Raw genomic sequence first — 115343 nt, 5'->3', positions numbered from 1 at the left:
CGAGTTGGATTTAAAACATCCTTCACAGCAAATAATGTACCTGGGACTACACCTGCAGAACCTGCTGTAGGTGTTGCACAGATCGTTCCCATCGCTGCATTAACTTCATTAGTTGCAACAGCTTTACTAACTGCATCTAACAGAATATTACCTGATAATGCCTTGCCACTTTTAATATATTTTTGAAGAAGTACTGCATCTCCTCCAGTTAAACCAGAGACAGATGTTACACCATTTAACCCACGCTCAACTGCTTGTTCCATAACTGTTAAATTTCGGTCCATTTTAGCAATAATTTCTTCTCGAGTGAGTCCGGATACTTCTATTTCCTGTTGAATCATGATTTCAGCGATTTTTACCTGTTTACTCTCAGCTAATTCAACAAGTTCTGCCACATTTCTAAACATCATATATTTACACCCCTAATCTAGGCTGTTAAAATAGAAACTTTTTTGAGCTATCGCATTTCTACTCAACCATTCTAATTATTTGAGTAACATTTGGAACCTTTTCTATTTCTCGAATCACATCTTGATGTATCTTTTGATCTACTTCAATAACCATAAGTGCCATTTTTCCCTTTTCTTTACGTGAAACTTCCATATGTCCAATATTTATTTGATGTTGTGCTAGTATATGAGTTACTGCTGAGATGACACCAAATTGATCATTATGCACGACAAGGATGGCTGGATGCTCTCCAGATAATTTGAGTTTAAACGAATTCAGTTCGGTAATTTCAATCGTACCTCCGCCAATTGATATTCCGACCACTTCCAAATCACCTTTATCATCATATAAATTAATTCGAACAGTATTCGGATGATCTGGGACCATCTCCTCAACTGAGAACACAACTTCCATTCCAGCTTCCTCAGCAAGTTCTAATGACTTAGGAATTCTTTCATCAAACGTATCAAAATCCAAAATTCCACCTACAATAGCAACGTCAGTACCGTGGCCTTTATATGTTTTGGCAAAGGATCCATATAAAGAAATCACAGCTTTTTTTGGAAGCCGGTTAAATAAAGTTCTAGCAACCCGGCCAATTCTTGCTGCACCCGCAGTATGCGAACTGGATGGGCCAATCATAACTGGACCAATAATATCAAATGCAGATCTATATTTCATGTCTATTGCTCCTTATTATTGTTTTTTGGCAAACGTAAAATTCTTCTAATGTTCTACGAACTCTTCTGTTTGAAACTCATTTATCGTTCTTATTTTTTGCAAATAATTGTAGACGGTAAATTTGGATACTCCGAGGACTGATGCTACATAATCAGTAGCCCCTTTTATTAGAAATGTTCCCTTTTCCTCTAGCTGACGAACACATTCTACCTTCTCCTCTAAACTCATTAAGGAAGGTGCTTTTTTAAATCCATCTAATACCTGATCTACCATTCCGTGAATCACTTCTTGAACAGATGTAAAGAAGTTTTCCGATTTTGTGTGCTGGTCATCGAATTTTATAAATTCTTCAATTTCTCCCCCAAATTGCATTAAAAGACTAATATCATAATTAATGCATAGGGCACCAATCACCTTGCCTTCATGATCCCGTAGAAAAATGGTGGCAGATTTCATAATATTTCCCTTATTAGACTGTGTTTTATAACTAGGAATATCTTCTATGTCCTTTTTTTTCTTTGCAAGCTCATTAAGCACTAGATCAGTAATTGGAGATCCGATTTTTCTTTCGGTAACACACCCTGCAAGATGAATAAGTGATTTTTTTAAATCTGCAAAATCGTGAACGGCAACCTCACAGCGAGAACCAAACATTTTTACAAGCATATCGGCTGTGCGTATTGCTAAATCAAAAATCGGTCGATGGTATTCCTTCAACTCATACACATCCTTTACGATCTAATCATTTAAACTACTTATCTTTTTATATATTTTATCACAAATATTAGACAGTTAAAATAATATTTTAATAGTTACAAAAATATTGTAAGTTATTTTAAATAACAAATTATGGCCAAATTAAAAGGATTGAGCCCTGTGAAAAACAGTGTCCAATCCTTGGTAGATGTTTAAAAATTTGTCCAACTTTTTTGTTTACTTCATTTAGCTGTGGTAAATCAATTTACACATTTTTTAATATTAAGGATAATCGATTAATTCGTTCCAGTTTTTCTTCTTCTGAAGATAAATCAAATTTTTTCAAAAGATGAAAGACTTCATTTAATAAATCTTGAGTATGCTCTTTTTCAAAGAAAAGAGTAAATAACGGCTTTAAATCGTCTGGTAAATATTCCTTTTGTTGTTCGAATTTTTGGATAACGTCATCATGAGTATGATCCAATTTACACTCACTCATTTTATCTCCCCCTTTATTTAGTAGGACTATATTTATTCTACAATGAAAAACGATAATTAACTAATGTTGGAGAGGTGATATAATTGTTAAACAATTCATTTGTAATGGCAAAAACACAAAAAGAGCGAAGAAAATTCTTCGCTCTCAAGTTTATCGCAGATTAACGGGCAGTAAGACCCCCATTTCAAGGTTGCGAGAGAATCAAAGAAACCTAAATGGGGGATCAACTGCCCGTAAATGCCCGATTGGTTCAACTAACCATCAGTGGGAGATGAAAGACCCCCCCACTGATGGAAGTTTCACTTTATTCATCCGCACCTTGTTCAGTTCCAATTTCATTACTTGACTCATCTTCATTTTTAATATACTGATAATCATCCCGATTTATTGGAACAAATCCTTCAGGCTTATAGAAGCGAAGTAAGTCTTTGTAGACAATGTTATCCGACATTTGTAATTCAAGCTTAGCTTTTTCTGATAAATGCGCACAGCTTGCACCTTCAACTTCCTCGCCAGTTTCATTTAAATAACATTTATCATCTACTTGTGTAAATTCTGGTGAAACGAAATCCCCATTACGGAAAGGAACGACTTCACGATGGTTTTTAGATAATAAATCAGAACCAATTTCTAAATAATCTTTTGTATCAATTCCCAACAAATGTAATAAGGTTGGTCTTACATCAACTTGCCCGCCAATTTGATGCTGTACTCCGCCTTCTACACCTGGGACATGAATAAATACAGGTACTCTCTGCAAGTTTCTTGCATATTCAAATGGAGTTACTTCTTTCCCAATAATTTCAGCCATTGCGTCATTATGATTTTCAGAAATACCATAATGATCCCCATACATAACAACTACAGTATTATCATACAAACCAGATTTCTTAAGATCATTAAAAAATTGTTCTAGGGCCTGATCCATATAATTAGCAGATTGGAAGTATTGATTTACAACCTTATCATCTGTTTCTGCAACTGGAAAATCGGTATCCCCTTCATCCATTCCAAATGGGTGGTGATTTGAAAGTGTAATAAATTTTGTATAGAAAGGCTGAGGCAGACTTTCTAATAATGGCATGGATTCTGCAAAAAATGGTTTATCCTTCAAGCCGTAATTTTTTGTATCTTCTTCATTCATATTATAGTACTCAGCATCGAAAAACTTATCATAACCGATTGTACGGTACATTTCATTGCGGTTCCAGAAAGTTTTATAATTTCCATGGAATGCCGCCGAAGTATAACCTTGTGTTTTCAAAATTGCTGGTGTAGCCTGTAAAGTATTCTGAGCCTTATTTACAAAAACAGCACCTTGTGACATCGGATACAATGAATTATCCATCATAAATTCTGCATCAGATGTTTTACCCTGCCCTGTTTGGTTAATAATATTATCAAAATAAAAGGTTTTACCATCATGTGCTAAAGAATTTAGGAATGGTGTAACCTCTTGACCATTAAGCTGGTAATCTATGAGAAAGGTTTGGAATGATTCCATTGATATAAAAATCACATTTTTTCCTTTTGCTTTCCCAAAGTATTTTGGATCAGGTTCAGCATAATTTGCCTTAATATAGTTCTCTACCTCAGTAGTATCATTTGAGTCTGCTAATGCTCTTTGACTAGCTGATTTCGCATTTTGAATCGTATCGTAAATTGTGAAATTATAAGTACCTAAGTACTTCACAAGATAGTTTCGGTCAAAAGAACGTGTTAATAATTGTGGACGATCAATTTCAGCAAGGCCAAGATTGATGATAAAAGTCAATACTCCCGCTGCAATAATAAATGCCGCAGGCTTTCTGCTAACAGTTTTACTAGGGTTGTACCATTTCTTAATAACAAAAATTAATAACAGAATGGTATCAATAAAGTAAAAAACATCAAATGGAGACATTAATGCAAGCGTGCTTTCCCCTAATTGTCCCGCATTCGATTTCGTTGACATAACTACAGGAACTGTAATAAAGTCGCTAAAAAAACGGTAATATACGATATTCGCATATAATACAAACGACATTAAAAAGTTTATTACAAATAGTAATACCGATTGAAGCCGACCTTTAAAAAATAAAGCCACGCCCAAAAATACCAAAACGGAACTAAGTGGATTAATAAACAATAGAAATTCTTGAAGTTTATTATCTATCCCTAGATTAAATTCAATTCGATAAGCTGCATACGTTTTTATCCATAGAAGAACAGCAAACAATAAGAAAATCTTTAAATTTTTTTCTTTAAACATATTTAAATTAAAAAGTTTTTTCACAATTCACACCTCTTGGTTGATAAAAATCAGAAAAACTTAGCGGTTGCTAAGTTTAAGTAAATTTATTATTTATATTAAGATTTTATTAAGGTGATGGACTTAACATAATATATCACAAATAAAAAAAAAATAAAACAAATATGCATCAGATAAATTTAGTAATATTTCCACAAATTTCTCTATTTATTTTGGACAAATAGGTAAGCACTTCCCTTTTAATAACATAAATTGTTTAAAAGGAGGGATGATAAATGCAAGCGTTAGCATTGCTCTATTTAGCTTGTATACTGGCTGGCTTTGCTTTAGCAAATATACCAACATCAGTTGTCATAACTGCAGGGATTGCCAATGTTCTTACCATTGTTGGCGGAATCGTCATAATCGTCTTTGTTTTAGCTCTACTCTACCTCGGAGTCAAGTCCTTTATTAAGAAATAATCTAACAAAGGAGATCATTTTTCGATCTCCTTTTTACTAAATTGGAGAACTCATCGATTTTCTATAAATATTTATTTATAGCTTGTCCGCAAAGAGGTATAATTTAGGAGAATGAAAAATTTCCCAAGAGAGGAGTTTTTAATATGGCATATCCAAGTACAGATGAGACACTCCAATTATTATCCGAGCTTGTTTCCATTCCAAGCCCATCAGGTAATACTAATGAAGTGATTTCGTTTGTTGAGAAATATTTGCAGGAACATCATGTCGAAACGAAAAGAAATCGAAAAGGAGGTTTAATTGCTACGATAAAAGGCAAGGACGATTACAATCATCGCATGCTAACTGCGCATGTTGATACATTAGGTGCAATTGTGAAAGAAATTAAACCAACTGGAAGGCTTAAATTAGACCTCATTGGAGGTTTTAAATATAACTCTATAGAAGGCGAGTATTGTGAAATTGAAACTTCTATAGGAAAGAAATATACAGGAACGATTTTAATGCATCAAACATCCGTGCATGTTTATAAGGATGCGGGTAAGGCAGAAAGAAACCAGGAGAATATGGAAGTCCGATTAGATGAAGTTGTACATAATTCAGAGGATGTTAGAGCTTTAGGCATTGAAGTAGGTGATTTTGTTTCTTTTGATCCAAGAGTGCAAATAACGCCTTCTGGCTTCATTAAATCACGTCATCTTGATGATAAGGCAAGTGTAGCGATCCTTCTGTCATTAATTAAACAGATAAAATTAGAAAAATTAGAGCTCCCTTATACTACCCATTTCCTTATCTCTAATAATGAAGAAATCGGCTATGGCGGAAACTCTAATATTACACCAGAAACGGTCGAATATTTGGCTGTAGATATGGGGGCAATAGGAGACGGACAGTCTACAGATGAATTTACAGTATCTATTTGTGTAAAAGATGCAAGTGGACCATATCATTTTGAATTGAGAAAAAAGCTTGTCCAACTTGCGATTGATAATGAAATTGGTTATAAACTTGATATATATCCTTATTATGGATCTGATGCATCTGCAGCAATCCGCTCTGGCCATGATATTGTTCATGGATTAGTAGGTCCTGGTATTGATTCTTCCCACGCTTTTGAAAGAACTCATAAATCTTCTATTGAAAATACGGCTAAATTACTATATCATTACGTGCAAAGTGAAATGGTAAATATATAATAATACAAGCCTCCTAATTGGAGGCTTTCTTCATTATAGGCTATGTTAAGCTTCCCTGTTGATTTCCGCTGCAGGCACTTAGCGATTGCGGGCGGTCCGGAAGCCTCCTCGTCGAAGAGCGCTCCTGCGGGGTCTCCCTTTGACTCGCTTCTCCCGCAGGTCATAGAATAAGCTTCCTAGAACAATCACCGCACGAAGGGAATGCGTTAGCATTTTCGAGGATCTCGCGCCTGCAGCGAGAATCATCAACAAATTAGCATTATCAACACTGAGCTATAACACAGCCTTATTTTAAAATAAAATTCTTTTCTCTTCTATTTTAGTTCGATTTGACGCGTTTCCCGGCCAAAGAGGGCAAGTACCACAACCCCAATGACGATGCTTGCGCAAAATATACCAAAAATCAATCCAATTGAAATTCCCGCAGTAACAAGTGAGCCAACTAGAAGTGGTCCAAGAATTCCACCCACTCGTCCGATAGCTGCGGCCATTCCGGAGCCAGTTCCGCGAATTTCGGATGGATATTGTTCCGGTGTATATGCATACAAGGCACCCCATGCTCCTAGATTAAAGAATGACAATAAGATCCCTGCTGTGATGAGGACAAATGTCGTTTCTGCATTGCCAAAAACAAGTGCCGAGCCAGCTGTACCGAGTAAATAAGTAACAAGAACAAATTTTCGTCCCATACGTTCAATTAACCAAGCAGCTGTAAAATAACCTGGCAGCTGAGCGAGTGTCATAATCAGAACGTATTCAAAGCTTTGAATCATACTAAATCCTTTCATGACCATGACACTCGGTAGCCATAGAAACATGCCATAGTATGAAAAAACCACGGTGAACCAGACCATCCAAAGCACGAATGTGGAACGAGCATTGTTTTTCGACCAAACATCACGAACATTTTGTCCGATCGAACGTTTTTTACCTCTCTTCGGTGAAAACGCTGGTGAGTCTGGTAAGTTGAGACGTAAATAAATTGCATAAAAGGCAGGAAGTGCGCCCAATACGAGTGCGATTTGCCAGCCAAATGATGGAATTACAAAATATGAAATAAGTGCAGCAATTAACCAGCCGAACGCCCAAAAGCTCTCAAGCAAAACTACAACCCGTCCACGATCTTTAGCTGGTACACTTTCGGAAACGAGTGTAGAAGCAACTGGCAATTCTCCCCCAAGCCCCATACCAACAAAAAAACGAAGAATAAGAAAAGCTGTAAATGTTGTCGTGAGTGCAGAAAAACCACTTGCAAGTGAAAACATGAGCAAAGTAATAATAAAAATATTTTTTCGGCCAATACGATCAGCCCACAGTCCAAAAAGGAGAGCGCCAACAGCCATCCCGATTGAGTTAATACTACCAATCCAGCCCATTTGTTCCGGAGTCAACCCCCAATCTGTTTTAAGAGCTGCGATAATAAACGACAGCATACCGACATCCATTGCATCAAACATCCATCCAAGTCCAGCGATGCCAAGCAGCTTCCTTTGAGAAATTGGTTTCTCTACCACCCTACTACCCCTCCTGTCTTGACAGTTGTCATTACCAGTTTACTATAGACTGATCCGATAGAAAAAACAAGAACTTTTTTTAAAATAAACATTATTTTGTTTCAATCATCGCAACTGCATTTATGGGATTTCCAAAAAAATAAACCAAGCCCCATTTTTCGAGGCTTGGTTTAAAGCTAAGTAAAGATAAAATATTTCAATCTGGAAGGGTTAGAAACCCCTTTTGATTCCCTGTGTTTCTTGCATATTAATTAGATCTACTATTCTGCCAAACTCTTTTATTTTCTACTCTTTTTGTTAAGCCTAATACATCTAGTCTCTCTAAGAATGGAATCATATATTTACGAGAAAGCCCGAGTATCTCTTTTGCATCCCCAACCTCAAACTCTGAACCTGTTCCTTTCTTTAATCTTTCCACTGCACTTCGGAAAAGATCTCCATGATAGTAATATTGTTCATCAAGTGATACGATTTCACCTTGTTCGACTAAAAAACGTTTTATATCAGGCACTAAATCGTTCGGGATTCCTGCACTCTTTAAATAATCATTTAAAAAGTTAACTTTTAATTCATCAGCCTTAAGTGCTGAAAGCATATTCTCTATTCTTGTCTTCCAATTATTTGGAACATGCGGGGAAAAATCTGCTAGGAACACAAATTGATCCTTCTTATTAAAAATAGCCTCAATAATTCCTTGGTCTAATACAAAGTCAAGTAGTCTTTTTGGATAAAGATTCTGCATTGATTGTAGCAATTCCGCTTTATTTAAACCTTGCTTCATTGGATTTGTATTATGATAATCCCTCAAACGATCATATATTTCTTCGATTATTAAATCTTTGATAGATTGCAGTGAATATTCATCTGCATCATACTTCAGAAAAACTTTTTCAGATAAGCAATTTTGCAGCTCATATTCATCAATGGAAGTTCTAGTCATTAACTCTGATAAAGAAAGACTTTTCGCCTCCACTAATGCAGCAATCACTCTATCTTTTGGAGTTCCTTCTTTTTTCTTTTCTAAATCTTCTACCGTTTGATTACCAAACTTATATTTCTCCCCTCTAGGGTCTATTACCCAACCTCCACCAATCGTTTCCTGTGGACTAGGGCGTCTTAATATAAATCGATCTCCTCGTTTCGTAACGATTTCTTCTTCCAAACGAATTTGACAGAGAACTTCTTCATTTTCTTCCTTTAATTCATTACGATCAAAAAATACAATTCGACCCATAACTTCAGAGGTTCCGATATGACATTTAATCGGCATCCTTTGTTTAACCATGTATTCCAAATCACCTGCAACTTTTAGGACTACATCAATTGTACGCGTAACGATAAAATGTTCTGAAGAGACTAGCACATCCCCTCTTTCCAAATCTTCTTTTGCGATACCAGACAAATTAATAGCTGTTCTTTGACCAGCAAAAGCACTCTTTGCTGGCTGATGATGAACTTGCAGCTGACGTGCCCGTGTCTCTAACCTTTTTGGTAAAACCATTAAAGATTGTCCTTCCTCTACCGAACCTTCATACACAGTCCCTCGAATAACCGTCCCCTGTCCCTTTACAGTAAAGACTTGATCGATTGGCAGACGAAAAGCTCCTCTTACATCTCTAGTGTCTTGCTCCTTAAGATATTGAACAATTCGGGCTTTCAGCTCATCTACACCTTTATTCTTAATGCTATCAACAAGTATAAATGGGGCTTTTTCAAAAACAGTTCCTTTTAGTTCCTCTAAAATGTCTTCCTTTACTAAATCTATAAACTCATCTTCAACACGATCAATTTTAGTTACGGCTACGATGCCACTTTGAATTCCTAAAAGCTCTAAAATATGTAAATGCTCTCTTGTTTGTGGCATGACTCCTTCATCCGCAGCAACAACAAGAACGACTAAATCAATCCCAGCGACTCCTGCAATCATTTGTCGAATAAATCTTTCATGACCTGGGACATCTACAACAGAAATCTGAATCTCATGATCTTCATATAATGGTGCAAAACCAAGCTCAATGGAAATTTGCCTTTCTTTTTCTTCTTTTAGCCTATCCGTATCTATATTTGTTAGCGCTTTCGTTAGCGTTGTTTTACCATGATCAATATGACCGGCCATTCCAATCGTGAAAAATCTTTTTCTCAAAACTACCACCTACTTCTGTATCAATTTCATTAATACTTTATCGCATATCAAAAACAGTAAGAAGAACATAATCAAAGCCGATACTTCCAATGCAAATATATAAAAAGGAAATGGACCAAAATAATCTAGTAAAGATCCATTCGTCGGTTTAGAGGCAAGAAACATATAATTTCCATTTGTAATTTTATTTGCAATGTAAGCACATATCGCACTCAAATTTAGAAATAAGAATGAATACAACACGCCTCTTCTTGTTGGTGCTAATTGATGGATAAACAAAAAATATAAGCAGGTCCAAATAATCAGTATGTGTGTAATAAAAAATTGAAAATACCGAAAATGCGGAAACCCTAGAAACAGTTCTGGAGTCAGAATCGCCATGAATGCTCCAGATATTCCTATGAAAAACACAATCTGAAATATTAGTTTAGATTGTGTAAATAAAAGAAGAAGACATAAAATAAGGCTTAAGGAACAAAGCTGAAGAGGCAATGTAAAGGAAATATCCCAATATCCATCTTTATACAGCCAAATATGATACAAAGCCTCAAAAAGAAATAAACTAACAAACATAATAATTCTTGCAGTCTTGTCATGTTTTCTTAAAAAATCTCTAAAATAAAAAATTAATACTGAGCCTATGATTAGCACAAAAATCATAAAAAAATGGTACAAAGAATACGGTAAAAATGGAAAAGGATCGTATTCATGGCCAAAAAAATTGTGCATAGAATAAATACCTCATTTTATGAATGATTTTTAACCATTTAATGTTTCTTTTTGCTTAAGCTCATAATGTAGAAACTCCAACTTCTTTGTCGTCTCTAATGATATGATTTCTGGTTGTGTTAGAACTATTTTTTTGTTAAACAATGGGCCATCAAATACAAATGTATGGTATTCTCCAGACTCACCCATAGGACATATTTCTTTCATTTTTATATCATCTAAAAAAGTGAAATCAAGACGTTTTCCAAGCCATGAATCATCCAAAATATCTTCACGTACGCGAATAACTACTGCTTGGTAGCCTGATTCAATAAAGGTTTGAAGTGCCTGAAGAGCATCTTCTTTTTTTCCCCACAATGGATATATTGCTTCAAGATTGGCAGATTCCGCTACCTTCTCTCCCCATTCTCTGTGACCCTCTAAGTACAAATCACCGAATGCAATGCCATCAAGACCATACTCTTCTTTAATCCTCTTTAATACGGTCTCAAAACTTAAGGTATAATCTTCAAATGTGCATGAAATAAATTCAACCGGAATATTTAATGCTTCACCTTGAAGCTTCACTAAGGACATTTTTTCCCCATGCCCAAAGGTTCTTCCAATTTCCCTTGGAACAGTTGTAATGAAACATGCTACTTCAATTCCTTTTCCCTTCAAAACATCAAGTGCCATACAGCTATCTTTACCGCCACTCCATGATAGAGCAACTCTCTTATTCATACTAATCATCCTTATTCTGTATAAAGTGAAATTTCCATCAGTGGGGGTTTTCGACGCACAGGACTTGCTAGTGCCGACGTTGCCACAGGACGTGGCGTTCTTAGTCGGCCTTCATCCCCTACTGATGGTTAGTTGAACCAATCACGCTCAAAACGCCACGTCCTGTGGCTTTCGCCTGACTAGGACATCGTGTCCGTCGTCGGGCCTTTACGGGCAGTTGATCCCCCACTTACTCTTCTTTGTATACGCGAATCCTTGAGGTGGGGGTCTTACTGCCCGTTAATCTGCGATAAATATATGAAATACTTGGCATTTGTCGTCAAAGTTCTGAACATACTAATTAGCTGAATTGAAACTCTGTCCGACTTCCTCTTTGACTAGCATATACTTCAAGGCGAGCATCAATTCTTTCCTTCAGCTCAGGAACATGAGAAATAATCCCAACCAGTCTTCCACTGCTTTGTATTTCCATTAAAGCTTCAATTGCTTGCTCTAATGATTCTGGATCCAGTGTTCCAAACCCTTCATCAATAAACATCGTTTCCAATGAAACCCCTCCTGCATATTGCTGAACAACATCAGCTAAACCTAATGCAAGGGCGAGTGCCGCTTTAAAGCTCTCTCCTCCAGAAAGAGTTTTCACATGTCGTTCCTGACCTGTATACTGATCGAGAACGAGCAATTCTAATCCGCTTTGAACATTTCCTTTTGACCGATCCGTTTTCCGTAGTAATTCATATCTGCCACTCGTCATTTTTCTTAATCTGCCATTCGCTTCACGTAATATATCATCTAAAAAAGCTGCTAAGACAAATCGTTCAAATGTAATACGATACGTATTTTGACCTTTGGTAATTTCGTAAAGATGACCTACAATTTTGTATTTTTCTTCTAACTCTTTAATTTGATCATTAATATTAGTTATTTTCACAACAATTTCTTCATTATTTCTTTTCTTTATAAATAGATTCGTATATTCTTCCTGTAACTGACTGATATGCTTTTCAATCTCTTTAAAGGCATCATTAAGTTTTTCTAAATCTGGCTTCTCCACATCTTTCAAAAACTTAGAAAGCTCTTCATACCGATCATTAACTGATCGGACCTCTTCTCGATAGTTCCTTAATGAATTCTCAAGCATTTGTATTTCTTGCTCTGATTTTTTAGCTCCATTGAATTCACTGTATGATTCAAATCCTTGATTCTTCATCCTTTGAACAAAAGCTTCTCTTTCAATTGCTAGTTCTTCTTTCTTTTTTGCTGCATGTTTTTCTATTATTTCGCATTTAGCTTTCTCAGAAAGAAATTTATCCTTTGTATCCTGAAAGTTTTGAGTTGCTGCTTCAAATCTTTTAACAAGATTATCATGCTTTTTTAACACATTGTGTAGGCGTTCTTCAAAAGCTTCAATCGAACGGAGCTCGACAGGAATTTTTTCTGTCATTCTAGTTAAATTTGTTTTCTTTTCGGTGTAAAGAATAGTTGATTCATTTATTTGATCAGATAGTTTTTGAAGCTTTAAAGAATATGTCTCTTTATTTTTCTCCATATGCTCTAGTTCATTCAAACATAAAGGCAATCTTTTTATTCTATTTGAAAGTGTGCTTTGAACCTTAGCATAATCATTGTGTTCTATGACTATTAAACCTTTTACGACTGAAAGATTTTCTTGAGTCAGATCAGCACGCTGTTTCCGAATATCCTCCAAAAGTGAATGTAATGCATCCTGTAAAGAGCGAACATTCGATTGCGATTCATAGTAAGTCGATTCAGCCTTTGCCTTTTCCTTTTCTAGCTCTTCTAACTGCTTTTTTGCTGATTTTATGTCTTTATCATTTGGGATAATTTCTGATAGTTCTGCTGGATTCGGATGGTGCAAAGAGCCACAAACAGAGCAAGCCTCCCCTTCTAGAAGTTTGCTTGCAAGTATACCAGCTTGTCCATTTAGCCATTTTTGTTCTAAATGTTCTATCGTTTTTTTGGCATCTTCTAGACGTATTGAGATATTCTCAAGATACCCTTTTCTTTGATTAAAATGATTATTTTCTTCTTCATATTTTGCTTTTAGCACTTCAAATTTGTCGAATCTAATCATTTCCTCTTCAATTTTTTCTATTTTACGTGCATTTTCTAATAACGTAAAATTGTCTTTCTCCAGTTGTTGTTTTTCTTCTTGAAGTAAAATCAATGATTGTTCCGATCTGATCAAGAATTCCGCTATCTGCGCTTTCTCTTGATTCAATGCTTCAAGCTTTTTTCCTATCTCATGTGCTTCGTTGTTAACCTTTGAAAAGGATTGAATATCCTCTCTCATATTTTGAAGCATACCAATTTCATCTGCTAGATCTTTCTTTTCGTTTTCCCGACCTTTTTCTTCCTCTAGCTTTACTTCCTGTTCATTTAATTGAACACTTAGAGACGATAGATTTGTTTGTAATACAGCAAGCTCTTGATTCGAAGCATCTAGCTCCTTTTTCAAGTGATGACAGAGCTCTTCCTGTTGAGCCAGAACTGCCGCTTTTTGAGCAAGAATAATAAGTTTTTCAACTTGAGAAAAGTATTCCTTTTCTCCTTCAAGCTTAGCCTTTTTTAATACCAAATCTTCCTTTGCCATAAGCTGTTTTACTATTGCTTCGGCTTCGTATAATTTCTGCTGAAGACTGTCTCTATTTTCTTGTTTCTCTTTCAGTTTATTTGCAAACTGTGTAAGTTCTTCTTCCATCAAATTAATTTCAGATTTTAAGAGAGGCATAATAATATTGTCATTAATACTGCCAGCATCCAAATATGATTGTAATTCTTCATTAAAAAGAGCTTGAATTTGCTGAATGGACTGATTTCGGCTTTCTATTTGGGTATCGACCGTTCTTTTTAATTCCACAGCATTTTCCTTTAGCTTTTCTTCAATCCTCTTATATATTTGCGTATGGAATAAGCGCTGTAATATGACTTCCTTTTCTTTACTTTCCGAAGTTAGGAGTTTTCTAAATTCCCCTTGAGGAATCATTAGAATTTGCCTAAATTGGTTGCTATCTATAATCATAATTTCTTTAATTTTTTCATCAACATCACGAATATTTGCAGCAAGCAGCTGTTTGTCACCGTTCTCATCATAAATATATAATTCTGCTTTTGCACTTATCGTTGTGTACCCTTCGCCCCGGTCCTTTTTCTTTTCTTGCTGTGGGGATCTAGTAATAAAATATGTTTTGTTTCTTAAAGCAAATTCAAGAGAAACCTCTGTCAATAAATCATTCTTAGCAAATTGACTTCTTAAATCAGGCCCATTTCGATCCTCACCGCTTGCTTTTCCGTAAATGGCATAACTAATTCCATCAAAAATAGTCGTTTTTCCTGAGCCCGTTTTACCTGATATAACGAACATTGTCCTGTTTCCAAGCTTTGTAAAATCAATCTGCTCTGTACTTGCATACGGACCAAATGCCTGCATCGTTAACTTTAACGGCCTCATTTCATCGCTTCCTCCTTCAATACATTCTTTATTACATCTGACATAACATCTATTTTTTCATCTGTGAATTCAGAAGTTGTCATTTCTTGATAAAAATGCTTAAACAGTTCGATCTCAGATTTTTTCTCTTCTTTAACAGATGTAAAAAATTGCTTCTTCTTTTTGTCGATATTTTCTATTTTTCGTTCAAGATGAAGAACATTTGGGTAAATTTGTCTAAGCTTATTGATCGGATCAATTAAAGCTCCTTCATCATGCAAGATAATTTTTATATAATCTTCCAAATTTTTCTTTTCATAAAAACCCGGATCCAATATTTCATCTAGATATCCCTCAATTTCACGCATATCTTTTTTCGGAGTGAGTGAGCGAGAACGGATATCGAGTTTACCTTTTTCATCAATTTCAATTATTGATACTGACTTTTCTTGCTTTGCTTCCGAAAAGGAGTATTTAAGAAGCGATCCTGAATACCTCACTTTTTCATGTTTAATCGCATCTGGACTATGTAAATGTCCTAGGGCTGTATAGGAAAATGGTTCAAACAAATCTGCACTTACACAACCAGAACCACCAACTGATAGAGTTCGTTCCGATTCACTTGTTTTTCCACCAAGAACAAAAGCATGACCAACAAATACATTTGGTTCATTGGGATTCAATGAATCTTCAATTTTTCCAATTACAGATTTCATGGCTTCCTGATGTGTATGGATTGTATCATCACCAAACAGTTGACGAACTATGCTTGGTTCCGCATAAGGTACTAGGTAAAAATTTACACCATTTATTTGTACAGGATGAATATCTATTTCTAGCTTTCCGGAAAGATAAAACTGACTTTGCCTATACCAAGAGCTCCCAAAAGAGAGCCTTTCAGCACTATCATGATTTCCGCCAATCGCAACAATTGGCGTCTTCAGTTCAACATTGATCTTGAACAATATTTCATTCAATAATTCAACAGCATCTGTCGGGGGAACAGAACGATCATATAAATCCCCAGCAATCACCACAGCATCGGGCTTTTCTTCCTCTACTAATTGAATAAATTTATCAAGAAAATAACGCTGATCCTCTGTCATATATATTCCATGAACAAGCTTACCCAAATGCCAATCTGCTGTATGGATAAATTTCATAGCATTCACCCTCGTTTCAACTCATTTAATACATTACTACTATTATATCAAACATAGACACCAAATAGAGGAACGTTCGTTCTCAAATTGCTTATTATATTGGAATTTTGTCAAAAAATCTTAATATAGTCTTGAAGCAAATAAAAAACAGCCTGGTCAAAAGACCAGACTGTTCAAATATTGTAATTATCAATTATATTTTATTTACGTTAGCAGCTTGAGGTCCACGAGCTCCTTCAACAACTTCGAAAGATACTTCTTGACCTTCTTCTAATGATTTGAAGCCTTCAGTTTGGATAGCAGAGTAATGTACGAATACATCGTTTCCGTCTTCACCTTCGATGAATCCGAAACCTTTTTCAGCGTTAAACCATTTAACTTTACCATTTTTCATGAAAAAAATCCTCCTATTGGCCTTAAGGAAGCCATGTGTTAATTCACCATTTACAACGATTATAGCTTTCACTCATCATTACTCATCCAAACTATATGATGCTTTGGAAATATCAGCTTGCAAAAATATAATACGATGCAGAACGGCTGATTTAAATTTAGCATTATTGGAATTGAAAGTCAATATGATGCGATTTTGTTGGATATGATATCATTCTTTAAGGCGATCAGGAAGTACCTGTATCGAATTCACCACTACATCAAGTTTTGCTTCTATTCGATGAAGCAGAAATAGCGTGACAACGATAGGAAAGCCGACCTCGCTTATGAATGGTAGAAGTTCCTCCATCATCTGCACTCCTTTCTAAATTTTTTTATTATTAAGCTTTGTTAAAGCTCAATGTTGATAATGCTATTTTTGTTGTTGATTGGAGCGGAAGGCGCGAGACTCCTGCGGGAGAAGCGAGTCAAAGGGAGACCCCGCAGTAGCGATAGCTACGAGGAGGCTTCCGGACCGCCCGCGGAAAGCGAGTGGCTGCAGCGGAAATCAACTGGGAAGTTTACCATAGCCAATTATTAAAAAGTATTATTACAATAATTCACATTCTAAATTTCACCATCTCGAATTACTAATCTAGTTATAGGTATACCCATTTCATCCACCTCCCTTCAATTCTTATATATGGATAAGATGAAAAAAAGGACATGGTGAATTTGGGAATTCAATATTTATCTGCACTAGCAAAAAAGAATATATATATTCATAAATTTTTTTCTCATTGGATAGGAAACAAAACAAGCAAAATGAAGCTCACAAACATTAAATATTAGTAATAAAAAGAAATGGGGGTGAAAAATATGAATTTATTAGAGTATTTAAATCAAAATTATTTAATGCTTGTTCCAGCTCTATGGGTTTTAGGATTTGCTTTGAAACAAACTCCAGCAATTCCTAATTGGATGATAATTTGGGTACTTCTCTTTGTCTCTATTACAGTTGGTAGTTTGACTTTTGGTTTTTCTTATGAGGGACTCATTAATGGGATAACTGCTGCTGGGGTTGCAGTTTTAGGACACCAAATGGTGAAACAAGCATTGCTTGGCTCCGGATCTAGAAAAAAATAAAAATGAACAATAAAAAGCACTAACCGACTGGTTAGTGCTTCTATGTTGGAATCTAAATTTTAAAATGGGATACAACAGATTGCAATTCTTCTGCAAGGTTTGCTAGAGCGGTCGCAGAAGTTGAAACCTCCTCCATTGTAGCAAGTTGTTCTTCAGTTGCAGCAGAAGCTTCCTGCGTAGCAGCCACACTTTTTTCAGCTATCTCTCTTACATTTGTAATTTCAGAAATGATTTGATCACTGATTGTTAATAGCTTACCTAATGCTGAAGATACAATTTCAACCTTATTCGTTACATTCCCCATTGCTTGAGCAATTTGCGAAAAGGCAAAATTTGCTTCCTCTGTTTCTTTAAGTCCTTCATAAACTTGTTTATTTCCTTCTTCCATAACATTCACTGACTTAGAAGTTTCTAATTGAATCATTTCAAGCATTTGCTTAATTTGATCCGCTGAATTTTTTGACTCCTCAGCAAGTTTTCGGACTTCATCAGCAACGACTGCAAAGCCTTTCCCATGCTCACCTGCTCTGGCTGCTTCAATAGCTGCATTTAAAGCCAAAAGATTGGTTTGGTCAGCGATACTTGTAATAATACCAATAATATTACTAATTTCATTGGATCTAATCTCTAATCCTTGAATGGAACTAGTAGCATTACTAACTGTTCGGTTAATTTCATTAATTTGCTTAACTACATTTTCAACCGATTGGAGCCCATTATTAGTTAGACCATTTGCATGCTTTGTTACTTCCTTCATTTCTTCACTGCTCGATGTAATTTCTTTAATACTTGCAGCCATTTCACCTATTGATGTCGATACTGAACGAAAGCTAAAAAGCTGTTGTTCAATATCTGTAGCATTTTGTTGAGAAATTTGGGCAACTTGCTCTGAAGCAAGTGAACTTTGACCAGCACTTGCAGCTAATTCCTCACTGCTAGAAGAAACAAGAACAGAAGTCTCTCTAACCTGCCCAACTACCTTACGTAAATCATAGAGCATTTTATTAAGGGACTGAATTAAAGATCCAATCTCATCCTTATTTTTTATTTTTATTTTCCCTATATTTAATTCACCTTTAGCCACTCGATCAATCGCATTAGAGGCTACTATGATGGGGTTTGTTATCATTTTGCTAATGAAATACGCAATAGTAAATGCCAATATAAAAGCAATTATATTAAATATGAGCACGAATAATTTTGCTTCTTCAACATTTTTAGATGTACTATTACTGTATGCAATTAATTGTTCTTCATTGTAAGTAATAAGTTTATTAGCTACTTGATCGAATTCTTTCCCTATCTCCTTAGCTGAGGTATGCACTATTTTCATATATTCAGCTTCATTTTCTTCCATTTTGAACTTGATAGCATCATTAGCACTTTTCTCGAATTCCTTATGTAAGTCATTAAGCCTATTTATTAAATCATTATTCTCATTACCTTTTGAAGTTTTGACCAATTCTTCTAATTGCTGATTCAATCTTTTACTCGCCATATCATAATCAGACAAATAGGTTGATTCCCCAGAAAGTAAATATCCTCTAATCCCATTTGATTCGGCCATGATGTCCTCTTTTACATTTTTCAAAAGAAGAAGCTTCTTTACCTTATCTTCTATTAGATCAGAGTACTCATTATTCATCTTATTTAGTTCATAATTAGATATCACACCATACAAGGCAAATAATAGAAGTACAGAAACAAATCCAAATAAAAGCTTTTTTCCTACGGTAAATCTCATTTTTCTTCCCCATTTCATGCAGTGATACACTCATATTTATATATTACCATAATTCCTATACAAATGGGGAAAATTACCTATTTTTCTTTTATTAAAAAGGCCGTTCACCAAATGATGAACGGCAAATGTAGTTCACACTAACCTAAGGGAGGAGATCTTCTATACTATATTATTAAAAAGATTCCATTTAGCTTGGACAACCTCATCCGCTAATTCATTATTTTATAAAAATATTTAATTAATTCTTACAATGTCATTATTTCGGTAATTGTTAATGCTAAAATAGATATAATTCATTTATTTAGAGGTGCAAAAATGCTTTTACCTTCATTAGCAAAAAAAATTGTCATCGAAGTACGAAAACTTTTAGATGAGGATATCATCATTGTTGATACATCTGGCATTATCATCTCCAGCACTGACAACTCAAGACTTGGAAACTTTCATGAAGGTGCACTTTTATCCATAATGGAAAGAAAAAATGTGATTATTACAAAAGAAATGGAAATTACATTAAAAGGGGTAAAAGCTGGCATAAATTTACCCGTCTTTTTTCAACAAAAGGTTGTATGTGTTATTGGAATAACAGGGGATCCAGAGAAAGTCTCACAATATGGGGAACTATTAAAAAAAATGACAGAGCTATTCGTCCAAGAAAGCTATTATGCCGAACAAATCGAATGGACCTCAAGAGCGCTTGAAGCATTTGTCTTTGATTGGTTACAGGACAAGACCTGGACTTCTGAGTTTTATAATCGAGCATCCATACTTGGAATAAACCTAAATGTTGATCGCCAATTAATATTAGGAAGCTTTGATAACCTCCCCACAATGACTGAAAGAGAGCTATGGAACCAGCTGAAACAAAGACAGCACACAGATAAAAATAATATTTATATAAGATGGGGCAATAATCGGTTCTTATTTTTACTTACTCCTCAGAAGAAACATGCCTTATTAGATTATCTCAAGCATTTAAAAACTCAAATGGAAACAAATTTCTCCGTCAATATCTATTTCGGTGTTGGGAAAGCAGTAAAACCTAATAATGTAAGAGAATCATTTAATCAAGCTGATAGAGCGTTAACTGTAGCCCAAAAAACGAATTCGACCATATTTGAAGAAGATTTAAAAATAGAAATGTTATTACAAGAGGTAAGTGAAAAAACAAAAAGAGAGTTTGTGCAACGAACCATCGGAAAACTTACTTCAGAAAAAGATTTAATTGAAACTTTATATGCATATATACAAGAAAATCAATCGATAAAAAATACAGCTGAATTGCTTCACATACATATAAATACCCTACATTATCGCTTAAAAAGAATTGAAGAGCTGACGAATCTTAATCCAAAGGATTTCCAAAGCTTAGTAACACTCCATCTCTCCTTGCTTCTATTAGAGGAATAAACAAAAAATACCTATTTATTTGATTCATCTTTGTATGTTTCACCATAGTAAAGGCTCCTTTATTTTCATATTCTTATAAATAATTAGTTTAAAAGGAGGCCTAAAACATGATCTCAATTGAAGCTCGTCAAAAATTAATTGAAATTGTCGGTCCTGAAAATTTCGATGACACAAAAGTGGGTCTACTCGTATACTCTTATGATGCAACTCCCCAATTTCAAGCAATGCCAGAAGCAGTCATTGCCCCTCGAAATACGGAGGAGATTTCAAAGGTACTTAAACTTTGTAATGAATATAAAATCCCTATCGTTCCTAGGGGTTCAGGAACAAACCTTTGCGCAGGAACATGCCCTACTGAAGGTGGTATTGTACTTCTTTTTAAGCATCTAAATAAGATTCTTGAAATTGATGAAGAAAACCTTACTGTTACTGTACAGCCAGGTGTAATCACTCTTGATTTAACGATAGCTGTGGAAGAGAAAGGTTTATTTTATCCACCAGATCCCAGCTCAATGAAAATCTCGACGATTGGGGGTAATATTAATGAGAATTCAGGTGGACTTCGCGGATTTAAATACGGCGTGACAAGAGATTATGTTTTGGCTCTAGAGATAGTACTAGCGAACGGCGAGATAATTCGCACCGGAGGTAAACTCGCAAAGGATGTTGCTGGGTATGATTTAACACGTTTATTTGTCGGCTCAGAAGGAACATTGGGAATCATTACAGAAGCAACGCTGAAGCTGATCCCTAAGCCTGAAACAAAGAAAACGATTTTAGCACATTATATTGATCTTGAAGCTGCAGCAAAATCTGTTTCAAAAATTATTGCCAGCAAAATTATCCCAACAACACTTGAATTTCTTGACCAACCAACTTTAGAAGCTGTTGAAGCTTTTGCACAAATAGGTCTGCCAACAGATGCTAAAGCAGTTCTTCTTATCGAACAAGACGGACCAGCTGAAATAGTTGCAAAGGATATCGAACGAATAATCGAAATATGCAAATCTGAAAATGCTGTATCTGTAGAAGCTGCGAAAACGGAAGAAGAAGCAGAAGCACTTCGAACCGCACGTCGAGCTGCACTCTCTGCACTAGCTCGCTTACGTCCGACGACTATTCTAGAAGACGCGACTGTCCCTCGTTCTGAAATTGCCAGAATGGTTAAAGCAATCAATGAAATTGCTGAGAAATATAAGCTTTGGATCTGTACTTTTGGTCATGCAGGAGATGGAAATCTGCATCCGACTTGTTTAACCGATACGAGAAACAAAGAAGAAATTGAAAGGGTTGAGAAAGCATTTGAAGAAATTTTTGCAAAAGCGATTGAGTTAGGTGGTACGATTACAGGCGAGCACGGGGTTGGAGTTATGAAAGCTCCCTATCTAGAAATGAAGCTTGGCCAAGCGGGGATTGCTGCCATGCAAGCTATTAAATCAAGCCTTGATCCAAACAATATTATGAATCCTGGTAAAATATTCGCAAAAGAGACTCGGAAGCGTGTGGTGGTCTCAAAATGAGTACATTAAAGGAAAAACAGTTAATTCAAGCAGAATTTAAAAAGCGCATGGATGAAAACGAACTCCTAAACTGTATGCGGTGCGGATTTTGTTTGCCCACTTGTCCTACTTATATTGAATCAGGGTTTCAGGAATCTCATTCTCCTCGTGGACGTATTGCTCTAATGAAGGCTGTCGTTGATGGATTAATTGAACCGGATGAGGATTTTGAACGATCGCTAAATATGTGTCTCGGATGCCGAGCATGCGAACCGGTATGTCCTTCTGGTGTCAATTATGGCCATCTCCTCGAAGAAGCCCGAGATATTATTAACCAAAACAAAAAGCATTCTTTTTCAGCAAAACTAGTTCGAAATACGGTTTTTAAAGGTTTATTTCCATATCAGAGCCGTATGCGTACTATGACAAGTCTATTAAGCATTTACCAGCAAACAGGTATACAGAAAATCGTCCAGAAAAGCGGCATGTTAAAGCTTTTTCCAGAGAGCCTTACAACAATGGAGAAAATTCTTCCCAAGGTCCCAAATAGTAAAGAAATGAGACAGCGTCCAGACCAACTCGAACCACTTGGTGTAAAAAAGAAAAAAGTTGCTTTTTTCTCTGGTTGTTTAATGGATACAATGTTCATGAAAACAAATGACGCAACAATGAAGCTCCTGCAGATTGTTGGTTGTGAAATTGTCATTCCAAAAACACAAACCTGCTGCGGAGCACTACATGCTCATAGCGGTGAGAAAAATGACGCTAAAGAGCTTGCTAAAAAGAATATATCCGCATTTGAAGAAACAGATGTAGATTATATTATTACAAACGCTGGTGGCTGCGGCGCATTTCTTATCGATTATGACCACTTACTAAAAGATGATCCTAATTGGTCAGATCGAGCTATTGCATTTTCAAAGAAACTGAAAGACATTTCTTCTATTTTAGTAGAACTAGATTTTCATAAAAAGGAGCTCTCCCTCCCTTCACAAATCATTACGTATCAGGATTCATGTCATTTGCGCAACGTCATGAAGACCACTGCTGAGCCTCGAATGCTTCTGAAAGCAATACAAGGTTCAACCTATATCGAAATGAAAAACGCCGAAAGCTGCTGTGGCTCTGCTGGCATCTATAATATTGTCGAATCAGAAATGTCTATGAAAATATTAGATACGAAAATGGTGAATGTGAAAGAAGCGAACGCAAAAACGATCGTCACAGCCAATCCAGGCTGCCTTTTGCAAATGAAGCTTGGGATTGAGCGTGAGGGACTTACAAGAAACATGAGAGCTGTTCATATTGTAGATTTACTATTAGAAGCTGTTGGAGAAAACAGTTGAAATTCATGCCTTAGGTGAAGAACCTAAGGTTTTTTTGTTCTTAGTATTGTATAAATATTTTAAGGCATTGCCGAATTGACAATGCCTTTTGTCCTTCACATTTGATAAGTACTAATAATTGTAAATCTAAGCAAGAAGTGCTGTACCGTTTAGATTCCTCATTGAAATCCCCTCTCACTCGTATTAACAGGGACATTACCATCCTGCTTCTATTAAATAGTATTCTATTTCAGATTATGCAATTACTCCACGCTTGTTTTCAAATTGCTTATATTGTTCTTTAACCATAATTTCTTTCAAAATATCTATGGATTTCCACACATCCTCAAATGAGTTATAAAGAGCAACTGGAGCTAAACGAATTCCATTTGGTGCACGAAAATCTGGAATCACACCATTCATTTTTAAAGCTTTACAAATCCGAGCTGCCTCCGTGTGTTCAAGGTAAATATGTCCACCTCGCCTTCTTTCTTCAACTGGATTTCCAAGAGAAAAGCCATAATCTTTTAACTTAAATGAAATAAGATTCATCATGTAGCTGGTCATGTGTAATGATTTATTTCGTATTTTCTCGATGCCTGCTTCTTCAAACATTCCAATCGAACCGATTAATGGAGCTATACTTAATACATGAGGTGTACCGATTTGGTATGCCCCTGCATTTGCCGCTTGTGTAAATAAATGCTCCATATCAAATTGTTTCTCCTTTTTAGAACCAAACCAACCAGCTAGTCCAGGTTTCTTTCCGAAATGCCTCTTATTCACATATAGGCCTCCCACGCCTCCTGGTCCGCTGTTTAAATATTTATAATGACACCACACTGCAAAATCAACATCCCATTCATTAAAATAGTGAGGTATCGCTCCAATTGAATGACACAGATCAAACCCTATAATAATGTCTCTTTTATGAGCTTCCTCTGTTAATCGTTTCATATCAAGAACCTGTCCGCTGCGATATAATACACTTGGCAGAACAATTAACGCCACCTCATCTGACATTGCGGCAATGATATCCTCTTCTTCTAGTAACCGACCATCTCGACTTTTTACTCGTATTAAGTGTGTATCAGGATTAAAGCCTCTAAGTAGTAGCTGGCTTTGTAATGAATAGATATCAGATGGAAAGGTTAACTCATCAGCTAGAATTTTCGTCTTTTTTCCAACCGGCTCATAAAATGTTGATACCATCTGATGAAGATTTGTTGTAGTAGATCCTGTTACGATCACTTCATCAGCTGATGCATGAATTAAAGGTGCGACTAATTTTCCCAAATGTTCCGATAAAGTAAACCATGGATATTTACCTTCCGTCCATCCATCAATTCCATATTCCTTCCATGAATCTAGCATTTCTAATAAAGCCTTTTCTGCCCTTTTAGAAAGTAGGCCTAGTGAATTACCATCTAGATAAATCGTGCCCTCTTTCAAATAAAATTCACTTCGAAAGGTACTTAACTCATCTTGTTCATCTAATGAACGGGCATACTCATAGGAAGCATCGAAGATTTTTTCGTTCAAACGTCTCTCCTCCTTTATTTTTGGTATTTTCATAAATTATTACATTTTATAGAAATTAGAACAACAGCTAACATCTTATTGGGCCTGATATAAAAAAAGAATGAGTAAAAGTCGTAGCTCTCCTCCATTCCTTTAAAACCCAAATCGTATAATCATAATTCAATAATTTACCAATATTTTCAATTAATATCTCCTAAATATGTTGGCGTTTCTTTTCCTGCAAAATAATCCTGTAAATATCCTCTCATTGTTTGTGGGTAAATTCTATATTCAAACAACTCAGATAGAGGTAACCACTCAACTCCAAGTTGTCCATCATCAGGGTTTGTTCCGTTACCTATTTTTTTATTACCCGCTTTTATCTTACATAAAAACATATACTCTGTTTGATGTAAATGTGAATCAAATTCAAAATGTTCATGATTTTTACCGATATATTCCCGAATGAATATTAAGTCACCAACCTCTACATCGGCATTAATTTCTTCAATACATTCCCTCTTTAATGCTTCAAGTAAATTTTCACTGTGCTCTTGACCGCCGCCAGGTAAAATATAGTAATATCCATCACGATCCTGCTTCTTTATTGCTAATAACTTTTCATCTTGAAGGATAACTGCTTTTGCTGAGTTTCTTATGCCCATATAATTCCACCTCATTTAGAAATCGTTATATTATTAAATTCTGCAGAGAGAGCTTAATCCCTCTCTAATAATTACTTCATTTTATTAGCTTTCTATGTTATTTATTTATGATATATTAAGTGAAATTTTATATATAAACATTTACTAATTATATATTTAATAACTATTGATGTTAAAATAGAGACAGGTAATGCTGCCTAATATATTTCGATTTCATAAAGAATTTTTAAAAGTTATATGGTGTAAAAAAAATTCATATCAGATAATATAAAGCAGAAAAAATCAATAGAGGTTAGTCAATGAAGAAATATGAGCTAAAAAATGATTTTAAAGGTATGAAAAAGGGAACGAGATTTTACGTTATTGCTGAATCAGAGTTTATAGGTGTAAAAGAATTTGTACTACGTACTCAAGATTTTTTACATAGGGTAACGGTTTCAGAGGGAGAGCTTATGAACAATTTTATTTCGGTAGATTATTTCAGACAGTAATGTGTATGGAGTATAATCACTATCAATAGTTTTGTGAAGATTATAGAGGTTAAGAAAGTAGTAGAGAAGAGACAGCTTAGACTCAACCATCGGAAGGAAGCCCCGTAATATCAATTATTATGGCAGGACTGCCTGGGAATCGAACCCAGCTGACCTGGCACGCAGGTCACAGATAGTTTTGAAGACTACGGAGGACACCAGTACCTATAATTGATTGATTTTATTGAATTTGCTACAGTTTCCACACAATTAACATAACAGTCTTTGTTGGACTCTCATAGTCTTTATTATAATGTCTATAGTTTATCTAATCAATTTAATAGTAAAATTATATATAACTTGAATAAGATATACGTTACGAACTCTTCATAACCCTTATCCGAAACAAGCTACGAATCATTAGGAACTAAAACAGGAGCAATTTTATTCCTCAACTTCCACTCTAACAACATCCTCAATTTGTATCCTCTCTATGTATCCATCTTCATTTTCCAAATAGATCATCTTTTTCAATGCATCCAACCTACATACCCTACCAGCATAATCATGAAAGAACCCCTCACTCCACACTTTAACCTTTACAATTAAAGCAAGTACTATTGCTTGATAAATCCTGTTTTCTAATTCTTCAATTTCATATTCGTCTACAATTGGCTTAGTTTGCATTTCATCTTCCTTGTATATGTCATGAATCATCTTCATTTGTTCTGGCATGAAATAGGCGGGAATAAATTTTTTGATTCCTCTGTCACGGATCCCCATTAATAATCATCTCCTTACTACATTATAGAACTAACGTTCTTATTTATTCACAAAAAATAGTCTCGTTCAATTCACAACATACTCGTAAGTACATTCTGAATCATTCGAAACTTAATAAAGCAAGGATTGTCCTTTATTTTTCCCCACTTCATTTACACGTATAATTTCATTTTCTATTACCCTATTGTCTACTATTCTTATTATAGATTTCGCTGCTAAATCAGTATTCAGCTCACCAACGTAAATTGCGGTAACATTGAATTTTCCATACTTGATTTTTCTACTCTCGTCTCTTTCATCCTCTCTACCATAAAACCATTTTAATTATTCTTTGTCGCAATAGAAAAATCTATGTCTTAATCATTTCTCTTAATATATCATTAACTCCCTCTATGTATATTTTGTTGTCAATTGGTGACTCATCAACAAAAATATTAATTGTGTAATTATCTTTTATTATTGTGGTTATATACCTTTTGTTCTTATTGGTTGAATCCATCCTCTCCACCTCATTATCTTTTTACTCTAAAGTATTCACTATCTAGTAGAGTTATTCATAAAATCTATTATTTTTTATAGTTTTTAGACAACCTCTACTAGTATGAGATTTCAAGACCATAGTTCAATTCCCTAGAAATGTATGATATAGTTCTATTTAGCTAATTTACAAAATTTTAGGGGGATTAAAAGTGAAAAAAGTTATAATGATATTTATCTTATTCATTCTTTCTACTTTTGTGACAGCCTGTTCATCAGATAGTACATCTAGTTCATCTGGAAATAGCGAAATTAAAGACACAAAGAAACAAGAAGCAAAAGAGTCTGGAAAATTATTAACTCATGATGAATTTATTAAAATGTTATCTGATCCAAAGAAACATAAAGGGTCAAAGGTTGAATTTTATGCAAAGGTTTTTGTGGAACCTGAGAAAGATGAAGATGGTACTTATCTTCAGGCTTATGCTGATAATAATTCTGATAGAAACATTATCATTGGAATCGGAGATCCGAATTTAGATGTTGCTACTGAAGATGTTATCTTTGTTAGTGGTACTGTTGAAGATTTGTTTGAAGGTGAAAACCTAATGGGTGGTACAGTAACAGCTCCTGTTATAAAAGCAGATAAAATAGAAATGACTGATTATGCAACTGCATTTGCTCCTGCAATTAAAACTGTTGATGTTAATAAAGAAATAAACCAACATGATTATATTTTGAAATTAAATAAGGTGGAAATAGCAGATAGTGAAACACGTTTGTATATAACAATAACAAATAATAGTAAAGATAATATCTCATTCTACAGCTTCAATTCAAAAATGGTTGTTGGAAATCAGCAATTTGAACCCGAAGACAATTATGAAGCTAATTATCCCGAAATACAATCTGATATTCTTTCGGGTGTAACTTCAGAAGGTATAATAAGATTTCCTGCTATACCAGAAAGTGGGGAATTGCGAATTTTATTAGAAGGTTCGTCTGAAAATTGGGATCTTGATTTTACACCTTTTGAATTCCAAATTAACTATTAACAACTAAGCCCCTCTCATTTGAGAAGGGCTTTTTAATTTCTGAAACATCCCATTTAAAGAGGGATGTTTCAATTTTTCAATCATAATTTTAGAAGAAACTATACCCATTTCATTTAGATTTTTCATTATTAATAAATTGTACCTTTCATAATTCATTGGATATTTCAAAACAAGAATTATACTTTCGAAAATTGATATATATATCTATTGGTAATACTCTGTATTATTTGAAAACAGAAAATTAGAAAAAGAAAAACTTACAAAGCAAGATTTAAAAGATATTTGTCAATTAATACATTCAAATGATGAATCACCTATTAGTTACTACTCAAACAATACATTTTTACCATATGAAGGGCGAGATTACTTAAAGATTCATGTTGAAACTGTGAAGAGTGAAATCGCTGATATTTTTATTTTAATTCCACATCTAAACACGAAACATATTAGTTTATTAACAGAACTAAATGAATCTGAATTCATTCGAATAAGTTCTATTGGTAAAATATTTGATCTATTAGATTCAGAGCCAGATATTGAAGTTTTACACAATGCTCTTTATGAATACTATAAATTGCTCATAAAAATTAAATCGGAGTGGTAAGCTTTTACCCTCCTTTTTTTGTTCAGTATTCATTTTTCCTCAACTTTTTCAAAATAAAAAGCACTCCCGAAGGAATGCATTACTAATTACTATCTTTGCAATTTTCACATAGGCCTTTATTGTTATACGCTACATTATCCGAAATCATCTCATTACATTTGCTACAATATTTTTGTGGATCTTTATCCTCATAATCAGGAATTGACTGGTCTTTAAAATATCCCATTTCTTCAACCTCCCTTCATCTACTCAATTCGACAAAAGGATAAATATCCCCGCAACTATTTACCTAAAAAAAAGACGACACTCTTTAAGAATGCCGTCTTGATATATTTCGTTAATAACATATTAACAGGTATTAAACCTAACAAAACTACTTATTGCTTTTGAAAATGTTCTAATCGATAACAAATTTCGCTATACTAAATATGGAATCGAAGAAAAAGAAACTGGTAATATAGTATTCCTTTTCACTGATTATGCAGAACAAACTCATATAATCGAGTTTGAGTCAGCAGAATGTATAGGAAAGGTAATTACTACATTTGCACATGAAACCCTAGAACCATATTTAGCGCACCTAAAATCATCTTTTAATTAAAGGTGTTTTTTTTAAACTTAATAATTCTTTTTTGTATATCCCTCTAATATTCTGTATAATTTTACAATACAGACAAATTTAGGAGGTAAGATATGAAAAAAATATATATTTACCTTGCAATATTTTTAGTAGCTTTCTTCTTTGGATGGTTATTAACTACATATAATTAATTTTCTAACCTCAGCAAAACCTGAGGTTTTTTATTTAAGGAAACTCAATAATTCTTGTTATTCTATTCGAAACTATCTTCCCTTTTATTCGTATATTAGCTAGGAGACATTACCAAGAGGTGATACTAATGTACGAATACAAATTTGTTAAAGTCGAACTAGGTACTTGGAACAGTAAACCCAAGCAAGATTATCAAGATATTATTTACAAACACGCATCTAATGGATGGAGATTTGTTCAAATATTTGCTCCTTCAACTAAGGGATACGGTTCAGCTGCCTATTTTGAATTAATTTTCGAGAGACCCCTTAATTAGATTCGAAGGGGTTTTTCTATTTAAGGAAACATAATACAAAATTTGATTTTTAATCTTTCAAAATACCAGCCTTTACGAAAATTCTTCTCCAATCCTTTGCTGTCCGTTCCTAATCAAATTCTTTTCGACGGCGGGCAAGAGATTTGCCCACCGCCTTTTCTGCTTCTTTTTATTAGCCATTATTTAACAATCTGCAGCTTAGGTTCTTCATCAACTATTGAAAGTTGACCAGCTGGAAAGGCAACATTCCCATTGCTGTCCACATTGTATTCAATGCAACTAAAACAAAAGGTGGTTTTAGAACTAAGAGAGAATGTGAAAATGCAGATGCAGAAATCGAGAAGAAACTGCAGGTTGGACAAGATATAACTGCCGGGGATCAACTCTTTACTGAGTATATGCGAAATTGGTACGAGCTTTATAAAAAAGGCAAATACTGCCCTAAACATGAGCCTGATATTGAACGCTCTGTAAAACTTGCAGAACAACACTTCCCAGGTGTCAAATTAAAAGAATTAACAAGAAATATGTACCAGCGCTTTATTAATGAGCTTGCTCCTCAATACGCTACTGAGACAGTTAGAAAAAGGCATATTTACATTAAAAATTCCATTCGGGACGCAATAGAGGACGGAAGTATCATTAAAGATCCAACATATAAAGTGACTATTAAGGGGCATAAAAGTAAAAAGAGTGAAGAACTAAAGTACCTCAACTTTGAAGAAGTAAAAAAGCTTGTAAAACGAAATAAAAAAAGATTTAAAGCCTAAGTACATTTCCAGATACATTATTCTTTTTGCCATCTCAACCGGCGCACGTTTTTCTGAAATACTGGGGATGACATGGGATTGCGTAGATTTAGATAAAAAAACTATCACTATCAACAAGACTTTGGATGCCAAATACACGAATAATTTTCGCGATACCAAAAATTACTCCTCAAAGCGCACTATTACAATTAATAAGGATACTTGTGATATTCTTAATAAATTAAAACATGCACAGAATATTGACCCAGCAAAAACGAGTTTAAGAAATAAAAAGGACTTATGCTTTATCAACTCTAAATTTGAACTGGTGTCAAATAATGCTGTAAATAAAACACTTAAATCATTGTGTAAAAAAATAGGAACAAAAGAGATTACATGTCATTTCTTACGACATACTCACGCCTCCATGCTACTTTTCAAAGGAGTTAATATAAAATATATATCACGACGTCTCGGTCATCGAGATATTGTGACAACTTTACAGGCATATAGTCACATTTTAGATGAAATGGAACAAAAAGAGTCACGCCAAGTAGACGTGACCATGCATGAAATTTTTCGTGCAAAATAAATGCAAAATTTTTTCAAAATCTATCGAATTCTTTCGGATTCTACCAAAATCCAAAAGTGTTAAAACATTGTTGTATCAACGTTTTAGAAACATTAATCTAATCGTCTAGTATATTATGGCGGGACTGCCTGGGAATCGAACCCAGCTGACCTGGCACGCAGGTCACAGATAGTTTTGAAGACTACGGAGGACACCAGTACCCCAATCAGCCCCATTCATGAATATGTTAATTATATTATTTCCATGTACATTGAACAAGGGGCAGTTCTGAACTTTATGTGAAATCGACTGCCTTGTCTTCGTATTACTAACAGTTTATAATCAAAATAGGAAAATTTATGTGTAGGTGAATAATAAATGATGCTTGAAGGCTGGTTTTTGTGGTTTATTCTATTCTGGGTAGTCATATTAATTTCCTCTTTTGCGATTGGCGGCTTCTTTATGTTCAGGAAATTTTTGAAAAAGATGCCCAAGGAAGATGGAAAATCCGATATGGATTGGGAAGAACACTATGTAAATGAAACAAGAAACCTTTGGAAACAAGAGGAAAAAGTTTTGTTAGAAGAATTGGTGAGTCCTGTTCCTGAATTATTTCGAGATGTCGCACGTCACAAAATTGCAGGGAAAATTGGGGAATTAGCATTAAAAGAAAATGCTCCATCAATAAATAAAGATTTAGTCATTCGAGGATATATTTTAGCAACTCCAAAGCGAGATCATAAGTTTCTAAGAAAAAGATTAACTGAGAAACAAATTAATATGGCTCCTTATGAACATCTTTTTTAACCATTCCAACATGGAGGAATGGTTTTTTTATATCAAAAATTTTATAAATGAAAAAGCCACTGAATGTTTTCAGCGGCTTTTCATATATTCATATTTTTTATCCTATTATCTGCTGCTGCAACTTGCGAAAATCATAATACATCGCTAATCGCCATGGAACAATCATCCCAAATGCAAGAATCCAAAACATCCCACTTAATTGACCAACATCAATGGAAGAGCTTAATATAAACTTTCCAATAATTCTAATAATGAGCAATCCAATTAATATAAAAATAAATGCCCTCGAACGCTTTAAAAAGATTTGATTATCCCTTATTTCAAATTTAGATGTTTTAATCAACAAAATGGAGAAAAGCATTCCCACTGTTACAGCCTCTAATATTTCAAGTGGAGTAACTCTGAAATAAGGAAATATAAACATTAGGGCGCCAGTACTCATGAAAATCGGTGGTAAAATGATTTTTTTTGCAGATGCCGGCTTCTTGGAAGCCTTCATACGGAGAAACATGACAAATAAAGCCATGCATACAGCCCCAACTGATGTTATTACAACCATGTCCATACTCTTACATCCCTTACCCTTTTATTTTCATTTCTCATTATATCTTATGATAGTGAAAAGAGGAAAGTGAAAAATAAAAGCTGTCTCAATAGATTCCCTAAATCAGGTAAAAACCTGCTTAGGAATCGCCGAGTCAGCCTATTTTAAATTAACTTAGTACTCTATTTACCGCTTCCATTACTCGTCCATCATCAAAAGGCTTTACAATAAAATCTTTAGCGCCTGATTCAATCGCTTCGACAACCATTTTTTGTTGTCCCATTGCTGAACACATAATTACTTTCGCACTAGGATATTTTTTTTTAATTTCTTTTACTGCCTCAAGTCCGCTCATTTCCGGCATTGTAATATCCATAGTAACTAAGTCTGGCATTAATTCTTCATACAGTTGAACTGCGTCCTTCCCAGTTTCTCCTTCACCAACAATTTCATGATTATCTTTTTTTAGGATATTGGATAATGTGATTCTCATAAACTTTGCATCATCCACTATTAAAATTCTTGCCATCGCTGTTTCCCCCTCAACAACTGCATCGGAAGTTCAATCTCAAAATTAAAGTAAATTTCCTTAAAAGTCTAAGAAAATGGATTGTTATTCACATTCATTCCTGTTAGCACTAAGAACACTTATTAAAATATAGCTAAAATTATGCGAAAATTCAATTTAAAGCGCACGACAAATTTCGCCCACTTTTTTAAACGTATTACACCCTTCTATGAAATGAGTAATAAATACGTTTATTTAAAAGCCTGTGAATCCACCAAATAATGGTGAAAGAATGGCAATGATTTTAGTCATCCAGTCAAAGAACAAGACTACTCCCATAACCATCATGATATAACCACCTATTTTCATTATTAGAAGGCTGTTTTTTCGAATCCAATTCATCTTGCCAATAAAGAAGGAAAGAATAAAAAACGGTACAGCAAATCCTAGAATATAAGCAATCATATAAACCATTGCCGAATTTGGGTTCGAAACGGCAAGAGAAAATACCGCACCTAAAATAGGTCCTGTACATGGCGTCCAGCCAGCTCCAAAGGCCATTCCTATTAAAATTGAACCCAACAGCCCTGAAGGACGGTTTTTAAACTCAAATCTTTTTTCCTTCATTAAAAATTCCGGTTTAATAAACCCTACAATCATTAAACCGAAGAAAAAGATAAAAATAGCTCCGATCTGTCTGATCAAATTTTGATAATCAATAAAGAAGGATCCGAGGAAGGAAGAACTAAAACCAATCGCAACAAAAATTAGAGAGAACCCAATGAGAAAGAACAATGTATGTAGCATACTTCTTCTTTGGAGCATTGCATTTTCCTCTTTTAGCTCACCAACAGACATACCAGTAATATAGGATAAAAATGCAGGATACAAAGGTAAGCAGCAAGGAGAAATAAAGCTTAGAAAACCTGCTCCTAAAGCAATGAAAACATTCAAATCTGTCATGTAAACATCTCCAGTCCAAAACAATTCATCCTTCATTTTAACAAATCTTCCTGTGAATTGATAATGTTTAGATTTGAATATTTTGTGTCATCAAATTAGACAGACCCGTTTCAAAATTTTTTACAAACTATTTCAACATCTGTAAAAAATATTTAATTAATGCATATCTTTCTTTTGAATTATTTCCCATAATTAGTTATACTAGAATGTGTTAACAATATTTGATATAATCTTTCATTCTTTTACATGGATTCCATCATTTTAGACACTCCATTGTAAATTTCTTTAATAACGATTGAAAGGATAACTCGACGTGTCGAATAAAGATTTACTTTCACTAATTGAACAAAAGAGGCTTGAATTAATACAAGTTGCCATGAAAAATGGGTTAGCTTCTACTACAGCTATAAGTTACAGCCAAGAACTTGATCGTTTACTCAATGAATATAATCGACATTATAGCAAATAAATCCCTACCCATTAAATAACCAGCTTAGGTGATCATTCTCCAAGCTGGTTTTCTTTTTATTATGTTTTTTCCATCATTACTCACCTTAATTTAAACAGCATCTTCCACTTTTTCCAACGAGCTATTTTGCAGCAAATACATTTTATGATATAAACCTTGTTTTGAAAGAAGCTCTTGATGGTTTCCTCTCTCTACAATTTCTCCTTGGTGTAGAACTAGAATCTGATCAGCATCTTGAATAGTTGACAAGCGATGCGCAATCGCAATTGTCGTTCTGCCCTTTCTCATTTTCTCTAACGCAATTTGAATAGCCTCTTCTGTTTCTGTATCAATATTGGCTGTTGCTTCATCGAGAACAAGAATTTTTGGATTTGCCGCTATCGTTCTAGCAAAAGCAATTAGCTGCCTTTGTCCGCTTGAAAACGTAGAGCCTCGCTCCACAACTTGCTGATTATAGCCATTCTCTAATTTTTCAATAAAAGCATGCGCCTGGACGAATTGTGCTGCCGCTTCAATTTCTGAATCGCTTATACTTTTATTATGAAGGCAAATATTGTCTTTAATCGTTCCATAGAAGAGAAAAGGATCCTGTAACACTAGCCCCATCTTATCCCGCAATTCAGCTTTTCCGTAGGACTTGATTGACTGCCCATCAATCAAAATATCGCCTCTTTCAAATTCATAGAATCGCATCATTAAATTAATGATTGAGCTTTTCCCACTTCCCGTGTGACCGACAAGTGCAACGGTTTCGCCTGGTTTTGCGGTAAATGAAATATTTTTTAAAATATCTCTTTGACCATCATAGGAAAAACTTACATTTCGAAATTCAATTTCTCCATCCTGAATAGGTCTATTTTCACCATCTTGCTGTGCTGGTGCAAGTTCAGTTTCATCTAATAGTTTAAAAGCTCTAGATGCTGCCACGATTGCCTGCTGATACATTGAAAGCCTCATCATTATTTGGTTCACAGGCTCAAAGAATCGATCAAGATAACTAATAAACACAAAAATAACCCCGATTTCAATCGTACTATTAAAAGAAGTTATCCCGAAAAAACTTAATATCATAATCAATGCTAAAAAATATACAAGATCGATTGCTGGTCTTAATAATAAACTATCAATCTTAATATTTTTCATACCAGCCTTATAATGATTCTCATTAATATCTCCAAATTCTTTTCTCAAGCGCTTTTCCTGACGAAAAACTTGAATAATCGCCATTCCTTGGAGAGATTCGCTTAATTTCGCATTCAGCTGGCTTAGCCGCTCCCTCATATCCTGGTAAATTAGTGAACTATACTTTCTATATGTTTGCATAATAAAGAAAAGAATTGGCAATATCAACGTACAAAATAAAGCTAATTTTGCATTTAATATAAACATAGCAATTAATATACCTATCAGTAAAAATGCTCCTTGAATAAAGGTAACGATAACACTTACGAACATATCTTTAATTGCTTCTGTATCATTCGTTACCCTTGAAACGATGCTACCAGCCGGTGTTTTATCAAAGTATTTTAATCCAAGTGCTTGAACCTTTGTAAACACTTCAACTCGGAGCTGTTGAATAATCTTCAAGGCAATCTCCTGAAACTTCAGTAATTGAAAGTATGAAACAAGTACATTCATTATTTGAATGCCGATAAACGCTGCTCCTAGTGTAAAAAGTGGTTCAAATTCTAGATTTCGTGGCCTTAAATGATCATCTATAAATATTTTTATTAATATTGGTCCGAGTATATCTCCTATTGTTGCTATAAGAAGTAATCCAAATGCTAGGACCATCGTTTTCAGATACGGTTTTGAGTAGGAAAGAAGTCGAAAAAGAATTTTACGCTGTTCTTTCCCATTTATTGCGGTTATCTTTTCCATTATCTATCCTCCATGCTCCACTAGCTCTTCTAGCTGTTGATGTAGGTACATGTCTTTATACCAGCCATTCTCACTCATCAACTGTACATGAGTTCCTCTTTGTACAATTCTTCCTTCGTCAAGAACGATAATCAAATTAGCATGCTGAATCGCACTCAAACGATGGGCTGTTATGATCGTGGTTTTTCCTTCTCTGTTTTGCCTCAATGCTGTGAGAATAGCTTCCTCCGTTTTTGCATCAACAGCAGACAATGAATCATCTAGAAGTAATACTTCAGGATCCATTAATAATGCTCTTGCAATGGAAATTCGCTGCTTTTGTCCTCCAGAAAGCGAAACGCCTCTTTCACCAACGACTGTTTCGTATCCATCTGTAAATTGCAAAATATCCTCATGAATGTTCGCAAGTTTTGCTGCCTCATGAATCTCTAATTCATCTGCGAAAGGGTTTGTAAATGCAATATTCTCAGCCACTGTTGCAGAGAATAAAAAATGGTCCTGAGGAACATAACCAATTGATTCTCTTAGCTTCTCTAATTGGTAATGGCTTAATGGGTTTCCTGCGAATTCAATTATGCCATCAAAACCTTCAAATTCACGAATAAGCAGCTTTAATAGTGTTGTTTTTCCAGCACCGGTTCTGCCTACTATTCCTAAGGTTTCCCCTCTTTTTAACTCAAAGTGTATGTCCTTTAGTAATGGCTCTCTTTCTTCTGGATAAGCAAACTCAAAAATATTAAAAGTAATATCTCCACTAGGCACAAGCTCAAGAGCAATAGGATCATCATTAATGTCTATCTTTTCTGCCAGCAATGCCGATATACGATCATTAGAAGCTCTGCCTCTCTCTACAATGTTAAATAACCAGCCAAATGCAAGCATTGGCCAAATAAGCAGGGTTAAGTAAGTTGTGAACGACACTAGCTCTCCAATGGTTATTTCTTCATTCAGAACGTATTTTGCTCCAAAGGCAATGGATAAGAAAAAGGATATCCCCACAATAATCGATATCGTCGGATCAAATAATGAATCAATTTTGGCAACAGAAACATTCTTTTGAACAACATCCTCGGATTGTTTTCTAAAGTCCTCAATATCTTCAGCTTCTTGGCCGAATGTTTTAATCACCTTTATCCCCGTTACACTTTCCTGTGTTTTATCATTAAGAGATGAAAAAGCTTCTTGAGCTTTATGAAATCGCTTATGAAGCATCGTTCCATACCAGCTTGTTAAAAGAGCCATTAAAGGCATCGGAATCAAACTAATTAATGTCAGCTTCCAACTGATCGTTGCCGCCATGGCAATGATAACAAAGCCACCAGTAGCCATTGAGTCAACTAAGGTCAGAACCCCAGAGCCAGCTGTTTGCTGTATGGCCTGTAAATCATTTGTTGCATGTGCCATCAAATCTCCCACCCGTTTTTTCTGATAAAAGGATTGGGACATTGATGTAAAATGATGATAAAGCTTATTTCTTAATATTTTCGATAGCTTAACAGCAGAGCCGAATATCATAATCCGCCAATAGTAACGCAATATATACATTAAGGCTGCCGTTGCAATTAACACACCTATCAATGACAAAAGGGTATTAGTTGTTAATGCATTATCCTTTACAAGGTCTACAAATACTCCAATCACCTTAGGTGGCACAAGCTGAAGCATAGCTACAAATAGCAGCATCAAAGTTCCGATCATATAAGCTTTTTTCTCTTGTTTAAAAAACCACATTAAATCTAAAAACACTCTCATTTTACTGTCCTCCGACACATAAATAACCAGCTTTGAAATTTGATCACTTCATACCTAATACAATTATCTCTATTGTGATAGCTTAAATAGTTTATCAAATATTACAAAAATAAGGAAGATTTTTATTTCACTTAAATCGCGAAGACTTTTATTTCGAAAAAAGGCATGCAAAAAAAGAAAAAGCACTCAAGGCTGAGAGCTTTTACACCATTATTTTGTTTGTTCATGGCGTTTATCATGATTGAATAAAGAACTAATACGGGACTTAAAACTTGTATATTTATTACTCATATTTAGCATAATAGTGAAGCAATAAAAGATTCTGGAGGAATCAAAATTGGATGGAATGAGTTTTGTTTTTATAATTATGAAATTGATCATTGGACTTATTTGTTTGTATTTTATTCTTATTGTGACTGGAAGAAAATCATTTTCTCAATTAACACCACTTCATTTTATTTTTATACTACTTCTTGATGACTTTTTAGGACATGTTATATATGAAAATGACGTAAGTATTTTTAAATTTTTATTTGCAATCGGTTTTTGGACTTTGTTAATATTGACTCTTGATTTTATAACATTAAAATATACAAAAATTAGAATTTTATTACACGGGAATCCAGTTATTATTATCAGAAATGGAATAATCGATCGAAACGCCGTTAAAAAATCAAAGCTGGATTTGAATCAAATTTTAAGTTTGTTACGACAAAAAAGTGTATTTTCAGTAAGAGAAGTTGAATATGCATTATTAGAGCCTAATGGACAAATTAGTATCTCGCTGAAATCTAAATACAAGCCCCCAAGTATTGAAGATTTTAATCTTCCCGAAAGAAAAGTGAATTTACCATTAACACTGATTATGGATGGAAACATATTACAGAATAATTTAAAAGAATGTGGCATGGATGAAAAATGGTTACTGGATGAATTATGTGCTAAAGGATTTGATAATACTAAGAGTATTTTTTATGCTGAATGGAAAGAAATTGATGGATTACATATATCCCCTAAATAAGAGTATGTGGCAATTTAATTTTATTGAAGAGGTGATTTAATACCTCTTCTTCAGTTGTGAATGAGATGAATATTAAAAGCAGTTTGATAGATACATATGATAAAAACATTCTTCTAATACATCTTCTAATACATCTTCTAATAACAACAAAAAAACCACTTTTTCTGCTGAATCTTTCAAAAGAAAAAGTGGTTTTAAGTTGCAAATAAGAAAGTTTCACCAATTTGAATCAAAATTTCTGAGGAAGGATACACCTTTGCACCTTCTTGTTAAGAAAATTTCACCATCGTATTGGTAATCAATCAAGCAATAATCCCTTAATACCAAGGGCTAGCTTGTACACCATTATTTTGTTTGTTTGTTCATGGCGTTCATCATCTGATTGATTTTCTTTTGCGAAGGCTTTTGACCCATTTGCATCATCATCATTTTTAACATTTGCTCATTAATTGGCGGATTTTTCTTTAAATAGCTCATCATGTATTTTCGAGCGATGAAAAACCCTAGGGCTAAACCGGCAATAAGTGCCAATACACCAACTAGTATAAATTGCCAAAGCATACAGATTTCCTCCTTCATGTTGTCTATCATACAGTGTACTAGACCAAAGGCTATTATACAATATTTGCTTGATTATTTTATCATTTTTAGACTAATTTTCTTTCCTTAATTGGTTTAAGCCAGCCATATTGATGATGTTTCATATCAATTGCTAAGAAAGAAGATTCGCTTTTTCGAAGCACTTCAAAAAAACATGTCTCTGCATCATAATTCCCGCTCGCCTTTAAAATTAAGTATTTATCTTTTATTTCTAGCCTTGCCTTGCTTCGTTTTCCTTTTTCTATATAGTATGCACCTTTTTTTGTTTGAAAATCTTTCGTTCGATAAAGTTGTTGATTTATATATTGGTGTAATTTTAATCCCGGTATCGGCTTTGTTATATATTGAATTTGTTTAGCAAGGATGGATTTCAATGATCCAGTTGAATTCTCATACTCCTGAAATAGCTGAAAAAACATCCTCTCTCTGCCAAAATAATGAGAGGCAAACTCTTCCTCTATTAAATATAACTGATAGGCTCTCATTCAAACCACTCCTTCCGGGATAAACCCCCTTTTATTCATTATAAAGAAGTGAAATTGAACTATGTGTCTGAAGACGTCAAAAAATTCAGCGTATTTTGTCGAATAGAATCCTTTTTATTAGTAAATATGATGTTAGCCATTTTTTTATCGAATGACTTTGTTTTTCTGATATCAATTGAAACTTTCCTATTAGATTAAAAAAAGAAGAGCTTAATTCACTCTTCTTCGATTATCATTAATCTTGTAATAATTGCTTAACTCGTGTAACTACATTATCAACTGAAAAACCGTATTCCTCCATGATTTTTTCACCAGGAGCTGATGCACCAAATTGATCAATTGAAAGTACTTCTCCCTCATCTCCAGCATATCGGTGCCAGCCTAATGAAGAGCCCATTTCAATCGCTAATCTTTTCTTTACATCTTTAGAAATAATACTTTCCTTGTATTCCTTCGTTTGCGCTTCAAATCGGTCCCAAGATGGCATGCTGATTACTGAAGCGGATACCCCTTCAGCTTCTAATGCTTTTTGAGCGTCCACAGCTAAGCTTACTTCTGAACCTGAGGCAAGTAATAAAACATCTGCTTTATCTTTACTTGCAGGGGATACAATATAAGCGCCTTTTGAAACTCCCTCGTATGCTGCTGCATCTGTGCCTTTTAATGTTGGAAGGTCTTGACGAGTTAAAACGAGTGCTGTTGGTTTATCTGTTGATTCAACAGCTAGTTTCCATGCTGCAGCCGTTTCATTTCCGTCTCCAGGACGAATAACAGATAAGTTAGGCATTGCACGTAATGCCGCTAATTGCTCGATTGGCTCATGTGTAGGACCATCTTCTCCAACTGCAATACTGTCATGAGTAAATACATAAGTTACTGGAAGCTTCATCAATGCAGCAAGACGGATAGCAGGGCGTAAATAGTCAGAAAATACAAAGAAAGTTCCTCCGAATACTTTCAAACCTCCATGGAGGGCCATACCATTTAGAGCAGCACCCATTGCAAATTCACGAACACCGAACCAAATATTCCTTCCATCAAAAGTTTCAGGTGTGAAGTCCGATGTACCTTTTATCATAGTCTTATTCGAGCCAGCAAGGTCTGCAGATCCACCTACAAATGAAGGTAAGTTTTTAGCGATTGCATTCAATGCTTCTCCAGAAGATGCACGGCTAGCAAGGCTTTTCCCTTCCGCATAAACAGGCACTTCATGATCCCATCCCTCTTTAAGCTCACCATTCATGACTTGTTGGAGCTGTTCAGCAAGTTCTGGATACTTATTTTTATATTGAGAGAAGGAATCAGCCCATTCTTGCTCTTTCTTTTCACCTTGCTCAGCTACATGCTTATTAAAATGATCATAAACTTCTGTTGGAACATGGAAATCTTCTTCAAATGTCCATTCATATGCAGCCTTTGTTAATTTTAATTCGCCTGCACCAAGCGGAGCACCATGAACATCTGATTTTCCTGACTTATTTGGTGACCCATATCCAATCACTGTTTTTACTTCAATAAGTGTTGGATGAGTCTCATCTTGTTTCGCCTCTTCAATTGCTTTGGAAATTTCATCTAAATTATTCCCATCTTCTACTCTTAAATATTGCCAGCCATAGGATTTAAATCTCTGTTCTACACTTTCTGAGAAGGACTTATTTAAATCACCGTCAAGAGAAATATCATTGGAATCATAAAGTACTATTAATCTTCCAAGCTTTAGATGGCCTGCAAGTGAAGCAGCTTCAGCTGAGACACCTTCCATTAAATCCCCATCACCGCAAATGCTGTATGTATAATGATCAATCATTTTAAATTGGTCTCTGTTATAAACAGCTGCTAAATGACGCTCTGCCATTGCCATACCAACTGACATTGCAATTCCCTGTCCAAGAGGACCTGTTGTTGCATCGACGCCTGGTGTATGACCAAACTCAGGATGTCCAGGGGTTTTACTTCCCCATTGTCTAAAATTTTTAATATCATCCATAGTTACGTCGTAACTAGACAGATGAAGGAGGCTATATAATAGCATAGAACCGTGTCCTGCAGATAGGACAAAACGATCACGATTAAACCAATTTGGATTTTTGGGATTGTGGTTCATAAAACGAGTCCAAAGGGTATAAGCCATTGGAGCAGCACCCATCGGCATACCGGGGTGTCCTGAATTAGCCTTTTCTATAGCATCAATAGATAATGTACGAATGGAGTTTATCGATAAAGCATCAATTTTATCAAACATATTTTTCATCCTCTCTGCATGTTTTATTACTCTTCTAATATTAATGTCAGGAACATTTTAATACAACATATTGGGTCAAATAATTAATAATCAGCTTGTCTTTATTTTGTCACAATATTAAAGGGATATGTAAAGAAGGAATACAATTTCCATGTATTCCTTCTTTTAATGCAATTGATCTTTATTTTGAATCTTTTTTAATTTATCTGGTGTTACATCATTCCCTTGTGGGTCGACGATTGTTACCCCTTTAAGAGTAGTTAACATAGATGAACGAAAGGTTTCTAGGTATTCTCTTCTAAGTAAGGATTGTTCCTTCGCTTCATCTTTTGTCAAACCAGTTTCTTTGGCCTTCTTTGCGAGTGCATTAATACGATTAAGTTTATCTTTTGGTAGCATATTTAAGCTCCTTTAAAATTTCATCGAATCCAATTGCCATGTTACTAAAAAAGAGCGCATTTGACAAGAAATGCCCTCTTACATCCTAAAAAATTTATTCAATGGCTGTTGAAATGGAATCAATATATTCTTGATATCGTCTATGCACGGTTGCCTTTGAAATTTTGTATCCAAAACCTCTTAATGTTGCTGTGATTTCTGAAAATGTTAATTCGTTTTTCCGTAATCGTACGATTTCTTCAATTGGAACTTCAATTCGTTCCCTTCCCGAATGGACACCCATATTTGATAAGTTATTTTCAGGTCTATATCCATTTTCAATAGCACGTTTCATACCACGTTTAATTTTAATATTATGCAGCTTTCGTTGGTATTCCTCTACAATACCAACTATATTTAATACCATAGAGTCAGATTCAGATAGCTGAAGCTCTCCATTGTGAGAAATACAATAAAGTAAAACCTCTTCTTTAAGAATACAATGAAGAATAGCGATTTTTGCATTACCTCTGCCTATCCTAGTTTCATCCTGTATTAAAACTACTTGAACTTCCTTTTGTTTAATAAGAGAAAGCAATTCTAGTATTCCATCTCTTTCTAGTTCATAACCACTTGCCTGTTCACGAATCACGTTAATAATTTCAAAATTATTTACCTTTGCAAGCTCGGTTAACTCTTCCTCCTGTCTAGAAAGTGATGTCTCCTGTGATTCTTTTGTTGTACTTACCCTGCAGTAGATAATTGCTTTCATAAATAATTCCTCACTATAAAAATTTATTAATTTTGAGAACTAGCTAATTCTGTTTGTTTTCTCACGCTATTATCCTGAACAACAGGAATAACAAGCTCATCACCTGGAAATATCCTTCCACTTGAAATCCCGTTATTCTGTTCGACCCAAACGACAAACTCTTTTACTGTAAGCGTGTGTTCATCAGAAAAATCCTCAGCAATTTGCCAAAGTGAGTCACCTTCATTGACGGTTATTTTAATATATTCACTTTTTCCTGGTCCACCAAGTTGAACAATCAAGATAAGAGCAGTAATAAAACTTAAAACGAATAGAATAATAGCATATGAATATAAGTTCCACAATTTTTTCATTGAAATTCACCTCTACGAGAATACATGTTCGATTTTTTCAATCATAAAACAGAACATATGTTTTTGTCAACAGAAATTCGAACTTATGTTTGTACTGTGTTGTTAGAGATGCTATAATTAGGTAAAGAAAATCATAAGAGGTGTAATTATGATGGCGAAATTATCAAAAAGACAACAGGATATATTATGTTTTATTAAAGATGAAGTTAGACAAAAAGGATATCCACCTTCTGTCCGTGAGATCGGAGAGGCAGTAGGACTTGCTTCAAGCTCGACAGTGCACGGTCATCTTGCAAGGCTCGAAAGCAAGGGATTAATTCGAAGAGATCCTACTAAACCACGTGCAATTGAAATTTTAGATTTAGATGTAACTTCACAAACACCAGATTATAAGATTGTAAATGTTCCAATCGTAGGGAAAGTAACTGCCGGTCAACCAATAACAGCCATTGAAAATGTCGAAGAATACTTCCCGCTTCCAGAAAGATTCGCTCCCGCAGATGAACAGGTTTTTATGTTAGAAATCATGGGGGAAAGTATGATCGAAGCAGGAATACTAGATGGTGATTATGTCATTGTCAAGCAACAAAGCACAGCAAACAATGGTGATATTATCGTTGCGATGACAGAAGATGATGAGGCAACTGTAAAAAGATTCTTTAAAGAGAAGGATTATATTAGACTACAACCTGAAAATTCTAGTATGGAACCTATCATTTTGCGTAATGTATCCATATTAGGTAAAGTAATTGGCGTTTATCGCAATATCCACTAAATGAATTAAACCGGGCAAAACTGCCCGGTCCTTTTTTGTTTAGCGAATAACCGATAATATAAACTCTATACTTTCTTATAATAAGACAGTTGGGAGGGCCGTTTCCCATGATAGGACTATCACCTAATTTTTATTAGTGAACCCTTTCTAATTACTCCGTTCATCCAATACTGCAGCTTGCTATTATCAAGCCAATACCCCAAATCAACTTTTTGCTTACATAAGTATTTCTATCTCTCCATAACTTTGATAAATAATATTTTCAAATTCACATAAACTATTGAGGATTATTTCTTGAATGAGAGGTGACTTTACTTGAAAAAAAATACTTTATTTGTCTTTGCCCTTTTCATTTTTTATTTTTCATTTTGTTTAACTACAGTAGCCCATACTCGTAGTCGTGAAGAATACGAAAAATTAGGACATGTTGTATGGGAAGTAGATACAAAAGAAAAGATCGTGGCTATAACGTTCGATGATGGACCTCATCCTGTCTTCACTCCTCAAATTCTTGACATATTAGCTAAATACAATGCAAAAGCTACATTTTTTGTAGCAGGTAATAAAGTAAAAAGATTTCCATCTGTTTTAGAAAGGATTGCAAAAGAAGGACACGAAATTGCTAATCACACTTATAATCATATTTTTAACAGAAATATTACATCTTCTACATTAAGTTCTGAATTAGAGCAAACTGATGAAATTATTCAGAGTATCATTGGTTATAAACCAACTCTTTATCGACCAGTAGGAGGTATGCACAATGATCTAATTATTAACACAGCTGTAAAAAACGGCAAACTTGTTATACTTTGGTCGTGGCATCTAGATGCAGAGGACTGGAAAAACCCTGCAGCTAGCCAAATATCCAGACATATCACTAAAGGAATCAGGCCTGGTAATATCGTTCTACTTCATGATTGGATTGGGACAGAATATTCTCGAACATCTCAAACTGTAAAAGGATTAGAAACTACTTTGAGATTTTTATACCAAAATGGATACGAATGTGTGACGGTGTCTGAATTGTTATTTCGTTCTGAAATAATAGATCAAGATTATTTTAATACCTTTCCTATAGAATAAAATAAAACTGAGGTTCGACTATTTCTCTCATTTTAAATGTACATGAACCTTCACTTGATTTTCTCCACGTTCTAAACACCTGACACATCTCATAAACTATAAAAAAATTATGAGGTGGCATTTGATAATGAACTTTCAAAACCTTTGTCAACAGTGCGCTCAGATACTTAACGGAAAAGCAAGTGTGAAGAATGGCATATGTTCAATTGAAATCACTCGTAATCTTCAAGTTACTATTCAAGGTCGCCCTAGTCGAGGTGAACTTCATGCTGGTATAACCTTTGAATCAATGGATTATGAAGGCAATGCACTTAATCTTGGAGAAGTTGTCCTTCTTGAAGAAGAGCTAACCCCTTTTGTTAATGTTCTTGTTAGAAATCGTTTAATCGTAAGTGCAATTCATAACCACTGGGTATTTACTAAACCAAATATTTTATATGTTCATTTTCAGTCTGTTGAGCCTCCATTAGCCTTTGCTCAAAAAGTTTCACAAGCTTTTATGGGTTTAAACAATTAAATAATATTTTTGCAAAAACCGGCAATTATGTCGGCTTTTTTTATTGCCTTTCTTTCCGATTATTCCTCAAAACAATATCCATTTTTTACGAACAAAAATCCTTAAAGATAAGTAAATTTCATCATTTGGCAGATACTATAATATTCCTAAAACCGTTAAACAACAAAAAACCCTCAATACCAATGGTATCAAGGGTTTAACTTATTAATACATCGTCATATACTGCTCGCGCTCCCAAGGATGCACTTGTGTGCGGAACATATCCCATTCAATTTCTTTTGCCTCAATAAAATGCTCGAAAATATGTCCGCCTAATGCTGAAACAATGACTTCATTTGATTTTAATTTATCTAGGGCTTCTGCTAGTGTTGAAGGAAGATCATCGATTCCTTCTGCAATACGCTCTTCTTTAGACATTACATAAATATTACGATCAACAGATGCAGGCGGAACAAGTTTGTTCTTTATTCCATCGAGGCCTGCTTTTAATAACACTGCCATCGCAAGGTAAGGATTTGCTGCCGGATCGACACTGCGAACCTCTACACGAGTGCTAATTCCTCTAGAAGAAGGAATTCGGATTAGTGGAGAACGGTTCTGAGCAGACCATGCAACATAACATGGTGCTTCATACCCTGGAACTAATCGTTTGTATGAGTTGACTGTCGGATTTGTAACTGCAGTGAATCCTGTTGAATGCTTCAGGATACCAGCAATAAATTGACGAGCATATTCACTTAATTGCAATTCGCCTTTTTCATCAAAAAATGAATTTTTTCCTTCTTTAAAAAGGGATACATTGCAGTGCATTCCTGAACCCGCTACTCCAAATAAAGGCTTCGGCATAAATGTAGCATGCAGGCCATGCTTGCGCGCAATTGTCTTTACAACTAATTTAAATGTTTGAATTTGATCACATGCTGTTAAAACATTTGCATATTTAAAATCAATTTCATGCTGACCAGGTGCGACTTCATGGTGAGAAGCTTCAATTTCAAATCCCATCTCTTCTAATTCAAGGACGATATCACGTCGGCAATTTTCGCCAAGGTCTGTTGGCGCTAAGTCGAAGTAGCCCCCATTATCATTAAGTTCAAGTGAAGGCTCACCATTTTGATCAAGCTTAAACAAGAAGAACTCTGGCTCAGGACCAAGGTTAAAATCTGTAAATCCTAACTCTTCCATTTCCTTTAAAACCCTTTTTAAATTATTTCGAGGATCTCCTTGGAATGGTGTACCGTCCGCATTATGGATATCACAAATTAAACGAGCAACCTTACCCTTCTCAGCTGTCCATGGAAAAACAACCCAAGTATCTAGATCAGGATATAAATACATATCCGATTCTTCAATTCGTACAAAACCTTCAATAGAGGAACCGTCAAACATCATCTTATTATCTAAGGCCTTCTCTAGTTGACTAATAGGAATTTCAACATTTTTAATTGTTCCTAAAATATCTGTGAATTGTAGACGAATGAATTTTACATTTTCTTCTTGAGAGATTCGTTTAATATCTTCTTTGGTGAATTTTGCCATAGATTAGTTCCTCCTTAGTTGTTAAAGAATACCATTAGTGAAAAAAGCGGTTCATATTCCCTGGATTGGATGTTGGTAGATTAAATCTTCCAGCCTGCACGATTTCCTTGCGTAATAGTCTTCTAACATCATCATTTGAAAGCTCTCGTTCTGTTTTCTCTGCTTTTAATATTGGATTTGTTTCTTGATTTTTCAAAGCAAAGAGATGTTTGATTCCAGCCATATTCACGCCTTGGTCAATTAAATCTTTCACTTCAAGAAGCGTATCAATATCATTCAGAGAAAACATCCTTCTATTTCCATCTGTTCTTGCTGGAGAAATCAATTGGTGCTCTTCATAGTACCGAATTTGGCGTGCAGTCAATTCGGTTAACTGCATGACAGGTCCAATTGGAAAAAGCGGCATGGAACGGCGTATATTGCTTCCAGTCACTCATTTCTCCTCCTTTTCTCATTTTCAAGAATAAATATAACTCAATGTAAGGTTAATTGTCAAGATGATGTTAGATTTCCTCACATGGAATTTTTCATAAAGAAAAGGACAGCAAAATAGCTGCCCTTAGTATTTTATTAATTAATATGAATTAATCCCTTTTCAATCAATCCATTCAATGCAATGCAAACAGCAATTTTCACATGTGAATACGTTAGTCCACCTTGAACATACGCTACATATGGTGGCCTTATTGGACCATCAGCTGATAGCTCAATACTCGCACCTTGGATAAAAGCACCAGCTGCCATAATGACATCATCTTCATAACCTGGCATTGGACTTGGATAAGGTGTTACATGTGAATTGATCGGGGCAGCATATTGGATCGCCTGACAAAATGCAATCATTTTCTCACGGTCATCAAATTGAACAGATTGAATCAAATCCGTTCTATTTGCATCCCATTTTGGAGACGAGTTCATTCCAAGCCGTTCTAATAATGCAGCAGTAAAAACAGCGCCTTTTAATGCTTGGCCAACAATGTGAGGTGCAAGGAAAAAGCCTTGATACATTTCCTGTAGGCTATATAATGTGGCACCTGCTTCTGCACCAATTCCAGGTGAAGTCATTCGATATGAACATGCTTCAACCCACTTCTCCTTGCCGACTATATATCCGCCTGTTTTAGCGAGGCCTCCTCCTGGATTCTTAATTAGTGAACCAGCCATTAAATCTGCCCCCACATGACATGGCTCCCTATCTTCGACAAACTCACCATAGCAATTATCCACAAAGACCACAACATTTGGATTGATTTCTTTTACAAATTTTATCATTTCTTCAATTTGCAAAATCGTAAAAGATGGTCTTGTTGCATAACCTTTTGAGCGTTGAATTCCAATCATTTTTGTATGTGGATTCATCGCATTTGCTATCTGTTGATAATCAACATTTCCATCATCCCTTAAGTCGACTGAATTGTATGTAATTCCAAATTCCTTCAAGGACCCTACACCATTGCCTCTTATGCCTACAATTTCTTCTAATGTGTCATAGGGTTTTCCAGTAATGTAAAGCAATTCATCACCGGGACGAAGTACGCCAAATAACGCGATAGATATAGCATGTGTTCCAGAAATGATTTGAGGGCGTACAAGAGCAGATTCACCACCAAACACTTCAGCATATATTTTCTCAAGTGTATCTCTGCCATGATCATCGTACCCATATCCTGTTGTTGGGATGAAGTGAGAATCACTGACTTTGTGGTTTTGAAAGCTTGTCAGAACACGGAATTGATTTTCATCAATCCTTTGATCGATTTTTTTTAGTACTGTTTCAATTTGCTTCTCAATCTCAGTAACGATTGGCTGCAGCTTTTCCCCATTTGATAATTGTTGAAACATGTTGTTCTCCTATCTATATTCTAAATTTATTTAAAAGTCCAGAAATATAATGATCCTCTAAATAGTATCCTTTACAAACATATATTTGCTTCTCTTCGTGAAAGGATAGTTCACGAAGAATTGTTTCATTTTTCAGCTGTGAAAGAAGCTTTCCTTCGTTAGATGGCACCTCAACATGGTAGTAGTTCATCATATCTAGAACCATCTCTTCCATTTCAGCTTTTAATTTATTTCGGTCAGCTTCGTTGAATGCACTAATTTCTATTACCTTCGTATTCGCCGATGGAACAAAATCCGGGTGCTTAATGTCCCGCTTATTATACACCGTGATTTGAGGAATTTTCTCATGATCCATTTCTTCTAACAGCTTGTTCACTGTCTGCTCATGCTGGAAGTAATCAGGGCTAGAACTATCCACTAGATGCAGCAGCAAATCTGCCTCATTCACCTCTTCAAGTGTTGAGCGAAAAGCAGCAATTAATGCCGTTGGTAAATCTTGTATAAAACCAACTGTATCCGTAAGCAAAGTAATAAATCCACTTGGCAATATCACTTTTCTAGTCATAGGATCAAGAGTTGCGAATAATTGATTTTCTTCATACGATTCTGCTTCTGTGAGGCGATTGAATAAGGTAGATTTCCCAGCATTTGTATAGCCAACGATTGCAATCTGAAAGGCTTTGTTCTTTTTTCTTCTCTCCCGATATCGTTCACGATGCTGTACGATAACTGAAAGTTGATTTTTGATTTCATTGATTCGATTTCGAATATGACGTCTATCAGATTCTAGCTTTGTTTCACCAGGTCCCCTTGTTCCAATACCACCTCCAAGTCGGGATAACTGTATCCCTTGACCAGTTAAGCGCGGGAGCAAGTATTGTAATTGTGCCAATTCTACTTGTAGCTTCCCCTCTTTAGAACGCGCTCTTTGGGCAAATATATCTAAAATTAATTGAGTTCGATCAATAATTTTTGCATTTAGTTCAGCTGAAAGATTTCTAACTTGGCTAGGTGATAATTCATCATTAAAAATGATTAAATCCGCATCTAGTTCCTCTTGTAATGCAGTTAATTCGGAAACCTTCCCTTTTCCTATATAGGTAGCGGAGTGGATGCGATCTCGTTTCTGCGTTAATGTTGTTAATACTTTTCCTTTAGCCGTTTCAGTTAGAGAACCAAGCTCTTCCATTGAATAATAAAACCGTTGATCATCCTCATTGGTTTGACATCCAACAAGGATAACATTTTCAAATTCTGTTTTTTGCTTCAATCAATATCCTTCTTTCCTAAAGTACTTTAACATATCATAACAAAAACAGCTATTTAACACTAATATTGAAAAAAAGGTTGAAATTCATAACTCATTTGCTTAAAATCAACTTGTTTGCCTTCAGAAGAAATCATTAAAACTACTACTTTATTAACTAAAGTCAGGCTTTTTAATCTGAAGGATTACTTCATACAATATTTTATTATAAAAGCATCATTGAGAGGATACAAATATGACTTGGGAAGTTTTAAGTATGATCGGAACAATTGCCTTTGCTATTAGTGGAGCAATTGTAGCTATGGAAGAGGAATATGATATTTTGGGTGTATATATTTTGGGAATTGTTACTGCATTCGGCGGTGGCGCGATTCGGAATTTATTAATTGGTGTTCCGGTATCTGCATTATGGGAACAAGGGATGTATTTTCAAATTGCCTTATTATCGATTACCGCCATCTTTCTATTTCCGAATAATTTGCTTAAGCATTGGGACAAATGGGGGAATTTTTTCGATGCGATCGGTCTTTCTGCATTTGCAATCCAAGGGGCTTTATATGCTTCAGAAATGAATCATCCTATTAGTGCCATAATAGTTGCTGCTGTCCTAACCGGAAGTGGCGGTGGAATTATTCGCGATCTACTCGCGCGAAGAAAACCGCTTGTTCTTAATTCCGAAATATATGCGGTATGGGCCATCATTTGTGGACTTGTAATTGGACTTAAATTCGCAACTTCACCAATGGAGCTCTTTACATTATTTATTGTTATAACTGGATTAAGAGTCCTTTCATATACATTTGACTGGAAACTTCCATCAAAAAGATTAAGAACATAATAATAAATGATTAAAGGATTCCTAAGTTGAGGAATCCTTTAATCATTAATCCTTTTCAAATACTAAATCATTGCTTCTTATTGTTACTAATTCATGCCGATCATAGCTATTTTGTATTAATAGTCTCATAGCCTGAGCCCTAATTGATTTTTCTAATACATTTCTTATATATCGTCCATTAGAAAAACTAATTGGATTTAAATGCGTTTTTATCCACAGTAGATGATCACGTAATTTTTTTTCTGCTTCGTGACTTAATGTGTATTCCCGATCTTTTAACATTCTGTCACCAATTTCCATGAGCTGAACAACTGAATAATCTGGAAAGTCGATTACTAACGGGAATCGCGAGTGCAGTCCAGGGTTTAAGGTTAGGAAATAATCCATTTCTCTTGAATAGCCTGCAAGGATGAGAATAAATTCGTGTTGCCTATCCTCCATATGCTTGACAAGGGTATCAATAGCCTCCTTGCCAAAATCCTTTTCTCCCCCTCTGCCTAGTGAATAGGCCTCATCAATAAAAAGGATTCCGCCAATCGCTTTCTTTATTAAATCTCGAGTTTTTTGCGCTGTATGACCTATATATTCCCCCACGAGATCCGCTCGTTCAGCTTCTATTAAGTGGCCTTTCGATAAAACATTCATCTTTAGGAAAAGCTTTCCAATCAGTCGGGCAACTGTTGTTTTTCCAGTCCCTGGATTCCCTTTGAACATCATATGAAGTGCCTGTTTTCCAGCCTTTAGTCCGGCATTCTCCCGTTTTTTATTTACGTAAATCCACGCATATATTTCTTTTATCATTCGTTTCATTTCTTCCATTCCAACTAGAGCATTTAATTCTTCCTCAATTTCTTTTAAAGCTGAATGCTCAGGTGGAAAATCCTTTTGTACAAGTGGCGATTCAATCGGTTCTTTTGCTAATGATTTTCGTTTTTGTGAATTTAGGACGATGCTGATCTGGCCATTATTTTTCATTCGAATCGGCTGGTCCAAAAGCTTTCACCTCTCGTTCTCAGGAACAGTATACGCTCAGATTCTTTGTTTGTGACAAAAGCCTATATCAAATTTTTCCTATTATCTTCAAAAAATTAGACTATATCGTTGTAAAGAAACCTATTACACATTTCCTTACCTATATGTATTCAATTGCTTCTAACTTCATTAAAGGTTTTTTATACTTAAAAAACGAAATAAAAGAAGGTTCATCTTCCGAAGAAGCTGAACCTTCTATAATTTAAATTTTAATTATTGGTTTTCCATGTCTAGTTGTACATTGCGCTGAGGTGCAAATGTAGAAATGGCATGTTTAAAAACAAGCTGTTGCTTGCCTTCTGATTCAAAAAGAACTGTAAAATTATCAAATCCTTTAATTTGGCCTCTAATTTGAAATCCATTTAATAAAAAAACAGTAACATTTGTACAATCCTTACGAAGCTGGTTTAAATACTGGTCTTGAATATTGATAGATGTTTTCATCTTACATCCTCCTCTTTTATCTCTATTACTATGTATTCGATTTTATTTGCAGCTTTCCTTCAATATGAGTGGAAATTTCATGAAGTTTTTTTTCAAACTCATTCGAATCAGACACATTTGACATATCGAACCAGTCTACTTCCATCTTATTCCGAAACCAAGTTAGCTGCCTTTTCGCATAACGCCTAGAATTTTGTTTTAACTGGGAAACTGCCTCATCTAACGTTACATGACAATTAAAATATTCATACAGCTCTTTATAGCCAATAGCCTGTATAGATTGACAATTCTTTAATCCTTGATTGAAAAATCCTTCGACCTCAAGGAGTAGCCCTTCATCGATCATCATATCTACTCTCAGATTAATACGTTTATATAATTTTTCCCTATCCATTGTTAACCCAATTAAAGCAGTGTTGTACATTAACTCAGGATTCTGTTCACTCTGGTAATCGCTTATCGTTCTTCCAGTACAATGAAAAACTTCTAACGCTCTAATCACTCTTCTAACATTATTAGGGTGAATTCTCTGTGCACTATCAGGGTCAACTTGCATCAATTCATTATGCAGCACTTCATATCCTTCTATTTCAGCTCTTTTTTCAAGTAATACTCGAAAGTCTTCATCAGATGGGGCATCAGAAAATTGATAATCGTAAATAACGGATTGGATATACAAACCCGTTCCTCCAACGATCATTGGAAGCTTCCCTCTGAATGTTATTTCTTTAATTTTTTCTCTGACTAATTCCTGAAACTCAGCAGCAGAAAATGGCTCGTCTGGATCTTTTATATCAATTAAATGATGAGTAATTCCTTCCATTTCACTCTCTTTAATTTTTGCAGTACCAATATCCATTCCCCTATAAATTTGCATCGAGTCTCCACTTATAATTTCTCCATTAAGTCTCTTTGCTAATTCGATACTTAATTTGGTTTTACCAACGGCAGTTGGACCAATTAGCACGACCAGCTTCTCTTTCCCTTTTTCTCCCAATACATTCACACTGCCTTTTATTCAACTTCCAATTAATTATCCCTATCGTATCACAAACTTAGATTACTTTCAGCGATTTTCATTATGTGTAGATTTCGTTCCTTTATCCAACATTTAACCATTATTGACAGAAATTCCAATTCCTATACTTTGTATGATTTTTTATAAGGATAGCGGACTGTAAGAGCACTAATGCTAGAAGTTAGGCGTTATTTTTGACACTGGAATACTTGGGCATTATTTCATCTTACATTACAATTTATTAACGATTCTATAACAAACAAAAGAATACCCCCTCATTCATGGTACTTTATTAGAAGATTATTTAGAGTAGCAGATTAAGAGAAATAGATTAGGTGGGAAAAATATGATTTCGAACTCTGAATTAGGAATTGACCTTGGAACAGCTAATATCCTCGTATATTGTAAAAATAAAGGAATTACTTTTAATGAACCTTCCGTTGTAGCAATTGACACGAATACGAAAAAGGTTCTAGCTGTAGGAAAAGAAGCAAAAGAAATGATTGGTAAAACACCTGGAACGATTATTGCGATTAGGCCTTTAAAGGATGGCGTCATTGCTGATTTTGATACAACAACTGAAATGCTTCGCTACGTAATAGCTAAGGCAACGAAAACAGCTGGCTTCTCAATCAGAAAACCTAACGTGGTGATATGCACCCCTTCTGGATCAACAAGTGTAGAAAGAAGAGCCATACATGATGCTGTCCGTCATGCTGGTGCTAAACAAGTTCATTTAATTGAAGAACCAGTTGCAGCAGCTATTGGAGCAGGCTTGCCAGTAGACGAACCCGTTGCCAATGTAGTTGTTGACATTGGCGGAGGGTCTACAGAGGTAGCCATTATTTCATATGGCGGTGTCGTTGCCTGTCATTCTATCCGTGTAGGTGGAGACAGATTGGATGATGATATTATTCAGTATGTTCGAAAGGAGTTTAATGTTCTAATTGGTGAAAGAACAGCTGAACAAGTGAAAATTGAAATTGGCTACGCACTTATTGATCATGATGAAATGACAATGGAAATTCGCGGAAGGGATCTTGTCACAGGACTTCCTAAAACGATAACTTTGACTTCTTATATGATTCGAGATGCCATAAAAGAGTCATTACTCCATATTCTAGAAGCTATACGGGCTACATTAGAAGACAGCCCTGCAGAATTAAGCGGCGATATTGTAGATAGAGGAGTAATAATATCAGGCGGTGGTGCCCTAATTAACGGATTGCAGGATTGGATTTCAAAAGAAATCTCTGTTCCCGTCCATCTAGCTCCAAATCCACTTGAATCTGTGGCGATTGGAACAGGAAAAGCATTAAAGTTTATCGGAAAATTACAGAGCGCTGTCAAATAATGCATATTTGAACTTTTTGGAGTCCAAAAAATATTTTTGGACTCTTTTTAATTGTTTTTTTAGTTTACATAAAAATATTATAGTAACTTAATTAGAATTATATCTAGAATCAAATCGAAATTAGCCCAGAACTAGATAATTTTTTCTAGCTTTATTATTTTTCTATATTACCCGTCACGTCTATCCACTTAGTTATTACTTCTACAAGCCTATCTTTCTTAGCTATCAAATCACTCATTTCAGTAATTTTTACAATAGCTCTATCACAAGTTACCCAATCCAATAAACCGGTAGTGTCATCAAATAAATGCCCCTCCTTTTTGCTATCTTTTACCTTAGCACCACAATGAAAAATAAGTCTGAAATATCCTTTTCCTTGCAGATTTAAAGTAATCCTATCTTCATTATTAATACAGAAACTCGGGGCATTCCATTTTATATGTTCAGTTAATTGGATATTAGCACTTAAGATGATTTTTCGAACTACCTCTATCTCCTTTTTTAGAGGATGATTGAGATTGCCCATAAATTCAACCACTTTTTGATGACCTGACAATTTTAGAGGATTCTTGCCTATTTCTTCAGATTGTTTTTTATTTGTTGCCATATACAGATCCACTCCTTTTTAACGCTTTAATAAATAGATTTTAACCTATATTCCAATCCCTAAATCTCATCTAATCATATGCTTTAAATGTTCAGCTACCCTTAAGAGGAAGGGGGATTTTTTATGATGAGTAGTAAAAGATCCAGTCAAGGTCAATGTAAGGATTGTCAAAATGACCGAAATGACCATAATAGCCGCTGTATGGTTGCATATGTGATACTCTAAGAAATTTACAAGCTCAAACTGACGTAGATGTTTTTTTAGATGGCGGTCAAGTTTTAGAGGACGTTCAGTTTATTTACTTAAACAATAAAACTTGTTGTGCTTTCTTCATAGATCTTGAAACTGAACCAGGTTCAACACTGATTGTAGATTGCAGAAAAATTACAGCAATCCAAATAGAAGCAGAATGACCTTAGAAAGGGTTGCCATCCTAATAGATGGGACTCTTTTTTTCTGTAAAATCCAAAGTCCAACTAATAAACATTTGATCAATCATTTATTTATCATAATTTTTCAAAGTCATATCATATCCGAATTTTCGTCATTACATTCCTCAAAAACGCCTTACCTATTTCTTCGGAATGTTCATTTTTAATTACTAAAGTCATAAATAATTAACATTTGGACAAAATGAATGTTGGCAGTGCTAAAATCGCCATTTGCGGAATAACAAAAGGAGGAATCGATGATGTCTAGTGCAAATGAGCTTTCTTTACAACAGAAAATGGAAAAAATTTTTCATAACACATGTGTAACATGGCAAAACTGCACGGAGTCAAACATCCAATCATTCTTAGAACAGTGCCAAGAACATAGTATAGACTCCCAATATTGTATGAGTTGGGTGGAACAGCATAAATCACAAATACCTGACTGGAAAGATGTTTCGAGAGTCTCTCTTGACTGGATTAATCAGCATACTTCAACTGGATCCCCCATTTCGTTTACTGAATAGTATTGTCATGAAAAAGTGGAGAGAAATTATAGCTCTCCCCCTTTAATTTTATAGTTTATTTCAATAAAGAAACTCCCTACATACACTGTACACCAATGACAAGTTTTTAAACGATGTTTTATGAAAACTTATCACCCCTAATAGCTCAATACCATCATGTTACAGTGATTTCTAGAGACGCTGAATTAATAAAACTGTAATAGAGTCGGCGGTAACATATCTCAAAATCATTCACATTTTATGAATCACTACGGTATTCAAATTGGTCATAATCCAGAATATAATCAGCAAAACCACCAATACTTTTATTATTAATGAGTCGGTTTAAAAACTAAGAATATTTACTTCAAGGGAATGTATTAGTTATTATTAAACGAAGCGTTTTTATTGACAAAAATTTTTATTTATGCTATAATTTTACAATTAAAACAAATGTGTATATAATAAGATTCTCCTGGCCAGGGGAATCTTATTTTTGTTATATGGAAGGATTAATGCTATGAAGAAAAATGAATCAAGTTTAACTTCCTTAATATCAGCATTTGGTCGAGCATATCACAGTAAATATGACACACCCAAAATTTTTGATGATTTTATTGCAAATGAATTAATTACCCCAAAAGAATTTACAGAGATTCGTGACAACATGATAAGAGGAATTCAATTTTTTAATCATGAAATAGCAAAGAAGTTTCAAGATCATCCAGATGAAATTTTAAAATGGATTACACAAGTCCAGCTTTCTCCAACTCCTTTAGCACGTGCTGCGTTTTGTGAAAAAGTATTATTTCATGAAATATTGCTAGGTGTTAATCAGTATGTCATTCTAGGAGCTGGATTAGATACCTTCTGTTTCCGATACCCAGAATTAAACGATCGTTTAGAAATATTTGAGGTTGATTATCCAGCCACACAAAACTCTAAAAAGATAAGGTTAGCAAATGCTAATTATCAAATTCCGGATAATCTTCATTTTGTTTCAATGGATTTCACCAAAGGATTTATGGTTCGAAATCTTGTTAAAGAGGGTTTTCTACCTAACCAAAAAACTTTCTTTAGTCTTTTAGGTGTTTCTTATTATTTAACTAAAGAGGAAAATGCCAACTTGATTCATCAATTATTTACCAAATTACCATCAGGAAGCTCTATCGTATTTGATTATGCAGATGATAAACTTTTTGAAGAAAAAGGAGTATCTAATCGAGTTCAAAATATGGTTCAAATGGCTTCAGCAAGCGGTGAGCCAATGAAATCATGTTTTACTTATGATGAAATGGAGAAAGTGTTAGAAAACGCAGGTTTACTCATTTATGAACATTTATCACCTGTTGCTATTAATAATCAATTCTTTCAAAATCGTACAGATTATTTGTCTGCATTCGAAACGATTCATTACATCCACGCTGTAAAAAAATAGTATTTCAGTTAATAACAGACTAACCTCCCAATCTTCCCTTTGATTGGGAGGTTTCCCTCATTATTATCTAAGACTTATATATTTTAATAAATTCAAAGAGTATTCAAATTTGCAATTTCCAATATGTGTTATAATTACAATAATTATGTACATTGGAGTTGAATTGAATATGCCGGGTTTTATCCTTTTTATTTATTTAGTTATTATTGGATTCATCATTTTGTTTTGTACGAATCTAATCAAAGCACAAAGAGAAAGAAATCAAGTATTAAGAGAAATTTCAGCGAAATTAGATGGTACTGACTTTGAAAAAAAGGAAGAGCAATAGTTCTTTCCTTTTTATTCTATCCCTTAGTAATATTTCTATTAAACTTTAACCAAAACAACTTCATCCTTTTCCTTCCAAATCTCCTGTTTTATTATTACGTTAAACATCTCACATGCTAATTAACAATAAATTTACAACTAATATATACAACCTAAATAATCAAACTATATTATTAGATTATTAAAATACTCAATATCATAAGGAGATGGAATAATGCTACAGCTTCTTTCAAAACTTGTAATATTAACTACTTTTTGCACTCTTTTTCCTTAAATAATAATTTTGAATCAAATTCTCCTACAACAATCCGCAATACCAAGTCATTCTTTTCCCACGCACCAAAACAAAATTCTTTTATTTTGCAATACACAATAAAAAAGATTAGATGAATAGACAATTATTCATATTTCCTTTTTGTACTACAAATGAGCGCATTTACCACAACAACAAATCCTTACTCAACCAACTCACCCTTTTATATATATTTCAACCTACTCTAAAAATTATTGTGTTATAATTACCCCAATACTTGTAAAGGTAGGAATCAATATGAATATTAGTGATTTAATGGTTCAGCTTTTAATGTTTATTTTTATTATCGGGATATTTTTTGCTGTGTTTTTTGTTGTTCGTTCACTCCTTACAAAACAACCCAGCCAAACAAATAGTATTGAACAAAAACTAGATAGAATTATTGAATTACTTGATAAGGAAAATTGAATTCGTGACAGACACTTTTACCCTTAACAACATTAAAAGTGCTCATTTCAATAAAAATCGAAAGGAGAACCCTTAAAATACAAGGATTCTCCTTTGATAAAAATTACATAACTCTTTTAAACATCTTTTCCATTTCGTAAGTTGTAAATTGAATAATAATCGGACGACCATGTGGACATGTAAATGGATCAGAAGTCTGTCTAAGTTCATCTATTAAACTCTGAATTTCATCATTTCTTAAGTGACGATTAGCTTTGATCGATGCCTTGCAGCTCATCATAATAGCCGCTTCTTCCCTCAGCTTTTTAATATCTACCCTTTTCATTAATAGCAGCTGTTCGATCATATCCTCAATAATGACCTGTTCCTCACCTTTTGGAAGCCATTGTGGATGTGAACGGATTATAAAGCTGTTATGGCCGAATGGCTCAAGGAAAACACCGACCTTCTCTAATTCATCTTTATATTCGTTAATCTTAATATAATCATCAGTTGAATATTCGAAGGTAAGAGGAATAAGCATTTCCTGCAGCTCGCTTGCCACTTTGCCGACCTTTTCTTTAAAAAATTCATATTTTATTCGTTCCTGTGCCGCATGTTGATCAATGATATATAGACCTTTTTCATTTTGCGCCATTATATACGTTCCATGCATTTGCCCGATTGGATACAATGGAGGTACACGTGATAAATGTACATGATCCTCTTGTTCCATGTATGAATCATTGAAACTTGAGTCGCTAGTTTCAACGATTTTTGTATAAGGTAAATCTCTTTCAACTTGTTCTAGTTGTTTTTCTATTACTTGAGAAGAAAAATCGGTCTTATTCGGCACTGTTGGAATTCTATTTTCACGAACAAAAGAAGTAATTTGGTCTTGCTCTAAGCTTTCATCCAAGATTTTCATTTTCTCTGGAATATGATCAAGCTCTAATGATGTTTGTTCCTGTTTTGGCTGAATAGCTTTTGGCTGGGTAAAGCCGGTCGGAATTAATTCTTGTGATTTAAATGCTGCTTTAATTGTATCAGTAACAAGCTCATTCAATTCCTGCTCTTTACTTAAACGAACCTCCATTTTAGAAGGATGGACATTTACATCAACTAGTATTGGGTCCATATCAATATTTAAGAGCACAATTGGATATCTGCCTATTGGCAATAGTGTATGATAGCCTTCCTGGATTGCTTTGGCAAGAGCGTAATTTTTAATGAATCGGCCGTTAATCATTGTGGAGATATAATTCCTAGATGCTCTCGTTACTTCTGGTAAAACTGCATATCCATTAATACGAAAATCAAGAGAACTCCCTTCAATGCGGACCATTTTTTTTACAACATTCATTCCATATATCGCCGCTAATACTTGCCTGACATCTCCATTTCCGTTCGTATGAAGGAGATTTCTTCCATTATGAGTGAGACGAATCGAAACCTTAGGGTGAGCAAGGGCAAGCCGATTAACGACATCTGTTATATTGCCAAGCTCAGTATGAATGGTTTTCATATATTTCAATCTGGCAGGTGTATTAAAGAAAAGATCAGTAACTGCAATATCTGTCCCTTTTCTGCCTGGTGCCTTTTCAACCGTATTCACCTTGCCGCCTTCCACAATTACACGAGTTCCAATGTCTCCTGTAGAGGTTCTCATTTCGATTCTTGAAACAGAAGCTATACTTGGCAAAGCCTCTCCACGAAATCCGAGAGTCCTAATTCGAAAAAGATCATTTTCATCTTTGATTTTACTTGTGGCATGGCGCTGTAAGGCTGTTAACACATCTTCCTCTTCAATTCCATCTCCATTATCTATGATGCGTATTTTCGTAAGACCTGCTTCTTCCGTTTCGACTTCAATGATTGTACTGCCTGCATCAATCGAATTCTCCATGAGCTCTTTTACAACGGATGCAGGTCTCTCCACTACTTCTCCAGCAGCAATTTTATTGGAAAGTGCATCATCAAGCTGAATTATTTTTCCCATTTGCCAACACCTCCTCACTCATTGTGAATTTTTCTCATTAAACTAACCTTTTAATTTTTTGTGAAGCTCATATAAAGTATTTAATGCCTGCATTGGTGTCATTTCTAAAATATCAAGTGTTTTCACTTTACTTATGACGCTTTTTTCTTTAGAGGAAAAGGCAGATTCCTTCACCTCACTTTGATCTTCAAAGAAAGAAAGCTGAGTATTTGACTTAGCTGCGTTAGAAAATTCCTTTTCTTTCACAGAATTAATTTGTTCATCCTGTTGCTCAAATCTAGTTAAAATTTCATTCGCCCTATTTATTAGTTCCTCTGGTAATTCAGCGAGCTGTGCGACATGAATCCCGTAACTTTTATCAGCTGCTCCTTCTTTTATTTTATGAAGGAATACCACTTTTCCGTTTTGTTCAATTGCACTTACATGCACATTTTTCACTCTTGTAAGTTCTTCTTCTAAAACTGTTAGTTCATGATAATGGGTTGAAAATAATGTTTTCGCACCAATTCGATGATGGATGTATTCAATAATCGCCTGAGCTAGGGACATCCCATCATATGTAGATGTTCCACGCCCGATTTCATCAAATAGAATGAGACTATTCTGAGTCGCATTTACAATGGCGTTTTTTGCTTCCAGCATTTCTACCATAAACGTACTTTGTCCAGAAATTAAATCATCTGCTGCCCCGATTCTAGTAAAAACCTGATCAAAAATTGGCAGTACAGCTTCTGATGCCGGCACATAGCAGCCAATTTGCGCAAGGATAGCCGTTAAGGCAATTTGCCTCATATACGTACTTTTACCTGACATATTCGGCCCTGTAATTAAGAGCACTTCTCTCTCGGCATCCATATAACAATCATTTGGAACATATTCTTGTGCATTCATAACCTTTTCCACTACGGGATGACGGCCGTCTTTTATCATTATCCGGTGTTCCTTTGAAAAGACAGGTTTTACATAATGTCTCTTCTCGCTTACCGTTGCAAAGCATTGTAGAACATCTAGTGCACTAACTGATTTTGCTAAAGATTGAAGGCGTGGAATAAATTCTTTTACGTGTTCACGAACAGCTGTAAAAAGCTCATATTCAAGCTCGATGCTTTTTTCCTCAGCCTGAAGAATGAGTGCCTCTTTTTCCTTTAATTCTGGTGTGACGAATCTTTCGGCATTAGTTAGTGTCTGTTTTCTTTCGTACTGGCCTTCCTGTAATAGGTGAAGATTCGCTTTCGTAACTTCTATATAATAGCCAAATACTCGATTATAGCCTACTTTTAGCGATTTAATTCCTGTTTTTTCACGTTCTTGCTTCTCCAGTAATGCAATCCACGTTTTCCCGTTCCGGGTAGCATCACGATACTTATCTAGCTCCTCATGATACCCATCCTTTATCATATTGCCATCTTTTATGGATAATGGCGGGTTATCCATTATCGCGCTTTCTAAAAGATCGACAATTTCTTCACATGGATCAAGACGTTCAGAAAGAGTTTCAGCTTCGGCACTTGATAGATTTTTAAGCAGGTCCTTTAATTCAGGAATCTGAAGTAATGAACGTCTAAGCTGGACTAAATCGCGTGCATTAACATTTCCGAACGCAACTCTCCCTGCTAATCGTTCAAGGTCGTACACTTCCTTTAATTTTTCTCTAAGCTCTTCCCGTTCAAAATAAGCGTTAATAAAGGTTTCAACAAGCTTCTGGCGGCTAATAATTTCGTCTTCATTCACAAGCGGCCTATCGACCCACTGCTTTAATAATCTTCCTCCCATTGCGGTTTGCGTTTCATCTAGCAGCCATAGCAATGACCCTTTTTTCCCCTTGGAACGAATCGTTTCAGTCAGTTCTAAATTCCGCTTTGAAAAATAGTCAATTTTAAGGTAATGATGAGGTTGATAGATTGTTCCTTTTTGCAAATGGTCTAAGCTTCTTTTTTGCGTACGATATAAATAGTTAAATAGTCTTGCAATGGTTTGACGTAGCTTGTCTTGATTCACTTCTTCAAGTAAATGATGATATTGGTCCATAGGGCTGCAATCATCTTCAAATGAAAAAGTCATGACAGAACGCTCTTTTATTTTTCGCTTCCATTCCTCGTTAAAGCTGGATTCAACTACTAATTCCTTTGCCCCAGAAACAGAAAGCTCATTTAATACTTCATCAAATCCTGAGCTTAGCAGAGAAACCTTTGTTTCACCTGTAGAAAGATCATTATAGGCAAAGCCAAATGTGTCATCTTCAAAATGTGTAATGGAAGCTATATAGTTGTTTTCTTTATCATGCAGGACTTTGCCTTCCATCATCGTTCCTGGTGTAATCAGCTGAACGACTTCTCTCCTTACTACACCCTTCGCTTGCTTCGGATCTTCTGTTTGCTCACAAATCGCTACTTTATACCCGCGTTCTACTAATTGTTCGATATAATTTGGAGCAGCATGATAAGGCACACCACACATTGGAATGCGTTCCTCCGTGCCGCCCTCCCTGCTTGTTAATGTAATCTCTAATTCCTGTGATGCTTTGATAGCATCGTCAAAAAACATCTCATAAAAATCACCGAGACGAAAAAATAAAAAGGCATCCTCATACTCTGCCTTTACTCGTAAATATTGCTGTATCATTGGCGTATAAGCTGCCATAGTACCCTCCAAATATCTGTTGATATCATAATGCGCTTTTTTCAATCGCGTAATTGAAAATGTATAGACCTATTATATCATAAAGTGAATCTTCCATCAGTGGGGGTTTTCTTTCATCCCCCACTGATGGTTAGTTGAACCAATCGGGCCTTTACGGGCAGTTGATCCCCCACTTAGATTTCTTTGATTCTCTCGCAACCTTGTAGTGGAGGTCTTACTGCCCGTTAATCTGCGATAAAGTGAATCTTCCATCAGTGGAGGTTTCCCAAAGTACAGGACATGTTGTGAGGTTTTACTGGATATGAATCTGAAGCACCCCTTTTGTTCTAATTATCAAACTAAATATAAAAAAGCAGTATCCATTATGATAGATAACTGCTTTCTCTCATTAATTATTAATATATTTCTCAAAAACAAATCCAAAGTCTTTGACGCAATATTTTTTTCTGCTATTCATAAGCCAATTGAATGCCGTTTCATTTATTATTCTAAAATTATCAACTAGATTATGATCTTGAGGTATCGCAGAGCGACTGAAAGTATTAGATGTAAGATTTAAGCTCTTCTCAGCATATCCCATTGATACTTCGTTTTCATGACAAATTTCAGATATTCTAATTAGTGCTTTGTATAAATCTTTTAACTCCTCTATATGCTTCTTGTGTACATCAATTGAATAATGCTCAGAGCCCATCACAAACTTAATCTCAACATCCAGATCAACTGTACCAGCTGTTTCAAGGGTAACATTTGAAATAGAGTGTTCCTTATAGCTAAGCCTTTTTAAAGTTCGCTTTTTACTTATGGCACTTGTACCATCTAAATGAATTAAGGCTTTATTTGTAAAGCAATATTCGTCTGTTTTCGATTTGATCAGAAAGTAAATTTTTTCATTATCCTCGTGAAGTACATAATCATCGGCATCCACTTTATCATAATCAGATGGATTGATTACACTTCCGATATCACTAAGACCTAATACATCTGCCGCTACTCGTTTAAACATTTTTCTCACCCTTTTAAGTATCTTTTTTTCCATTTTTCATTTTAGCATAAAAAGAAATAGACAATATTAATTTTGTTCAAAAGCTAATTTAATTCCAAATAGGATGAGTACCCCTCCTGTTAACCCTTCGACAACTCTTATTGTTGAAGGCTTTTTCATAAATTCACTTATTAAGTTAATTAAATAAATATAAATAAGGAACCAAAATAAAGTTAATACCGTATAAGTTAAGCCTAAAGCTAAAAATTCTAAAAGAGCATTATCGCCTTTCCCAGCGAATTGTGGCAAAAAGGTAAGAAAAAACACGGCCACCTTTGGATTGAGTAGATTTGTTAGAAATCCTTGACGAAAAAAAGATTTATTCTCATATTTTCTTTGATGATCATTTGCATCAGAAGCATGATTTTGTTTTTTCATTAAAATTATTATCGATTTACATCCTAGAAAAATTAAATAAATGGCTCCTACATATTTTAATATTGAAAAAAGAAAAGCTGATTTTAAAATAAGTGCAGATAGACCAAACACGGCAGCGAGAGTATGAATTAGGAGTGCTGTAAGTGTGCCAAAAGTTGTTTTCATACCTGCTGCTTTTCGATTCGATATCGTGTTCTTTGTAATGATCGCTGTATCGGGTCCTGGTAGAATTATAAGCAGAATAGACATAAAGACAAATAGCAAATAATTGTCCATTAAAAAACCTCCTAATAATTATCCCATTATTATATAATAAATTCAGAAATTTTAAAATAAAAAGTCCAATTGTAAAAAAAGAAAAAAACTAGGAAGCAAAACCTCCTAGTTTTTCTATTCCTCTTCGTCTCCTACTAAGAAATACGGATCCAACTCTTCAAATTCCTCATCATCGACTTCTGATCCCCACTCATCATCCTCATCATCACAATCGCATTTTCCATGATGAACAGATACACATACCTTTGTTTCTCCGATGACTTCAACGAGGAATTCTCTCTCTACATGAACGATGATTTTATTTCCGTTAGGGGAAATGACACATTCAGAGCAGTTCGGCTGTTGTAATACCCGTGCGATTACTTCATGATCATCTAAACAATCTGGGTCACGGTATTTTAGTTTAATGACATCTTTATATTCAAGACGTTCAGTAACAACTTCTGTTCTTGTGTTATTGTCAAAGGAATACCAAACGTTAATGTCATAAGTGCCGCAAACTTCGACTGTTTTCCCGACCTTTTTCGCCTCGTATTTATGGTTTATTATCCAGCAGCCAAGAATGCTTGAAGGATTGTGTTTAGGGCAAATCGTATGATTGGACTGCGTAAATTTCCGTCCTTTCGCTACGACCGCTTTGGTTATAATCTCTCTGTATTCTCCCATTGCGAGCGAACCTCCTCATTCATTTTCATTTCATCCTATGCGGGATATTAGACTAGTGTGCGATAATTCTTGATGAATGTTAGGTAAAAGTATAGGCATATTTCATGATATGCATTTTCAGGGCAATTGTTCCGGTCTGTTAGGCTACTATCCTATGTCACATTTTAGAAAGGGGTTCAACTTATTAAACAGTTCTTAAAAATATGTGTTTGTCCTAAATCAAATGCGGATACAGCTCGGCCACTTTTAAATATAATAAAATTAGATATAAAATATGGCCTCCACAACCCAAACCAAGGCCACATTACCTCCTTTTTTATATATCAAAAGAACCCTGGGACTGAAAATCAGTCCCAGGGTTCTTTTATTAATCATTCTTTTAATGATGTGAACAGCTGCTATTTTTTATGTGTGATCCAGTTTCTCCACTCAATAAGTTTCCACCCGTTGAAGTAATGATTTCATCTGTTACCGCGTTCGAAATTGCAGATGCTACTAATTGCAGCAATTCATTTACTTCTACTTGAGATTGTTTAAATTCCTGTACAACCGGAATTTCGTCTAATTCATTTTGGAGTGCATCAATTTTATCTTCTGTCTTTTTTAATGCCTCTTGTTTTCCAAAATGCTGAAGGTTTACAGCTTGCTTTTGTAATCCCTTAATATTAGAAATAGTTGAACGAACCTTTTCGTTTTCTTGAATTTGAGCTTCAGCACGTTTAAAAAAATCTACTTCTTCCGTTTCAGCAATCATTTGTGCAAGCTCCTTTGCACGGGCAACGATATCATCCTTTGTATACTTCGCCATCTTACTCCACCTCTACAGCATCTAATTCTTCAATCATTTCTCCGTTTAATGACCATGTTTTAGCATCATTAATTTTTACTTTTACAATCTTTCCAATTGCAGATTTCGGTCCAATGAAGTTTACAAGCTTATTTTTTCTAGTATAGCCCGCTAACACTTCAGGATTATTTTTACTTTCACCTTCTACTAATACTTCTACGGTTTTATCTTGATACTTCTTCATTGCCTCAGCAGAAAGCTCATTAACAACAGCATTCAGTCGCTGTAATCGTTCCTTCTTCACTTCCATTGGAACATTGTCCTGCATTTTAGCTGCAGGTGTACCCTCACGTGGAGAATAAATGAATGTATAGGCTGATTCATAGCCTACCTCACGATATAGTGACAGCGTTTCTTCGAATTGTTCCTCTGTTTCATTTGGATAGCCGACAATAATATCTGTTGTAAATGACGCATTTGGAATCGCAGCCTTGATTTTTCTAACAAGTTCTAAATATTGCTCTCTTGTGTATTTACGTGCCATGATTTTTAGAACTTCAGTAGAGCCTGATTGAACTGGCAGGTGAATATGCTCAAGGAGATTGCCGCCATTAGCTAATACTTCAATAAGGTGATCATCAAAATCACGTGGATGGCTCGTAGTAAAACGAATTCGAGGGATATCAATCTTACGAATCTCATCCATTAAATCGCCAAGACCATACTTCATATCTTCAAAGTCTTTTCCATATGCATTCACATTTTGACCTAGAAGAGTAATTTCTTTATAGCCTTGAGCTGCTAATTGTCTTACCTCTTGAATGATATCTTCTGGTCTGCGGCTCCGCTCTTTACCGCGTGTATATGGAACAATACAGTAAGTACAGAACTTATCACAGCCATACATAATATTAACCCATGCCTTAATATGTCCTTGACGTACCTTTGGAAGATTCTCAATGACATCTCCCTCTTTTGACCATACTTCAACAACTATTTCCTTTGACATATAGGCTTCATGTAAAATATTTGGTAAACGGTGAATATTATGAGTTCCAAAAATCATATCTACTTGAGTGTATGTTTTTAAAATTTTATTAACAACCGATTCTTCTTGTGACATACAACCACATACACCTAGTAATAGATCTGGTCTTTCTCTCTTCAAATGCTTCAAATGACCAAGCTCGCCAAATACCTTATTTTCCGCATTCTCACGAATCGCACATGTATTTAATAAAATGACATTTGCATCCTCTACCGTATCTGTTGGTTCATAACCAAGTGCTAAAAAGATACCAGCCATTACTTCAGTATCATGTTCATTCATTTGACAGCCATATGTGCGGATATAAAATTTTCGGTTATTACCCATTCCACGGAATTCTTCTGGGATATTAAAATCATTCTGATATTTTACTTCTTCTTTACCACGTTTTTTTGCTTCTTTTAATGAAGGTGGTGTATAAACTGCTTCAAAATATTTACTGTAATCCTTTTCGGATTTTTTGTCCGATGGATTTGCAGTAGTCACTTGTTGTCCTTCAATTCTTTGTTTTTCATTCATATTTTGATCCCCTTTCTTTATTAATGGCCTAAGAGAATAAACATATATATATTCACTTTTTTTTATTAAAGTTCGTTATTGGGAGAATAAAGTAATACACATTATAATAGTATATAGCCTTTACGCTTTTAAAACAATAGAAAACCTGTTACAAAGCCTCTACACATTACCTATTACTTCTATTTTATACAATCCACAAATCATAATCTTATAAGAACTTTATCGTTTTGTACGTGATATCAATCACACTAATAAAAAGATTACAAAAGTAAAAAATACATTAGAAAAACTTGGCGTTCGACAAGTCCTTTTTGGCGAATGCCTTAGTTTTTTCTTATGCGATCTTATTAGCCGATATTAAATTGAACACACACTTTAATTTAGTATGTTAATAAACTTAAATATTTCTATTAGCTAAAAAGAAGAAGCCCAAAATTGGGGCTTCTTCTCATGATATATAATGCACCATTAAGACGGAGCACAATATTTTACATAAATTCTTCCACTAATTTATCAAAGTATGCTTGATCTAATTTAAGATCAGCTTGAGTTAATGGCGTTTCTGAATAACCTTTTAACAGCTCTTGATATGATTTTCGCTCAGTATCTTGATAAATTAAACCTGTTACTAAGCCGTTGTGATTCATTAATGTTTGCATTGCCATTGCACGATTAGAAGAATCATACCCTTCAATATCACTAAGCTTAGTTAAATTCTCTTTAAACCAATCATATGTATTAACTTTATTGTAAGTTACACATGGACTGAAAACATTAATTAAAGAGAATCCGTCATGTTTAATCCCTTCTTCAATTAATGCTGTTAAATCCTTAAGATCGGTAGAGAAACTTTGAGCTACAAATGTCGCACCTACTGTTAATGCCATTTCCATTGGGGCAATAGCTTGCTCAATTGATCCTTCAGGAGTTGATTTTGTTTTAAAACCAGCTGCTGAACGAGGTGAAGTTTGACCTTTAGTTAACCCATAAATTTGGTTATCCATAACGATATAAGTAATATTTAGATTACGACGAATCGCATGGATAGTATGCCCCATACCAATTGCAAATCCATCTCCATCACCGCCAGAAGCGATAACAGTTAAATCTCGATTTGCCATTTTCACTCCTTGAGCAATTGGAAGAGAACGGCCGTGAATACCATGTAAGCCATACGAATTAATATATCCAGAAATACGTCCAGAACATCCAATACCTGAAATGACAGCTAGATTTTCAGGCTCTAAACCAACATTTGCAGCCGCACGCTGGATAGCCGCTTGCACAGAGAAGTCTCCACAGCCAGGGCACCAGTTTGGTTTTACATTATTTCGAAAATCTTTAAATGTTGCCATTTAGAACAACTCCTTGCAATTTGTGTGAATTTCATGTGGCAAGAATGGATTTCCGTCGTACTTTAATTGATTATGAATCTTCTCAGCATGTCCGACATTCATCTTCATAATATTTGCCAATTGCCCAGTTGCGTTGTTTTCAACAACAACAATCTTTTTAGCAGATTTTACGAGCGGCAGTAATTCTTCTGTTGGGAACGGATGAATTAAACGTACTTGTGCATGGTTAACTTTTATTCCATCTTTTTCAAGTCGAACTACAGCTTCTTCTATTGCACCACGTGTTGAATTAAAGCCGACAATTAATAAATCTGCCTCTGCATGTGGAGCATATTTATAAACTGGTGTTTTGAATGTTATATTTTCAATCTTACGGAATCGCTTATCCATTTGTGCATTACGGTTTGCTGCAGATTCTGATGGCTTACCTGTTTCATCATGCTCTACACCGGTTACATGGTGGATTCCATTTTTCATTCCAGGAATTACTCGTGGAGAGATGCCATCTTCTGTTACTTCATAACGCTTAAAGTAGCCCTTATTTTCAACTTCTGGTAATTCACCTGTTAAAAGCTTGCCACGGCGAATTTCAATTTGATCAAATTCTAGCGGCTCAACAGTTTGCTTACCTAAAGAAAGCTGAAGGTCAGATAGGACAATGACAGGACATTGATACTCTTCTGCTAGGTTAAATGCTTCTGCAGTATCATAGAATGCTTCTTGAACTGTACTTGGTGCTATAACAATTTTTGGAATTTCGCCATGAGTACCGTAAATCATTGCCATTAAGTCAGATTGCTCCTGCTTTGTCGGCATTCCTGTTGAAGGACCGCCACGCTGTGTATCAACTATTACTAATGGAGTTTCTGTGATTCCAGATAAGCCTATTGCCTCCATTTTCAATGATAAACCAGGTCCTGAGGATGCAGTTAAAGCACGTACTCCACCATAGTTTGCACCAATTGCCATTGTAACCGCAGCAATTTCATCTTCTGTCTGAATGACTGCTCCGCCCAGTTGAGGCAATTTTGCAATTAAATATTCCATGATTTCTGAAGCTGGTGTAATAGGATATGCAGCCATGAAACGGCAACCTCCTGCAAGAGCACCTAAAGCAATTGCATCGTTACCAATCATGAACAAGCGTTGCTTGCCATCCGCTTTTTCAAGTTCCATTAATTCTGCTGTATCTCCAAGATTTTCTTTCATAAAATCAAAGCCAGCTTTTACAGCTTCCATATTTTTATCAACAACTTGTTGTCCTTTTCGGCCAAATATCTCTTGAACTACTACTTCAAATACGCTAATATCTAAGTTCAGCACTGCGCATGTTGCACCAACAGCAACCATGTTTTTCATAAGGGATGTCCCGAGTTCAGCTGCTAAATCTGTAAATGGAACTGCATACATTTTAGCCTCTGTATCTTCAGGCTTAATAGGACTGAACTTTGCATCAGCAATGATAACACCTTTATCATGAAGTTCCTTGTAATTTAAATCGATTGTTTCTTGATCAAATGCTACCAAAATATCAAGGTCGTCTGAAATAGACCTAACTTGACTAGTGCTTACACGGATCTTATTGTTTGTATGACCGCCTTTAATACGCGATGAGAAATGGCGGTATCCATACAAGTAGTAGCCTAACCGGTTTAACGCGATAGAGAATATTTCTCCAGTGCTTTCTATACCTTCACCTTGCTGCCCGCCAACTTTCCACGAAAGTTGATTGATCATGACTTACACCCCTTTGGATACGTTAAAAAGATATGTAAAAACGTTTAATTTAAATAAGTATAGCACTCATTCAAAATCATAAAAAAAGGTAATATGTAAAAATTTTGATTGGGTACTAAACGCTTTCAATTCTAGACCTAAGTCTTAAAAAAAGCAACCCTTTACGACTAATTATTGTCGAAAATGTGAATATTTTATGATTAATAAAAATATACTAATTAAGTTGACTAAAATTGTTCCTAATTTCGATTTCTTTATCTAAAAAAGAACCTGTTTGCTTTATTTGCAAACAGGCACCTTTCAATAATCTCATTACATTATCTAGGTTCCACAATCAGCTTTATTGCTGTTCGTTCTTCCCCATCAATTTTTATATCTGTAAATGCTGGGATACAAATCAAATCCACTCCGCTAGGCGCTACAAATCCTCTTGCGATAGCTACTGCCTTTACCGCCTGGTTTAATGCACCTGCACCAATCGCCTGGATCTCAGCTCCGCCTCTTTCGCGCAAAACACCTGCAAGCGCACCTGCTACAGAATTAGGATTAGATTTTGCTGAAACTTTTAATATTTCCATTCCTAGCTCCTCCTTGTTTTATCCCTCCCGCATGTTCATAACCTAGCTGCTCCCTTTCCTTCTTGATTTGCGAACTGCAATGCAAAAACAAAAAATTAAAGTGATAAACACTGGCAAAGGATACAACCAACTTTGTATAGCTTTTCTGGAAATGAACATATAAGGTATATATCATTCCATTGCTACTATATTCAGTTCTTTATTCACATATTCCGGCTTGGACAAAATAAAGGATGAAACATAAAGAAAACTCGCCGATTGGCGAGCCTTGGAAAGGTGAAGACAGAGGCGTAGTTGCACTTATCGCGCTCATACCTGCCACGTCCTGTGGCATTCGCCCGACTAGGACATCCTGTCCGTCGTACTTAATTCCAAAAATTAGCAACTACGTCGAAACATCTTCTACGCTGACAATTTATACTTTCTAAGTGTATAGAAAAGTGTAAGCACTTTAAGAACAATTTATATCTGTTTTTTTATGAATAAAATGGATGGTCTTCATTAATTAATATTCGTTCTATTTTTTTGGCTTTACCTGTTTTATTTTCTAAATCTATTAATACGGCACTCAATTGTGCTCGTCCCTCTTTAGGAACTTCAAACCTCACAGGCATACTCATTAAGAATCTTTTTATTACAGCATCTCTTTCAACACCCAGAATCCCATCATACGGACCTGTCATACCTACATCAGACATAAACGCCGTACCCCCTGGTAAAATACGATTGTCGGCTGTTTGCACATGTGTGTGCGTTCCAACTACTGCAGATACTTTCCCATCCAGATACCATCCCATTGCCTGCTTTTCGCTTGTAGCTTCTGCATGGAAGTCTACAAAAATAAAAGGCGTTCTTTTCCTCGCTTCTTGTACCAGTTCATCTGCTTTTTTGAAAGGACAATCAATAGCAGGTAAAAATGTTCGTCCTTGAAGACTAATAATGGCAATTTCTTCTGTGTTGTATTTTAAATATACAATTCCCTTCCCCGGATTTCCTTCCGGAAAGTTAGCGGGACGAACCAAATATTTAGCATCATCTATAAAATCAAAAATTTCCTTATTATCCCACGTATGATTGCCTAGTGTTACAGCTTGAGCACCAGTTTCTAAAAAGCCTCTATAAATCTTTTCCGTTATTCCCTTTCCACCTGCAGCATTTTCCCCATTAATGATCGTAATTTGAGGACGATACTTTTCCTTTAACTTTGGAACATATTCCTTGATCATATCACGACCCATGGAGCCTACTACATCTCCTACAAATAATATATTCATGAATTTTTCCCTTCATCGTTTATTTCTTAATTGTTTCATACACCTATTTATTATTTTATTTCCTTTACTCAAAAAAATAAAGCGATGCTAAGTGCACCGCTTTATTTTGCATATTCCACGGCTCGTGTTTCACGAATAACCGTTACTTTAATATGTCCTGGATAATCAAGCTCTTCTTCTATCTTTTTCCTTATATCTCTTGCTAGTCGATGTGCTTCAAGATCATCGATTTGCTCTGGTTTTACTAAGATACGAATTTCTCGGCCAGCTTGAATAGCAAATGATTTTTCTACACCCTCATAAGATTCAGAAATTTCCTCAAGCTTTTCAAGACGACGGATATAGTTTTCAAGAGTCTCTCTTCTTGCTCCAGGTCTCGCTGCAGAAAGTGCATCAGCTGCAGCCACTAAAACGGCAATAATTGAAGTAGGCTCAGTGTCCCCATGATGTGAAGCAATACTGTTAATAACTACTGGGTGCTCTTTATATTTTGTAGCAAGCTCAACACCAATTTCAACATGGCTTCCTTCAACTTCATGGTCGATTGCTTTTCCAATATCATGGAGTAAACCTGCACGGCGTGCCAACGTCTCATCTTGTCCCAATTCAGCAGCAAGCAGTCCCGATAATTGCGCTACTTCCATTGAATGCTTTAATACATTCTGGCCATAACTTGTTCTAAATTTAAGTCGACCTAGAATTTTAATGAGATCTGGATGAAGTCCATGAACACCAACTTCAAATGTAGTCTGTTCACCAATTTCACGGATATGCTCATCTACTTCTCGGCGTGCCTTATCAACCATTTCTTCAATCCGTGCAGGATGAATTCGTCCATCCTGAACAAGCTTGTCTAAAGCTAAACGAGCAGTTTCACGGCGAATTGGATCAAATCCAGATAAGATGACTGCTTCTGGAGTATCATCAATAATGAGATCAATTCCTGTCAGCGTTTCTAGCGTTCGGATATTTCGGCCTTCTCTTCCGATGATCCGACCTTTCATCTCATCATTAGGAAGGTTGACAACTGAAACAGTTGTCTCCGCAACATGATCCGCTGCGCATCGTTGGATTGCCAGTGACAAAATATCTTTCGCCTTCTTATCGGCTTCCTCTTTCGCTCTAATTTCGCTCTCTTTGATCATTAACGCGACATCATGAGCCACTTCCTGCTCGACTCGCTCCAAAATGATGGACTTTGCCTCTTCACGAGTTAAGCCCGAGATGCGTTCCAGCTCAGCTTGTTGTGCTCGTACCATCTCGTCCACTTTGCTTTCCATCTCTTCAATATGCTGTTGTCTTTTGTTAAGAGAATCGTCCCTCTTCTCTAAAAGTGTTTCACGCTTATCTAACGTTTCATCTTTACGATCAAGATTTTCTTCTTTTTGTAGTAAACGATTTTCTTGTTTTTGAAGCTCATTTCTTCGATCACGAATTTCACGCTCCGCTTCAGAACGAAGCTTGTGAATCTCATCCTTTGCCTCTAGCAATGCTTCTTTCTTTAAAGCTTCTGCTTCACGGTTTGCATCTTCCAAAATCTGATCTGCAGAATCCTTGGCTCCTGCAATCTTTGCTTGAGCAATGGACTTACTAACAAAATAACTAACAACTGCACCGACGAATAGGCCAAGCAAACTGGAGATGATGATTGCTAATATTAAATCATCCATCATTTCACCTCCTCTTGCTATGAACTTGTTTGTGTTACGTTTCTAAAGTGTCGGCATGTATATTGTCCTTTCAACATACAGCGCAAAGGCTTTTCAACGTGTTTTCATTCATTTTAAAATGTAAAATATACATGTTTAATTGTAAAGGTGTGGAATTTCATTGTCAAGGCTTTGTCGATTTAAGCATTGTTATATGACAATGTATTCTTTAAACAGTTTTAGTTAAGCAACTCTAATCGTTTAAAGTCTATCACAGTTTCGAAAAAGTCAAATAAAAAAGCAAAGCTGCTTCTCAATGGCGGCTTTGCTTTAATCTCAATTAATCAATAAGTTCAAATTCCTCTTGATCTTCATCGCCACTAATAACCATTTCACCATCAAGGCCATAGTGATCACGGATTTGCTTTTGAATTTGTAGGCGAATCTCAGGGTTTTCCTTAAGAAACTGCTTTGCATTTTCACGCCCTTGGCCTAGGCGCTCTTCGTTGTAGGAATACCACGAACCGCTCTTTTGAACGATGTCTAATTCAGATCCTAAATCAATAATTTCGCCTTCCTTGGAAACTCCCTCTCCATACATAATATCCACTTCTGCTACACGGAATGGAGGTGCAACCTTATTCTTGACGACTTTAATCTTCGTTTTATTACCTACTATATCAGTACCTTGCTTTAATTGTTCAGCACGGCGCACTTCAAGACGGATTGTTGAATAGAATTTAAGTGCACGTCCCCCTGGTGTTGTTTCAGGATTCCCAAACATAACTCCTACTTTTTCACGAATCTGGTTAATAAAAATAGCAATCGTTTTTGATTTATTAATGGCTCCCGATAGTTTACGAAGGGCCTGTGACATAAGACGTGCCTGTAAACCGACATGAGAGTCTCCCATTTCCCCTTCAATCTCTGCCTTAGGCACGAGAGCAGCAACAGAGTCAATGACAAGAATATCTACTGCACCGCTTCTTACAAGGGCTTCCGCTATCTCTAAAGCTTGTTCACCTGTATCAGGTTGGGAAAGCAATAATTCATCAATATTTACGCCAAGCTTTTGTGCATAGACCGGATCAAGTGCATGTTCAGCATCGATAAATGCAGCTTGTCCACCTGCTGCTTGAACTTCTGCAATAGCATGTAAGGCAACGGTTGTCTTACCTGAGCTCTCAGGGCCATAAATTTCAATTATTCGGCCTCTTGGATAACCCCCAACTCCTAGTGCAGTATCTAGTGCAAGAGAGCCGCTTGGAATGGTGGAGATTTTCCGATCCGTTTGTTCTCCAAGCTTCATAATTGAGCCTTTACCGAATTGTTTTTCTATTTGTTTTAACGCCATTTCTAGTGCGGCTTGACGATCGCTCATTAATTCTTCCTCCTTTATAATAACCAAAATCTCTTTGATAACTTTTGGTCTCTTTACCTAACTTAACTATAACTGTTTTTATCGTGTTTGTCGAGAATAAATTCGAACATTCATTCGTCTTTTTTTCATCTAGTAAAGAACGGAAAATATAAAAATCTCTATGGAAAAATGGTATTTTCAAGAAGAATGTTTTTATTTAATATCAAATCAAATAAAAATCTGAAAATGGGAAATGATCAAAGGAATAAATATAAAAAAACCAGAGTGCCTTATTTCGCACTCTGATTTCTTTTCAAACTCTTTATTAAAAGGTAACATCCATATTTTACACTTCTTGCACGAATGGATTCTCTCGTTCCTCCAAAATTAAGTTCTTCTACATGAATCGGTTGCCCATTTATGAAAATTCCTATATAAACGGTTCCTATGGTCTTTCCTTCGAGTTGATCAGGTCCTGCAACTCCAGTAAAGCTAATACCAATATCAGCATTCATCATTTTAGAAACATTTTCTGCTAATTCTAAAGCACACTGTGCGCTTACGACGCCTTCTTCCTCAATTGTCTTTTTAGAGATATTAAGAACATTAGTCTTTACTTCATTCGTATAGCAAACAACACCGCCTTTGAGAATAGCACTTGCACCTGGTATGGATGTAATTTCCTGCTGGAACATACCTCCCGTTAAACTTTCCGCACAACTAATCGTTAGTGCTTTGTCATTTAACAATTTTACAGTCTCATTCATAAGGGATGTATCATCATAACCATAAAAATAATGACCGACACGGGATAGTATTGCTTCCTCTGTTTCATCTAATAACTGCAGTGCAGTTTCCTTTTGATTATGTTTGGCAGTCAATCTAAGGGTGACCTCTCCATCTGAAGCAAGCGGTGCAATAGTTGGATTGCTTTGAGAATCTATCAAATCCTCAATTTCCGTTTCCAACATCGCTTCACCGATTCCGAAAAATCTTAATACCCTAGAAACAATTACATCCTCATCATGAAGCTTTGTACGAAGGATGGAATAACCATATTTTAAAAACATCGGTTCCATTTCTTTTGGCGGCCCTGGAAGAAGCATATACAAATGATTATCAGTATCTAGCAGCATCCCAGGAGCCATACCATGCTCATTTGGCAACACTTGCGAATCTTCTAAAATAATTGCTTGCTTTTTATTATTTTCTGTCATAATTCTATTGGAACGCTCAAAATAAAGTTCAATTTGCTTTAGTGCTTGTTCATCCATAATTAGTTGTTTGTTTAAATGGCGAGCAATAGTTTCTTTTGTCAAATCATCCTTTGTCGGACCTAATCCTCCAGTAAAAATAATAAGATTAGAACGGCTTTCAGCAATTTCTATTGCATCCTTAAGACGTTGGGGATTATCTCCAACAACTGTATGATAGTATACATTTATCCCTAGTTCAGCAAGCTGTTGTGATATAAAACGAGCATTTGTATTGACAATCTGACCTAGTAATAATTCAGAACCAACAGCAATGATTTCTGCATTCATCGATCCGCCACCTAACAAAAGTAGATTATTTTATGATCAAAATTCTAATCGAGCCAGTATTGGCTTAAACTATATGAAGTAATTTTATTTTGAATGATCGAATATTTGCTTATTTTTCACAAAATAATCCCAGCCAGACCATATGGTAAAGAACATCGCAATCCATAGGGCAATATCTGCAAATGGGATAGAAAACATTTCGAAAATAATATTATGTAATAGCAGTGCAGAAATGGCAACAATTTGTGTCCATGTTTTAATTTTACCTAACATATTAGCGGCAACTACCTCGCCACCTTCTGCAAGAAGAAGACGCAGACCAGTAACGGCAAATTCGCGGCTAATAATAATGATAACGATCCAAGATGGCGCAAACCCTAATTCAACAAGGACAATCAATGCTGCAGAAACAAGCAATTTATCAGCAAGTGGATCAAGAAATTTTCCGAAATTTGTAACAAGGTTAAGCTTCCTTGCATAATGGCCATCAATCCAGTCTGTTGCAGAAGCAAAAATAAAAATCAATGCTCCGACCAGATGTGTGACAGGAAGAGTAGTACCTAATAACGAAACATCTCCCCATTCAAAAGGAACGAGCATCACAATCAAAAAAAGCGGGATTAAGCAAATTCTTGAGATAGTTATTTTATTTGGCAGATTCATGATTTTCCTCCGTATTCGTGATAAAGCGAAAATAGTCATCAAAATGATGACTATTCATTGCTCGGTAAGTAGCGAATGGTAATATCCTGTGTGACAGATTGAGCAGGATCAATGGCAAACTCAATTTTTTCATCATTTATATAAATTTCGGTCTCAGTCGATTTACCAATTTTAATGAAGGCTTCAGTTTCTTTCGAAAAATCAAAGGTTTGGCTCTCGTTTCCACCTTTAGTTAGAGTACCTTGAAAGAATGATTCGCCCTTTTCGTTCGTGATGCTAACCCATGTTTCACCTGTCGACGCTACTTTTAATTCGAACTTATCAGCATTTTTTAATTCATAGACAGTTTTTCTACCGCTTGATTCTGCAACCGATATTTCCTGTTTAGGAGGTTCTACTTCCGTTTCATCCTCCCCAATAACTTCATCATCTGAATTATTATCATTTTCAATTGTTTCATTTTCTTCTTTTTTCTTTTTATCGGAATCTTTAGCGAAGTCTTCCGATTCTTCTATTTTTACTTCTTCAGTCCCACTATTATCAGATGATTCTATTCCAGAGTCATTACTGCCTTTCTGTGTGTAAAAATACCATAAAGCAGCTGCAGCACCAATAACAAAGAGAGCAATTAATAATTTCGGAAGAATATCAAATACTCTCGAATTACCTGAAGAAATATTTTCCCTAGATTGAACTCTTGATATCTTTTCTGGGATATCTTCATTAATGGTTGACGGAATTTCAGATTTATATTGTTCAAAAATCTCTTCAGGATGCAATCCTACTGCCTCTGCGTATTGTTTAATAAAAGCCCGTACGTAGAATTGTCCAGGCATCATACTATAGTTTCCTTCTTCAATCCCAATTAAATAACGCTTTTGAATCTTTGTAGCAACTTGCAAGTCATCAAGACTCATATTTTTAGCCAATCGGGCTTCCTTTAGCCGATTACCGAGTTCTGTCAATTTATAACACCTTCCAACTCACGAAAAATCAAAGCCTCCAAAATCATTCTCGGAGATCATCCTTGTTTTATCGACAATATCATATTTTATTTCTTCTTCAGGATCATTGCGCAGTTCAATAATATAATCAAAATCTTCAATAGAATACTCAGTATTTTCAACAAAAATATCTGGGTGCTCTACTACTTTCACAGCATTCATATGCATAATTTCACGAATAAGCTGCCAATGACGCTCATTTGCTCGTCTTGATGATACAATTCCATCAATAATAAACAAATTGTTCTCATTATACTCATCATGAATCAATTGGCTGCGTATCGTTTGTTTTAAAAGAGTGGAAGAAACAAACAACCACCTTTTATTCGCACATACACTTGAAGCGACGATAGACTCCGTTTTTCCTACACGAGGCATTCCTCTTATTCCTATTAGTTTGTGTCCATCTTGCTTAAATAATTCTGCCATAAAGTCAACTAATAGTCCAAGCTCGTCCCTTACGAATCGGAATGTTTTCTTATCATCCGCATCTCTTTGTATGTATCTTCCATGACGAACAGCGAGACGATCCCTCAATTTTGGTTCACGCAGTTTAATTAATTTTATTGTATCCATTGTCTGTAAAATAGACTCTAAGCGAACAATTTGTTCATTGTTTTTTGCTAGTATAAGCAATCCCCTTCGGCCTTCATCGACACCATTAATTGTTACTATGTTAATTGAAAGCATTCCTAAAAGGGACGAAATATCACCTAGCAAACCAGGTCGGTTCTTTTGAATTTCGTACTCTAAATACCACTCTGTTTTACCCAATAGGCCCCACCCCTTTAGTTCCGTTCTTCTTTATTTTTTAAAATACAATAGAACCAATGATTTGACCTCAATATAATACCATTATTATAATATATGATTTCATAAAAAGATGAAAGGAAAAACCGACTCGATAACGTAAAAAAGTAAATTATTCATATTCAACTGAAAAAAGAGAGGGGCTCCCTCTCTTCTTCATTCCTAAATTATTGTTGTGTACTGTTGTTCTCGACAAGTTTCACCATTACATGTGCAATTGCCATTTGTTCATCTTTATCCGCAACAGACCACATATCAGAAAGAACTCTTTGTTGTTCATTTTTCGGATCTACCTGCCTGGCTAAGTAATCACCGATTTGATAGGCAAGTTGATTAACTGTTTCTTTATTCATTCCTTGCTGCTGTCCCTGATCTAAACGATCACCAAGGAAGTCTTTCCACTGCTGCCAATTATCAATTACAGACATGAATTATCCTCCTTCAAAAAACTATGTTGTACACCACTGTACATTGTTATTTTGTTTATTAGAGAGAAAAATATTCATGCTTTATATTTGCTATGTGTCAATTTTATCCCGCATTAACGGGCAGTATGACCACCACCTCAAGATTGAGAGTGAAGCGAGGAAGATAGGTGGGGGAAACTGCCCGTAAAAGCCCGTAAAATGAACACAGACTAAAAGCGCCACATCGTGTGGCAACGTCTGTGACCCACTTCCTGTGGGCCGCAACTAACCATCAGTGGGAGATGAAAAACCCCTCACTGATGGAAGTTTCACTTTATGTATACCATCCACCGTTAACAGCCAGTACTTGACCAGTAATATAAGATGATTTTTCCGATAAAAGAAATGATACGGAATCAGCTATATTCTCCGGAGAGGCAAGTTTGCCCATCGGTATTTCATTTTTTATCGTCTCTAGCTCCTCGAATGAAAAGCCCTTCATCATGGCTGTTTGTACTGCACCAGGAGCTACGGCATTAACTCTAATACCATTAAAGGCTAGCTCCTTACTCAGTGCCTTTACAAACGCGATTTGAGCACCTTTAACGGTTGAATAGGCCACTTCACAAGCCGCTCCAGTTTGCCCCCAAATAGAGGATATAACAATAATATTGCCACTCCCTTTTGACAGCAATTTTGGAATGAGCTGCTTCGTAAGCAGCAGCGGAGTTGCCACATGAAGATTAATTAATGATTCAGCTACATCATCGTCAAGCTCATATAAAAGACCATAGTGACTTACTCCGCTATTATGAATGATTGCATCAAGTGAAAAAATATTTTTTACTACTTTTTTATATCCCTTTTTGGAAGACAAATCTGCTTGAATTGGTATATATTCTCCACCAAAAGGTTCAAGGCGTACCAAGAGATCCTCTATAGCCTTTTTATTCTCGTGATAATGTAAATATAAATGATAACCTTCCTCCGCTAATTTAACTGCGATGGCTCCCCCTATTCCACCGCTCGCTCCAGTTATTAATACATGTTTCTTCATATCTCCCACTCCATTTTTCAATTGACAAAGAAATAGCAAAGCTATTCTTAGTTCTTAAAGAAATAAAGCGCCATAAAAGGCGCTGTTCATTTTTATCATTTTGTATAAGAATAATTTAGAAAATGCAAAGATTTTTTATTTACATTTTATCTTTTAGGCACAACTTGACAAACCGTAAATCTGTCTTCAGATAATAGCTCATTCGCAGCGACTTCAATATCTTCTAACGTAATTCCTTCAAGAGTTGGAACAACATCAAATAAATTCATTTCATTAAAAGCATACCTTGTAAACTGGTTAGCAATGTATTCAGGAGAATTAATGGCGCGAAGGAAAGCACCAATTTTTTTCTTTTTTGTTCTCTCTAAACTTTCATTCGTAATAACACCGTTCTCTTTCCCTTTTAATAAGATACTCTTTAGAGAATCGGCTAATCGATCAGGATCATCTGTGTCTCCACCGACCATCGCAAAACCAAAACCAGCTTCCTGGGTATAATCATACGAGAACGAGTCATCAATTAATCCTTCATTATATAATAAGCTATAATGATCAGAGCTTTTTCCAAACAATATATCTAGCATAACATTTATACAAAGCTCCATCTTCAGCATTTCTTCTCCAGATTGATTAACATTTTTTGCCTTTATACCTACTAAACATTTTGATGTTTGGACATTCATTTGCAGAACTTGTTTTTCCTCTGCAACGACTGTTGGTTCTTCTTCAAAAAGGCGTTTGATTTCTGGTAATTCACTATATTCCTTTTTTCCTTGGTTATCCTTAACAAGATTCATTATTTGATTTGGTTCAATTGGGCCAACGATAAATAATAGCATATTGCTCGGATGATAAAATGTATGGTAGCACTCATAGAGCATATCTTTCGTAATATGGGAAATTGAATCAATCGTCCCGGCAATATCAATTTTCACAGGATGATTTTTATACATATTTTGAATTAATCCAAAATACAGTCTCCAGTCCGGATTGTCGTCATACATTGTGATCTCTTGCCCTATGATTCCTTTTTCCTTCTCAACCGTTTTTTCAGTAAAATATGGCTCTTGAACAAAATCAATTAAAGTTTCAAGATTTTTTTCCACATTTGATGTACTAGAAAATAAATAAGCAGTTCTCGTAAAAGAAGTAAATGCATTGGCAGATGCACCTTGCTTACTAAATTGCTGAAAAACATCACCATCTTCCTTTTCAAAAAGCTTATGCTCTAGAAAGTGGGCGATTCCATCAGGAACCTTCACACTTTCTTCCTTCCCCGGCGGGAGGAAATGATCATCGATCGAACCATATTTTGTTGTAAAGGTCGCATATGTTTTGTTAAAGCCAGCTTTCGGAAGAATATACACATCTAGACCATTTTCAAGCTTTTCATAAAACAATTCTTCCTGTAACTGATCGAAAGTGATTTTTTCCATTTATTTTTCCTCCTTTCCAGTTAAAAAGTAAATGGTATCTAAAGTTACTTTACTTGCAACTGCAACAATTTCGTCCTTTGAAGTGCTATCCATTTTCTCCATCCAATCATTGATGGTAACATCCTTCTTGGAAACAACATTATGATATAGAATTTCAACGATCCCTCTAGCAGTATCAATCGTCTCAAGCAACTGATTTTTTATTACTGCTTTTGTCTGTACAAGTTCATCATCTGTAAAGTCTCCATTTTTCATTGCTTCCATTTGAGCATTGATAATACTAATAGCCTGATCATAATTTTTATTCTCAATGCCAGACATAACCATCATTAATCCTTTATGGCTCTCTAGTCTACTTGAAGCATAGTAGGCAAGACTGGCTTTTTCCCTTACGTTAATAAAAAGCTTAGAATGAGAGAACCCTCCAAATATTCCATTGAATACTTGTAATGCATAATAATCTTCGTCTCCATATACTACATTGGTACGATACCCGATATTAAGTTTTCCTTGCTTAACATCCTGCTCTTCTTTTACTTCATGAACATTGTTTTTTCTACTGTAGTTTAAGTAGCTAATACTTTGTGGCTTACGATCCTCAAACTGCAAAAGCTCATGAGCAAAAGACTCAACTTCCTTTTCATCCACATCCCCGATGACATAAAGGTCCAATTCATCTTGACTTAAAGCATTTTTATAATATTGATACAGATTTTCAGCGGTGATTTGGTCAACTGAATCCTTATCACCATGAACATGAAGAGAATATGGTTCCTCTTCACACATTTCTTGAATTAGACGAAAGTTTGAGTAACGCATTTTATCGTCAAAAACGGACTGAATTCTTTGCTTTAATGTTCTTTTTTCCTTCTCCACCGTCTCTTTTTCAAATGATTCTCCTTGAACATTAGGCTTTGTTAAAATTTCCGCTAAAAACTGAAATGCTTTTTTCAACAGAGCTGAGCTGTCAGCTAAAAACTTTTCGTTTGCAACTTCCATTGAAAAACTGATAATATGATACTCACCTTTTTTTGCTAAATCCACAAAAAGAGTTGCTCCATAAAGCTCATCTAAATACGTTCTAAGCTTTCCAGTAGTTGGATAGCTTTCACTATTGCTTTGTAAGACATAGGGTAATAAGGCTCTAAAGGTTACTGATTCTTTATTTAATGGCGCTTTCATTTTCCAAACAATTGTATTCGTTTTATATTTATCTGTATTAACAATATGGAGCTTATAACCGTTCATTGATTTAACAGATTCTGTTAATAAATCCATTTTTCTATCCTCCCTGCAATTTACGTATTTTTTTAAAGCATATGTAGCATCTTCAAAGGTTATTGTCTACAATCTCCCTTGAATTAATCATATTCTAACTATAACCTGCCCTATTTCTTATTTTCAAGTTGGGAACTGGAATGAAATAACAAAAAAGACCTCTATAATATTTTTAGAGGTCTTTTTTGACTATTACCTATTTCCTTTTATATAAGGAGTACCTAATGCTTTAGGTGCATCTGCACGGCCGATAAATCCTGTTAATGCAAGAATAGTCAGGACATATGGTGCAATCAATAAATAGAAATTCGGAATATTTTCTAAGAATGGTAAGCTTGAACCAATAATACTTAAGCTTTGTGCAAATCCGAAGAACAATGCAGCCCCCATCGCACCTAAAGGATGCCATTTACCGAAGATCATAGCTGCAAGTGCCATAAATCCTTGTCCGCTAATCGTTGCGTGACTGAAATCAGAAGTAATGGATTGAGCATAAACTCCGCCTCCTATTCCGCCAAGTGCACCAGATAGAATAACTGCAATATAACGAATCTTTGTTACATTAATTCCCATTGTGTCAGCTGCCATAGGGTGTTCCCCGACTGCACGCAGCCTTAATCCGAATGGCGTTTTAAAAATAACATACCAAACAATAAAAGCAACAATAATTGCCACAAAGGATGTATAGTACGTGTTTGAAAAGAATATATCCCCAATTACTGGGATATCACTTAAAAAAGGAATATCAACCTTGTGAAAAGATTTTTGTATCGCATCTGTTTGACCTTTTCCATAAATAAATTTGACAAGGAATAAGGACAATCCAAGTGCTAATAAGTTAATAGCTACCCCAGAAACAACCTGATCAGCTCTAAATGTTATAGATGCCACAGCGTGAAGAACAGACAAAAGAGCTCCTACAACCATGGCTGCTAATAATGAAATCCAAGGGGTCAAGTCTCCAAAAGTATCTGCAAAGGTTAAATTAAAAACAATTGCAGTAAAAGCGCCAATAACCATTAACCCTTCCAATCCAATGTTAACAACTCCGGAACGTTCAGAAAAGGTACCACCTAATGCAGTGAAAATAAGTGGTGCAGCCCAAAGCATTGTTGAAGATACGATGATAACTAGAAGATTCATGATGTCCACTTATTTCACCCCCTTTTTCTTGCTGAGTCGTTCGATAAAAATACGGATCATATAGCTTGCTCCAACGAAGAATACGATTAAAGCAATGATAATATCGACAAGCTCATTTGGCACACCTGCTTCAAGTGGCATGTTTAAAGCTCCCACTTTTAAAGAACCAAAAAGCAGTGCAGCTAATACAATTCCGATAGGAGCACTACCACCCAATAGGGCAACAGCTATTCCATCAAATCCAACTCCAGTAAATCCGCCCCTAACCGGTGCATATCCAAAAGTCCCCAAACCTTCCATTGCACCTGCAAGTCCAGCGAATGCACCTGAAATGACCATTGATAAAATAATGTTTTTTCGAACATTCATTCCAGCATATTCAGAAGCATGCTGATTAAATCCAACAGCCTTTAATTCGTAGCCCAATGTTGTTTTTTGAAGAATAAACCACATGATAAATACACAGATGAGCGCAATAACGATTCCCCAATGTAAACGAGAATAATCTGTCAATCCTTCTAGAAAAGGTGATTTTAATGAAGCAGTATCATGAATGTTGGGTGTTCTGTCACTCTTTTCTGATAATACGGTTCTTATAAGATAATTTGATAAATGTAAAGCGACATAGTTTAGCATAATCGTTACGATAACTTCATGGACTCTGAACCTAGCTTTCAAAAAGCCAGGAATAAATGCCCAAAGAGCTCCAGCCGCTGCAGCAGCTAATACAGCTAATGGCAAATGAATGATTTTCGGTAGATCAAAGGCAACACCTACCCATACCGACGCTAACCAGCCAACAATGAGTTGACCTTCTACACCTATATTAAATAGTCCAGTTTTAAATGCAAACCCTACAGCAAGTCCAGCAAGGATATATGGTGTTACCTGTCGAATGGTTTCTCCAGTATAATAAATATCACCAAATGCTCCTTCAAAAAGGGCGCTAAATGCTGCACCAGCATCATAACCCGTTACAAGCATGATAATTGTACCGACAAGCATGCCGAGTACAACAGCAAGAACAGGAACAATGAGATTTTTAAAACGATTAGACATTTGCTTCTTCACCCGCTTCCTTCCGTTGAGAACCAGCCATTAATAACCCTAATTCTTGTTCAGTCGTTTGTTTTGGATCTACAATTGCTACTATCTTACCTTCGTAAATAACAGCAATGCGATCGCTTACATTCATAATCTCATCAAGCTCAAAGGATAAAAGCAATACAGCTTTTCCATGATCACGCTGCTCAATTAGACGTTTATGAATAAATTCAATGGCTCCAACGTCAAGTCCACGAGTTGGCTGTGCCGCAATTAGCAAGTCCGGATCTCGATCAACCTCACGACCAATTATTGCCTTTTGCTGATTCCCACCCGACAATGCTCTTGCTAATGTGAATTCACTAGGAGTTCGAACATCAAATTCTTTAATCAGGCTATTCGCTTTCTTATAAATTTCCTTAAAATTTAAGACACCTTTATTTGAAAATGGCTTTTGATAGTATGTTTGCAAAACCATATTTTCTCCAATTGGAAAATCAAGCACTAGTCCATGCTTATGACGGTCTTGAGGGATATGCCCCACTCCAGATTCTGTTACTTTTCTAGGTGAGTGATTTCGTATATTCTTTCCATTGATCATAATTGAACCGCTTTCAGATCTACGCAGCCCTGTAATTGCTTCTAATAATTCAGTCTGACCGTTTCCATCTACCCCTGCAATACCAACGATTTCTCCAGCCCGAATTTGGAGATCGAGACCATTGATTGCAGACAATCCTCTGGAATCTTTAACATGAAGATCTTTAATATCTAAAACATTTTGTTTTGGATCTGCTGGTATTTTTTCAGTTTTGAAAGTAACTTCTCGTCCAACCATTAAGCTTGCTAGCTCATTTGGATTCGTTTCACTAACATTTACAGTACCAATGCCTACACCTTTACGAATAACCGTTACTCGATCACACACTTCCATAATTTCCTTTAATTTATGCGTAATCAGAATAATGGATTTACCTTCATTAATTAATGTCTTCATGATTTGAATGAGCTCATGTATTTCCTGAGGGGTTAATACAGCAGTTGGTTCATCGAATATTAAAATTTCAGCACCGCGGTAAAGAGTTTTTAGTATTTCTACTCTTTGCTGCATGCCAACAGATATGTCTGAAATTTTTGCTTGTGGATCAACAGCAAGACCATATTTCTCAGAAATTTCACGAACTTTTTTTTCAGCGTTTTTAATATCAATTTTTCCGCCACTCGTTGTTTCTTTTCCTAAAATAATGTTTTCAGTCACTGTAAAAGGCTCAACTAGCATAAAATGCTGATGCACCATTCCGATTCCTAGATCATTAGCAATATTAGGATTCGTAATTTTTACTGGTTCGCCATTAACACGAATTTCACCGTTTTCCGGCTGATATAAACCGAAAAGAACATTCATTAATGTTGATTTGCCCGCACCATTTTCACCTAATAATGCATGAATTTCACCTTTTTTCAGTTGTAGGGTAATGTTATCGTTTGCAACAATCCCCGGAAACTCCTTACGGATATTGAGCATCTCAATTACATATTCCATCTTTTTTCACTCCTAGCTCAAAATAAAAGGAAACATTTAGCAGTAAGATGTCAGACCTTTATGATAATTACAACTTACTCATTTACAAAGTTGTAAGCTTTAAATAAAACGATCTTAATTGCGTGACCCTTATTTCATTATTTAAATAAAATCCTAAGTGAAATGCAGAACAGATTCTACACTTCAATTAAGTTTTTATTTACTAAATTATTGTCACTTGATTTACTGATTTAAAAAAAGGAATAAGGGGCCGGCTTATCAAACCCGCTTATTCCTTTTTTCATTTCTTATTATTCAGCTTTGAAGCTTTTTAGTTCTTCTTTCGTTCCAGGAACAGTGATATCTCCGTTCTTGATCTTTTCTGTCCACTCATTAACAGCCTTTTCAATGTCAGCCTTATTAGCAACTTCTTCATTTAGAGGTGCTAAGCTAACACCATCTTCAGCTAAACCATAAGTCAATGTTTCTCCGCCTGGGAAGTTACCAGCCTTAGATTTTTCTGAAATATCGATTACTGCTGTTTTTACACCCTTCATTGCAGAAGTTAAGATTACATTGTGTTTTTTGCCATCTACTTCAACTACACCTTCAGCAGATTGGTCTGAGTCAACACCGATTGCCCAAATTTCTCTAGATGGGTCTTTTTTCTTAAGATCTTTTGCTTCAGTAAATAATCCATTTCCAGTTCCGCCTGCAGCATGGAAGATTACGTCTATACCAGAAGAATACATTTGTGCAGCAGTTGTTTTACCAAGCTCAGCTTTATCAAATGCACCTGTATATTTAACATTTACTTTAATATCAGGATTTACAGCTTGTACTCCAGCAAGAAAACCACTTTCAAAACGCTCAATAACTGGAATTTCCATTCCGCCAATGAAACCAATTTGGTTTGTTTTTGTTGCTTTTGCTGCTGCAACACCAGCTAGGAATGAAGCTTCCTGCTCTTTGAACATAATACTAACAACGTTTGGCTGATCTACAACACCATCGATGATACCGAATTGAGTATCTTTTTGCTGACCAGCAATTGTATTAATATCTTCTTCCATTAGGAAACCAACACCAAATACTAAATTAAAGCCTTCGCGTGAAAGTTTGTTTAAGTTAGTAGCATAGTCAGCATCAGATTTAGATTGAAGATAATCAAAGCCGCCTTTTCCCTTTTCCATTCCATTGTTCTCACCAAACTCTTTAATACCTTCCCATGCAGATTGGTTAAATGATTTATCATCTACTCCACCTACATCTGTAACCATGGCAACAGAAAACTTACTTTCTTTGTCTCCTCCGTTAGCCGTGCCTTCTTCTTTCTCTTCGCCCTTTCCACAAGCCCCTAAAATCGTTCCAGCAGCAAGTACAAGTGACAGTGCTAAACCAAATTTACGCTTTTTCAAGGTATGTACCCCCTAAGTTTTTTATCATGTTTAGTAGAAATCCTTTAAGAGTCGTTTTTGTCCAATTTCCATGAACTATTTTATATTCTTTTTCTTAAGACATGGAAGCTGAACTTATCAGCTCTAAAGTAGTTGACCGAGTAAAGAATGGGCTCATCCGTTTCGTCGAAATGCATTTGCTTTAATACAAGCAATGCAGTTTCAGGATCGCATTCCAGAATAGGGGAAACTTTTTCATGGTAGCCAAGTGGCACAATTTGGGTAATAGCATAGGTAATTTTTCGATTCGCTTTAACTTCAAGGATATCGAATATTGATTCCTGTTCTCTAGAAAATGTATCAGCTAGAATTCGATTTGGAATTTTATCGATACAATAAACAACAGGCTCACCATTTGCTGTTCTTACCCTTTCAATTACTACAATTTCCTCATCCGTGGAGCATGAAAAACGGCGGATATCCTCTTCGGTCGGACCCATTGTTGCTGAGCTCAAGAAAATGGTCCCAGGCTTCATACCTGCTTGTAATATCATGTCAGTAACACTATTTAGTTGCTCGATTCCTGATGTAAATAAGGGCTTAGCATTTACAAATGTTCCAACACCATGGCGGCGAATGATAACGTTTTCTTCTTCAAGAATACGAAGAGCCTCTCTAAGTGTTGCTCTGCTTACTCCTAGCTGTTTAGCAAGATCAAATTCAGAAGGGAGTTTCTCTTTTTCTTTATAAACACCTTTCTCTATATCTTGCTTTAAACGATCGATCACTTGTAAATATAAATGTCGGTTATCTGACTTTATTGACATGCAGGTTCCTCCAACCATTTTTCTCAAAGACATCAGACCTCTGATGTTCAATCATTCCTACTAATCGAAAATACTATACCATTTTTCACTCAATAATGAAATAGTATTTATCGAAAAGTACCAAAAACGTAAGAAGAAAACGATAATAATTTGAATCCTTATACCCATTCATTTTTATTCCTAAATTCATCCTGATCCAGGATTCTTCATTATTTTCATCATACCCTTAATAATAAGTTGGAAAAACTCGGCATTCGCCAAGTCCGTTTTGGCGAATGCCTTAGTTTTTCTTATGCGATCTTGTTAGCAGATATTTAATTGAACACACACTTTACTTTAGTACGCTAATAAACTTAAATATTCCTATTAGCAAAAAATTAAAGACCCATCCTAGGACGGGTCCAAAGAATAAATATTCATCAAAATTAAGAGCTTGCTTCTTCAGAAGGCTTTCCTAATAAAACAGCTCTTGGCTTGCTTCCTTCATAAGGGCCAACAATTCCCCTTGCCTCCATTTCGTCAATCAGCCTTGCTGCTCTCGTATAACCAATTCTAAATCTACGCTGAAGCATGGAAACAGATGCCGTTTGCATTTCCAAAATGAGTTCTACCGCTTCATCGTAAAGATCGTCATCCACTTCAGTCATCGTTTCCGGAATATCATCAGGAATCATTTCTTCTTGATATTGTGCTTTTTGCTGATCGATAACAAAATTTACGATCTCTTCAACTTCCTCATCTGACAAAAATGCACCTTGAATCCGAACAGGTTTGGACGCACCGACTGGGAGAAATAACATATCCCCTCTTCCGAGTAATTTTTCTGCTCCTCCCATGTCTAGAATGGTTCTAGAATCAGTTGCAGAAGATACAGCAAAGGCAATTCGAGATGGAATATTTGCTTTAATGACTCCAGTAATTACGTCTACAGACGGACGCTGTGTGGCGATGATTAAATGAATTCCAGCAGCACGAGCCATTTGTGCTAATCTAGTAATAGCGTCTTCCACATCTGAGGATGCTACCATCATTAAATCAGCTAACTCATCTACGATTACGACAATAAAAGGCAATAATGGCTGCTGACCATCCTCTGTTTCATTATGCCTTTTCACATATTCATTATAGCCTTCAATATTTCTAGTTCCAGTATGAGAGAATAATTCATATCGTCTTTCCATTTCATTTACAACTTTTTTTAATGCTTGTGAGGCTTTTTTAGGATCAGTCACTACAGGTGCTAATAAATGAGGGACACCATTATAAACATTTAATTCAACCATTTTTGGATCAATCATCATTAATTTGACCTCATGTGGCTTAGCCCTCATTAAAATACTTGTGATAATGCCGTTAATACATACACTTTTCCCACTTCCTGTCGCACCAGCAACAAGTAGATGCGGCATTTTATTTAATTCTGCAAGTACAGAATCACCTGTAATATCACGTCCAAGTCCTATCAATAATTTCGAGTCAGGTTTTTCATACTGCGTCGCTTCAATGACTTCCCTTAAAGAAACCATTGCTACCTCTGAATTTGGAACTTCAATCCCGATAGCTGATTTTCCAGGAATCGGAGCCTCGATACGAATATCCTTTGCCGCTAGTGCTAATGCTAGGTCATCATGTAAACTGACAATTTTACTAACCTTTACCCCAACATCAGGGTGGACCTCATATTTGGTAACGGCAGGTCCAAGATGGACCTGAGTTACCCTTGCTTTTACACCAAAACTATGAAAAGTTCTTTCTAACTTAGCTGCATTAGCATGAATCAATTCATATTCTCCACTTTGGTCTGTTTGCCGCGGAAGCTTCAATAAACTAACAGGTGGCAATTCATAATCCATGTTTTCAATTTCTGTAAATGTTATTGGGGGCTCTGAATCAGATTCCACTTCCGTTTTCTTTGCTTCTTTCGTTCGATTTATAGCCTCTCCTGGACTCGATTCATGGTAAGCTTTTTCAGCAAAACTAGAAATGATCGGCTCACGTTTATGTTCTTCCATTTCTTCACTAGCTCTATTTATTTTTATGACAGGTTCAGTTTGCTTATCTTCCACTTCATTAATTCGATTTTCTTCAATGCGGGCTTGTCTAGCAGATTTTTTTTCCTTTTTATTTCCTTTCCAATCTTTTAAATCATTTTTAAAACCATTCCATTGCCTTTTACAAAAATTCCAAGTAGCACTTAGTATTTTACCTAAAGCCTCACCAAATGTTTTTCCAGTTAATAGGATGAATCCTATTATAATGAGAACCATTGAAATAATTTTTGTTCCCGCTTCATCAAATAAATAATAAAACAATGCAAACAAAACGGCCCCGATCATCCCGCCGCCTAAATCCTTTGTACTTGTTTCCCCATTTACTTCCATCCAGAACAGCTCCCATGTGTTTGCAATCACACTTGGATCTTGAAATTTCCCTCCATTAGACAGCAATTGAAAGAGTGTTACATGGCTAAGAAGTAGTAATGAACTTACAATAAGATATATCCCAATTAATTTTGTGCTAAGAAAAAAGGGTACCGTTCTTTTCCACATTAAATAGACCGCAAAAACAACTACACCTACTAAGCCTAACATATACCATTCTCCCAAGAAAAAACGGAAGAAAAATACTGCGGCTTTTCCAACTGCACCTAGCTCTGCCATTGCAATAGCAGCAAAAGCAATGAGCGCGAGCCCAAGTAATTCATACTTTATTGTCGACTTAATATTCTCTTTTTTCCTAGATTGTCTTCTCTTTTTTTTGGCCATTTAATCACCTGTTATTATCTGCTTATTCCCATCTTAAACAAAAGATGTACGAAACATGCATTTGAATTTGTAGTAGTTAGAATAATTGTTAACGAAAGAATAAAGCAGCCATATTTTGGCTGCCTAGAAGTTATGTCTATTATAACACATTGCACGTATCACTGTTATGATAATGTAATTTTTGCACCAGGAAAACATGTTGCACTCATGTAGTGGACTGGATTACTACTCATCACGCGAATGACCGTACAGGTTTGCCCCTCATCCATTTGTACTAATAGTGGAATTCCGTTATAAGTTATCAGCTTTTGTCTATCAAATTCAACTGGTTCAGGTTGGTAAATCAGCTCTTGTGGCATCATAGTGTAAAGAATCATTGGACAATCCCTTCATTCTTCTTATTAATTTCTATCAGTTCATTTAACTTTTTCATGGCTGGACCTATTCCACCAACACTATCAATTAAGCCAAATTCTACAGCATCTTTGCCAACTACATTTGTTCCAATATCTCTTGTTAGATTTCCTTTAGCAAACATTAATTCTTTAAAAACTTCTTCAGTAATATTAGAGTTCTTTGTGACGAAATTAATAACCCGTTCCTGCATTTTATCTAAGTATTCAAATGTTTGAGGAACTCCAATGACTAGTCCAGTTAGCCTTATAGGATGTATAGTCATTGTTGCAGTTTCTGCGATAAAGGAATAGTTACAGGAAACAGCGATTGGAACACCAATCGAGTGCCCTCCCCCTAATACAATCGAAACGGTTGGTTTTGATAAAGATGAAAGCATTTCCGAAATCGCTAAGCCTGCCTCTACATCACCACCTACTGTATTTAATATAACTAATAACCCTTCTATATTTGGGTTTTGTTCGATTGCAACAATTTGTGGAATTAAATGCTCATATTTCGTCGTTTTATTTTGAGGAGGCAGCTGAAGATGTCCTTCTATTTGGCCAACAATTGTTAAACAGTGTATTTTCGAATCCTGAGAAAGCTGTGGGACATTCGTTTGACCAAGCTGCTGAATCTTTTCAATTAGACCTGATGATTGCCCTTCTTTTGGCTTCTCCTGCTCTTCATTCTCAGATCCGTTTTGTCTTAAATCATCATTCATTGCTGGATGCTCCCTTCAAGCCATATTTACTTAAATAGGCAATTAATATTATTTACGGGCAGATATTTCCCAATTTGATCACGCTTATATCGCGACGTCAAAAATATCTAAACCATAAAAAGCCATATAAATTTAGTATGAGACTTCTAGAGCATTTTCATTCGGAAAGTCATTTTATAAAGAAATGCGCAAGCTAACTTCAGTAAAAATTATCTAAAAAAAAATAGAACAGCTATTAGCTGTTCCATTTTTTGAGCAATTTTATACTTCCATTATGATTGGGAGTATCATTGGTCTACGCTTAGTTTTATCAAATAAATATTGATTCAAATCATCTCTCATATCCTGCTTAATACAAGACCAATCAAATGACTCTCTATTAATACTGCTTTCCACAATTTCACGAACTCTTCTCGTTGCCTCCACAAGAAGTTCTTCTGATTCTCTAACATATACAAAGCCTCTTGAAATTATTTCAGGCCCTGCTGATATTTTCTTTTCTTTTTTACTCAATGTTACTACAACAAGCAGTATTCCATCTTGTGAAAGAAGCTTCCTATCCCTTAAAACAATATTACCTACATCCCCTACACCACTGCCATCGATAAGGATATTTCCAGAAGGAATTCGGCCTGCTGGACGTAACCTTCCATCCTTAATTTCTGCAACTTCTCCTTTTTCAGGAATGAATATTTGCTCAGCAGATAAACCACATTCTTTTGCTATCTTTGCATGAGCTTTTAGCATTCGAAATTCTCCATGAACCGGTATAAAGAATTTTGGATTCATTAAATTAATCATAAATTTTAGCTCTTCTTGGCTTCCATGACTTGATGTATTAAAAGTACCTTTTCCAGAAATAACAGACGCACCTGCTCGATACAGCATATCAATCGTCTTAAAAATAAGAACCTCACTGCCTCTTAGAGGTGTTCCAGCTAATATTACCGTATCCCCGTTCTTAATATTTACTTGTTTATGTGTCTGCTTAGCCATTTTTTGTAAAACTTCAATTGGTTCACCTTGCAATCCAGTCGTCAATATAACGATTTCATCATCAGGATATTGATTCATTTCAGTGATTGGGATAATTAAATCTTCAGGCACATGCAAGTAACCTAGCTGAAGAGCTATGTCATATGCAGTTTGTGTAAATTTCCCTACCACAGCTACCTTTCTGCGACTTTTATAGGCAGCATCAAAAATATGCTGGATTCTTATTAAATCAGATGCAAATGACGCGGCAATTATTCTTCCCGTTGCATGACAAAATGCATCTGTGACTTGACTCACTACTTTGGCTTCAGATTGAGTATATCCTGGCTTTTCCGCTTCAGTACTATCAGATAATAAACAGAGAACACCTTCTTCTCCAATTCGAGCCATCTTGCCTATTTCAGGTTTATAATACGACGTTGCTGCTTGATCAAATTTAAAATCACCTGTGTATACGATAATTCCTTCAGAAGTATGTATACAAACACCAACACTATCAGGAATACTATGAGTCGTATAAAAAAAAGACACGTCTGCTGATTGAAATGAAATAATTGAATCGGATTGAACTTCTATTAAATTTGCTTGCCCTTTAAATTCTTGCTCCTTCATTTTTGCTTTTACTAAAGCAAGTGTTAATTTCGTTCCATAAACTGGAACATGAAGTTCTCTTAAAATATAGGATAAGGCTCCAATATGATCTTCATGACCATGTGTCAAAAAGATTCCTTTTACCTTATCTTTATTTTGAGTAAGATACGTGAAATCAGGTATCACGATATCAATTCCGAACATTTCATTTTCTGGGATCATAAGTCCTGCATCTAATACGAATATGTCCCCATCTACTTCCACAAGGTACATATTTTTGCCGAACTCTCCCACTCCTCCTAGTGCCATTAACTTAATGCTTTCGTTCTTTCTATTGTTCAATTTTAATTTCCTCCTACATTCAGTTGGGCCGACCATAGATCAGTTACCAATATTATACTTGAAGGAAGAAAATTATGACAAGAAGAAAAGCGGAAACGCCTTCGGAACAATCAAAGTACAGATTGTTCCTGCGATGATTAATCATAGTAGCTTTCCTTAGTGTTCACCCCCGGCACGGAAAAGCCAATCAGTCATAAAACTGATTGGCTCTATTGGATTCTTTTTCTAGTTTAGAAGTGCTGATAAAGTTTTTCTTTCATCCTCTGTTAACGGAACTAATGGTAAACGGACAGAACCAACATCGAATCCTTTAAGTTGAAGAGCCGTTTTTATTGGTGCTGGATTAGGTGCGGCGAAAAGGCCTTCCATGATTGGTAAAAGCTTCTGATGGAGCTTTGCAGCTTTATCTGTTTGACCTTCCATAAATAACTGAACCATTTCCTGAAGCTCATTTCCTATTACATGAGAAGCAACAGAAACCACACCTTTTCCACCTATTGCCATAACCGGAATCGTTAATCCATCATCACCGCTGTATAAAAGGAAGTGATCATCCGTTCCTGCGATAATTTTTGCCATTGCATTTAAGTCGCCGCTTGCTTCTTTGACAGCGACAATATTGGAAATGTTTGAAAGACGAATGATCGTCTCTGGGGCAATATTAACTGCAGTCCTCCCAGGAATATTATAAATCATTATTGGCAGGTTGGTATTTTCAGCAATTTCTTTAAAGTGCTGATAAAGCCCTTCTTGATTTGGCTTATTGTAATAAGGTGCAACTACCATAATAGCGTCAACACCAATTTGTTCTGCCTTTTTCGTTAATTCAATTGAAGCGTATGTGTCATTGCCACCAGTTCCTGCTATAACTGGAATTCTATTGTCAACTACTTTCACAACATGCTTGAATAAAGCCAATTTTTCCTCTTTCGATAATGTAGGAGATTCACCAGTTGTTCCTGCAACAACAAGGGACTCAGTTCCGTTTTCAAGTAAATAATTTATTAGCTGTGTTGTTTTTGGAAAATCAATATGTCCCTTTTTATCAAATGGCGTAACCATCGCAGTTGAAATCCGGCCAAATTGAATCATTACTACACTCCCTTTACTTACTTTAAATATCTGTTTTCTCGTACAAGGAATGATCTTTTTCTAATTGGAATGCATCATGTAAAGCATTAACTGCTTTAATTAGATCATTTTGCTTTACTAGCACCCATATGGTAGTATGACTATCCGCTGATTGCAAAATTCTTATTTCTTGCTCAGATAAGGCTGTAACAATTTTGGATGCCACGCCTGGTACACCCTGCATACCAGCTCCAACTACGGATACCTTTGCACACTCCGTCTCCACTAAAGGATTATGGCCTAGGTCTTTCAAAATTTCAATGGCTCTTTCTGTCATTTCTTCAGTCACAGTATAATTAACACCATTGGGATAAATATTGATAAAGTCCACGCTAATTCCTTCATTAGCCATTGCTTTAAATACTTCAGCCTGCAAATTATATTGATCCTTTTTGGCCTGAACTTTAATTTGCGTAATGTTGGAAAGATGGGCAATTCCTGTTACAATTCGTTCCCTAAAATCTATCCCTTTTCGTTCTTTATTTAGTGTTGTAACGAGAGTACCTAAATGATCACTATAGGTTGAACGAATTCGAATTGGGATCTTTGCCTGCATAGCCATCTCCACTGCACGTGGATGAATAACCTTTGCCCCCTGATAGGCCATATTGCACACTTCTGTGTAAGTTACAACAGATAAAGGACGGGCATTTTCAGCAATACGAGGATCAGCTGTCATGATACCATCAACATCCGTAAATATATCAATCCATTCTGCATTTAATGCAGCACCTAGAGCCGCTGCAGAAGTATCACTTCCACCTCTCCCTATCGTCGTCACATCCCCATTTTTGGCAATGCCCTGAAATCCTGCAACAACAATGACATCGTATACTTCAAGCTCTTTATATAACCGATCACATTTCATATCAATAATCTTAGCGTTTGTATGTTCATTATTAGTCCGAAAGCCTGCCTGTGCGCCAGTTAAAGCTGTTGCATGAATCCCGTTCTCTAAAAGCATATTCGTAAAAACAATACTAGAAATGACTTCTCCACAAGAAAGCAATAGATCACTTTCTCTCTTATTAATTATCGTTTTTTTTGTATCAACCAAGGATAAAAGAGTATCAGTTGCATAAGGATCTCCTTTTCTACCCATGGCTGATACAACAACAACTACTTTACCGCCATCAGACAATGCTTTTTTGATATGCTTTAATGCATATTCCCGACTAGCTTCATCACGAACAGATGTACCCCCATATTTTTGTACAATTATTTTCATTGCTACACCTCAATAAAAATCTCTTCTTTGTATTCATTGAAGGTGCGGAGCTTTGCTATATATAATAATTGTGTCGAATAGTTATGAGTAAAAGGTCAATTAGATATAGTTTATTAATGCTTGGCTATGCTCACACCACCAAAGAAATTGTATGCTTAAATGAAAGTCTTTTATCTTACCTTACTAAACCAAGATTAATTAAACTCTCTGCAATTTGAACAGAGTTCCATGCTGCTCCTTTAAGCAGATTGTCAGAAACGACCCACATATGAAAACCTTTTGAGTTATCTAAATCATTTCGAATCCGACCAACAAACACATCACTTTTTCCTACACAATCTGCAGGCATTGGATATATTTGATTTTCTGGATCATCCTGTAAAACAATTCCTGGTGCATCTTTTAGCAATTCTTTAATTTCATGAGAGCTAATTCCTTCATCATTCACTTCAAAATAAATTGATTCGGAGTGACCAGTTGCAATAGGTAATCGAACACAAGTAGCGGCTACTTGAAGTTCAGGAAGATGCATGATTTTCTTTGTTTCATTAATCATTTTCATCTCTTCAAAAGTAAATCCGTTCTCGACGAATTTATCAATTTGTGGAATAGCATTAAATGCAATTTGATAGTGTTTTTTATCTCCTTTTACAGGAAGAATGGCTGGTTCATATGGCTCTTCATTTAATATCGCTTTTGTTTGCTCTTGGAGTTCTTCAACTGCAGCAGCACCTGATCCTGAAACAGCTTGATAAGTAGAAACAATCACTTTTTTAAGACCAAATTTTTGACGGATAGGCTCAAGTGCAACGACCATTTGAATGGTCGAACAGTTAGGATTAGCGATGATTCCTTTATGATTATGGATATCTTCTTCATTCACTTCAGGAACTACTAGTGGAACATTTTCATCCATTCTGAAGGCACTCGTATTATCTACAACAATGGCTCCATGTGCGACCGCATAGTGTGCAAATTCTTTTGACACACTTCCGCCAGCACTGAATAGTGCAATATCCACATTTGCAAAGCTTTCTGATGTTGCCTCCTGTACTGTTAACTCTTCACCTTTATATCGAACTGTACTTCCTGCTGAACGGGCAGAGGAAAGTAATGTTAACTTCGAAATAGGGAAATCCTTTTTCTCTAATGATTGTATCATTTGTTGGCCAACTGCACCCGTAGCGCCTAATACTGCAACATGAAATCCTTTTTTCTGTTCCATAAATAATTTCCCCTCTCAAATAAAAATATTTTTCTAGCAAAAAGCACAATAAAAAACATAATGAATTTTCTTATAATAAAATCCATTTTAACATATTCATTCTTTAAAGTAATAAACTTTTTTGCTAGAAAAATCAGGGGTTACTTTTCGTCTTTATATTTCTCAACAATAACTGGCTGTAATTGCCTGCCATTTATGGCTGTCTCAATTGTTTCTGTGAGTGCAGTCATTCTTGCAACCATGGAATTCGGCTTCTTTATAGGATCATCCTGACCAAATGGAATAAAGTAAATGTTTTTTGTTGCCATTAGTCTCATTAAATTAACTCCATTTAATCCAAGTGCATCATTCGTTGAGATTCCTAAAACTACGGGCTTCTGATTTCTTAATGTTGCCTTAGCTGCCATTAAAACTGGAGAATCTGTCATGGCATTAGCAAACTTACTCATGGAATTACCTGTTAATGGTGCAATAACCATACAATCCAATGGTATCTTGGGACCAAGTGGCTCAGCTTTTACAATCGAGTCAATCACTTTATTCCCTGTCAAATCTTCAATTCTTTGAACCCAATCTTCACCTTTTCCAAATCTTGTTTCAGTACTTTTCACTGTGAACGTAACAACCGGAAGTACCTCAGCTCCTGAGTGAACAAGTTTCTCAATTTCCGGGAATACCTCATCGTACGTACAATGAGACCCTGTTAGACCAAAGCCAATACGTTTTCCTTTTAAACTCATTTATTATTCCCCTTTCGGATTTTCACATCATCTTGAATTAGCTGAGAAAGAACTTTCGCTAATATTTTTCCTGCTGTTTTCGGAGCAACAATTCCAGGTAATCCAGGGGCAAGCAAAGCCTTGATTCCCCTTTTTTCTGCATATCTGAAATCTGTTCCCCCAGGCTTAGAGGCAAGATCGATAATTAATGTATGAACGGGCATCCTTGCAATAACAGAGGCCGTAACAACCAAATGAGGAATTGTATTAATGCAAATATCAGCGTCTTTAATTTCATTTTCCAAATCATTCAAATGAAAAGGGGTCAGCGCCATTTCAGTGATTCTTGCTATATGTTCTGATTTCCTTGCACCTACTTTTACTTTTGCTCCAAGTGCATCAAAGATTCTAGCCACACTCATTCCTACTCTTCCAAGACCAAGAACTGTAATGTTTGATCCATGGATGGTTATATCAGTATGCTGAATAGCCATCATTATAGTTCCTTCAACTGTTGGTATTGAATTATAGATCGCAACATCATCACGTTCAAATAGATTAACGAGTCGTCTATTAGCTTGTTTTGTAATACTGTCTAGATATGAATTGCTAATTCCAGAGTAAATTGTACAATGTGGAGGTGTTTCCAATAGCATCTCTTTTCTCAATATGACCTTTTCATTAGAAAATATCGTTTCTATTTGACCATCTAGACTTGTACCTGGCACTGGTAATATAACAACATCTTTATTTGAAAACTCCACTTCATCTATTTTTTCTTTGACAGCCCCTGTAAAGGCATGGTCTAATTGTTCAAAGCCAATTAATGAAAGCTTGGCATCGAGTTCGGTTAAATTCCGAATGATTTCTAACTGCCTAGCATCACCGCCGATGACAGCGATTTGTACGTCTGTAAGCATGAAACCCTCACCTTCTTCTAAAGAATGAACAGGTATTGTTTATATTAACTACTTCAACATCTTATGTATGGTAGCGTGATTCGGTGAGTTTTCCACAAAAAGAAAAGGGCTTCCTCACAGTCATAATATAGACTTATGAGGCAACCCCAAACAGATTATCTATTCAATTAAGGATCAGTTATTGCTTACTCCTCCTCCGGCATATCTAAAATAATCATATCAGATCCAATCCTTTTTATATGACTCCAAGGTACTCTTATTTCTTCACCCTGTCTCTTGAGTCCGAACCATTTTAAAGATGGGATGACTAATGCTTGTATTTGTCCACTTTTTTCATTAATTTCAAGATCGGTCTGACCCAAAACACCTAATCTTTCTGCTTTCTTTACATCAACGATTTCTTTTCCGCTTAGTTCACTAAGTCTCATCCTTATCCCCTCCATTCCTTTTCCTCTATATATTCATATCATAGAAAAAAAGCTTTTAGACTAAGAAAAGCGCAAGACGAACTTCACGGAAAGGTGCTCTTTACTTTTCTAGGGGGATTGGCTTGTGACCTCGAGATCGACAAAAACGCGACGTCCTATCGCATTGTCGACACTAGTACCTTCTGTACGTCGGGGGTAGGCGCTCCTCTTAAAAGCTATCGCTTTTAGTCGTACGATGTATACGCAGTCGAAGCGTTCCTTGTGAAGCTAGACAGTTCTCTAACTCAAGAAAGATATACTTAATTTTCCAAAATAAAAACAGCCTATAAAATCATATAGACTGTTTCAATTAATATTTATATATTTTTCGGTAATTCTCCATCAGGACTAATAAGGGCAATTGAATAGTTATCTGTAAATATTGAATTAGCCACTTCATCCACACCTTGTTTCGTAACTGCATCAATTTGTTCAAGAATTTCATCTAAAGATCGATGTCTTCCAAGCAGGAGCTCATTTTTCCCGTTTCTGCTCATTCTGCTATTAGTACTTTCCAAACTTAGCATAAGACTTCCTTTTAGCTGCTCTTTACTATTTTTTAATTCCTTTGCTGTAATGCCTTCTTTTTTCAAAATTCTTAGTGTCTCCTGCATTGTGTCAAATAAAAGATCTAATTGCTTTGCTCCTGTTCCACCATAAAGAGTCACCATCCCAGTATCTTTGTAAGCTGAGTGGTAAGAAAAAACTGAATAGGCAAGACCTCTTTGCTCTCTGACATCTTGAAATAAACGACTGCTCATACTGCCGCCCAGAATATTATTCAAAATAATTAGGTTATACATATCATCATGTCCAACTTGAAGACCCTCGAAACCAATGCATAAATGAGCCTGCTCTGTTTCTTTTTTTCGAACAATGCGATTAGAGTGGAATGTAGGATTTTGTTCGACGTTATCGTGTTTGCCACCCTCATATGAACCAAAATATTTATCAACTTCACGAATGAAGGAATCGGAAATATTTCCTGCAATTGAAACGACCACTTTATCAGGCGTATACATATCATGAACATATTCTTTTAGTTTATCCCCATTAAATGTAGTTAATGTTTCTTCAGTACCTAAAATAGGGTAACCAAGAGGATGATTTTCATAGACCGCCTTACTAAGTAGATCATGCACAATATCATCAGGAGTGTCCTCATACATTTTTATTTCTTCATAGACTACATTTTTCTCTTTATTTAGTTCTTCTTCCACAAAGGTAGAATTAAAAAACATATCGGCTAATACTTCAAGTGCAAAATCTGCATGAGTATCAAGAACTTTTGCATAATAACAAGTATATTCCTTTGATGTAAAAGCATTCACTTGACCACCAATGCTGTCGAATGATTCGGCAATTTCTCTAGCGGTCCTTGTTTTTGTACCTTTAAAAAACATATGTTCTAGAAAATGTGAAATCCCATTATTCTTAAGATTTTCATCGCGAGATCCTGTCCCAATCCACACACCAATTGCAACAGAACGAACGGTTGGAATATTTTCTAATACGACTCTTACTCCATTTTGGCATGTATATTTCTTAATCAAATAATTTCCTCCTGTTCCTATGACAAAGCGAGAATCAAGTTAGTTCGTTTCTTCATTATTACCTTTTCCTAAATGATAATAATCTATCGTTCTTTCTGAGCTTAAAAGTTCCGATACGGTACCGATTTGAAAACCTCTTTGTTTAAGCTGCAAAATTAATTGATTTAATGATTTTGCTGTTGGATCCGTTGGGTGCATTAATATCATGGACCCATTGTCAACTTTGCTCATGACACGATTCAATAATTGTTCAGGAGATGGTTTTTTCCAATCTACTGTGTCTACTGTCCACATCACTGTTCCTAGTTTTTCCTCAGCTGCAATTTGGACGGTTTCATTTCTATAACTTCCACTCGGGGGAGCAAACCATTTAATTGGCTTTTCGGTAATTGCCTTTATCACTTCATTTGTTTTTTGTATTTCTTCTCTTGTTTTGCTTGAAGATATTATCTCCATATTTGGGTGTGTAAAGGAATGGTTACCGATTTCATGTCCAGCAGCCTCAATCATTCTTGCTAACTCGGGATTATTTTGAGCCCATCTTCCTTCTAAAAAGAAGCTAGCAGAAACATTATGTTTTTTCAGCGTTGCTAACATATCTGTTAAATATTCATTTCCCCATGCCACATTTATTAATAAACTAACCATTTGTTTATCTGGATGTCCTTTATATATCGGGTTAGGCGGCAAATCGCTTAAATTGACTTTTGGTTGTATTTGATGAAAAACCAATTTTTCCTCACTAAATACTCCATTTGGCTTCATCTTTTTATAGGAAGCTTCTATATCTACTTTTAACCCATTTAGTCCGGGAATCGCTTTCCAGACACGATCAATTTTTGCATCCTGGGGTGGAATATAATAATCTTCTGATTTACTTTCAATTTCTTTGAATAATACATCTTTTTGCTTCATTACAATAATAGAATCTGACTTTAATCCTATAACATATTGGTTCGTTAACGGATTATTGACAAGATAAATTGCAAATATAAAAATAATGCTGAAACTCGTTATTTTCTTCACCTAACATGCCTCCTTCACTAAACAATATGTTTAGTAAGGACAAGGTAGAACGAGCTACTTTTAGCAAAATCCTTGTTTTTTAGTATGTATATGGAAAGAGTCAGGAGGGGCCCCCCTGACTCTGCATTTCATATCATATTAAATTAATTGGGCTTATTATCTTACTGCCCGGCTTTTTCCTTTTGCTCACGCTGTTCACGAAGAACGACTTTACGAGATAAATTTACACGGCCTTGCTTATCAATTTCAGTTACTTTCACAAGCAATTCATCACCAATTGATACTACATCCTCAACTTTACCAACACGTTCTTCGGCAAGCTCAGATATATGCACAAGTCCATCCTTGCCATTGAATATTTCTACAAATGCACCGAATTTTTCAATTCGTTTTACTTTTCCAAGATACATTTGTCCAACTTCAACCTCACGAACAATGTCTTCAATAATCTTCTTAGCCTTTTGGTTCATTTCCTCATTTGTTGAAGAAATGAACACTGTACCATCTTGCTCGATATCAATTTTTACACCAGTTTCTTCGATTATCTTGTTAATTTGCTTTCCACTTGGCCCAATGACATCGCGAATCTTATCTGGATTAATTTTCATTGTTAAAATTTTCGGAGCATATTTAGAAAGCTCAACTCTTGGCTTGGCAAGTGTACTTAGCATAGAATCTAGAATTTGCATGCGGCCTTTTTTAGCCTGCTGAAGTGCTTCTTCTAATATTTCACGAGAAAGACCTTCGATTTTTATATCCATCTGTAGTGCTGTTACTCCTTTTGACGTACCAGCAACCTTAAAGTCCATATCTCCCAAATGGTCTTCCATACCTTGAATATCAGTTAAGATAGAATAATGCTCACCAGATTTGATAAGACCCATAGCAATACCCGCTACTGGAGCTTTAATCGGAACACCAGCATCCATCATGGCAAGAGTACTTGCACAAATACTTGCCTGAGAAGTAGAACCATTAGATTCTAATACTTCAGACACTAGACGTACTGTATAAGGAAAATCCTTTTCAGATGGAATTACTGGCTCTAATGCACGTTCCCCCAATGCACCATGGCCAATTTCACGGCGGCCAGGCCCTCTCATAGGTCCAGTTTCCCCGACGCTGAAATTAGGAAAATTATAATGATGCATAAACCGCTTTTCCTCTTCAATTCCTAATCCATCCAGAATCTGAACATCACCCAGCGCTCCTAATGTACACACGCTTAGAGCTTGTGTTTGTCCGCGAGTAAATAATCCTGAACCATGAGTTCGTGCCAAAAGACCAACTTCTGAAGAAAGTGGGCGAATTACATCAAGTCCACGTCCATCTGGGCGTACCTTTTCTTCTGTGATTAATCTTCGCACTTCACCCTTCACAATCTTATCAAGAATTTGTCTCACTTGTTTCAGGTCATCATCACTTGCTTCCAGCTCTTCAAATTTAGCTATTACATCATTTTTAACTGTTTTAATAGCAGCTTCACGAGCATGTTTTTCCTGAACTTGAATAGCTGTAATCATTTCTGTTTCGCAAAGAGTGCGAACCTTAGCTTCTAAATCTTGATCTAGTTCATATAGGACGATTTCAAGTTTTTCTTTACCAATTTCAGCTACAATTTCTTCTTGGAAAGCGATTAAACGCTTTATTTCCTCATGACCGAACATAATTGCTTCAAGCATTACTTCTTCAGGTACCTCATGAGCACCCGCTTCAACCATGTTAATGGCATCTTTCGTACCCGCTACAACTAAATGGATATCACTATTTTCTGCTTGATCAACTGTTGGATTTATAATAAATTCTCCGTCTACTCGGCCAACACTAACACCGGCAATTGGCCCGCCAAAAGGAATATCTGATAGACATAGTGCTAAAGATGATCCAAACATCGCAGCCATTTCTGATGAACAATCTTGATCAACACTCATGACCATACTAACGACTTGTACTTCATTACGAAAACCATCAGCAAATAATGGACGAATAGGTCTATCAATTAAACGGCTAGCTAAAATTGCTTTTTCACTAGGACGGCCTTCTCTCTTAATAAAACCGCCTGGAATTTTACCAACTGCATACAATCTTTCTTCATAATTTACTGTTAATGGAAAGAAATCTAAATTTTTCGGTTCTTTAGATGCTGTTGCTGTACTTAATACTGCTGTATCATTATAACGAACTAAAACAGCTCCGTTTGCTTGTTTTGCCAATTGTCCAATTTCAACGGATAACTTGCGTCCAGCCCAATCTATAGAATAAATATGTTTATCTTGTCCCATATTTGTAACCCCTCTCTACCTTTTCACAATGGAGGTTTAGCGAATAGTCTTGGAACCCTAAACCTTAAACCTAATTTATTAAAAAGCATAAATGCTCTAAAAAAATAAATATATGTGTATAACTAGTATGTACATTTTTATTATAAGTTAAAATCAATCTTTATGTATGTAAACAAGTGTTCTTTTTAAGCTAATAAAAAAGCGGGAAAAATCCCGCTTCTCTAATTATCGACGTAAACCTAACTTATTAATTAACACACGGTAACGTTGTACATCTTTGTTACGTAGGTAAGTTAACAGGTTACGACGTTTACCTACCATTTTCAAAAGACCGCGACGTGAGTGGTGATCTTTCTTATGAGTACGTAAATGATCGTTCAATTTGTTAATTTCTTCTGTAAGGACAGCGATTTGAACCTCTGGAGAACCAGTATCATTCTCATGAGTTTTATACTCATTGATTAGTTCATTTTTACGTTCTTTAGTGATTGCCATCCGATTCACCTCCTATTTTCAATCCCCTATTACTGAGCAAGCGTCGGTGACTCGACTTGCCAAGCAATGGTTCTTTTGATACGTTAATAAGAATACAACTTTTTATGACAAAATGCAAGGCTAAACATTATTTTTATCAAAGTAGTCAAGAGCTTTCTTTTTATCTTTTTCTATTTGAGCAATAAGTTCTTTTATTCCAGAAAATTTCTGTTCTTTTCTTAAATGCAAATGCCACTCTACTGTAACTTCCTGCCCGTATATATCTTGATCAAAATTAAAAATATGCACTTCAATTGATGGTTTTTGAGATAATTCATTATTAAAGGTAGGCTTATAGCCAATATTACATACACCTTCATACCAAATTCCATCTACAAATAAGCGAACACAATAAACGCCAATTGGTGGAATTAAATACTCACCAAGTAAATCAATATTAGCTGTTGGAAACCCGATTGTCCTTCCCCGTTTATCCCCATGAATAACTGTACCTGTAGTCGTATAGGATCTACCAAGTATTGACGGTATCTTGTCCATCTTTCCCTCATGGATTAAAGATCGAATCAATGTCGAGCTAACCTTTTCATCATCATTAGAAGATAATTTAGGGACAACCGTATAAGCGAATTTATTCCGGGAATGAAATAGTAATGTCTCCATCGTCCCTTTTCCCATTCTGCCATAAGAATAGTCAAATCCTGCAATAACATGCTGAACATTCAATTCAATTAAATATTGATCTACAAATTCTTGCGGCAATAAATTCGCAAACTCCCGGGAGAAATTTACTACATATAAATAATCAATACCTAAACTCGACATAATATTGATTTTATCTTTTAAAGGAGTTATGTACTCAACATGCCTTTCACTTTTCCCTAAAACAACGGATGGATGAGGATCAAAAGTCATAACAGCACTTTTATACCCTTTTTCTTCTGCAACTGCTTTTGCCTGTAAGATCACCTTTTGATGTCCTAGATGTACACCATCAAAATACCCTAATGCCATTGCTAATTCTGGATTTTCATTACTCTTCATTTGATGCGGATGGTTAATAAAAATAATTTCCATGCTGATTCACCTTTTTTCTATCAGAACCTAAATACTACTAGTCATTTCGTAAAACCTTAACTGGCTTCATTAAACCAGGCTTCTGCTGGTGATGTTCATATATGGCAAGTGCCAAGCCAGAATCTGTTTCGAGAACAATGGGACCTTTAACTTTTATTAAAAAATCTGGGATTTGTAAAACGGCTCCGTTTTTCACTTTCTTTGCTAATGTATCATTTATTGTATATTTCGGCAAATGAGAGAGCGCAGTTTCAAGAGGGTGAATAGATTCAGAAATTGTTCCTTGACCTGTCCTATTTTCGATTTCTTCAAATGTCAAACAATCTTGTAATGTGAATGCAGCAGATTGAATTCTCTCAAGATTCGACATATGGGCTGGGTAACCAAGCTCTTCACCGATCATGACTGCTAATGTTCGAATATATGTCCCTTTACTGCAAGCAACTCTAAAGCGAAATTGAATGGTTTCTCCAGCAAAAATATCACGGTCATCTAAAAGTTCAATGGAATAAATCGTGACATTTCTTGTTGGCCTTTCAACCGTTATTCCTTGTCTTGCGTATTCATAAAGTCTTTTCCCATTAACTTTTACAGCTGAATACATTGGTGGAGTTTGTGAGATTTCACCTGTTAGCTTGGCCAATACAGCTAAGATTTTTTCCCTTGAGATAGGCTGTTTTACTTCCTTTTTATCAATGATTTCACCAGAAAAATCTTCTGTAGACGTAGAATAACCAATGGTTACTTCGCCTTCATAAGCTTTTCCTGCATCTGTAATGTATTCCGCTATTTTTGTCGCTCTTCCCAAACAAATTGGCAATACACCTGTGACATCAGGATCTAAGGTTCCTGTGTGACCAATTTTCTTCATCTTTAAGATTTTCCGAAGTTTAAAAACACAATCATGTGAAGTCATTCCCTTGGGTTTATAAAGGGGTAATATTCCTTCCAAAAAATTTCCCTCCTGCCTGAAGAAATGTTCGAAAAAAATGGATAGACGATTGTCTATCCATTTTTTTCGAACTTAATCTTCTTTATCTTTCGTTCGTTCATCATCTTGGATTTGATGCAGTAAAGATTCTATACGATTGCCATAATCAATAGATTCATCAAATTCAAAGAAGATTTCTGGCGTTTTCCGTAACCGTATACGCTGACCAATCTCCGAACGAATAAATCCCTTTGCTTTTGCAAGGCCTTTAAGCGTATTTTCTCTTTGTTCTTCATTGCCAAGAACTGATATATAAACTGTTGCCTGCTGGAGATCACCTGTTACTTGAACATCCGTTACCGTTACAAATCCAACACGTGGATCCTTAATTTTTCGTCCGATAATTTCTCCAAGTTCCTTCTTCATTTGTTCCCCAACTTTATTTGCTCGTAGGCTCATATATATTCACCCTTTTCTTAAAGCCACTCAATATCAGTAATAGTTCGTTCTATTTCTGGAAACGAATCAATTAATTTTAGGGCATTTTGTAATTCATGTTCTGTTGAAACTTTGGAGGCAGATACAGCAATAATGGCTATCTTCGTACGCTGCCATAAATCTTGAAAATCCACCTCAGCGACAGATACATTATATCTTTGTTTCAAACGAGACAATATTCGTTGCAAAACAGCACGTTTTTCTTTTAAAGAATTTGTGTCATAAATAATACATTCACAAGCTGCTAAGCCAATAATCATTTGCGTTCAATTTCTTGCATAATATATGCTTCAATAACGTCTCCTTCTTTAACGTCATTGAAGTTTTTAATTGTGACACCACATTCATATCCTTGACTCACTTCTTTTGCATCATCTTTGAAGCGTTTCAATGCATCAATTTCTCCTTCAAAGATTACAATTCCATCACGGATTAGACGGATTCCACTATCACGTGTGATTTTTCCATCCGTCACATATGAACCAGCAATTGTTCCAACTTTAGATACTTTAAATGTTTGACGAACCTCTGCCTGACCAATAATTTTTTCTTCAAATTCTGGATCAAGCATTCCTTTCATCGCTAATTCTATTTCTTCAATAACTTTATAAATGATTCTATGAAGACGAATTTCAACGCCTTCCGCTTCTGCCGCTCGCTTAGCATTATTATCTGGGCGTACATTAAATCCAATGACAATTGCATTAAATGCAGATGCAAGCGTTATATCGGATTCATTAATTGCTCCAGCTCCAGTATGAAGAATTCGTACATTTACACCTTCAACATCAATTTTTTGCAATGCTGTTGTTAGTGCTTCTGCAGATCCTTGAACATCTGCCTTCACAACAATATTTAGGTCTTTCATTTCACCTTGTTTCATGTGTTCAAACAAGTTATCTAAGCTTACACGAGTTTTTTCACTGCGTTGTGCTTGCAATGCTTGTTTGGCACGAGCCTCTCCAATTTGACGAGCTGTTTTCTCATCAGACAATACAGCAAAACGATCACCCGCTTGAGGAACATCATTTAATCCAGTAATTTCGACTGGAGTTGATGGCCCAGCTACTTTAACTCGGCGGCCGAGATCATTAACCATTGCACGTACACGTCCATAAGTGTTCCCAACAACAATTGGGTCGCCTACTTTTAATGTACCGTTTTGAACAAGTAATGTAGCTACCGAACCACGGCCCTTATCTAACTGTGCTTCGATTACCGTACCTACAGCATTTCGATTAGAGTTTGCTTTATATTCCTCTACTTCACTAACTAGAAGGATCATTTCAAGTAGATTGTCAATGCCCTCTCCCTTTAGTGCAGCAATTGGAACAAATATTGTATCCCCGCCCCAAGCCTCTGGGACTAAACCGTATTCAGTTAATTCTTGCATAACACGGTCAGGATTTGCAGCTTCTTTATCCATTTTATTAACAGCGACAATGATTGGTACTTCTGCTGCTTTTGCATGATTAATCGCCTCTACTGTTTGCGGCATTACACCGTCATCAGCTGCAACTACCAAGATTGTAATATCTGTAACTTGTGCACCACGCGCACGCATTGTTGTAAACGCAGCATGTCCTGGAGTATCTAAAAATGTGATTTTCTTACCATTTACATCTACTTGATAAGCGCCGATGTGCTGTGTAATTCCGCCTGCTTCTCCAGCTGTTACCTTTGTATTGCGGATAGAATCCAATGTTGTTGTTTTTCCATGGTCAACGTGACCCATTATCGTAACTACAGCAGGGCGTTCCACTAATTCCGCATTATTGTCTTCAGTGAAATATACTTCTAAATCAGTTACATCGATATGAACTTCTTCTTCAACTTCAACACCATAATCAGTAGCAATTAATTCAATTGCATCTTTATCAAGTTCCTGATTAATCGTTGCCATGACTCCAAGCATAAATAGCTTTTTAATAATCTCTGAAGGTTCACGGTAAAGCTTCTTTGCAAGCTCAGCAACTGTTAAAGATTCGCTGAAAGTAATTTTTTCTGGCAGTTCTTTTACTTTTTTAGGAGCTTGTGCAGCTTGAGTTTGCTGGACTCTCCCTTTATTATTATTTTTGTTCTTATTGTTATTATTATTGTTATTATTTTTATTTTTATTTTTGTTAAAAGCCTTGTTTTCTTTCTGTTGGCTTTCTTGATTTTGTTTTTTACCTTCACCTGGTTTGAGAGTAGGTTTATTCATTTTTTTATTAGCAATGACAGAATCCTCATTATCAGAAGATGAATGGGCTTTTGGTTTCATTTGAGCTTGTTTCGAATTTTGTTGGTTCTGAGCAGGCTGATTATTTTGCTTTTGAGGCTGCTTTTCATCTTTCTTCCCATAAAGACTGTCTAATTTTTGTATGGCCGATGGTTCTATTGTTGTCATGTGATTGGAAACCTCTATATTCATGTCTTTTAATTTTATAATAACGTCTTTACTTGATACATTATGTTTCTTTGCATATTCGTAAACGCGTATTTTACTCATACTTTCACCCCCGCTGGAATTAATCGAGCAACGACTTCAGTTTTTTTGCAAATCCATCATCTAAAACAGCCACAACAACCCGAGCATCTTTTCCTATAGCATGACCAAGCAATTCTCGATTTTCAACAAGCTTATATGGAACTTCATAGGATTTACATTTATCTGTCACTTTTTTTGTCGTGTTAACAGAAGCGTCCGCTGATAACAATATGAGCTTCGCTTTACCGTTTCTTATTTCTTTGATAGTTAGCTCTTCACCCGAAGTAATTTTTCGTGCCCGATTCGCTAAGCCAAGCAATGACATCCATTGATTTTCGTTCATTTGGATTGTCGTTTCTCCTTCTCTATGAGCTCAATGAGCTCTTCATAAATAGAATCATCTATTGAAACATCTAAATGGTTGGCTAAAACATTTTTCTTTTTTGCTAGCACTACTGCTTCCTTTTCCTTAGAAAGGTATGCGCCACGACCAGATTTTTTTCCTGTTAGGTCAACCGACACTTCACCTTCCTTAGAGCGAACGATGCGAACGAGTTCTTTTTTCGGTCTCATTTCACCGGTTGCGACACATTTACGCATGGGAACTTTTTTACGATTGTTCACGATCATTCACCTCTATTAATCCATATCATCTTGCAAATCAAGTTGATCTTCATCTTCTAACTCATTATTTTCAAAATTCAACAAAGTTTCCTCTCGTGGATACATTCCTATTTCACGAGCTTCTGACTCCGATTTTATGTCAATTTTCCAACCAGTCAATTTAGCTGCTAATCTTGCGTTTTGCCCACGCTTTCCGATTGCCAATGAAAGCTGATAATCTGGAACAACTACTGTAGTAGCTTTATCATTTTCATTCACAATGACATCAAGAACTTTAGAGGGGCTTAATGCATTGGCAACGAAAATAATTGGATCTGAAGACCATTTTACAATATCGATCTTTTCACCTTTCAATTCATTCACGACCGCTTGAACACGAGTTCCCTTAGGTCCAACACATGAACCTACTGGATCGACTTCTTCATTATCAGAATGAACGGAAATTTTCGAACGATCTCCCGCTTCACGAGCAACCGATTTAATCTCTACAGTCCCATCGTATATTTCTGGAACTTCGATTTCAAATAATCTTTTTAGTAGCCCTGGATGAGTTCTTGAAACAAAAATTTGTGGTCCTTTTGTTGTTTTCTCAACTTTTGTAATAAAAACTTTTATCCTGTCATGAGGTTTATACTGCTCGTTCGGCATTTGTTCATTAGCAGGAAGAATGGCTTCAATCTTTCCAAGACTGACATAAATGAACTTGGAATCCTGACGCTGTACAATCCCTGTCATGATATCTTCTTCACGGTCGATAAATTCAGAATAAATAATTCCTCTTTCCGCTTCTCGGACACGTTGTGTTACGACCTGTTTTGCAGTTTGTGCTGCAATACGTCCAAAATCTTTAGGTGTAACTTCTAATTCCACAATGTCTTCAATTTGGTAGTTCGGATTAATTCTTTGTGCATCTTCAACTGAAATTTCCAATCTAGGATCAAATACTTCATCCACCACTTCTTTTCGTGCAAAAACTCTCATTGTACCGTTTCCAAGATTCAAATCAATGCGAACATTTTGAGCTTGGTTAAAATTTCTACGGTATGCCGACACTAACGCTGCCTCTATCGCATCAATGATGACATCACGTGATATACCTTTTTCTTTTTCCAACAAAACTAGAGCATCCAACAATTCGCTGCTCATGAGATACTAATCCCCCTTTAATAGAAAAGCGCAAAGCGCCATTATCTTTATAAAATACTAATTACTTAAATTTAAGAAAAAACCACTGCTAAACGTGCATTGGCCACTTTTTCATAAGGAATGTCAATACTTTTTTTCCTCGTTTTAATTTTGATTTCAACTGTGGCAGTTTGGCCATCAAACTTTGATAATATTCCTTCAAAGGTTTTAACACCATCAATTGGTTCATATGTTTTAATAAAAACATTTTTACCTAATGCCTTTTCAAAATCCTTACCATTTTTTAGAGGGCGTTCAGCACCAGGCGATGAAACTTCCAAGAAATAATTGTAAGGAATAGGATCAATCTCATCAAGCTTGTCACT

108 protein-coding genes, 1 tRNA gene and 1 pseudogene (2 of these 110 only partly in view) are annotated in these 115343 nt (G+C 35.7%); 23 read left to right on the top strand and 87 right to left on the bottom strand.

What is annotated here, in order from left to right:
• The 5 genes from sdaAA to FSZ17_RS10605 form a co-directional block, all read right to left on the bottom strand.
• Positions 1-407, bottom strand: partial view of an L-serine ammonia-lyase, iron-sulfur-dependent, subunit alpha gene (gene sdaAA / locus FSZ17_RS10630; RefSeq protein WP_057770683.1) — the beginning only. The gene continues 469 nt to the left of window position 1, outside the view; only the first 407 of its 876 coding nucleotides appear in the window; the start codon lies at positions 405-407; its stop codon lies off the left edge, out of view.
• Between the two features lie 61 nt (positions 408-468).
• Positions 469-1131, bottom strand: coding sequence for an L-serine ammonia-lyase, iron-sulfur-dependent subunit beta (gene sdaAB / locus FSZ17_RS10625; RefSeq protein WP_057770074.1), 663 nt, complete (start codon positions 1129-1131; stop codon positions 469-471).
• Between the two features lie 45 nt (positions 1132-1176).
• A complete protein-coding gene (locus tag FSZ17_RS10620; RefSeq protein WP_228460315.1) occupies positions 1177-1857 on the bottom strand; it encodes a helix-turn-helix transcriptional regulator in 681 nt (226 codons plus the stop codon).
• 235 nt (positions 1858-2092) lie between these two features.
• Positions 2093-2326: a hypothetical protein gene (locus FSZ17_RS10615; RefSeq protein WP_057770070.1), complete on the bottom strand. Its 234-nt coding sequence runs from the start codon at positions 2324-2326 to the stop codon at positions 2093-2095.
• A gap of 304 nt (positions 2327-2630) precedes the next feature.
• Positions 2631-4577: a lipoteichoic acid synthase gene (locus tag FSZ17_RS10605; RefSeq protein WP_057770681.1), complete on the bottom strand. Its 1947-nt coding sequence runs from the start codon at positions 4575-4577 to the stop codon at positions 2631-2633.
• A gap of 275 nt (positions 4578-4852) precedes the next feature.
• Here FSZ17_RS10605 and FSZ17_RS10600 point away from each other — a divergent pair, with 275 nt between their 5' ends.
• Complete coding sequence (locus FSZ17_RS10600; RefSeq protein WP_057770067.1) at positions 4853-5038, top strand: hypothetical protein; 186 nt, start codon at positions 4853-4855, stop codon at positions 5036-5038.
• 143 nt (positions 5039-5181) lie between these two features.
• The gene (locus FSZ17_RS10595; RefSeq protein WP_057770064.1) at positions 5182-6234 is read left to right on the top strand and encodes a M42 family metallopeptidase; all 1053 of its coding nucleotides are present in this window, start codon (positions 5182-5184) and stop codon (positions 6232-6234) included.
• A 314-nt stretch (positions 6235-6548) separates the two neighbouring features.
• Here the strand turns inward: FSZ17_RS10595 and FSZ17_RS10590 are convergent, their stop codons facing one another.
• The 8 genes from FSZ17_RS10590 to FSZ17_RS10555 form a co-directional block, all read right to left on the bottom strand.
• The gene (locus FSZ17_RS10590) at positions 6549-7691 is read right to left on the bottom strand and encodes an MFS transporter (RefSeq protein ID WP_082625208.1); all 1143 of its coding nucleotides are present in this window, start codon (positions 7689-7691) and stop codon (positions 6549-6551) included.
• Between the two features lie 304 nt (positions 7692-7995).
• Entirely contained in the window at positions 7996-9891 is a 1896-nt protein-coding gene (gene selB / locus FSZ17_RS10585) for a selenocysteine-specific translation elongation factor (protein WP_082625189.1), read from the bottom strand.
• Between the two features lie 9 nt (positions 9892-9900).
• On the bottom strand, positions 9901-10620 hold the full coding sequence (locus FSZ17_RS10580; RefSeq protein WP_057770054.1) for a YwaF family protein: 720 nt from the start codon (positions 10618-10620) through the stop codon (positions 9901-9903).
• A gap of 30 nt (positions 10621-10650) precedes the next feature.
• Positions 10651-11343: a Dph6-related ATP pyrophosphatase gene (locus FSZ17_RS10575; protein WP_057770050.1), complete on the bottom strand. Its 693-nt coding sequence runs from the start codon at positions 11341-11343 to the stop codon at positions 10651-10653.
• Between the two features lie 340 nt (positions 11344-11683).
• On the bottom strand, positions 11684-14815 hold the full coding sequence (locus tag FSZ17_RS10570; RefSeq protein ID WP_057770048.1) for an AAA family ATPase: 3132 nt from the start codon (positions 14813-14815) through the stop codon (positions 11684-11686).
• On the bottom strand, positions 14812-15957 hold the full coding sequence (locus FSZ17_RS10565) for an exonuclease SbcCD subunit D (protein ID WP_057770046.1): 1146 nt from the start codon (positions 15955-15957) through the stop codon (positions 14812-14814). Before FSZ17_RS10565 ends, FSZ17_RS10570 begins: the two co-directional genes overlap by 4 nt.
• Before the next feature lie 193 nt (positions 15958-16150).
• Positions 16151-16351 carry a cold-shock protein gene (locus FSZ17_RS10560; protein WP_057770044.1) on the bottom strand — a complete coding sequence of 67 codons (201 nt, stop codon included), beginning with the start codon at positions 16349-16351 and terminating at the stop codon, positions 16151-16153.
• 210 nt (positions 16352-16561) lie between these two features.
• On the bottom strand, positions 16562-16702 hold the full coding sequence (locus FSZ17_RS10555) for a YvrJ family protein (protein WP_407643430.1): 141 nt from the start codon (positions 16700-16702) through the stop codon (positions 16562-16564).
• A 506-nt stretch (positions 16703-17208) separates the two neighbouring features.
• Between FSZ17_RS10555 and FSZ17_RS10545 the strand changes: the two genes are divergently transcribed.
• The gene (locus FSZ17_RS10545) at positions 17209-17475 is read left to right on the top strand and encodes a phage holin family protein (RefSeq protein WP_057770040.1); all 267 of its coding nucleotides are present in this window, start codon (positions 17209-17211) and stop codon (positions 17473-17475) included.
• A 52-nt stretch (positions 17476-17527) separates the two neighbouring features.
• Here FSZ17_RS10545 and FSZ17_RS10540 read toward each other — a convergent pair whose 3' ends face one another.
• Entirely contained in the window at positions 17528-19219 is a 1692-nt protein-coding gene (locus FSZ17_RS10540; RefSeq protein ID WP_057770038.1) for a methyl-accepting chemotaxis protein, read from the bottom strand.
• A gap of 315 nt (positions 19220-19534) precedes the next feature.
• On the opposite strand from FSZ17_RS10540, the gene FSZ17_RS10535 reads away from it, so the two are divergent.
• From FSZ17_RS10535 to FSZ17_RS10525, 3 genes are all read left to right on the top strand, one after another.
• Entirely contained in the window at positions 19535-20629 is a 1095-nt protein-coding gene (locus FSZ17_RS10535; RefSeq protein WP_057770036.1) for a CdaR family transcriptional regulator, read from the top strand.
• Between the two features lie 107 nt (positions 20630-20736).
• Positions 20737-22149, top strand: a complete 1413-nt coding sequence (gene glcD / locus FSZ17_RS10530; RefSeq protein ID WP_057770034.1) for a glycolate oxidase subunit GlcD — start codon at positions 20737-20739, stop codon at positions 22147-22149.
• Positions 22146-23474: a (Fe-S)-binding protein gene (locus FSZ17_RS10525; protein WP_057770032.1), complete on the top strand. Its 1329-nt coding sequence runs from the start codon at positions 22146-22148 to the stop codon at positions 23472-23474. Before glcD ends, FSZ17_RS10525 begins: the two co-directional genes overlap by 4 nt.
• A 234-nt stretch (positions 23475-23708) precedes the next feature.
• Here the strand turns inward: FSZ17_RS10525 and kynU are convergent, their stop codons facing one another.
• Positions 23709-25028: a kynureninase gene (gene kynU, locus FSZ17_RS10520; RefSeq protein ID WP_407643429.1), complete on the bottom strand. Its 1320-nt coding sequence runs from the start codon at positions 25026-25028 to the stop codon at positions 23709-23711.
• A 146-nt stretch (positions 25029-25174) separates the two neighbouring features.
• Positions 25175-25639, bottom strand: a complete 465-nt coding sequence (locus tag FSZ17_RS10515; protein WP_057770027.1) for an NUDIX domain-containing protein — start codon at positions 25637-25639, stop codon at positions 25175-25177.
• Positions 25640-25938: 299 nt separating this feature from the next.
• On the opposite strand from FSZ17_RS10515, the gene FSZ17_RS10510 reads away from it, so the two are divergent.
• Entirely contained in the window at positions 25939-26130 is a 192-nt protein-coding gene (locus tag FSZ17_RS10510; protein WP_057770024.1) for a hypothetical protein, read from the top strand.
• A gap of 423 nt (positions 26131-26553) precedes the next feature.
• Here FSZ17_RS10510 and FSZ17_RS10505 read toward each other — a convergent pair whose 3' ends face one another.
• Positions 26554-26892 carry a YolD-like family protein gene (locus tag FSZ17_RS10505; protein ID WP_057770022.1) on the bottom strand — a complete coding sequence of 113 codons (339 nt, stop codon included), beginning with the start codon at positions 26890-26892 and terminating at the stop codon, positions 26554-26556.
• Positions 26893-27581: 689 nt separating this feature from the next.
• Between FSZ17_RS10505 and FSZ17_RS10500 the strand changes: the two genes are divergently transcribed.
• Positions 27582-28424: a DUF4352 domain-containing protein gene (locus tag FSZ17_RS10500; RefSeq protein WP_228460314.1), complete on the top strand. Its 843-nt coding sequence runs from the start codon at positions 27582-27584 to the stop codon at positions 28422-28424.
• A gap of 388 nt (positions 28425-28812) precedes the next feature.
• Positions 28813-29028 carry a hypothetical protein gene (locus FSZ17_RS10495; RefSeq protein WP_057770020.1) on the top strand — a complete coding sequence of 72 codons (216 nt, stop codon included), beginning with the start codon at positions 28813-28815 and terminating at the stop codon, positions 29026-29028.
• Positions 29029-29110: 82 nt separating this feature from the next.
• On the opposite strand, the gene FSZ17_RS23355 is transcribed toward FSZ17_RS10495, so the two are convergent.
• On the bottom strand, positions 29111-29254 hold the full coding sequence (locus FSZ17_RS23355) for a hypothetical protein (protein WP_185150687.1): 144 nt from the start codon (positions 29252-29254) through the stop codon (positions 29111-29113).
• A gap of 673 nt (positions 29255-29927) precedes the next feature.
• Between FSZ17_RS23355 and FSZ17_RS10490 the strand changes: the two genes are divergently transcribed.
• Positions 29928-30116, top strand: coding sequence for a DUF4177 domain-containing protein (locus FSZ17_RS10490; protein WP_057770018.1), 189 nt, complete (start codon positions 29928-29930; stop codon positions 30114-30116).
• A gap of 278 nt (positions 30117-30394) precedes the next feature.
• Positions 30395-31457, top strand: a pseudogene (locus FSZ17_RS24100) (tyrosine-type recombinase/integrase); the annotation flags it as partial.
• A 116-nt stretch (positions 31458-31573) separates the two neighbouring features.
• On the opposite strand, the gene FSZ17_RS10480 reads toward FSZ17_RS24100, so the two are convergent.
• Positions 31574-31670, bottom strand: a tRNA-Sec gene (locus FSZ17_RS10480).
• 147 nt (positions 31671-31817) lie between these two features.
• Here FSZ17_RS10480 and FSZ17_RS10475 point away from each other — a divergent pair.
• The gene (locus FSZ17_RS10475) at positions 31818-32243 is read left to right on the top strand and encodes a DUF2621 domain-containing protein (protein WP_057770676.1); all 426 of its coding nucleotides are present in this window, start codon (positions 31818-31820) and stop codon (positions 32241-32243) included.
• Positions 32244-32340: 97 nt separating this feature from the next.
• Here FSZ17_RS10475 and FSZ17_RS10470 read toward each other — a convergent pair whose 3' ends face one another.
• The 3 genes from FSZ17_RS10470 to FSZ17_RS10460 form a co-directional block, all read right to left on the bottom strand.
• Complete coding sequence (locus tag FSZ17_RS10470) at positions 32341-32808, bottom strand: CcdC family protein (protein ID WP_057770012.1); 468 nt, start codon at positions 32806-32808, stop codon at positions 32341-32343.
• 148 nt (positions 32809-32956) lie between these two features.
• A complete protein-coding gene (locus FSZ17_RS10465) occupies positions 32957-33316 on the bottom strand; it encodes a response regulator (RefSeq protein ID WP_057770011.1) in 360 nt (119 codons plus the stop codon).
• A 234-nt stretch (positions 33317-33550) separates the two neighbouring features.
• Positions 33551-34258, bottom strand: coding sequence for a cytochrome c biogenesis CcdA family protein (locus FSZ17_RS10460; protein ID WP_057770674.1), 708 nt, complete (start codon positions 34256-34258; stop codon positions 33551-33553).
• Positions 34259-34571: 313 nt separating this feature from the next.
• Here FSZ17_RS10460 and FSZ17_RS10455 point away from each other — a divergent pair, with 313 nt between their 5' ends.
• Entirely contained in the window at positions 34572-34727 is a 156-nt protein-coding gene (locus FSZ17_RS10455; protein WP_082625186.1) for an aspartyl-phosphate phosphatase Spo0E family protein, read from the top strand.
• A gap of 90 nt (positions 34728-34817) precedes the next feature.
• Here FSZ17_RS10455 and FSZ17_RS10450 read toward each other — a convergent pair whose 3' ends face one another.
• Both FSZ17_RS10450 and FSZ17_RS10445 read right to left on the bottom strand, forming a co-directional pair.
• A complete protein-coding gene (locus FSZ17_RS10450) occupies positions 34818-36608 on the bottom strand; it encodes an ABC transporter ATP-binding protein (RefSeq protein WP_057770009.1) in 1791 nt (596 codons plus the stop codon).
• Between the two features lie 3 nt (positions 36609-36611).
• Positions 36612-38360 (bottom strand): ABC transporter transmembrane domain-containing protein, encoded by a 1749-nt coding sequence (locus tag FSZ17_RS10445; protein ID WP_057770008.1) that lies wholly within the window; start codon positions 38358-38360, stop codon positions 36612-36614.
• 346 nt (positions 38361-38706) lie between these two features.
• On the opposite strand from FSZ17_RS10445, the gene FSZ17_RS10440 reads away from it, so the two are divergent.
• On the top strand, positions 38707-39381 hold the full coding sequence (locus tag FSZ17_RS10440) for a DUF421 domain-containing protein (RefSeq protein WP_082625207.1): 675 nt from the start codon (positions 38707-38709) through the stop codon (positions 39379-39381).
• Positions 39382-39726: 345 nt separating this feature from the next.
• Here FSZ17_RS10440 and FSZ17_RS10435 read toward each other — a convergent pair whose 3' ends face one another.
• The 6 genes from FSZ17_RS10435 to yneA all read right to left on the bottom strand — a co-directional run bounded on the left by FSZ17_RS10435 (position 39727) and on the right by yneA (position 44211).
• Positions 39727-39942: a YneF family protein gene (locus FSZ17_RS10435; protein ID WP_057770006.1), complete on the bottom strand. Its 216-nt coding sequence runs from the start codon at positions 39940-39942 to the stop codon at positions 39727-39729.
• Positions 39943-40028: 86 nt separating this feature from the next.
• Positions 40029-40466 (bottom strand): sporulation inhibitor of replication protein SirA, encoded by a 438-nt coding sequence (gene sirA / locus FSZ17_RS10430; RefSeq protein WP_057770004.1) that lies wholly within the window; start codon positions 40464-40466, stop codon positions 40029-40031.
• Positions 40467-40701: 235 nt separating this feature from the next.
• Entirely contained in the window at positions 40702-42708 is a 2007-nt protein-coding gene (tkt, locus tag FSZ17_RS10425) for a transketolase (protein WP_057770001.1), read from the bottom strand.
• A gap of 165 nt (positions 42709-42873) precedes the next feature.
• The gene (locus tag FSZ17_RS10420) at positions 42874-43107 is read right to left on the bottom strand and encodes a DUF896 domain-containing protein (RefSeq protein ID WP_057769999.1); all 234 of its coding nucleotides are present in this window, start codon (positions 43105-43107) and stop codon (positions 42874-42876) included.
• Between the two features lie 94 nt (positions 43108-43201).
• On the bottom strand, positions 43202-43858 hold the full coding sequence (locus FSZ17_RS10415) for a YneB family resolvase-like protein (protein ID WP_057769997.1): 657 nt from the start codon (positions 43856-43858) through the stop codon (positions 43202-43204).
• Between the two features lie 26 nt (positions 43859-43884).
• A complete protein-coding gene (yneA, locus tag FSZ17_RS10410) occupies positions 43885-44211 on the bottom strand; it encodes a cell division suppressor protein YneA (protein WP_057769995.1) in 327 nt (108 codons plus the stop codon).
• A 151-nt stretch (positions 44212-44362) separates the two neighbouring features.
• Between yneA and lexA the strand changes: the two genes are divergently transcribed.
• From lexA to FSZ17_RS10395, 3 genes are all read left to right on the top strand, one after another.
• The gene (lexA, locus tag FSZ17_RS10405; protein WP_057770672.1) at positions 44363-44986 is read left to right on the top strand and encodes a transcriptional repressor LexA; all 624 of its coding nucleotides are present in this window, start codon (positions 44363-44365) and stop codon (positions 44984-44986) included.
• Between the two features lie 351 nt (positions 44987-45337).
• Positions 45338-46072: a polysaccharide deacetylase family protein gene (locus FSZ17_RS10400; protein ID WP_407643445.1), complete on the top strand. Its 735-nt coding sequence runs from the start codon at positions 45338-45340 to the stop codon at positions 46070-46072.
• A 127-nt stretch (positions 46073-46199) separates the two neighbouring features.
• Positions 46200-46589 (top strand): DUF1259 domain-containing protein, encoded by a 390-nt coding sequence (locus FSZ17_RS10395; protein ID WP_322107604.1) that lies wholly within the window; start codon positions 46200-46202, stop codon positions 46587-46589.
• A gap of 204 nt (positions 46590-46793) precedes the next feature.
• Here the strand turns inward: FSZ17_RS10395 and glnA are convergent, their stop codons facing one another.
• The 4 genes from glnA to hflX form a co-directional block, all read right to left on the bottom strand.
• A complete protein-coding gene (gene glnA, locus FSZ17_RS10390; RefSeq protein ID WP_057769992.1) occupies positions 46794-48128 on the bottom strand; it encodes a type I glutamate--ammonia ligase in 1335 nt (444 codons plus the stop codon).
• A gap of 34 nt (positions 48129-48162) precedes the next feature.
• Complete coding sequence (locus tag FSZ17_RS10385) at positions 48163-48561, bottom strand: MerR family transcriptional regulator (RefSeq protein WP_057769990.1); 399 nt, start codon at positions 48559-48561, stop codon at positions 48163-48165.
• Between the two features lie 137 nt (positions 48562-48698).
• Positions 48699-49970: a methionine gamma-lyase family protein gene (locus FSZ17_RS10380; protein ID WP_057769988.1), complete on the bottom strand. Its 1272-nt coding sequence runs from the start codon at positions 49968-49970 to the stop codon at positions 48699-48701.
• A 13-nt stretch (positions 49971-49983) separates the two neighbouring features.
• The gene (hflX, locus tag FSZ17_RS10375) at positions 49984-51240 is read right to left on the bottom strand and encodes a GTPase HflX (RefSeq protein ID WP_057769986.1); all 1257 of its coding nucleotides are present in this window, start codon (positions 51238-51240) and stop codon (positions 49984-49986) included.
• Positions 51241-51472: 232 nt separating this feature from the next.
• On the opposite strand from hflX, the gene FSZ17_RS10370 reads away from it, so the two are divergent.
• Positions 51473-52075, top strand: coding sequence for a trimeric intracellular cation channel family protein (locus FSZ17_RS10370; RefSeq protein ID WP_057769984.1), 603 nt, complete (start codon positions 51473-51475; stop codon positions 52073-52075).
• A gap of 45 nt (positions 52076-52120) precedes the next feature.
• Here FSZ17_RS10370 and spoVK read toward each other — a convergent pair whose 3' ends face one another.
• From spoVK to miaA, 3 genes are all read right to left on the bottom strand, one after another.
• The gene (gene spoVK, locus FSZ17_RS10365) at positions 52121-53068 is read right to left on the bottom strand and encodes a stage V sporulation protein K (RefSeq protein WP_057769982.1); all 948 of its coding nucleotides are present in this window, start codon (positions 53066-53068) and stop codon (positions 52121-52123) included.
• Positions 53069-53320: 252 nt separating this feature from the next.
• The gene (gene hfq, locus FSZ17_RS10360) at positions 53321-53551 is read right to left on the bottom strand and encodes an RNA chaperone Hfq (protein ID WP_057769980.1); all 231 of its coding nucleotides are present in this window, start codon (positions 53549-53551) and stop codon (positions 53321-53323) included.
• Positions 53552-53579: 28 nt separating this feature from the next.
• Positions 53580-54548 (bottom strand): tRNA (adenosine(37)-N6)-dimethylallyltransferase MiaA, encoded by a 969-nt coding sequence (gene miaA / locus FSZ17_RS10355; protein WP_057769978.1) that lies wholly within the window; start codon positions 54546-54548, stop codon positions 53580-53582.
• 367 nt (positions 54549-54915) lie between these two features.
• Here miaA and mreBH point away from each other — a divergent pair, with 367 nt between their 5' ends.
• On the top strand, positions 54916-55923 hold the full coding sequence (gene mreBH, locus FSZ17_RS10350; RefSeq protein ID WP_057769977.1) for a rod-share determining protein MreBH: 1008 nt from the start codon (positions 54916-54918) through the stop codon (positions 55921-55923).
• Positions 55924-56077: 154 nt separating this feature from the next.
• Here the strand turns inward: mreBH and FSZ17_RS10345 are convergent, their stop codons facing one another.
• Entirely contained in the window at positions 56078-56530 is a 453-nt protein-coding gene (locus FSZ17_RS10345) for a DUF1801 domain-containing protein (RefSeq protein WP_057769975.1), read from the bottom strand.
• Between the two features lie 688 nt (positions 56531-57218).
• On the opposite strand from FSZ17_RS10345, the gene FSZ17_RS10335 reads away from it, so the two are divergent.
• The 4 genes from FSZ17_RS10335 (at position 57219) to FSZ17_RS10325 (ending at position 59953) form a co-directional block, all read left to right on the top strand.
• Positions 57219-57488, top strand: a complete 270-nt coding sequence (locus FSZ17_RS10335; protein WP_228460313.1) for a hypothetical protein — start codon at positions 57219-57221, stop codon at positions 57486-57488.
• A 499-nt stretch (positions 57489-57987) separates the two neighbouring features.
• Positions 57988-58905: a class I SAM-dependent methyltransferase gene (locus FSZ17_RS10330; RefSeq protein WP_057770669.1), complete on the top strand. Its 918-nt coding sequence runs from the start codon at positions 57988-57990 to the stop codon at positions 58903-58905.
• Between the two features lie 169 nt (positions 58906-59074).
• Positions 59075-59233, top strand: coding sequence for a hypothetical protein (locus FSZ17_RS23350; RefSeq protein ID WP_185150686.1), 159 nt, complete (start codon positions 59075-59077; stop codon positions 59231-59233).
• 549 nt (positions 59234-59782) lie between these two features.
• Entirely contained in the window at positions 59783-59953 is a 171-nt protein-coding gene (locus FSZ17_RS10325; protein WP_082625185.1) for a DUF4083 family protein, read from the top strand.
• Positions 59954-60056: 103 nt separating this feature from the next.
• Here the strand turns inward: FSZ17_RS10325 and mutL are convergent, their stop codons facing one another.
• The 49 genes from mutL to rimP form a co-directional block, all read right to left on the bottom strand.
• Positions 60057-61931, bottom strand: coding sequence for a DNA mismatch repair endonuclease MutL (mutL, locus tag FSZ17_RS10320; RefSeq protein WP_057769970.1), 1875 nt, complete (start codon positions 61929-61931; stop codon positions 60057-60059).
• Positions 61932-61973: 42 nt separating this feature from the next.
• Positions 61974-64571 carry a DNA mismatch repair protein MutS gene (gene mutS / locus FSZ17_RS10315; RefSeq protein WP_057769967.1) on the bottom strand — a complete coding sequence of 866 codons (2598 nt, stop codon included), beginning with the start codon at positions 64569-64571 and terminating at the stop codon, positions 61974-61976.
• A gap of 388 nt (positions 64572-64959) precedes the next feature.
• The gene (locus FSZ17_RS10310; protein WP_057769965.1) at positions 64960-65577 is read right to left on the bottom strand and encodes a PH domain-containing protein; all 618 of its coding nucleotides are present in this window, start codon (positions 65575-65577) and stop codon (positions 64960-64962) included.
• A gap of 66 nt (positions 65578-65643) precedes the next feature.
• Positions 65644-66270 carry a LysE family translocator gene (locus tag FSZ17_RS10305; protein ID WP_057769963.1) on the bottom strand — a complete coding sequence of 209 codons (627 nt, stop codon included), beginning with the start codon at positions 66268-66270 and terminating at the stop codon, positions 65644-65646.
• A gap of 114 nt (positions 66271-66384) precedes the next feature.
• Complete coding sequence (locus FSZ17_RS10300; protein WP_057769961.1) at positions 66385-66936, bottom strand: outer spore coat protein CotE; 552 nt, start codon at positions 66934-66936, stop codon at positions 66385-66387.
• Positions 66937-67315: 379 nt separating this feature from the next.
• A complete protein-coding gene (locus FSZ17_RS10295) occupies positions 67316-67744 on the bottom strand; it encodes a YlbF/YmcA family competence regulator (RefSeq protein WP_057769959.1) in 429 nt (142 codons plus the stop codon).
• 1 nt (position 67745) lies between these two features.
• Positions 67746-69290 carry a tRNA (N6-isopentenyl adenosine(37)-C2)-methylthiotransferase MiaB gene (miaB, locus tag FSZ17_RS10290; RefSeq protein ID WP_057769958.1) on the bottom strand — a complete coding sequence of 515 codons (1545 nt, stop codon included), beginning with the start codon at positions 69288-69290 and terminating at the stop codon, positions 67746-67748.
• A gap of 488 nt (positions 69291-69778) precedes the next feature.
• A complete protein-coding gene (locus tag FSZ17_RS10285; protein ID WP_057769956.1) occupies positions 69779-70645 on the bottom strand; it encodes a 2-oxoacid:ferredoxin oxidoreductase subunit beta in 867 nt (288 codons plus the stop codon).
• Positions 70646-72382 (bottom strand): 2-oxoacid:acceptor oxidoreductase subunit alpha, encoded by a 1737-nt coding sequence (locus tag FSZ17_RS10280; RefSeq protein WP_057769955.1) that lies wholly within the window; start codon positions 72380-72382, stop codon positions 70646-70648. It lies immediately after the preceding gene.
• Between the two features lie 317 nt (positions 72383-72699).
• Complete coding sequence (spoVS, locus tag FSZ17_RS10275; RefSeq protein WP_009791522.1) at positions 72700-72960, bottom strand: stage V sporulation protein SpoVS; 261 nt, start codon at positions 72958-72960, stop codon at positions 72700-72702.
• Between the two features lie 476 nt (positions 72961-73436).
• Entirely contained in the window at positions 73437-74234 is a 798-nt protein-coding gene (locus tag FSZ17_RS10270; RefSeq protein WP_057769954.1) for a TIGR00282 family metallophosphoesterase, read from the bottom strand.
• 101 nt (positions 74235-74335) lie between these two features.
• Positions 74336-75904, bottom strand: a complete 1569-nt coding sequence (gene rny, locus FSZ17_RS10265) for a ribonuclease Y (RefSeq protein ID WP_057769952.1) — start codon at positions 75902-75904, stop codon at positions 74336-74338.
• A gap of 319 nt (positions 75905-76223) precedes the next feature.
• Positions 76224-77264, bottom strand: a complete 1041-nt coding sequence (gene recA / locus FSZ17_RS10260; protein ID WP_057769951.1) for a recombinase RecA — start codon at positions 77262-77264, stop codon at positions 76224-76226.
• 269 nt (positions 77265-77533) lie between these two features.
• Positions 77534-78787, bottom strand: a complete 1254-nt coding sequence (locus FSZ17_RS10255; RefSeq protein ID WP_057769950.1) for a competence/damage-inducible protein A — start codon at positions 78785-78787, stop codon at positions 77534-77536.
• Between the two features lie 84 nt (positions 78788-78871).
• Positions 78872-79450, bottom strand: a complete 579-nt coding sequence (pgsA, locus tag FSZ17_RS10250; protein ID WP_057769949.1) for a CDP-diacylglycerol--glycerol-3-phosphate 3-phosphatidyltransferase — start codon at positions 79448-79450, stop codon at positions 78872-78874.
• A gap of 50 nt (positions 79451-79500) precedes the next feature.
• A complete protein-coding gene (locus FSZ17_RS10245) occupies positions 79501-80415 on the bottom strand; it encodes a helix-turn-helix domain-containing protein (RefSeq protein WP_057769948.1) in 915 nt (304 codons plus the stop codon).
• 18 nt (positions 80416-80433) lie between these two features.
• Positions 80434-81228, bottom strand: a complete 795-nt coding sequence (locus tag FSZ17_RS10240) for a DUF3388 domain-containing protein (RefSeq protein WP_057769946.1) — start codon at positions 81226-81228, stop codon at positions 80434-80436.
• 203 nt (positions 81229-81431) lie between these two features.
• Positions 81432-81692, bottom strand: a complete 261-nt coding sequence (locus FSZ17_RS10235) for a DUF3243 domain-containing protein (protein WP_057769945.1) — start codon at positions 81690-81692, stop codon at positions 81432-81434.
• A 313-nt stretch (positions 81693-82005) separates the two neighbouring features.
• A complete protein-coding gene (ymfI, locus tag FSZ17_RS10230; protein WP_057769944.1) occupies positions 82006-82728 on the bottom strand; it encodes an elongation factor P 5-aminopentanone reductase in 723 nt (240 codons plus the stop codon).
• Between the two features lie 146 nt (positions 82729-82874).
• A complete protein-coding gene (gene yfmH / locus FSZ17_RS10225) occupies positions 82875-84164 on the bottom strand; it encodes an EF-P 5-aminopentanol modification-associated protein YfmH (protein ID WP_057769943.1) in 1290 nt (429 codons plus the stop codon).
• A complete protein-coding gene (gene yfmF, locus FSZ17_RS10220; RefSeq protein ID WP_057769941.1) occupies positions 84165-85442 on the bottom strand; it encodes an EF-P 5-aminopentanol modification-associated protein YfmF in 1278 nt (425 codons plus the stop codon). It abuts the gene before it with no gap.
• Between the two features lie 192 nt (positions 85443-85634).
• Positions 85635-86585: an ABC transporter permease gene (locus FSZ17_RS10215; protein ID WP_407643444.1), complete on the bottom strand. Its 951-nt coding sequence runs from the start codon at positions 86583-86585 to the stop codon at positions 85635-85637.
• Positions 86586-86594: 9 nt separating this feature from the next.
• Positions 86595-87644, bottom strand: coding sequence for an ABC transporter permease (locus FSZ17_RS10210; protein ID WP_057769939.1), 1050 nt, complete (start codon positions 87642-87644; stop codon positions 86595-86597).
• Positions 87637-89172, bottom strand: coding sequence for an ABC transporter ATP-binding protein (locus FSZ17_RS10205; RefSeq protein WP_057769936.1), 1536 nt, complete (start codon positions 89170-89172; stop codon positions 87637-87639). The genes FSZ17_RS10210 and FSZ17_RS10205 overlap by 8 nt, the downstream gene beginning before the upstream one ends.
• Positions 89173-89462: 290 nt before the next feature.
• Positions 89463-90569 (bottom strand): BMP family lipoprotein, encoded by a 1107-nt coding sequence (locus tag FSZ17_RS10200; RefSeq protein ID WP_057769935.1) that lies wholly within the window; start codon positions 90567-90569, stop codon positions 89463-89465.
• A gap of 80 nt (positions 90570-90649) precedes the next feature.
• A complete protein-coding gene (locus FSZ17_RS10195) occupies positions 90650-91375 on the bottom strand; it encodes a GntR family transcriptional regulator (RefSeq protein WP_057769934.1) in 726 nt (241 codons plus the stop codon).
• Positions 91376-91800: 425 nt separating this feature from the next.
• Positions 91801-94140, bottom strand: coding sequence for a DNA translocase FtsK (locus FSZ17_RS10190; RefSeq protein WP_057769933.1), 2340 nt, complete (start codon positions 94138-94140; stop codon positions 91801-91803).
• Positions 94141-94304: 164 nt separating this feature from the next.
• Complete coding sequence (locus FSZ17_RS10185) at positions 94305-94517, bottom strand: YlzJ-like family protein (RefSeq protein WP_057769931.1); 213 nt, start codon at positions 94515-94517, stop codon at positions 94305-94307.
• Positions 94514-95260: a ClpP family protease gene (locus FSZ17_RS10180; RefSeq protein WP_057769928.1), complete on the bottom strand. Its 747-nt coding sequence runs from the start codon at positions 95258-95260 to the stop codon at positions 94514-94516. Before FSZ17_RS10180 ends, FSZ17_RS10185 begins: the two co-directional genes overlap by 4 nt.
• A 261-nt stretch (positions 95261-95521) precedes the next feature.
• On the bottom strand, positions 95522-97189 hold the full coding sequence (locus tag FSZ17_RS10175; protein WP_146846436.1) for a ribonuclease J: 1668 nt from the start codon (positions 97187-97189) through the stop codon (positions 95522-95524).
• Positions 97190-97414: 225 nt separating this feature from the next.
• Positions 97415-98281 (bottom strand): 4-hydroxy-tetrahydrodipicolinate synthase, encoded by an 867-nt coding sequence (gene dapA / locus FSZ17_RS10170; protein WP_057769926.1) that lies wholly within the window; start codon positions 98279-98281, stop codon positions 97415-97417.
• A gap of 22 nt (positions 98282-98303) precedes the next feature.
• Entirely contained in the window at positions 98304-99548 is a 1245-nt protein-coding gene (dapG, locus tag FSZ17_RS10165) for an aspartate kinase (protein WP_057769925.1), read from the bottom strand.
• A 175-nt stretch (positions 99549-99723) separates the two neighbouring features.
• Positions 99724-100773, bottom strand: coding sequence for an aspartate-semialdehyde dehydrogenase (gene asd / locus FSZ17_RS10160; RefSeq protein ID WP_057769923.1), 1050 nt, complete (start codon positions 100771-100773; stop codon positions 99724-99726).
• Between the two features lie 140 nt (positions 100774-100913).
• The gene (dpaB, locus tag FSZ17_RS10155; RefSeq protein ID WP_057769922.1) at positions 100914-101513 is read right to left on the bottom strand and encodes a dipicolinate synthase subunit B; all 600 of its coding nucleotides are present in this window, start codon (positions 101511-101513) and stop codon (positions 100914-100916) included.
• Entirely contained in the window at positions 101510-102412 is a 903-nt protein-coding gene (gene dpaA / locus FSZ17_RS10150; protein ID WP_057769920.1) for a dipicolinic acid synthetase subunit A, read from the bottom strand. Before dpaA ends, dpaB begins: the two co-directional genes overlap by 4 nt.
• A gap of 185 nt (positions 102413-102597) precedes the next feature.
• Positions 102598-102840: a YlmC/YmxH family sporulation protein gene (locus FSZ17_RS10145; RefSeq protein ID WP_057769919.1), complete on the bottom strand. Its 243-nt coding sequence runs from the start codon at positions 102838-102840 to the stop codon at positions 102598-102600.
• Between the two features lie 356 nt (positions 102841-103196).
• The gene (locus FSZ17_RS10140) at positions 103197-104432 is read right to left on the bottom strand and encodes a M16 family metallopeptidase (protein ID WP_057769918.1); all 1236 of its coding nucleotides are present in this window, start codon (positions 104430-104432) and stop codon (positions 103197-103199) included.
• 39 nt (positions 104433-104471) lie between these two features.
• Positions 104472-105458, bottom strand: a complete 987-nt coding sequence (locus FSZ17_RS10135; RefSeq protein ID WP_057769917.1) for a polysaccharide deacetylase family protein — start codon at positions 105456-105458, stop codon at positions 104472-104474.
• 161 nt (positions 105459-105619) lie between these two features.
• Positions 105620-107740 carry a polyribonucleotide nucleotidyltransferase gene (gene pnp / locus FSZ17_RS10130; protein ID WP_057769915.1) on the bottom strand — a complete coding sequence of 707 codons (2121 nt, stop codon included), beginning with the start codon at positions 107738-107740 and terminating at the stop codon, positions 105620-105622.
• A 225-nt stretch (positions 107741-107965) separates the two neighbouring features.
• Positions 107966-108235 carry a 30S ribosomal protein S15 gene (gene rpsO / locus FSZ17_RS10125; protein ID WP_057769914.1) on the bottom strand — a complete coding sequence of 90 codons (270 nt, stop codon included), beginning with the start codon at positions 108233-108235 and terminating at the stop codon, positions 107966-107968.
• Between the two features lie 120 nt (positions 108236-108355).
• Positions 108356-109309, bottom strand: coding sequence for a bifunctional riboflavin kinase/FAD synthetase (gene ribF, locus FSZ17_RS10120; RefSeq protein ID WP_057769912.1), 954 nt, complete (start codon positions 109307-109309; stop codon positions 108356-108358).
• Between the two features lie 37 nt (positions 109310-109346).
• Positions 109347-110261, bottom strand: a complete 915-nt coding sequence (gene truB, locus FSZ17_RS10115; RefSeq protein WP_057769911.1) for a tRNA pseudouridine(55) synthase TruB — start codon at positions 110259-110261, stop codon at positions 109347-109349.
• 72 nt (positions 110262-110333) lie between these two features.
• Positions 110334-110699 carry a 30S ribosome-binding factor RbfA gene (gene rbfA, locus FSZ17_RS10110; RefSeq protein WP_057769910.1) on the bottom strand — a complete coding sequence of 122 codons (366 nt, stop codon included), beginning with the start codon at positions 110697-110699 and terminating at the stop codon, positions 110334-110336.
• 17 nt (positions 110700-110716) lie between these two features.
• Positions 110717-110998 (bottom strand): DUF503 domain-containing protein, encoded by a 282-nt coding sequence (locus FSZ17_RS10105; RefSeq protein ID WP_082625184.1) that lies wholly within the window; start codon positions 110996-110998, stop codon positions 110717-110719.
• Positions 110995-113229, bottom strand: a complete 2235-nt coding sequence (gene infB / locus FSZ17_RS10100) for a translation initiation factor IF-2 (RefSeq protein WP_057769908.1) — start codon at positions 113227-113229, stop codon at positions 110995-110997. The genes FSZ17_RS10105 and infB overlap by 4 nt, the downstream gene beginning before the upstream one ends.
• A gap of 19 nt (positions 113230-113248) precedes the next feature.
• Positions 113249-113551 (bottom strand): YlxQ family RNA-binding protein, encoded by a 303-nt coding sequence (locus FSZ17_RS10095; protein ID WP_057769906.1) that lies wholly within the window; start codon positions 113549-113551, stop codon positions 113249-113251.
• Positions 113548-113832 (bottom strand): RNase P modulator RnpM, encoded by a 285-nt coding sequence (rnpM, locus tag FSZ17_RS10090; RefSeq protein WP_057769905.1) that lies wholly within the window; start codon positions 113830-113832, stop codon positions 113548-113550. The genes FSZ17_RS10095 and rnpM overlap by 4 nt, the downstream gene beginning before the upstream one ends.
• Positions 113833-113847: 15 nt before the next feature.
• Complete coding sequence (gene nusA, locus FSZ17_RS10085) at positions 113848-114978, bottom strand: transcription termination factor NusA (RefSeq protein ID WP_057769904.1); 1131 nt, start codon at positions 114976-114978, stop codon at positions 113848-113850.
• A gap of 71 nt (positions 114979-115049) precedes the next feature.
• Positions 115050-115343, bottom strand: the 3' portion of a protein-coding gene (gene rimP, locus FSZ17_RS10080) for a ribosome maturation factor RimP (protein WP_185150716.1). The gene runs 180 nt beyond the window's last position; 294 of the gene's 474 nt are visible here — the last part of the coding sequence; its start codon lies off the right edge, out of view; the stop codon is at positions 115050-115052.

The organism is Cytobacillus dafuensis (assembly GCF_007995155.1).
GTDB lineage: Bacteria > Bacillota > Bacilli > Bacillales > Cytobacillaceae > Cytobacillus > Cytobacillus dafuensis.
This window is presented reverse-complemented; position numbering and strand designations above follow the sequence as displayed.

Coding starts and splice junctions, on each gene's coding strand:
- sdaAB (WP_057770074.1), bottom strand. CDS start 1,131: ATGAAATATAGATCTGCATTTGATATTATTGGTCCAGTTATGATTGGC.
- FSZ17_RS10615 (WP_057770070.1), bottom strand. CDS start 2,326: ATGAGTGAGTGTAAATTGGATCATACTCATGATGACGTTATCCAAAAA.
- FSZ17_RS10605 (WP_057770681.1), bottom strand. CDS start 4,577: ATGTTTAAAGAAAAAAATTTAAAGATTTTCTTATTGTTTGCTGTTCTT.
- FSZ17_RS10600 (WP_057770067.1), top strand. CDS start 4,853: ATGCAAGCGTTAGCATTGCTCTATTTAGCTTGTATACTGGCTGGCTTT.
- FSZ17_RS10595 (WP_057770064.1), top strand. CDS start 5,182: ATGGCATATCCAAGTACAGATGAGACACTCCAATTATTATCCGAGCTT.
- FSZ17_RS10590 (WP_082625208.1), bottom strand. CDS start 7,691: ATGTTTGATGCAATGGATGTCGGTATGCTGTCGTTTATTATCGCAGCT.
- FSZ17_RS10580 (WP_057770054.1), bottom strand. CDS start 10,620: ATGCACAATTTTTTTGGCCATGAATACGATCCTTTTCCATTTTTACCG.
- FSZ17_RS10575 (WP_057770050.1), bottom strand. CDS start 11,343: ATGAATAAGAGAGTTGCTCTATCATGGAGTGGCGGTAAAGATAGCTGT.
- FSZ17_RS10570 (WP_057770048.1), bottom strand. CDS start 14,815: ATGAGGCCGTTAAAGTTAACGATGCAGGCATTTGGTCCGTATGCAAGT.
- FSZ17_RS10565 (WP_057770046.1), bottom strand. CDS start 15,957: ATGAAATTTATCCATACAGCAGATTGGCATTTGGGTAAGCTTGTTCAT.
- FSZ17_RS10560 (WP_057770044.1), bottom strand. CDS start 16,351: ATGAAAAATGGTAAAGTTAAATGGTTTAACGCTGAAAAAGGTTTCGGA.
- FSZ17_RS10555 (WP_407643430.1), bottom strand. CDS start 16,702: ATGATGGAGGAACTTCTACCATTCATAAGCGAGGTCGGCTTTCCTATC.
- FSZ17_RS10545 (WP_057770040.1), top strand. CDS start 17,209: ATGAATTTATTAGAGTATTTAAATCAAAATTATTTAATGCTTGTTCCA.
- FSZ17_RS10540 (WP_057770038.1), bottom strand. CDS start 19,219: ATGAGATTTACCGTAGGAAAAAAGCTTTTATTTGGATTTGTTTCTGTA.
- FSZ17_RS10535 (WP_057770036.1), top strand. CDS start 19,535: ATGCTTTTACCTTCATTAGCAAAAAAAATTGTCATCGAAGTACGAAAA.
- glcD (WP_057770034.1), top strand. CDS start 20,737: ATGATCTCAATTGAAGCTCGTCAAAAATTAATTGAAATTGTCGGTCCT.
- FSZ17_RS10525 (WP_057770032.1), top strand. CDS start 22,146: ATGAGTACATTAAAGGAAAAACAGTTAATTCAAGCAGAATTTAAAAAG.
- kynU (WP_407643429.1), bottom strand. CDS start 25,028: ATGAAAATACCAAAAATAAAGGAGGAGAGACGTTTGAACGAAAAAATC.
- FSZ17_RS10515 (WP_057770027.1), bottom strand. CDS start 25,639: ATGGGCATAAGAAACTCAGCAAAAGCAGTTATCCTTCAAGATGAAAAG.
- FSZ17_RS10510 (WP_057770024.1), top strand. CDS start 25,939: ATGAAGAAATATGAGCTAAAAAATGATTTTAAAGGTATGAAAAAGGGA.
- FSZ17_RS10505 (WP_057770022.1), bottom strand. CDS start 26,892: ATGGGGATCCGTGACAGAGGAATCAAAAAATTTATTCCCGCCTATTTC.
- FSZ17_RS23355 (WP_185150687.1), bottom strand. CDS start 29,254: ATGGGATATTTTAAAGACCAGTCAATTCCTGATTATGAGGATAAAGAT.
- FSZ17_RS10490 (WP_057770018.1), top strand. CDS start 29,928: ATGTACGAATACAAATTTGTTAAAGTCGAACTAGGTACTTGGAACAGT.
- FSZ17_RS10475 (WP_057770676.1), top strand. CDS start 31,818: ATGCTTGAAGGCTGGTTTTTGTGGTTTATTCTATTCTGGGTAGTCATA.
- FSZ17_RS10470 (WP_057770012.1), bottom strand. CDS start 32,808: ATGGACATGGTTGTAATAACATCAGTTGGGGCTGTATGCATGGCTTTA.
- FSZ17_RS10465 (WP_057770011.1), bottom strand. CDS start 33,316: ATGGCAAGAATTTTAATAGTGGATGATGCAAAGTTTATGAGAATCACA.
- FSZ17_RS10460 (WP_057770674.1), bottom strand. CDS start 34,258: ATGACAGATTTGAATGTTTTCATTGCTTTAGGAGCAGGTTTTCTAAGC.
- FSZ17_RS10450 (WP_057770009.1), bottom strand. CDS start 36,608: ATGGAAAAGATAACCGCAATAAATGGGAAAGAACAGCGTAAAATTCTT.
- FSZ17_RS10445 (WP_057770008.1), bottom strand. CDS start 38,360: ATGAGAGTGTTTTTAGATTTAATGTGGTTTTTTAAACAAGAGAAAAAA.
- FSZ17_RS10440 (WP_082625207.1), top strand. CDS start 38,707: ATGAGTTTTGTTTTTATAATTATGAAATTGATCATTGGACTTATTTGT.
- FSZ17_RS10435 (WP_057770006.1), bottom strand. CDS start 39,942: ATGCTTTGGCAATTTATACTAGTTGGTGTATTGGCACTTATTGCCGGT.
- sirA (WP_057770004.1), bottom strand. CDS start 40,466: ATGAGAGCCTATCAGTTATATTTAATAGAGGAAGAGTTTGCCTCTCAT.
- tkt (WP_057770001.1), bottom strand. CDS start 42,708: ATGTTTGATAAAATTGATGCTTTATCGATAAACTCCATTCGTACATTA.
- FSZ17_RS10420 (WP_057769999.1), bottom strand. CDS start 43,107: ATGCTACCAAAAGATAAACTTAATCGTATTAATGCACTCGCAAAGAAG.
- FSZ17_RS10415 (WP_057769997.1), bottom strand. CDS start 43,858: ATGAAAGCAATTATCTACTGCAGGGTAAGTACAACAAAAGAATCACAG.
- yneA (WP_057769995.1), bottom strand. CDS start 44,211: ATGAAAAAATTGTGGAACTTATATTCATATGCTATTATTCTATTCGTT.
- lexA (WP_057770672.1), top strand. CDS start 44,363: ATGGCGAAATTATCAAAAAGACAACAGGATATATTATGTTTTATTAAA.
- FSZ17_RS10395 (WP_322107604.1), top strand. CDS start 46,200: ATGAACTTTCAAAACCTTTGTCAACAGTGCGCTCAGATACTTAACGGA.
- glnA (WP_057769992.1), bottom strand. CDS start 48,128: ATGGCAAAATTCACCAAAGAAGATATTAAACGAATCTCTCAAGAAGAA.
- FSZ17_RS10380 (WP_057769988.1), bottom strand. CDS start 49,970: ATGTTTCAACAATTATCAAATGGGGAAAAGCTGCAGCCAATCGTTACT.
- FSZ17_RS10370 (WP_057769984.1), top strand. CDS start 51,473: ATGACTTGGGAAGTTTTAAGTATGATCGGAACAATTGCCTTTGCTATT.
- hfq (WP_057769980.1), bottom strand. CDS start 53,551: ATGAAAACATCTATCAATATTCAAGACCAGTATTTAAACCAGCTTCGT.
- mreBH (WP_057769977.1), top strand. CDS start 54,916: ATGATTTCGAACTCTGAATTAGGAATTGACCTTGGAACAGCTAATATC.
- FSZ17_RS10345 (WP_057769975.1), bottom strand. CDS start 56,530: ATGGCAACAAATAAAAAACAATCTGAAGAAATAGGCAAGAATCCTCTA.
- FSZ17_RS10335 (WP_228460313.1), top strand. CDS start 57,219: ATGATGTCTAGTGCAAATGAGCTTTCTTTACAACAGAAAATGGAAAAA.
- FSZ17_RS10330 (WP_057770669.1), top strand. CDS start 57,988: ATGAAGAAAAATGAATCAAGTTTAACTTCCTTAATATCAGCATTTGGT.
- FSZ17_RS23350 (WP_185150686.1), top strand. CDS start 59,075: ATGCCGGGTTTTATCCTTTTTATTTATTTAGTTATTATTGGATTCATC.
- FSZ17_RS10325 (WP_082625185.1), top strand. CDS start 59,783: ATGAATATTAGTGATTTAATGGTTCAGCTTTTAATGTTTATTTTTATT.
- mutL (WP_057769970.1), bottom strand. CDS start 61,931: ATGGGAAAAATAATTCAGCTTGATGATGCACTTTCCAATAAAATTGCT.
- mutS (WP_057769967.1), bottom strand. CDS start 64,571: ATGGCAGCTTATACGCCAATGATACAGCAATATTTACGAGTAAAGGCA.
- FSZ17_RS10310 (WP_057769965.1), bottom strand. CDS start 65,577: ATGTTTAAACGAGTAGCGGCAGATGTATTAGGTCTTAGTGATATCGGA.
- FSZ17_RS10305 (WP_057769963.1), bottom strand. CDS start 66,270: ATGGACAATTATTTGCTATTTGTCTTTATGTCTATTCTGCTTATAATT.
- FSZ17_RS10300 (WP_057769961.1), bottom strand. CDS start 66,936: ATGGGAGAATACAGAGAGATTATAACCAAAGCGGTCGTAGCGAAAGGA.
- FSZ17_RS10295 (WP_057769959.1), bottom strand. CDS start 67,744: ATGGCGAAGTATACAAAGGATGATATCGTTGCCCGTGCAAAGGAGCTT.
- miaB (WP_057769958.1), bottom strand. CDS start 69,290: ATGAATGAAAAACAAAGAATTGAAGGACAACAAGTGACTACTGCAAAT.
- FSZ17_RS10285 (WP_057769956.1), bottom strand. CDS start 70,645: ATGGCAACATTTAAAGATTTTCGAAATAATGTAAAACCAAACTGGTGC.
- FSZ17_RS10280 (WP_057769955.1), bottom strand. CDS start 72,382: ATGATCAATCAACTTTCGTGGAAAGTTGGCGGGCAGCAAGGTGAAGGT.
- spoVS (WP_009791522.1), bottom strand. CDS start 72,960: ATGGAAATATTAAAAGTTTCAGCAAAATCTAATCCTAATTCTGTAGCA.
- FSZ17_RS10270 (WP_057769954.1), bottom strand. CDS start 74,234: ATGAATATATTATTTGTAGGAGATGTAGTAGGCTCCATGGGTCGTGAT.
- rny (WP_057769952.1), bottom strand. CDS start 75,904: ATGGATGATTTAATATTAGCAATCATCATCTCCAGTTTGCTTGGCCTA.
- recA (WP_057769951.1), bottom strand. CDS start 77,264: ATGAGCGATCGTCAAGCCGCACTAGAAATGGCGTTAAAACAAATAGAA.
- FSZ17_RS10255 (WP_057769950.1), bottom strand. CDS start 78,787: ATGAATGCAGAAATCATTGCTGTTGGTTCTGAATTATTACTAGGTCAG.
- pgsA (WP_057769949.1), bottom strand. CDS start 79,450: ATGAATCTGCCAAATAAAATAACTATCTCAAGAATTTGCTTAATCCCG.
- FSZ17_RS10235 (WP_057769945.1), bottom strand. CDS start 81,692: ATGTCTGTAATTGATAATTGGCAGCAGTGGAAAGACTTCCTTGGTGAT.
- ymfI (WP_057769944.1), bottom strand. CDS start 82,728: ATGAAGAAACATGTATTAATAACTGGAGCGAGCGGTGGAATAGGGGGA.
- yfmH (WP_057769943.1), bottom strand. CDS start 84,164: ATGGAAAAAATCACTTTCGATCAGTTACAGGAAGAATTGTTTTATGAA.
- yfmF (WP_057769941.1), bottom strand. CDS start 85,442: ATGGATTTATTAACAGAATCTGTTAAATCAATGAACGGTTATAAGCTC.
- FSZ17_RS10215 (WP_407643444.1), bottom strand. CDS start 86,585: ATGAATCTTCTAGTTATCATCGTATCTTCAACAATGCTTTGGGCTGCA.
- FSZ17_RS10210 (WP_057769939.1), bottom strand. CDS start 87,644: ATGTCTAATCGTTTTAAAAATCTCATTGTTCCTGTTCTTGCTGTTGTA.
- FSZ17_RS10205 (WP_057769936.1), bottom strand. CDS start 89,172: ATGGAATATGTAATTGAGATGCTCAATATCCGTAAGGAGTTTCCGGGG.
- FSZ17_RS10195 (WP_057769934.1), bottom strand. CDS start 91,375: ATGTCAATAAAGTCAGATAACCGACATTTATATTTACAAGTGATCGAT.
- FSZ17_RS10190 (WP_057769933.1), bottom strand. CDS start 94,140: ATGGCCAAAAAAAAGAGAAGACAATCTAGGAAAAAAGAGAATATTAAG.
- FSZ17_RS10185 (WP_057769931.1), bottom strand. CDS start 94,517: ATGATTCTTTACACTATGATGCCACAAGAGCTGATTTACCAACCTGAA.
- FSZ17_RS10180 (WP_057769928.1), bottom strand. CDS start 95,260: ATGAATGATGATTTAAGACAAAACGGATCTGAGAATGAAGAGCAGGAG.
- dapA (WP_057769926.1), bottom strand. CDS start 98,281: ATGATTCAATTTGGCCGGATTTCAACTGCGATGGTTACGCCATTTGAT.
- dapG (WP_057769925.1), bottom strand. CDS start 99,548: ATGAAAATAATTGTACAAAAATATGGGGGTACATCTGTTCGTGATGAA.
- asd (WP_057769923.1), bottom strand. CDS start 100,773: ATGGAACAGAAAAAAGGATTTCATGTTGCAGTATTAGGCGCTACGGGT.
- dpaB (WP_057769922.1), bottom strand. CDS start 101,513: ATGAGTTTAAAAGGAAAACGTATTGGCTTTGGTCTAACAGGGTCTCAT.
- dpaA (WP_057769920.1), bottom strand. CDS start 102,412: ATGCTTACAGACGTACAAATCGCTGTCATCGGCGGTGATGCTAGGCAG.
- FSZ17_RS10145 (WP_057769919.1), bottom strand. CDS start 102,840: ATGAGACTTAGTGAACTAAGCGGAAAAGAAATCGTTGATGTAAAGAAA.
- pnp (WP_057769915.1), bottom strand. CDS start 107,740: ATGGGACAAGATAAACATATTTATTCTATAGATTGGGCTGGACGCAAG.
- rpsO (WP_057769914.1), bottom strand. CDS start 108,235: ATGGCAATCACTAAAGAACGTAAAAATGAACTAATCAATGAGTATAAA.
- ribF (WP_057769912.1), bottom strand. CDS start 109,309: ATGGAAATTATTTTTATTAACCATCCGCATCAAATGAAGAGTAATGAA.
- rbfA (WP_057769910.1), bottom strand. CDS start 110,699: ATGAGCCTACGAGCAAATAAAGTTGGGGAACAAATGAAGAAGGAACTT.
- FSZ17_RS10105 (WP_082625184.1), bottom strand. CDS start 110,998: ATGATTATTGGCTTAGCAGCTTGTGAATGTATTATTTATGACACAAAT.
- infB (WP_057769908.1), bottom strand. CDS start 113,229: ATGAGTAAAATACGCGTTTACGAATATGCAAAGAAACATAATGTATCA.
- FSZ17_RS10095 (WP_057769906.1), bottom strand. CDS start 113,551: ATGAACGAAAATCAATGGATGTCATTGCTTGGCTTAGCGAATCGGGCA.
- nusA (WP_057769904.1), bottom strand. CDS start 114,978: ATGAGCAGCGAATTGTTGGATGCTCTAGTTTTGTTGGAAAAAGAAAAA.